Below are 114769 nucleotides of genomic sequence, written 5' to 3' on the forward strand. Positions count from 1 at the left end.
GCCGGTTGGCCTTGAAATTCTGCAATCGCCTCTGGTTGAGCGGCGACAGAAATGGCCTGCGGGGCCGCGCCGGCGCGCTTTCGATCGCGGCCTCGGCCATCAGATGTCTCTCCGCTCGAAGTCGATGCGCGGATCGACCCAAGTGTAGATCAGATCGGACAGAAGGCCGACGAACAGGCCAAGCAACGAGAAGATGTAGAGGGTGGCGAACACCACCGGATAATCCCGGTCGATCACCGACTTGAAACCGAGCAGGCCGAGCCCGTCGAGCGAGAAGATGTTCTCGATCAGCAGCGAGCCGGTGAAGAAGGCCGAGATGAAGGCGCCGGGAAAGCCGGCGATCACGATCAGCATGGCGTTGCGGAAGACATGGCCGTAGAGCACCTTACGCTCTGACAAGCCCTTGGCGCGCGCCGTCACGACATATTGCTTGCGGATTTCCTCAAGGAAGGAGTTCTTGGTGAGCAGGGTGGTCGTCGCGAAAGCCGAGAGCACGAGCGCCGTCAGCGGCAGCGTCATGTGCCAGAAATAGTCGGCGATCTTGGCGGGCCACGACAGCTGAGCCCAATTGTCCGAAACGATGCCGCGCAACGGAAACCAGTCCCAGAACGAGCCGCCGGCGAACAGCACCATGAGCATGATGCCGAACAGGAAGCCGGGAATGGCATAGCCGACGATGACGACGCCGCTTGTCCATACGTCGAAGGTCGAGCCGTCCTTCACCGCCTTGCGGATGCCGAGCGGGATCGAGATCAGGTAGGATAAAAGCGTGATCCACAGGCCGATGGAGATGGAGACGGGCATCTTCTCCAGGATCAGGTTCAGCACCGAGATATCGCGGAAATAGCTGTCGCCGAAATCGAAGCGGATATAGTTCCACAGCATCATGCCGAAGCGCTCGAGCGGCGGCTTGTCGAAGCCGAACTGCTTTTCCAGCTTCTTGATGAATTCGGGATCGAGCCCCTGTGCGCCGCGATATTTCGAGCCGACATCGCCGGCAACGTCGAAATTGCCGCCGCCGGCATCGCCGCCGCCGCTGCCGAGGCGATCGTTGCCGCCCTGGTTGGTCAGCCGGGCGATCACCTGCTCGACCGGCCCGCCCGGCGCGAACTGGATGACCGCGAAGGAGATCGCCATGATGCCGAACAGCGTCGGGATCATGAGGAGAATGCGGCGCAGGATATAGGCGCCCATCAGGCGACGGGCCCCGCGCGAACAGTGATGTCAGGCTTTGCCAATCTTTGCCGCCTTGCCCTTGTCGACCCACCACAGCGCTTCGACCGGAAAGCCGAAATCGGGTTTCTGCTCGGGGAAGCCGAACATGTCCCAATAGGCGCTTCGGTGATTCGCCAGATACCAACTTGGAATCCAATCGCGCCGCGCGCGCAAGGCCCGGTCCAACGCGCGCATGGCAGTGGTCAGGCTTTCGCGATCCTTGGCGGCGCCCACGGCATCGATCAGCGCATCGATCGCCGGGCTTGCAACCCCCGACAGGTTGCGTGAGCCCGATACGGCGGCGCTGCGCGAGTGGAAGAAGATTTCCAAATCGTCACGGGTCGGCGTGGCGCTGAAATTGAAGGCGGCCGAGAGCAGGTCGAAATCGAATGTCGATTGCCTGAGCTGATACTGCGCTGAATCCACCAGGCGGATCGAGGCATCGATGCCGATGGCCTTCATGTTGGCAACCCACGGCGAATAGACCTGCACGAAGGTCTCGTCGTCGACCAGGAATTCGGCGGAGAGCCGCCCGCCCTTGTCGTTGAGCACGAAATCGCCGGAGCGTTTCCAGCCGGCCTCAGCGAGCAGCTTCAATGCCGCGCTCAGTTGCTTGCGGTCCCGCCCGGACCCATCCGACGGCGGTTGCGTCACCGCTTCGCCGAAGGTTTCCGGCGGCAGCTGGTCGCGCAGTGGTTCCAGCAGCGCCAGCTCCTGCGGCGTCGGCATGCCCGATGCCCGGAAGTCGGATTTCTCGAAGCAGGATTGCGAGCGCTCGTAGGAACCATAGAAGAAGTTGCGCCGTGTCCATTCGAAATCGAAGCAGAGCGCGATCGCCTGCCGTACGCGCGGGTCCTTGAATTGCTCACGCCGCTGGTTGACGGCGGTGGCCTGCATGGAAGGCGTGGTTTCGGCCGGGAACTCATGCTTGATCACCTTGCCGGCGGTAAAGGCCGGAAAGTCGTAAGCCGTCGCCCAGACGCGCGAGGTGAACTCCTCGCGGTAGAGGATGTCGCCCTTTTTGAAGGCCTCGAACCCGGCCGTCCGGTCCTGGTAGAATTCGATGCGGATACGCCCGAAATTGTTCTGGCCGCGATTGACCGGCAGGTCGTTGCCCCAATAGTCGGCCACGCGCTCATATTCGATCCAGGCGCCGGCCGACCAGCGCCCAACCTTGTAGGCGCTAGAGCCGAGCGGCGGATTGAGCTGCGAGGAATCGAACGGGTTGGCCGTAAAGAAGGCCTTCGAAAGGATCGGGAATCCGACCACGTTGAGGATGGTGCGGGCCGATTGCTTGCCGGAGAAGTTGAGCTCGACCGTATGGGTGTCCTTAGCCACCGCGTCATCCAGATGCGTCAGTGACAGCGCGTAATCCGGATGACCCTTGTCTTTCAGCAGCTTGAAGGTGAAGGCGACGTCGTCGGCGGTGAGCGGCGTCCCGTCATGGAAACGCGCCTGCGGACGCAGCGAGAAGGTGAAGACGTTGCGGTCGTCGGAGATCGTGACACCGTCGGCGATCAATCCATAGACCGCGTCCGGTTCGTCGAGCGCCCGCACCATCAGGGAATCGAAGCACATTTCCATGCGCTGCGGGGAATCGCCCTTGGGGACGAAGGAATTCAGCGTGTTGAAGGTCTGCGGGCTCTGGTTGGCGCCCCAGTTGGGCGGGGAGAAGTTGAAGGTGCCGCCTTGCGGCGCGTCGATATCGACATAGTCGAAATGCGTGAAGTTGGGCTTGTATTTCAGGTCGCCGAAGGCTGACAGGCCGTGCAGCTTGACGCCGGTCGGGGTGTCGGCAAAGGCCCGGCCGGGCAGCAACGCCGCGGCAGTGGCTGCGGCGCCGAGCGCGAGGAAGTCGCGGCGAGGAAGCGAGGTCCGCCGCACCATCAATTGAGGCCCTTGTATTTGGCGGCCAGCGCCTTTTCCCTCGCAGGATCGATCCACCAGGAATCGATGTCGGCGCCCCGGTAGGTGGGCTGCTTCGCAGGCATGTCGAACTTGTTCCAATAGGCCAGCCAAATCACCGCGCGATAGTATTGCGGAACGACGTAGTAGTTCCACAGGAGGACACGATCGAGCGCATGGGTGGCGGCGACGAGGTCGGCTCGATCGGTAGCAAAGATGATGCGGTCCACGAGAGCGTCGACGACCGGATTCTTTATCCCGGAATAATTGCGTGATCCGGGCGCGTCGGCCGCCTTCGAGCTCCAGAAATCGCGTTGTTCGTTGCCGGGGGATTCCGATTGCTGCAACTGGCTCGTGATGACGTCATAATCGAAATTGTTGACGCGGTTGATGTACTGCGTCTGGTCGATGAGGCGCAAATTGGCGTCGACGCCGATTTTGCGAAGATTGGCGATCCAGGGGCTGGAGATCACTTGATCGGTGTCGTTCCAGCCGAGGATCTCGAATTTGAACGGCGCACCGGTCTTGGCGTTCACCATCTTGCCGCCTTTGATCACCCAGCCCGCCTGGGCGAAGAGGTCCACCGCCTGCTTCAGATACTTCCGCTCCGCCTGCGGGGAAACATAAACCGGCAACTTGAATTCCTGGGTGAATAATTCAGGCGGTAGCTTATCGCGATACTTCTCCAGGATTTCGAGTTCCTTGCCTTGCGGCAGCCCGCTCGACGCCAGCTCCGTGCCCTCGAAATAGCTATGGGTGCGCGTGTTCGAATTGTAGAACAGCGTGCGGTTCATCGTTTCGAAATCGAACGGAAGCGTCAGAGCCTCGCGCACGAGACGGTCTTGGAACAGCGGCCGTCTCTGGTTGAGTATAAAGGCCTGCATGGGTTCCGGCGAGGTGGTCTTGAACACCTGCTTGACCACGTCGCCAGCACTCACCGCCGGAAAATTGTATGCCGTATTCCATCGCCGAGAGCTGTTTTCCGGCTTGATGTCGTCCAACCCACCCTTGGTGAAGGCCTGCCAGGCGGCGTTGTCGTCGAGAATATAGGTGAAGCGCTGGGTATCGAAGTTCTCGCGGCCGATCTTCACCGGCAGCTTGGCGCCCCAATAATCCGGCACACGCTGCCAGACGATCTCCGAGCCCGGCTTGAAGCTGGCGATCTTGTAGGCCGCGGAGCCCAGCGGCGGCTCCAGCGTCGGTCTGGTGATGTCGCGCTTCTTGCCGCTGGCGTCGGTGCCTTCCCACCAATGCTTCGGCAAAACGACAAGGTCGCCGATGATCTTGGGCAGCTCGCGATTGCCCTTCTGGTTGAAATGGAACTCGACCTCACGATCGGAGATCGCCACCGCATCGGTGACGTTCTCGAAATAGCGATTGTATTGTGGGCTGTTGGCCTTGAGCACCTCGAAGGACCAGATAACGTCGTCGACGGTGATCGGCTGGCCGTCATGCCATTTTGCCCGCGGATCGAGCCGGTAGGTCGCGGACGAATAGTCGGAAGGATATTTGTAGGCGTCCGCAACCAGCGGATGGCTGACGCTGCCCTCGTCGGTCGCCTGGTCCATCAGCGTGTCGTAGAGCAGCCCACCGCCGAACTGGGCGAAACCGGCGGCCGGCGATCCCTGAACAATATAGGGGTTGAAGCTGTCGAACGTTCCGGTGACCACGGAGTTGTAGGTGCCGCCCTTCGGCGCTTCCGGGTTGACGTAGTCGTAATGCTGGAAATTCTCGCCGTATTTTGAAGGCCCGATAAGCGAGGAGGTCGTGTGCCATTCGTCGGCGAAGCTCGCCTGCAGACTCGCTGCGAAAGCAGCCGCCAGCATCGATGCGAAAAATGTCCGGGAGCGGCCGACCGTCATGCGTTCTCCTCGTCGCGAACAGTACCCACCGGCAATCTAGAACATTTGACGCCGGTGAAAACCGCAAGCGGCGGCTTTTGTCGCCGCACATGCAGCTTTCCTAACAGAAAAGCCGGGACGAACCCGGCTTTTCCAAGGAAGTCTCTGCGACAAATTGTTTATTGAGCGGGCGCTGGCGCAGCCGGCTTGGCCGGAGCGGCGCCTTCGGCCGGCTTGGCGGGTGCAGCACCCTCCACGGGTTTGGCGCCTTCAGCCGGCTTGGCCTCGGCCGAGGCGCCCGGCTGCGGCAGCGGCTTCGGATTGTCCGACAGCGTGCGCAGATAGGCGATCACATTGGCGCGGTCTTCTTCCTTCGGCAGGCCGGCAAAGCCCATCGCCGTGCCCTTCACGAACTTCTTCGGCGAGGTGATGAAGTGGTTGAGGTTCTCGTAGGTCCAATGCTCCTGGCCGCCCTTGGAGAAATCCTTCAGGCCGGCCGAATAGGCAAAGCCCTCATGCTCGGCGACAGGACGGTCGACGATGTCCCAGAGGTCCGGACCGACCTTGTTCGGACCGCCTTTTTCGCCGGAATGGCAGGCCTGGCACTTCTTGAAGATGGCGGCGCCCGCCTCGGCATTGGCGGTGGCAAGCAGGTCGGCGATCGGCTTTTCCGCCGCGGCAGGCGCAGCCGGACCGCCCTCGGTCGGTTCCTGGGCTTCGATGGCGAAGCCGGGCTTTTCGGGCGCCGGCGAGGCGAACAGCCCGTCCGAGACGAGGCCTATTGAAAAGACGATGAAGCAGGTTCCCAGAAATCCGCCGAGCAGCTTGTTGACTTCGTTGGAATCCATACGCCCCTTGCTCCCTTTTCCGGCGGACCGTCCCGTCCACTCCGTCCGTCGGTATCGCGAACTGCCCTGAAAGGCCATTCAAATCGCGCGGAAACTAGGTCTTTTGCTCTGGCGTTGCAACACCTATAAGGGCGCTTCCAGTGAGACCTTTTGCCACTTTTCCATCCGCGTTTTTCGACCGCTCAAAAATCCGATGTCGACCTTGATCCTGATCCCCGCCCGCATGGCCTCGACGCGCCTGCCGGGCAAGCCGCTGGCCGACATTGCGGGCGCTCCGATGATCGTCCATGTCGCCCGCCGCGCCGCCGAGGCCGGGCTTGGCCGCGTTGTGGTGGCGACAGACACGCAAGCCGTCGCGCAAGCCGTGCAAGCGCATGGTTTCGAGGCGGTCATGACCCGCACGGATCACGAATCGGGCTCCGACCGCATTTTCGAGGCGCTGACGTCGCTCGACCCCGAAAAGCGGGTGGAAACGATCGTCAATGTCCAGGGCGATCTGCCCACCATCGACCCCGACATCATCGGCGCCTCGCTGCGGCCTTTCGAGGACAAATCGGTCGATATTGCCACGCTCGGCGTCGAGATCGTGCGCGACGAGGAGAAGACCAATCCGAATGTGGTCAAGATCGTCGGCTCGCCGCTTTCCGCCACACGGCTGAAAGCGCTCTATTTCACGCGCGCCACCGCGCCTTGGGGTGAGGGGCCGCTCTACCATCATATCGGCCTCTATGCCTATCGCCGCGTGGCGCTGGAGCGTTTCGTGGCGCTCAAGCCGTCGCCGCTGGAGCGGCGCGAGCGGCTGGAGCAGCTGCGCGCGTTGGAAGCCGGCATGCGCATCGACGCCGAGATCGTCCAATCGCTGCCGCTCGGCGTCGACACGCCGCACGATCTCGAACGCGCCAGGCAAATCCTTTCGAAATGAGACATGTGCATGGCTGAAAAGACCAACAGAATTTCCTTCCAGGGCGAGCCCGGCGCCAACTCCGACACGGCCTGCCGCAACATGTTCCCGTCGATGGAGCCGTTGCCTTGCCCGACCTTCGAGGACGCCTTCAACGCCGTCGAGACCGGTAAGGCCGAGCTCGCCATGATTCCGATCGAGAACACCATCGCCGGCCGCGTCGCCGACATCCACCACCTGTTGCCGGAATCGAAGCTGCACATCGTCGGCGAATATTTCCTGCCGATCCACTTCCAGCTCATGGTTCTGCCGGGCGTGAAGCGCGAAGAGATCAAGACCGTGCACAGCCATATCCACGCGCTCGGCCAGTGCCGGAAATATATCCGCAAGAACGGCTGGAAGCCGGTGGTCGCCGGCGACACGGCGGGTTCGGCCAAGATGGTGTCGGAGGTCAAGGACCGCACCATGGCTGCGCTGGCGCCGGCGCTGGCCGCGGAACTCTATGGGCTCGACATCATCGAGAAGAATGTCGAGGACACCGATTCCAACGTCACCCGCTTTGTCGTCTTGACCAAGGACAAGCAATGGATCGGGCGCCCCGCGCCTGACGCCAAGATGATGACGACCTTCATCTTCCGCGTCCGCAACGTGCCTGCCGCGCTCTATAAGGCCATGGGCGGCTTCGCGACCAACGGCATCAACATGACTAAGCTCGAGAGCTACCAGCTCGGCGCCTTTACCGCGACGCTGTTCTATGCCGACATCGAGGGCCACCCGGACGATCCGCTGGTCAAGCTGGCGCTGGATGAGCTGCGCTTCTTCTCGCGCGAAATGCGCATCCTCGGCGTCTATCCGGCCAGCGCCTCGCGCGAGCAGTGGAAGGTGGCGGATTAGCGCCAGCCCAATTCAGGTCAGCCCGAGCCGAAAATGGTGGCATCCGAGACCGGAGCGGAGCGTACTTGAAGAGGTGAGCACCGGAAGCGCAGGACGCCGTCATTTGCAGACCGGCCTCACCTGAATTTTCAGCCGAACCCCAGCGGCACGTAGTCGATTTCCATGAACTTCTCCACCTCGGGCACCCAGCGGTCGCGCACGAAGGCGACGTGGTCGGGGTGCTCGTTGTAGCGGGTGTAGGCCGCCTGGTCGGCGAACTCCATCGAGAAGCCGAACTGATAGTCGTTCTTGGGGCTCACCTGCCGCAGCTGCTCGAAATGCGCCACACCCTTGATCCCGGTCAGGATCTTCTTCGCGTCGTGCAGGAAGCGTTTCGTCTCCAGCGACTGCGGCGGATGCTTCAAAGTGAACACGACGGTATGACGGATCATTCTTCTGCTCCTATTCGCTATCGACCCAGGCGCGGATGAGGTGATGGGCGATCGCCCCTTTCGGTGGTGTGATCAAGCCGCCGGCATGCTGCCTCTCCAGCATCCTGCGCACTTCTTCGCGGAAGAACCAGCGGCAGTCCTCGAGCTCGTTGAGATCGGCCTGGATATCCTCGTTGAGCGGCTCGCCGAAGCAGCCGATCATCAGCGAATAGGGGAACGGCCAGGGCTGGCTGGCATGGTAGACGACGCGGCCGAGCCGGATGCCCGCCTCTTCCAGCGTCTCGCGGCGCACCGCCGCCTCGATCGTCTCGCCGGGCTCGATGAAGCCGGCAAGCGCCGAATACATGCCCGGTGCGAAATGCCGGCCGCGCCCGAGCAGGCACTTTTCGCGCGTCACAGTCAGCATGATTGCCACCGGGTCGGTGCGCGGAAAGTGATCGGTGCCGCAGGAAGGGCAATGGCGCCGGTAGCCGCCGGCGCGCATCTCCGAGCGGTTGCCGCATTTCGAGCAGAAGGCGTGGCTGGCGTGCCAGGCAAGCAGCGCCGCTCCTTGCGCCAGCGCGCCGGCGGCCGCCTCGTCGATCAGCCCTTGCATATAGACCGAGCGGTAATCGATCGCCTTGACCGTCTCGGGCAGCTTTTCCGGCTCGACGCCGCCGGGCACCGCCAGCACGGGGCCTTTCTCGGAAAAGCCGAGCAGCACGCCCTGATCGGGCGAAGCCTCGACGGCCTGGCTCTCATCCGCCTTGAACCACGGGTCGAACGTGCCGTTCTCCAATTTGAGGTAAAGCCGGCCGGCATGCATCAGCATCAGCCGCGCGGACCGGTCGGCCAGCGCCTTCTCGACCGCGTCGTCGGCGCGGTTCTCCGACTGCCGGTCGATCCGGTTGCCGGCGAAACCGACGAATTGGCTCGGCTCGCGCAAGGGCGCGTCAAACAGGCGAAAGCTCATGGGGACTCGGGCGGGCTGAGGGACACGGGGGAGGCTGAATGGACACCGGTCAGCTTATAGCGCCGCCTTGATCGTTTCGGCAAACCGCCTGATGTCGGAGCGCTGATAAGGCTCGCGTATGCCGTGCCCCCAGACCGGTCCCGGCCAGCCGGGATCGCCCTCGGAGCGGGCGACGACATGGACATGCAGCTGGCGCACGATGTTGCCCAAGGCGCCGGTGTTGATCTTGGTGCAGCCGGTCACCCGCTTCAGCGCCTGCGCCACCATATTGGTTTCGAAGGTCAGCATCGCCTGGTCGAGCGGCGTCATCTCGTGGATTTCCTCGATGCCCGGCCGCTGCGGCACCAGCACCAGCCATGGCCAGCGCCGGTCGTTCATCAATCTGAGTTCGCAAAGACCAAGCCACATAAGCTGCTCGCTGTCCGCCTCCAATCGGGCGTCCAGCGTGAAACCGGCCTTGAGGCCAGGCAGCATGGGCGTTTCCTTCGTTTTTGCAGTATGCTTCAAACCAAGGGACGCTAGAGCGGCGGCAAGGTGGCTGCAAGCGATTCATTGATCGCTCTTGCCAATTTGAAGGACTTTCCAGTCGCGTTATGGCCGCAGCTTGCGGCGCCGCCCTTGCATTTCGCTGCCGAATTGCCGATATGGAGCGCGGGAGGTTGGTGGTGGACGATCCACTCGCCAACCGGGTCAGGTCCGGAAGGAAGCAGCCCTAACGAGCCCGGAACGGGTCATTGTTCCAGCCTCCCACCTCTTCGCCTTTCTCCCGCGACATTGACGGCGCCGAGCCGTGCGGGCGAGATTATGCGCAGGAATCGGCCGCCCTCCGTCGCGGTCCTGGGAGCTTTTGACGGCGAATGAGCGAAGCCGGAAATTTGGGGCCAGAGAGCCTGGAGACAGGTAAGGCCGGCGCCTACCGCGTCCTGGCGCGCAAATATCGCCCTTCGAATTTCTCCGAGCTGATCGGCCAGGAGCCGATGGTGCGCACGCTGACCAATGCGTTCGCCAGCGGCCGCATCGCCCAGGCATGGATGCTGACCGGTGTGCGCGGTGTCGGCAAGACGACGACCGCGCGCATTCTCGCGCGGGCGCTGAACTACAAGACCGCGACCGTCGATCAGCCCTCCGTCGACCTTTCGATCCCCGGCGAGCATTGCCAGGCCATTATGGAAGGCCGCCATGTCGATGTCATCGAGATGGACGCAGCCTCGCATACCGGCATCGACGACATCAGGGACATCATCGACCGGGTGCGCTACGCGCCGGTCTCGGCCCGCTACAAGGTCTACATCATCGACGAAGTGCACATGCTCTCCACCCAGGCCTTCAACGGCCTGCTGAAGACGCTTGAAGAGCCGCCGCCGCACGTCAAATTCATCTTCGCCACCACCGAGATCCGCAAGGTGCCGATCACGGTCCTGTCGCGCTGCCAGCGCTTCGATTTGCGGCGCATCGACGCCGGCGCGCTTGTCGGGCATCTGTCCTCGATCGCCGCCAAGGAAGGCATTGCCGTCGATGACGAGGCCCTGGCGATGATCGCCCGGGCCGCCGAAGGCTCGGCGCGCGATTCGCTGTCGATCCTGGACCAGGCGATCGCCCATGGCAGCGGCACCGTCAGCGCCGACGCGGTACGCGCCATGCTGGGTCTCGCCGACCGCGCCCGCATTATCGACCTGTTCGAGCATGTCATGAAAGGCGACGTCGCGGCGGCGCTCGCCGAGTTCCGCGCGCAATACGACACCGGCGCCGATCCGGCGGCGGTGCTGACCGATCTCGCCGAGTTCAACCACCTCGTCACCCGCCTGCGCTTCGTGCCGTCGGCGGCCGACGACGCGTCGCTTTCCGAGGACGAGCGCAGGCGCGGCGCCGAATTCGCCGGCACGCTTTCGGTGCGCGTGCTGTCACGGACCTGGCAGATGCTCTTGAAGGGCATTCCCGAGGTGCAGTCCTCCAACCGCCCGGTCAGCGCCGGCGAAATGGTGCTGATCAGGCTGGCACATGCCGCCGACCTGCCAACGCTGGATGAGGCGCTGAAATCGCTTGAAGGCGCGGGACCGCTGCCGAATGGCGCCCCGCGCGCCAATGGTGCACCGGCAAATCCAGGCAATGGCGTAGGCGCCAGCGCCGTGGCGCAGGCGCGGATGCCCGGTTCAAATGGCGGTGCGCAGACCATGCGCCTGGTCGAAGCGCAGCCGGCACCCGTCGCCTTTGTCCCGGCGCCGGAGCCGATAGCCGAAACCCCTGTCGTTCCGGTCAAATCGCTGGCCGACATCGTCGCGCTTGCCGACGCCAATCGCGACATAGCTTTCAAGGTGCTGCTGAAACGCTGCGTGCGGCCGGTGCGCATCGAACCCGGCCGCCTCGACGTCACCCTGACCGACGACGCTCCCAAGATGCTGCTCAACGACATGACCTCCAAGCTGCGCGCCTGGACGGGCCGCAACTGGCTGGTGTCGCTGTCGAAGGAAGAGGGCGGCCAGACATTGGCCGAGATGGAGACGACGAAACGCGAGAACGCCTTCTCCGACGCCAAGAGCGATCCGACTGTCGCAGCCATTCTAGCCCGCTTCCCTGGGGCCAAGATCATCGACGTGCGCATTCCGGATGTGCCGGACGTGGAAGAGGCGGAGGCGGAAGTGCCTGTCGAGCCCGCAGCCGACGACGACGAAATCTGAAACAATCTTAGAGGACCACCCGATGAAAGATCTTCTCGGCCTGATGGGCAAGGCGAAGGAAATGCAGGCCAAGTTCCAGGCCATGCAGGACGAGATCGCCACGCTTGAAGCCACCGGCCAGGCCGGTGGCGGCCTGGTCAGCATCACACTCACCGGCAAGTTCGAAATGAAGGCGCTGAAGATCGATCCGTCTTTGATCAAGGCTGACGAAGCCGAGATCCTGGAGGACCTCATCCTGGCCGCCCACAATGACGCCAAAAATAAGGTCGAGCAGGTGATGCAGGAGAAGACCAAGGCGTTGACGGCAGGCTTGCCGATTCCGCCCGGAATGAAATTGCCGTTCTGAGGCGGCCTGCAACAGTTAATTGATTATGAACGGAAATTGAGCCCGGGCCGCAATATTAACCATTTTGCCGGCAATGCTCACGGGCTCATTTCGCGACATTCATAAAGTTTTATCCAAGTCCAGAAGTTGCTAACCCTCTAGCCATCTTTTTGCCCGAAAGAGTCTCATTCCTGCCACATCTCGGGGCGGGCTGGCATCTGGACATGAGGCTTTTTTGGTGATCGCGACGCGATGGAAGACGCCGCTGCTGCTTATCGGCATCGTCACTTCCCCCTTGCTCCTGGCCGGTTGCAGCCAGACCACTTCCTCCCATGGCATGTCGGTGTCGGGTCTGACCGACGCGCTCACGCCGAGCTTCCTCAGCTCGCGCTCCTACAAATATTCGATGAAGGACAAGGAATGCCTGCAAAGGGCGATGTTCTTTGAATCCAACCGGTCGAGCCGCGACGGCATGATCGCCGTCGGCACGGTCGTGATGAATCGCCTCCGCTCGGGCCAGCATGGCAACACCATCTGCGAGGTCGTCGGCGAGAAGGGCCAGTTCGCGCCCGGCGTGCTGACGCGGCCGATGAACTCCAGGGCGCTGCCCGACGTCGAGGAAGCCGCGGACGCGGTGCTGAAGGGCGAGCGCAAGGCCAAGCTCAAGAACACCATGTATTTCCACACCGCCGGCCTGCGCTTCCCTTACAAGAACATGCATTACACCATGGTGGCCGGCGGCAACGCCTTCTACGAGAAGCGCGGCCGCAACTGGCAGCCGCTGCCGGATGAGCCGATGGTCGCCATGGCCTCCGACAAGCAGCAGAAGATCGACCCAACCGCTCCCGTGCTGGTGGCTTCCGCCGAGCCGGTGGTCAAGACGATCGTGCGACCGGATCCGGCCAAGCAGGCGGCGATGAATGCGGCCGAACCGACGCTTCCGGCCAAGGCGGCAATCGTTTCGGCCGAGGCGACCTATGTGACGGCCGCTGCCGCCCCGTCGCAGAAATCCAGCCGCCTCGCGCAGAAGCCGACAGTCGTGGCGATGCAGGAGCCGATGGCCGAGCCGGACGCCTCGCGTTTCGGCGGCACGCTCAAGGGCCGCTACATCACTTCGGTGCCCAGCGCACCGCAGGAAGCGGCGATGGGCTTCGAGTCGACGCCTGAGAACACCGACGCCATCGGCGCGATGATCGTCAGCCAGAATCGGCCGCTCGAAACCAACTGAACCAATTGCATCCAACGGGGCCTGCCATGGCAGCATGGCGGGCCCCGTGTCGTTGCGGCTGTTCCAAACTGCCTGGAAAAATCCTAGATCAAGGCGATGTCGAAGAGAATCGCCGGTCCGGAAATCGAACGCCTGATCCAACTCCTGGCCAAGGTGCCAGGGCTCGGGCCGCGCTCGGCGCGGCGCGCCGCGCTTCATCTCATCAAGAAGAAGGAGCAGCTGCTCGAACCTTTGGCCGCCGCCATGGGCGAGGCGGTCGACAAGGTCCGCATCTGTTCGACCTGCGGCAATGTCGACACCTCCGACCCTTGCATGATCTGCACCGACCCGCGTCGCGACGCCGGCACGCTGATCGTCGTCGAGGACGTCTCGGACCTCTGGGCGCTGGAGCGTGCGGCGGCCATGAACGTGCGCTATCACGTGCTCGGCGGCACGCTGTCGCCGCTCGACGGCATCGGTCCGGATCAGCTCAACATCCGCTCGCTGGTCGATCGGGTCGCCAGCGGCGAGGTGAAGGAAGTCATCCTCGCCGTGAACGCGACGGTCGAGGGCCAGACGACGGCACATTATTTGACCGACCAGTTGTCGGGCTTCGAGGTCAAGGTCACGCGGCTCGCGCATGGTGTGCCGGTCGGCGGCGAGCTCGATTATCTCGACGAAGGCACGCTGGCGGCGGCGCTGCGGTCGAGGACGGCGTTTTGAGGGGATCGGGGAGGGGGCTCGTGACAGACGTTTTTCCTCGAAAGGCTGTACTCCGTGTGAAGGAACGCCAGCATTTCAGGCAAGCTATTCTTTCCTTCCTCGCGGCACTGCTCGCTCTCCTCCTCACCGTCCCCGCCCACACCGCCCCCATCGACGACCAGTTCCAGGCCTGGCTTCAAACCGACCTCTGGCCCGAAGCCAAGTCCAAAGGCATCTCGAAAAAGACCTTCGATGCCGCCTTCCTCGGGGTGAAGCCGAACCTCAAACTGCCGGATCTCGTCATGCCCGGCGAGAAACCGACGACGCCGCAAAAGCAGCATCAGGCCGAGTTCGGCCCGCCCGCCGACTATTTCGCCGAGAAGACCATCCGTGCCGTCACCACGGGCGGGCGCACACGCGAGAGCGCCAACGCCCGGGTGCTCGGACTGATCGAGAAGCGCTACGGCGTGCCGGGCGAGATCGTGCTGGCGATCTGGGGTCGCGAGACCGGCTTCGGCGCGGCCAAGATGCCTTACGACGCCTTCGAGGTGCTGGGCACCAAGGCCTTCATGTCGACCAAGAAGGATTTCTTCCGGACCGAGGTACTGGCGGGGCTCGAAATCGTCGAGCGCGGGCTGGCGCCCGTCAACGCGATGAAATCGTCCTGGGCCGGCGCGCTCGGCCAGCCGCAATTCATGCCGACATCCTTCCTCAAGCACGCCGTCGACTTCGACGGCGACGGCCGGCCCGACATCTGGAATTCGACGCCCGACGTGCTCGCTTCGATCGCCAACTACCTCGTCCATTATGGCTGGGTAAGGGGGCGCGGCTGGGGCACCGAGGTGACGGTTCCGGCCAACGTCTCCTGCTCGCTCGAAGGGCCGGACCAGGGCAGGAAGATCTCCGATTGGGTGGCTATGGGCATCCGGCGCGTCGACGGCAAGGCGTTTGCGGCGAGCGAATTGAAAGCCGAGGGTTTCCTGCTGATGCCGGCCGGGCGCAGCGGCCCGACCTTCGTCGTTACGCCGAATTTCTATGTACTCAAGCAATACAACAACAGCGATCTCTACGGCCTGTTCATCGGCCATGCCGCCGACCGCATCGCCAGGGGCGACGCCACCTTTGCGGGCACTTGGGGCGCGGTCGGCGACCTGCACCGCTCCGACATCGCCGCGCTGCAGCGCGCGCTCGAGGCCAAGGGCTACGATGTCGGCAGCGCCGATGGCCTGCCGGGCTTCAAGACCCGCCGCTCGATCGGCGTCTGGCAGGCCAAGAACGGCAGGCCCGCCACCTGCTTTCCCGATGGGGGGTTGGTTGCGCAGCTGAAATAGCGGCTGCCTCCAAGCTACCGACCCTGGTACATTTTTGCGGATCGGCGGCTTCAATTAGCCGGCGCATGCGTCGACTCATCGCGGCCCATCCGGTCCGATATTGCGCCTGGCAAAAATGCCCGTTGCCGGTTCGAGAACCGCTGAATAGGGTGTTGACCAACTGGACAAAAAACACGACGGTAAGCGGTCAAAGCCGCAGCCGGCCTTGCAAAGAACAATACAGCCCTGAGCCGGGAACTCAGGTCAACAAGACAGGGAACGATCACCATGATGCTGGAAAAAATTGCTCTCCGCTCTCGCGCCTTGCTTGCGGGGGCCGCGCTGTCCGCGCTGCTTGTCGCGCCTGCTTTCGCGGTCACGCCCGCCGATACGCTGGTCGAAGGCTTTGCCATCGACGACATCATCTCGATGGACCCGGGTGAGGCGTTCGAGCTGTCGACGGCCGAAGTCACCGGCAACACCTATGATCTTCTGGTCCGCCTCGACCTCAGCGACACCTCCAAGGTCAAGGGCGACCTTGCCGAGAGCTGGAGCGTTTCCGACGACGGCCTGACCTACACCTTCAAGCTCAAGCCCGGCATGAAATTCGCGTCCGGCAACCCGATCACCGCGGCCGATGTCGCCTATTCCTTCGAACGCGCCATCAAGCTCGACAAGAGCCCGGCCTTCATCATCAACCAGTTCGGCATCACCGGCGACAACGTCACCGAAAAGGCCAAGGCCGTCGACGACACCACCTTCCAGTTCGTGGTCGACAAGGCCTACGCGCCGAGCTTCGTGCTCAACTGCCTGTCGGCCACCGTCGCTTCGGTTGTCGACTCGAAGCTGGTCAAGGAGCATGTCGCCGCCGTCACGCCGAGCGCCGACTACAAATGGGACAACGACTTCGGCAATGCCTGGCTGAAAACCGGCTATGCCGGCTCGGGGCCGTACAAGCTGCGCGAATGGCGCGCCAACGAGGCCGTCGTGCTGGAGCGCAACGACAATTACAATGGCGAGAAGGCCAAGCTCGCCCGCGTCATCTACCGCAACATGAAGGAAAGCTCGGCGCAGCGCCTGGCGCTTGAGGCCGGTGACATCGACGTCGCCCGCAACCTCGAGCCGAACGATCTCGACGCCATCGCCAAGAACGCCGATCTCACCACCACCAGCGCGCCGAAGGGCACGGTCTATTACATCAGCCTCAACCAGAAGAACCCGAACCTCGCCAAGCCGGAGGTGCGCCAGGCGTTCAAATATCTGATCGACTATGACGCGATGGCCTCGACCATCCTCAAGGGCATCGGCGAGATTCACCAGTCCTTCCTGCCCAAGGGCGATCTCGGCGCGATCGACGAAAACCCGTTCAAGCTTGACATCGCAAAGGCGAAGGAACTGCTCGCCAAGGCCGGCCTGCCAGACGGCTTCAAGGTCACCATGGATGTGCGCACCGGGCAGCCGACCACCGGCATGGCGGAATCGATCCAGCAGACGCTTGGCCAGGCCGGCATCAAGCTGGAGATCATTCCGGGCGACGGTAAGCAGACGCTGACCAAATATCGCGCCCGCAACCACGACATCTATATCGGCAACTGGGGCCAGGACTATTTCGATCCCAACTCCAATGCCCAGACCTTCGCTTCGAACCCGGACAATTCCGACAACGCCAAGATCAAGACGCTCGCCTGGCGCAATGCCTGGGATATTCCGGACCTGACCAAGGAGACTGAGGCGGCCCTGCTGGAGAAGGATGCGGCCAAGCGCGCCGACATGTACAAGGACCTGCAGCAGAAAATCCTCGACACTAGCCCCTTCGTCATCATCCACCAGCAGCTGGAAGTGGCCGGGCTGCGCAAGAACCTCCAGGGCTTCAAGCTCGGCCCGAGCTTCGACACCAACTTCGTCTGGGCGGTCTCGAAGCAGTAACCCCGGGCGCGACGCGTGAGCGTAGCTGAAAACCAGGCGGCGGCCGGGCGCGGCAGCGCCCGCGCCGTCGCTGTCCTGTCGTCGCTCGGCCGCTTCCTGGTCATCGCGGTGACGACCTATCTCGGTCTTCTCGCGGTGACCTTCTTCATCGGCCGCGTGATCCCGATCGATCCGGTTCTGGCCGTTCTCGGCGACCGCGCGCCGACCGCCGTCGTCGAGCGCACACGCCGCGAAATGGGGCTCGATTTGCCATGGATCGAGCAATTCTACCTCTATGTCAAAGCAGCGCTGAGGGGCGACTTCGGCACGTCGGTGCTGACCACCAATCCGGTGATGTCCGATATCCGCCGCGTCTTCCCGGCGACCATCGAGCTGGCAACGCTGGGCACGCTGATCGGCGCCGTCATCGGCGTGCCGCTGGGGGTGCTGGCGGCCGTCAAGCGCGGCAGCCTGATCGACCAGGTCGCCCGCATCGTCGGCCTCATCGGCTATTCCGTGCCGATCTTCTGGCTAGGGCTGCTCGGGTTGGTGCTGTTCTATGCCAAGCTGCAATGGATCGCCTTCCCGGCGCGGCTCGACGTCGTCTACGAATACACGTTCACGCCGATCACCGGCTTCTACCTGCTCGATGCCGCGATCCAGGGGCAGTGGGACGTCTTCTACGACGCCTGGCGTCACATCGTCCTGCCGGCGGCGCTGCTCGGCTATCTGTCCCTCGCCTATATCAGCCGCATGACCCGCTCCTTCATGCTGAACGAGCTGGCGCAGGAATATATCGTCGCGGCGCGCGCCAAGGGCCTGTCGGAACGGCGCATCATCTGGGGCCACGCGCTGCGCAACGCCGCCGTGCCGATGGTGACGGTGATCGCGCTTTCCTACGCCAACCTGCTCGAAGGCTCGGTGCTGACCGAGACCGTCTTCTCATGGCCGGGCATCGGCCTCTACATCACCAACTCGCTGCAGAACGCTGACATGAACGCAGTGCTCGGAGGCACCATCGCCATCGGCTCGGTCTTCATCGCCATTAACCTCCTGTCCGATCTGCTCTACCGGCTGCTCGATCCAAGGACGAAAGCCGGATGAGCGGAGCTATCGCACTTTCGGGCTCGGCTGCGGCCGAGCACCCCCACTCCGGCCCTTCGGGCCACCTCTCCCCCTGCCCGGGGGGGAGGAAAAGCCGGTCGCACACTTGGCGCCTTTCCTCTCCCCCGTCGAACGGGGGAGAGGTGGTCTGCGAAGCAGACCGGAGTGGGGGTCTACACCTTCAACAGGCATTGTCATGACCGCCTCCGACGCCGGCTCTCTCTCCCGTCGCGCGTGGTTGCTCAGCGACCGGCCGGCCTCGCGCCTGCAGGCAAAGCTCGGCCGCGCCTATGTCGCCTGGCGGCGCTTCTCCGCCAATCGGCTGGCGCTGGTCGGCATGCTGATCATCATCGCGCTGCTGGTGGTCGCCGCCTTTGCCGATGTGCTGGCGCCCTATTCGCCGACCGTGGGCGATCTCAAGAACGCGCGCCTGCTGCCACCGGGCGCCGCGCACTGGTTCGGCACCGACGACCTCGGCCGCGACATCTATTCGCGCATCGTCTACGGCGCGCGCTGGACGCTTTATGTGGTGATCCTCGTCGCCATCATCGCCGCGCCCATCGGCCTGCTGGTCGGCACGATTGCCGGCTACGCGGGCGGCTGGACCGACACGATCCTGATGCGCATCACCGATATCTTCCTCGCCTTTCCGAAGCTGGTGCTGGCGCTGGCTTTCGTGGCGGCGCTCGGCCCCGGCATCGAGAATGCCGTGCTGGCGATCGCCATCACCTCCTGGCCGCCTTACGCGCGCATCGCGCGTGCCGAAACGCTGACGGTGCGCAATTCGGATTACATCAAGGCGGTGCAGTTGATGGGCGCCTCGCCCTTCCGCATCGTCCTGCGCCATATCATGCCGCTCTGCATCTCCTCGCTGATCATCCGCGTGACGCTCGACATGGCCGGCATCATTCTCACCGCCGCCGGACTCGGCTTCCTCGGCCTCGGCGCGCAGCCGCCGCTGCCCGAATGGGGCGCGATGATCGCGTCCGGCCGCCGCTTCATCCTCGACCAATGGTGGGTTGCCGCAGCCCCTGGTGCGGCCATCCTCATCGTCAGCCTCGGCTTCAACCTGCTCGGCGACGGCCTGCGCGACGCGCTCGACCCCCGGAGCGGCGACCAATGAGCGAGACGCTCCTCGACGTTGACGATCTGCGCGTCACCTTTCCGACCCGCACCGGACTGGTGCAGGCCGTACGCGGCGTTTCCTTCTCGCTCGGCCGCGAGCGGTTGGGCATCGTCGGCGAGAGCGGCTCCGGCAAGTCGCAGACCGGCCGCGCCATCATGGGCCTCACCCCGCCGCAGGCCGAAGTGTCGGCGAAGAAGCTCGCCTTCGACGGCATCGATCTTTTGTCCATATCGCCGCGTGAGCGCCGGGCGCTGCGGGGAAACCGCATCGCCATGATCCTGCAGGATCCGAAATATTCGCTCGATCCGGTGATGACCATCGGCCGCCAGATCGTCGAGACGCTGCGCACGCATGAAAAAGTCTCCAAGGCCGAGGCGCGCGAGCGCGCTTTAGCCATGCTGCAGGCGGTGCAGATCCGCGACCCCGCCCGCGTTTTCGACCTTTATCCGCACGAGGTCTCGGGCGGCATGGGCCAGCGCGCCATGATCGCTATGATGCTGGTCACCGGACCCGAACTGATGATCGCCGACGAGCCGACGTCGGCGCTCGACGTCACCGTGCAGCTCGACGTGCTCAAGATCCTCGACAAGCTTGTCGCCGAGCGAGGCATGGGCCTGATCTTCATCTCGCACGACCTGCGCCTGGTCTCCTCCTTCTGCGACCGGGTCGTCGTCATGTATGCCGGCAAGGTCGTCGAACAGATCAAGGCTTCCGAGCTGCGCGATGCCCAGCATCCCTACACGCGCGGCCTGCTCAACTGCATGCCTAGGATCGGTTTCGAGCGCCATCCGCTGCCGGTGCTCGACCGCAAGCCGGAGTGGGCGGCATGACGGCCGCGATCACCATCGAAGGGCTGGAAGTGATCTTCGACCGCTTTCGCGCGCTGAAGGGCGTCAGCCTGGACGTGAGGGAAGGCGAATCCTACGGCCTCGTCGGCGAAAGCGGTTCCGGCAAGTCGACGCTGCTGAGGGCCATCACCGGCCTTGCGCCTGTCGCTTCGGGCACCATCGCCGTCAACGGCAAGAAGCTTGGCAAGACGCGCGACAAGGCCTTCTACCGCGAGGTGCAGATGGTGTTCCAGGACCCTTACGGTTCGCTCCATCCGCGCCAGACGGTCGACCGCCTGCTGCAGGAGCCGCTCGCGATCCACGGCATTGCCGACGGCGAGAAGCGCATCGAGCGTGCGCTGGACGAGGTCGGCCTCGGCAAGGGCTTCCGCTTTCGCTATGCGCACCAACTCTCGGGCGGCCAGCGCCAGCGTGTCGCCATTGCACGTGCGCTGATCCTCGAACCCTCGATCCTTTTGCTCGACGAGCCGACCTCGGCGCTCGACGCCTCGGTGCAGGCGGAGGTGCTGAACCTGCTGGAAGAAGTCCGTCGCCGCCGCAAGCTCACCTTTCTGATGGTCAGCCACGACCTCGCCATCATCACCCATATGTGCGAGCGGCTGATGGTGATGCGGAACGGCGAGGCGGTGGAGACGCTGACCGCGAGCCAACTGATCGGCCATCGTGTCGGCGAGGACTATACGCGTAATTTGCTCAGAGCCAGCGAGGGGTTTGTGAGGGTGTAGCTCTGCAGGTAGCGTTCCGTCACCCCCTCTGTCCTGCGGACATCCCCCCGCAAGGGGGGATCAGCAGTTCTTGCGGTCCGCTCTATATCCTGCAACGTTGGTGATCGGCGAAACCCGCCGAGCGCTCAATCTCCCCCTTGCGGGCGAGATGGCCGGTAGGCCAGAGGAGGCTGGGAAGGATCGCGACGCAACTCATGTTGCCGCCTCTTCTCTCATCGGCAGAGCTTCGTTCTGCACGCCTTTCCTATCCTGCGGCTCCTCGATCCGAAACCATGTCACATAAAGCGCCGGCAGGAACAGCAGGGTGATCGCGGTACCGGCGATGATCCCGCCCATCATCGCGTAGGCCATCGGTCCCCAGAACACTTCGCGCGCGATCGGGATCAGCGCCAGGCTGGCGGCGGCAGCCGTCAACGCGATCGGCCGCATGCGGTGCTCGGTCGCCTCGATCACGGCCGCCCAGCGGTCCTTGCCTTCGGCGACGAGGTGCTCGATCTGCACGATCAGGATGACGGAGTTGCGGATAAGGATGCCGATCAGCGCCAGCACGCCGAGAATGGCGACGAAGCCGAGCGGCGCACCGCTGGGCACCAGAGCCGCCACCACGCCGATCAGCCCGAGTGGCGCCGCCGCCACCACCAGGAACAGGCGCTGGAAGCTCTGCAGCTGCACCATCAGGATGGTCGCCATGATGAACAGCATCAACGGCACCACCGCCGCGATTGGCCCCTGGCTCTTGGCGCTTTCCTCGACTGAGCCTGCGGTTTCCACTGAATAGCCGGGCGGCAGCTTGGCGATGAAGGCGTCGACCGACGGTTTCAGCTCGTTGACGACGGTCGCCGGCAACACGTCGCCGACCAGGCCAGCGCGCACGGTGATCGTCGGCGTCCGGTCACGCCGCCATACGGTTGGCTGTTCGAGGTCGTAGCGGAAATTGGCGACCGCCGCGAGCGGGATCGACTCGCCGTTTCCGGTCGGCAACTGCATGTTCTGCAGCGTCTCGATCGAGCCGCGCTCGGCCTCGCGCGAACGCGCCACGACATTGATGAGATATGTCGCGTCGCGCACCTGCGTGATCGTCGAGCCGCCCACCGTGCTGTTCAGCGCGCCGGCAATGTCGGAAGACGTGATGCCGAGCTGGCGCGCCTTGTCCTGCAGCACGTCGACCCTCAGCACGCGCTGCGGCTCGTTCCAGTCGAAGGTCGGCGCCGCCAGCTTCGGATTGGCCGAGATCACGCCGGCGAATTGCTGCGCGAGCTCCCGCACCGTCTGGATGTCGGGACCGCCGACGCGGTACTGCACCGGCCTGCCGACCGGCGGGCCGAGCTCCAGCAATTTGACGAAGGCATCGGTGCCGACGAACTCCTCGCGCAGCAGCTTCTCCAGCGCCGGCTTCACCCGATTGCGGGCTTCGATGCTCTTGGTGACGATGACGGTCTGGCCGAAATAGGGATTGGCCGGCTGCACGTCATAGGCGAGCACGAAGCGCACGGCGCCCTGGCCGATATAGGAGGAGAAATGGTCGATATCGGGATTGCCGACCAGCGCCCGCTGCTCGAAGCGTTCCATCTGGTCGCGCGTCTCCGTGATCGAGGAGTTTTGCGGCAGGTTCCAGTCGACGATCAACTCCGGCCGGTCGGACGGCGGGAAGAACTGCTGCTGGACGAGGCCGAAGCCGGCGACCGAGGCGGCGAACAGAAGCACCGTCACGATGATGGTCAGCCAATGGCGGCGAACGGAAAAGACAAGCACGCGCCTGAACAGCGCGGTGAAGCGACCGGGCTGGTCGTGATGCTTGGTCTTCATCGTCGCCGGCAGGATGGTGATCCCGAGCAGCGGCGCGAAGAGCACCGCCACGATCCATGACACAAGCAGCGACACCGCGATGACGACGAAGAGCGTGAAGGTGTATTCGCCGGCGGCGCTCGAGTTGAGCCCGATCGGGATGAAGCCGGCGACCGTCACCAGCGTTCCCGTCAACATCGGGAAGGCGGTCGAGGTATAGACATAGGTCGCCGCCTTGCGCAGGTTGTCGCCGATCTCCAGTCGCGCCACCATCATCTCCACCGCGATCATCGCGTCGTCGACCAAAAGGCCGAGCGCGATGATCAGCGCGCCGAGCGAAATGCGCTGCAGCGATATGCCGAGATATTCCATGACCGTGAAGGTGATCGCCAGCACCAGAGGTATCGACAGCGCGACCACGAAGCCTGCGCGCAGCCCGAGACTGATGAAGGACACCGCGAGCACGATCGCGACCGCCTCGAACAGAGCCCGCGTGAAGCCCGAGACCGCCTCCTTGACGATCACCGGCTGGTCGGCAACCAGATGCACGCCGACACCGACCGGCAGATCAGCCAGCACCTTCTGCATCTCCTCGTGCAACGCCTCACCGAATTTCAGCAGATTGGCGTTCGGCTTCATGCCGATGGCAAGGCCGATCGCGTCCTGGCCGTTGAAGCGGAACAGCGCCGTCGGCGGGTCGACGTAGCCGCGCCTGATCGTCGCCACGTCGCTCAGCCGGAAGAAGCGGTCGTCGACGCGCAGGTTGATGGCCCGCAGGCTTTCCTCGGAGGTGAACTGGCCGCCGACGCGCACGCTGATGCGCTCCGGGCCGGTCTCAATGACGCCGGACGGCGTGATTGCGTTCTGCGCCTGCAGGCTGGCGACGATCGCCTGCTGGTTGAGGCCGAGCGCCGCGATCTGGCGCGTCGAGAATTCGAGATAGATGGCCTCGTCCTGCGCGCCGACCAGATCGACCTTGCCGGCATTGGGCACGGTCAGGATCTTGGTCCGCACATCCTCGACATAATCGCGCAATTGGCGCGGCGTCAGCCCGTCGGCGGTGAAGGCATAGATGTTGCCGTAGACGTCGCCGAAGCGGTCGTTGAAGAACGGTCCCTGCACGCCCTGGGGAAACTGCGCCTTGATGTCGTTGATCATATTGCGCACCTGAAGCCAGTTCGGCACGACGTCGCGCGCCTTGGTGGTGTCCTTCAGGTTGACAAAGACGACGGTCTGGCCGGCGGTGGTGATCGATTTGCTGTAGTCGAGGCTGTCGAGCTCCTCGAGCTTCTTCTCGATGCGGTCGGTCACCTGCTGCACCGTCTCGTTGACCGAGGCGCCTGGCCAGTTGGCCTGTATGATCATGGTCTTGATGGTGAAGGCGGGGTCTTCCTCGCGGCCAAGATTGAGATAGGAGGAGATGCCGGCCACCACGAAGACCAGCATGAAATACCAGACCAGCGAACGGTGATTGAGCGCCCAGTCGGAGAGATTGAAGCCCTGCATCAGACCCCGCCCTCCGGCACTTTGACCTTCTGGCCCTCGCTCAGACTGTGGACGCCGGCGGTGACGACGCGCATGCCGGCCTCGAGCCCTCCTGCGACCGTGAAGCTGCCGCCGTTCCTAGAGGCGACCTTGATCTCGCGCGTGCTTACGCTGGAGGATTGCGGATCGACGATCCAGACCTTTTGCGAGCCGTCCCTTTCGAGCAGCGCCGATATCGGCAGCTCGATCGTTGGTTCGACCTTGGTCATGCGCGTTGCGGTAATCGTCGAGCCGAGCCGAAATGCCGTCGGCGGATTCACCAGCGTCAGTCTGACGCGTCGTGTGCGGGTTGCGCCTTCCGATTGCGGCGCGACTTCGCGCAGCTTGGCCCCGGTTTTGATGCTTGGCAAGGACTGCAGGACGATCTCGAAGGGCATGCCGACGGTGAGGTCGCCGGTCAGTTGATCGGGGATGTCGACCACTGCTTCGCGCGGGTCGTTGCGCGCCACTGTGACGACGGTCTGACCGGCCGAAACGGTCTGGCCGACCTCGGCGCCGGTAGCGGTGACGACGCCATCGAAATCGGAGAACAGTCGGGCATAGCCGAGCTGCTCCTGCGACTTTGCCAAAGCGGCATTGGCGCGCTCGACGCCGGCTTCCGCCGCCTGCCGCGCTTGTCTTGCGGCATCGAATGTAGCTTGCGAGATATTGGCCGAGGCGAGCAATTGCCGCTGGCGATCCTCGCTGGCGGCGGCATTGATGAACTGCGCCTGCGCGTTCGACAGATCGGCCTTCGAGGCCTGGACCGCGAGCTCAAGCGCCGTCGGATCGAGCGCCGCGATCGTCGTGCCCTTGGTGACGAGGTCGCCGACCTTGACGTCGCGCGAGACGACGCGGCCGAGCAGGCGGAAGGCAAGGTCGGCGCTGTATTGTGGCTCGACCGAACCGGCGAAGCCGAAGGTCTCGACCGTCTTCGGTTCGACCACCACCGACAGTACCGGTCGGATGACCTCCGGCGGCTGCTCTTCCGAGCGCGAGCAGGCGGCAAGCGCCGCAACGACGAGCAGGAGAGCGAGGTGCAGCCGGCTCATTGGTTTGCCCCTGCCACGTCAACCGTCTGGCCGGGGCTGAGCAACTGCCCGCCGGCAGTGACGACGCTCTGGCCTTCCTGCAAGCCCTTGTTGACGGCAACCACGCCGGAATCGAAGGCGAGCACCTCGACCGGCGCGGGGGTCACCGCCTTGCTCGACGGGTCAAGGATCCAGACGGCGGGCTTGCCGGCGGTCGAGGTCAGCGCCTGCCAGGGCAGCAATATGGCTTTGACTGGCCGGGCGCTAACCGTGCCGATCACCGCTGCACCCAGCGGCATGCCGGCGGGCGTGTCGGGGATGCCGACCTTGACCCGGATCGATCCCGACCGGGTATCGACCGCCGGCGAAATCTCGCGCACCTTGCCGACCGCGCGGACCTGCGGGTCCGACAGAAGCGTGATCGTTACCGCAGGCGAGGGCGGCGTCTCGGCAACCAGCGTCTCTTGCACGTCGAAGACCGCATCGCGGTCGCCGTCTTCGGCGATGGTGAACACGGTCTGCGCCGCCTGAACCACCTGCCCGGCCTCGACTTGGCGCGCCGTGATGACGCCGGCGGCGCCCGCCTTGAGCTCGGTGAAGGACAGGTTGTCCTTGGCATTGGCCAAGGCGCTTTGCGCGGCGTCGACGCTGCCCTGCGCCACTTTCACCGTCTGGTTGGCGGTGTCGAATTCCCGTCTGGTCGTAAAACCCTGCGAAAGCAGCGTCTTTTGCCGCTGGTAAGTGGCCGCGGCCTGGGTGAGTTGCGCCTGTGCGGCGTCGAGATCGGCCTGGGCCGAACGCAGGTCCGCTTCCTGCTCCTGCGGCTCGATGCGGGCAAGCACCGCGCCCTGGGCGACATGCTGGCCGACATCGACCAGCCGCTCGGCGACCCGGCCGCCGATGCGGAATGACAGATTGGTGAGCGTGCGAGCCGCGATCACCCCGGTCATCGAGGTTCGCGGCGCGTAGTCGGCGAGCGCAACCGTCTGCGCCGTTACCATCACCGGCAATTTCTTTTCCGCCGCTTGCTGCTTCTGGCAGCCGGACATCGAAATCGCCGCGCTGGCGCAGGCCAGCAGCAAAAAGATTTTTGAACGACAAAGAAAGAGAAGCGGCGAAGACGGCAAGGCGGACGATGTCGCGTTCCTGCTCATGGTTCCCCTCAACCCGTGGGAGCCGCTCCTGACGGCCGCACGTCGCGGATAAAATGAGATTAATCGATCGGCGGGAAAAGGAAACCATTTCCGCGGCGCCCGTCATCACTCTGGTTAAGACCGCCACCGCCAGGCCCAATGGACTGGGCCAATGTGCCGACTTGAGGAAAACGTGAAATAAGGTCAGAAGGGTTTCGATCAACGGAACGGGTGCGATCCTGACGAGGGACGGCCCGATGAGGAACGCGATGAAGAATTCAGCCATTTCCGAACGCAAGAACCAGTCGATCTCGCGCGGTGTCGGCATGACGACGCAGATCTATGCCGATCGCGCCGAGAATTCGGAAATCTGGGATGTCGAAGGCCGCCGCTATATCGACTTCTCGTCGGGCATCGCCGTGGTCAACACCGGCCATCGCCATCCGAAAGTGATCGAGGCGGTCAAGGCGCAGCTCGACCGTTTCACCCACACCTGCCACCAGGTCGTGCCGTATGAGAGCTATGTGCATCTCGCCGAGCGCCTGAACGGCATGCTTCCCGGCAAGTTCGACAAGAAGACGATCTTCGTCACCACCGGCGCCGAGGCGGTCGAGAACGCCATCAAGATCGCGCGCAACGCCACCGGCCGCCAGGCGGTCATCGCCTTTTCCGGCGGCTTCCACGGTCGCACCTTCATGGGCATGGCGCTGACCGGCAAGGTCGTGCCCTACAAGGTCGGCTTCGGCGCCATGCCGGCCGATGTCTTCCACGCCCCGTTCCCTGTTGCGCTGCACGGCGTCTCGGTCGCGGATTCGCTTGCCGCGCTCGACAAGCTGTTCAAGGCCGATGTCGATCCGGGCCGCGTTGCCGCCATCATCGTCGAGCCGGTTCAGGGTGAGGGCGGCTTCTATGAAGCGCCACGCGACTTCATGACCGCACTGCGCAATATCTGCGACCAGCATGGCATCCTGTTGATAGCGGACGAGGTGCAGACCGGCTTTGCCCGCACCGGCAAGATGTTCGCCATGGAGCATCATGACGTTGCGCCCGACCTTACCACCATGGCCAAGAGCCTTGCCGGCGGCTTCCCGCTCTCGGCGGTCACCGGCCGCGCCGAGATCATGGACGCGCCCGGTCCTGGCGGTCTCGGCGGCACCTATGGCGGCAGCCCGATCGGCGTCGCTGCGGCCCATGCGGTGCTTGACGTCATCGACGAGGAAAAACTCTGCGACCGCGCCAATGCGCTCGGAGCCCGTCTGAAGCAGCGGTTGGTGTCGATCCGCGAGGACGTGCCGGAGATGGTCGACATCCGCGGCCCGGGCTTCATGAACGCCGTCGAGTTCAACGACGTGAGGAAGGGCCTGCCCTCGGCGGAGTTCGCCAACGCGGTCAGGTTGAAGGCGCTGGACAAGGGCCTCATCCTGCTCACCTGCGGCGTCTACGGCAACGTCATCCGCTTCCTGTCGCCGATCACTATTCAGGACGGCGTCATGACCGAGGCGCTGGATATCCTGGAAAGCTCGATCCGCGAAGCGCGGGCGGCCTAACCGGCGGCTCTTGCCGGCTCGCTTTCGCTGAAGGCCGCAAGCGCCGCCTTCAGCGCATCCGGCCCGCCTGCCACCGTCTGCGGCGTCGGCGAGAAGCCGGCGCCCAGCATCTTGCGGCCAAGCATATGGTCGGCCGGGCGGTTGACGGATTCGATGCCGAGCAGCCGGCTGCCGGCATAGTGGTAGATCGAGAACTTGTTCTCGGCGAGATCGCCCAGCACCACATGGTGATCGCCGCCTTGCGTCAACCCCACCATCTGCAGCTTCATGTCGCCGATATCCGACCAGAACCACGGCACCGCCGTGAACGGCTCGGCATGGCCGAGGATGGTGCGGGCGGCGAGCCTTGCCTGGTCGGTGGCGTTCTGCACGGATTCCAGCCGCACGTCGCCGCCGGTGAACCAATGGCGATAGGAGGCCGCGTCGCCGATGGCGAGGATTTCGGGAAGCGAGCTTTGCATATGCTGGTCGACGCGGATGCCGTTGCCGATGGCCAGGCCGGCGGCCTCCGCCAGTTCGACATTGGGCACCACACCGATGCCGATGATCACCATCTGCGCCGGCAGGCGTTCGCCGCCGGACGTGATCGCGGCCGATACGCGGCCATTGTCGCCTTCGAGACGGGCAATGGTGGTGCCGGTGAGCACGCGCACGCCGATCGCTTCCAGGCGCTGGCGCACATGGGCGGCGATGACCGGCGCCACGGCTCGGCCGAGCAGTCGGTCGACGGCCTCGACCACGGTGACGTTGCGGCCGGCGGCCCTCAGCGTCGCCGCGATCTCCAGCCCGATGAAGCCGCCGCCGAGAATGACCACGTCCTCGCTCTGCGCGCTGAGCTCGCGGATCAGGCGCGCATCGGCCAGCGAGCGCAACGAAACCACGCCGGCAAGGCCGGCGCCGTCGAGCTTGAGCAGACGCGGCCGCGAGCCGGTCGCGAGCACCAGCCGGTCGAAGCCGAGCTTTCCACCGCCTGCGATATTCAACCGGCCCGCGCGGGCATCGATGCTGTCGATGCGCGCGCCCGGCCGGTAATCGATGCTGTTGCCCGAATAGAAGGCTTCGCCGCGCAAGAGCTGCGGCTTGGCCTCGGCGTCCTTGATGAAGGTCTTGGACAGCGGCGGCTTGTGATAGGGCAGTTCCTTCTCGTCGCCGATCAGGACAACTGGTCCGTCGTAGCCCTCTTCGCGCAGGCTGGCGGCGGCCTGCACGCCGGCATGGCCCGCACCGACAATCACAATCCCGTTCGTCATCGCAATCCTTTTTTGTTTGCAAATCTAGGCTCTTGCGCCAGGTGGCGATTGTCTGCCACCGCCGCAAGAGCCGCGGATCGGGTCGCACCCAGAATGGCTCTCTGTCAATCGGGCCAGCGAGGTCGTGCTGGGCTTAAAGTTGATATTTGTAGTTTAGAATAATTCTAAATTATTGTTTCGATTGAATTTTTTCTGTCGCGCCAGTTGACTCCCGGCCTCTCCGTCGCTTTATGGAGAGCCGCGCGCAAAGCGCATTCCTTTGATGTCTGGGCCTTGAACCCTTTCGATTGGAGGCAAGTGGGTGACTTTTTATCGCGAACCGCGCATCGGCGCGGCCACCATTTTTACCGGCATGCTCATGCCTCGGCGCGGGTGGGCGCCTTTATTGAATTTCCAAAGAACCGGAGAAGGATAATGACGGCACGTAATGGCGGCAGGCTGGCTGCGATCTGCGCCACGGCTGCGCTCACGGCGGCGGTGTTCGTGTTGCCGGCGAAAGCCGAGACCGACGCGAAGGCGGTGATCAAGACCTATGCCGACATCGCTTTGGCCAAATATGAGGATTCGCTGACCACCGCGCAGGCGCTGGACAAAGCCGTCGACGCGCTCATCGCCAGCCCCTCGGCCGATACGTTGAACGCCGCACGTGAAGCCTGGAAGGCGGCGCGCATTCCTTACCAGCAGACCGAGGTCTACCGCTTCGGCAACAAAATCGTCGACGACTGGGAAGGCAAGGTGAATTCCTGGCCGCTGGATGAGGGCCTCATCGACTATGTCGCCAAGAGCTACGGCACCGAGTCGGATGAGAACGCGCTCTACACGGCCAACGTCATCGCCAATAAGGAAATCGAGATCAACGGCAAGAAGGTCGATGCCTCGAAGCTGACGCCCGAATTCCTTTCGGGCACGCTGCAGGAGGCCGGCGGCGTCGAAGCCAACGTCGCGACCGGCTATCACGCCATCGAATTCCTCCTCTGGGGCCAGGACCTGCACGGCACCGGTCCGGGCGCCGGCGAACGGCCCTATACGGATTACGACCTCAAGAACTGCACGGGCGGCAATTGCGACCGCCGCGCCGAATATCTGAAATCGGCGAGCGACCTCCTTGTATCCGATCTGCAGGAAATGGTCGACAATTGGAAGGAAGACGGCGCCGCGCGCAAGAATCTCATCGACGGCGACGCGAATGCCGGCATCTCCACCATCGTCACCGGCATGGGCTCGCTCTCCTATGGCGAGCTCGCCGGCGAGCGCATGAAGCTCGGCCTTTTGCTGCACGATCCGGAGGAGGAGCACGACTGCTTCTCCGACAACACCTACATCTCGCATCTCTATGACGCGGTCGGCATCCGCGATGCCTACCATGCCAGCTACAAGCGGCTCGACGGCTCCATTGTTTCGGGTCCGTCCGTGTCCGACATGGTGAAGGCCGCCGATCCGGCGATCGACAAGGAACTGTCGGGCAAGCTCGACGCCAGCGTCGCCAAGATGGAGGCCATCCAGGCGCGTGCTCTTGCCGGCGAGGCCTATGATCAGCAGATCGCCGAGGGCAACGCGCAAGGCAACGCCACCGTGCAGGCGGCGATCGATGCCCTGATTGACCAGACTAAGTCGATCGAGCGCGCCGTCGGATCGCTCAAGCTGAACCAGATCGCTTTCGAGGGCTCCGACAGCCTCGACGCGCCGGACAAGGTGTTCAAGTAAGTTTAGACGTTCGTACCAGCCAAGCGGCGCCGGACCGACGCCGTCAGCCAGAGCAAACAGATGCTGATCTGCCATTGCAACATCATCACCGAGAAGGAGATCGAGCAGACGATCGTAGGCCTGCTGGACGAGGATCCCTGGCAGCTGATCGTGCCCGCGAAAGTCTATCACGCGATGCGCAAGCGCGGTCGCTGTTGCGGCTGTTTCCCAAATGTGGTGGAAACGATCATTCGGGTCACCGAGAACTACCACGCCCGCTCGGAGATTGGGGGCGTGGACATCGTTTCACATCTGGATCGCGTGAGAGGCTTGCGCGGCCAATACGGGAGCAGAACCCATGAAAGGCGAACCGCAGGTCATCGAGCGGCTTAACGAGGCCCTGTTTCTGGAGCTTGGAGCCGTCAACCAGTACTGGGTGCATTATCGCTTGCTCGAGGATTGGGGCTACACCAAGCTGGCAAAGAAGGAGCGGGCGGAATCGATCGAGGAAATGCATCACGCCGACCGGCTGATCGCGCGCATCATCTTCCTCGAAGGGCACCCGAACCTGCAATCCGTCGCACCGCTGCGCATCGGCCAGAACGTCAAGGAAGTGCTCGAATCCGATCTCGCCGGCGAATATGACGCGCGCACGGCCTACAAGCACTCGCGCGAGATCTGCCACGACGCCGGCGACTTCGTTTCGATGAAGCTGTTCGAAGACCTTCTGACCGACGAGGAAGGACATATCGACTTCCTTGAAACGCAGCTCGATCTGCTCGCCTCCATCGGCGAGGAGAAATACGGCCTGCTCAATGCCGACTCGGCCAACGAGGCGGAGTAAGGACATGCGGGAATGCGGCGCCCCGTAGATTTTTCGCGCCGCGCGCGGCAGGCCGGGATTCACGGCTTGCCGCTCCAGAGAACCCCCCGGCACCGGATTGGTCGTGGGGCTTTGCTTCTGCTGGCGATCATGCTTTCCGCGTCCGCCCTGGCTGATGAGCCCGCCGCCCTGCCGACAAGCCGCACCGATCTGGCGCCGAAGGATCAGGCGCGGGTTTTGGCCGTGACCAGGCCGACGACCGACTTCACCAGGCCGGAGCCGTTCGAGCTGATGCAGGGCGGTGCCGGCACGTCGCGCAAGGACGTCAATCGCGACGCCTTCTCGCAGTCCTCCGCCAATATCACCTTCGAGGAGGAGGGCAATTTCAAGCTCGGCAACGCGCTTTTTCGCAAGAACTGGGTGTCGTCGCCGTCTTCGACCCAGGCTTCGGACGGTCTAGGCCCACTCTTCAACGAGCGCGCCTGCCAGAACTGCCATCTGAAGGACGGCCGCGGCCGTCCGCCGGAGGGAGATACCGGATCGACCTCGATGTTTCTCCGGCTCGCGCGCGACGCTGGCAGCGCCGAGGAAAAGGCCGCACTCGCTGGCCACAAGGTGCTGAACTTCCCCGATCCGGTCTATGGCGCGCAACTGCAGGACCTTGCCGTCCCAGGCCTCAAAGGCGAGGGCCGGATGCGCGTCGATTACCAGGAGCAAAAAGTGACGCTCGGCGACGGCGCCGTCGTTTCGCTGCGCAAGCCGAGCTATTCGGTCGAAAATCTCGGCTACGGTCCGCTCGATCCGCGCACCACGCTGTCGCCGCGCCTGACGCCGCCGATGATCGGGCTCGGCCTGATCGAGCAGATCGCGCCGGCCGATATCCTTGCCCATGCCGATCCGGACGACCGCGACGGCGACGGCATTTCGGGCCGGCCGAACATCGTACGCGACGAGCTGAGCGGCCAGGTGACCCTGGGCCGCTTCGGTTGGAAGGCGCAGACCGCCTCGATCCGCCAGCAGGCGGCCGATGCCTTCGCGGGCGATATCGGCATCTCTACCCCGGAAATGCCGAAACACTGGGGCGATTGCACCAAAGCGCAGGCGGATTGCCTTGCCATGCCGAACGGCGTGCAGCAGCGTCTCGGCACTGCCGAAGCGCCGCCACCGGTGATGGATCTCGTCACCTTCTATTCGCAGAACCTGGCCGTGCCGGCGCGACGCGATCTCGACAGGCCTGACGTGCTTGCCGGCAAGAAGCAGTTCTACGAGATGGGCTGCGTTGCCTGCCACACGCCGAAATTCGTCACCATGCGCGGCACGCCCGACAAGGCGCAGGCCTTCCAGCTGATCTGGCCCTATTCCGACTTCCTGCTGCACGACATGGGCGAGGGCCTCGCTGACGGGCAACGCGTTGGCGAAGCCACGGGGAGCGAATGGCGCACCCCGCCCCTCTGGGGTATCGGGCTTACCACGACGGTCAACGGCAATGCCTTCTATCTGCATGACGGCCGCGCCCGAACGCTTGCCGAGGCGATCCTGTGGCATGGCGGCGAGGGCCGGAAGGCGCGCGACCGCTTTGCCGATGCTGCCGTGGCCGATCGTGAGGCGCTGATCAAATTCCTGGAGTCACTCTGATGTCGAAACGCCTGGCCGCCGCGCTTGTTCTTCCGCTTCTTCTTGCGGCTGTCCTGCCGGCATCGGCCGCGGTCAAGGCCTCCGATGTCATCGGCCGCGCGATCGACGGTTTCGTCCGCCCCGCCTATGCCAGCCTCGACGAGCATGCGGCGGGCCTGACCAAGGCAATGCACCAGCTTTGCGAAACGCCCTCCAAAGAGAATCTCGAAGCGGCGCGCTCGGCGTTTTCAGGCACTGTGGAGGCCTGGTCGGTGGCCGAGATCATCGCCTTCGGGCCGATCAAGGAGAACAACCGGCTGGAACGCATGCTCTATTGGCCGGACCGCAAGAGCATCGGCCTGAGGCAAGTCCAGGTCACACTGGCATCAAAGGATCCGTCGGCCACCGATCCGGTGCAATTGGCGCAAAAGAGCGTCGCTATGCAGGGCCTCGGCGCCCTCGAATATGTGCTCTACGGCGACGGCGCCGAAACGCTTGTCGGGAAAGACGATCCTTACCGCTGCGCCTATGGCGCGGCTGTCGCGGGTAACGTCGAAACCATGGCCGGCGAGGTGCGCGACGCCTGGAACAAACCGGACGGTTTCGCGTCGCTCTGGGCCAATCCGGGATCGAAAAACCCGCTCTACCGCGACGGCAACGAAGCGGTGACGGAACTGGTCGGCGTCTTCATCAACGAGCTGGAGATGATCCGCGACGTGCGGCTCAAGGGCTTTCTCGGCGCCAAGCCCCACGCCGACAAGCCGAAGCAGGCGATCTACTGGCGCTCGCAGAACACGACGGCCTCGCTGGCCGGAAATCTCTCCGGCGTCGACCAGCTGTTCCAGGCCTCGAAGCTTGGCGACGCGCTGCCAGCCGATGCGCAATGGATGGCCGAGTCCATCCACATCCAGCTCACCAACGGCGTGACAACCGCGAAATCGGTCGCCGGACCGATCGACAAGGCCCTTGCCGATCCGGCGCTACGCGACAAGCTCGAGCATTTCGCGCTGATCACCTCCAGCCTGTCGACCTTGATCGGCACCCGGATGACCGCCGAGTTCGGCCTGACTGCGGGCTTCTCGTCGCTGGATGGGGATTGATACCATGCGAACGGCTCTTATCGACCGCCGCGATTTCCTGCGGGCCGCGGGCGCGGGCTTCGCCGCCGCCATGGCGCCGCGCGCCTGGGCCGACACGCTTGCCGCGGACGCCGTCTTTGCCACGGCCTTCGTCAAGCGCGACGGCAGCTTCGGCGCCGCCGTGCTCTCCGAGGCAGGAAAAATCCTGCACACGGTCGATCTGCCGGATCGCGGCCATGACGTCACCTTCGATCCGGTTTCGAAGCGCTCGGTGGTTTTCGCCCGCCAGCCCGGCACCTTCGCCGTGGTCTTCGACCATGCCGGCCGCGACAAGCCATTGACCATCGCCAGCATCGCCGGCCGGCATTTCTTCGGCCACGGCGTGTTCTCGCCCGACGGCGCTCTGCTCTATGCGACCGAAAACGACTTCGACAACGCGGCAGGCGTCGTCGGCGTCTATGACGCGAAAGCAAAGTTCCGCCGCGTCGGCGAATTCCCGACTTACGGCGTGGGTCCGCATGAGCTGCTCCTGCTCGGCGACGGCCGCACCTTAGCCATCGCCAATGGCGGCATCGAGACCCATCCCGACTACGGCCGCGCCGAACTCAACATCGCGACGATGAAGCCCTCCTACACGCTGGTCGACCGCGTCACCGGCGACCTCATTGAAAAGCACGAATTGCCGCCGGCGCTGCATCAGCTTTCGATCCGCCACATGGATCGCGACCAGACGGGCACCGTCTGGTTCGGCTGCCAGTATCGCGGGCCGGCGACGGACCGCCCGGCGCTGGTCGGCCGCGCAGCGCGCGGCAAGGAGCTCGAGCTGCTGGAGATGCCGCAGGATGTGCTCTCCGGCTTCCGCCATTATATCGGCTCGGTCGCCGCCAATGCGGCGACCGGCACGGTCGCCGTCACTTCGCCGGAGGGCAATTCGCTGGCCGTCCTCGACGCCGCCAGCGGACGCGTGGTCGCGACCAGATCGCTGGTCGAGGTCTGCGGCCTCGCGCCCGACGGCGCCGGCTTCATGGCGACGACCGGCGCCGGCGAGATCGTCGGCGGCGCCGGCACCACCCGCTCCGAGCCGGACTATGTCTGGGACAACCACATGCTGCGCATTGTCGCGACGGCGTGATCGCCGCGTAGAAGCAAAGCCGCTTAACATTTCTCGACCCTGGCCCTTGCGGCGGCGGCTTATGCCGGGCAGAGGGTGTTTCGATTCAGTTCCTTAACCGGCCTGTGAAGCTGCCCGAATGAAGCCGCCCGTATGAAGCTGCTCGCCATCGATTGCGCCGCCAATCTCTGCGCCGCTTGCGTCTATGACGCGGGCGCGGGGATGGAGCTTGGCCGCGAGGTGCGCGATCTCGGCAAAGGCCATGCCGAGCATCTGATGGCCGTCATAGAGACGGCCCTGCAGATCGGCGGGACCGGTTACCCCGACCTCAACGCCGTTGCCGTCTCGATCGGGCCGGGCTCCTTCACCGGCCTGCGCGTCGGCGTCTCGACAGCGCGCGGCCTGGCCTTGGCGCTGAAAATCCCGGCGATCGGGGTGACGACGTTGGAAGCCCTGGCGGCGGAGGGGGCGAACGCCTTTCCCGGGCGCGCGGTGCTTGCCGCGCTCGACGCCGGCCGCGAGGAAATCCATGCCGCGCTCTATGATGGAACGTTAGCTGAAGCTTACGGACCTTCCGTGGTCACGCTTTCCGAGGCGGCGACCATGGCCATCGACGCCGAAGCGGTCCTGGTCGGCACCGCCGCGCCGCTCGTTGCCCAGGCGGCGGGTCGTGCCTTCGATATCGGTCCGGTAGCTGCCACCGCCGACATCGCAACCTATGCCCGGCTGGCCGCCGCCAAGCGACCCGGCGAGAAGCCGAAGCCGCTTTATCTGCGTGGCGCGGACGCCAAGCCACAGGCGGGTTTCATTCTGCCAAGGCAGGACAAGGGAAACGACGCCTGATGCGCATACCGTTCTTTCAGCCGCGCCGCAGGGACTATGCCTTGGAACCGCTCACGGTTGCCGACAGCGCCGCCATCTCGGTGCTGCACCGCGAGGATTTCGTGCGGCCCTGGACCGACGGCGAGTTTGCGGCACTGCTCGAGCAGGATACGGTATTCGGCTATGCGGCGCGCGAAACCGGTCAAGGCGCCAAGCCGCCGGTCGGCTTCGTGCTGGCGCGGCTCGCGGCCGGCGAGGGCGAAATCCTGACCGTGGCTGTCGCCCGCAGCCATCGCCGCCAGGGCCTTGGCTGGCAGTTGATGGACGCGGTGCTGCGCGAATTGCATGCTCAACGCGCGGAAGCGCTCTTCCTCGAGGTCGACGAGACCAATGCGCCGGCGATCGGGCTTTACCGCAGGCTTGGCTTCATCCAGGTCGGTCATCGGCCGAACTACTACCGTTCGACCGAGCACGGCCCGACCGGCGCGCTTGTCATGCGCCGCGATCTTCGCTAGCCAATCCGCGCGATAGGGCATGATCCCGAAAAGTGGAACCGGTTTTCGGAAAAGATCATGCTCTACAAAGAGTTAGATCAGGATGACAATTCAACGAAACGTCATCCTGCTCTAGGCGGGGAGCGAATGATCAAGAAATTGCGGATTTTCCTGGCGCTCTTCTATGTCGTCGTCTGTTCGCTTGTGCTGGTGCCGCTGCAGATCCTGTCGATGAAGACAGGGCTCTGGCCCGAAACCTTCATCCTGAGGATATGGCACCGCATGATCCTCCAGGCGCTAGGCATGCGGGTGCATGTGAAGGGCGCGCTGGCCAGGGAACGCCCGCTGCTTGTGGCGGCCAACCACATTTCCTGGACCGATATCATGGTGCTCGGCTCCTTCGTCGATGTGAAGTTCATCGCCAGGGCCGATATGGAAGGCTGGCCGCTGATCGGCATGCTGTCCAAGCTGCAGCGCACCGTCTTCATCGAACGCGAGCGCAAGCGCACCTCCGGCGACCAGGCAAGCGAGATCGCCAAAAGGATGGCAAAAGGCGACGCCATGGTGCTGTTCGCCGAAGGCTCGACCGGCGACGGCAACCTCGTTCTGCCGTTCAAGAGCACACTCTTCGGCGCGGCCTCGATGGCGATCTCGGAAGGCGCGGCGGAGCAAGTCTTCATCCAGCCCGTGGCGATCGCCTATACGCGCCTGCATGGCATGCCGATGGGCCGCCGCCATCGACCGATGACCGCCTGGATCGGCGACCAGGATCTGATGCCGCATCTCAAAACCCTGCTTACCGAAGGCGCGATCGATGCCGAGGTGCATTTCGGCGCGCCGGTGCCGTTCTCCAAGGGTTCGAACCGCAAGGAAACGGCAAGGCTGATGGAAGCCAAGGTGCGCGAGATGATGCAGGCCGCGCTCGCCGATCCGCGCCCCAGTCGTCAGCGTATCGGCTGAAAGCCGGACGCGCGGCGCCGCAACCTGCCAGAATCGTCTGTTTTTTGTCACGGAAAGGCGCTAGAAGCCGCCCGATGGAATTGAACACGATTGAAAGCCACGACATCGGCGCTGCGGCCGAGCACACGGCCAGCACTAACCGGACGGCGAAAAAGGTCTTCGTCAAGACCTATGGCTGCCAGATGAATGTCTACGATTCCCAGCGCATGACCGATGCGCTGGCAGCCGACGGCTATGTCGCCACGGACGCCGTCGAAGACGCCGATCTGGTGCTGCTCAACACCTGCCATATCCGCGAAAAGGCGGCGGAAAAGGTCTATTCCGAGCTTGGCCGCATCCGCGACATGAAGGCCGAGCGCGCCGCGGCCGGCCGCGAGCTCCTGATCGGCGTCGCCGGCTGCGTGGCGCAGGCCGAGGGCGCCGAGATCATCCGCCGTGCGCCTGCGGTCGATCTGGTAATCGGTCCGCAAACCTATCACCGGCTGCCCGACGTGCTGGCGCGGGTCCGTGGCGGCGAGAAGATCGTCGAGACCGAATACGCCATCGAGGACAAGTTCGAGCATCTGCCGCAGCCGAAGCGCGCCGAGCTTGCCAGGCGCGGCGTCACCGCTTTCCTCACGGTTCAGGAAGGTTGCGACAAGTTCTGCACCTTCTGCGTAGTACCTTACACGCGCGGCTCCGAGGTCTCGCGCCCGGTGGCGCAGATCGTCGCCGAGGCCGAGCGCCTGGCCGAGGCCGGCGTGCGCGAGGTGACCCTACTCGGCCAGAACGTCAACGCCTGGCACGGCGTCGGCGAAAACGGCGAGGAATGGGGCCTCGGCCGCCTGCTGTTCCGGCTTGCGGAAATCCCCGGCCTAGCTCGGCTGCGCTACACCACCAGCCATCCGCGCGACATGGATGACGAATTGATCGCCGCGCATCGTGACCTGCCCGCCTTGATGCCCTATCTGCATTTACCGGTGCAATCGGGATCCGACCGGATTTTGAAGGCAATGAACCGCAGGCACACGGCACGTGACTATCTGGCGCTGATCGAGCGCATCCGCGCCGCCCGCCCTGACATCGCCATGTCCGGCGACTTCATCGTCGGCTTCCCCGGCGAGACTGACGAAGATTTCGAGGCGACGCTGAAGCTGGTGCGCGAGGTGAACTACGCCGCCTGCTTTTCGTTCAAATATTCGCCGCGGCCCGGCACGCCGGGCGCCGAGATGGACGGGCACCTCGCCGAGGCGGTGAAGGACGAGCGGTTGCAGCGCCTGCAGGCGCTGATCAACGAGCAGCAACGGAATTTCATCGCCGGCCTGGTCGGCCGCACCGTCAGCACGCTGATCGAGAAGCCCGGCCGCCATGCCGGCCAGATCGTCGGCCGCTCGCCTTGGCTGAACCCGGTTATTGTTGACGACAAGGCCGGTGGAATCGGTGACATTATTGACGTAAGAATCACGAAGACAGGCCCCAACAGCCTGTTCGCCGAGTTGGCCTGATGCATGTCGCCCAAAAGTGCCCGCGGTTTAGGGCAACGACACGCATAGCCGCAAGCCTCGGCAGATGAGGAGAGACGGTTGAGCGCTGCCGAACTGAAGAATCCGCCCCAGAACCAGGCGACCGGGGCTTCCGACATGGCGCACATCGTACTGACCTTCGACAATAACAAGCTTGCCAGCGCCCTTTATGGTCAGTTCGACGAGAATCTGGCCCGGCTCGAGCAGAAGCTCGGCGTGGACATCCGTTCGCGCGGCAACCAGCTCGCGATCAAGGGCTCGGCTTCGGCCGCCGAACAGGCGCGCCGCGCGCTGGATACCCTCTATGGCATCCTGCAGAAGGGCGCCGACATCGGCCAGTCGGATGTCGACGGTGCCGTGCGCATGGCGATTGCCGCCGACGACCAGCTAACGCTGCCGACCCTGGAGCGCAAGGGCAAGGTCTCGGCCGCCCAGATCTCGACCCGCAAGAAGACGATCTATGCCCGTTCGCTGACGCAGGACGCCTATATGCGGGCGCTGGAGCGCTCGGAAATGGTCTTCGGCATCGGCCCGGCTGGTACCGGCAAGACCTATCTGGCGGTCGCGCATGCGGCGATGCTGCTCGAACGCGGCATGGTAGAGCGCATCGTGCTGTCGCGCCCGGCGGTCGAGGCCGGCGAGCGGCTTGGCTTCCTGCCCGGCGACATGAAGGAGAAGGTCGACCCGTATCTCAGACCTCTCTACGACGCGCTCTACGACATGATGCCGGCCGACAAGGTTGAGCGGGCGATCGCAGCCGAGGTCATCGAGATCGCGCCACTGGCCTTCATGCGCGGCCGCACGCTGGCGCATGCCGCTGTGATCCTCGATGAGGCGCAGAACACCACGCAGATGCAGATGAAGATGTTCCTGACCCGTCTCGGCGAGAACTCGCGCATGATCGTCACCGGCGATCCGAGCCAGATCGACCTGCCGCCCAACACCAAGTCGGGACTTGTCGAGGCGCTGCGCATCCTCGACGGCGTGCCTGGCATCGTCACCGTCCGCTTCAACGAGGGCGACGTGGTGCGCCACCCGCTGGTGGCCGAGATCGTCAAGGCCTACGATCGCGACGGCAAGCTGGCGCGAGGTCTCGGCGCCGAAAGCTAGAGCATGATCCCGAACCGAAGGACCGCGTCAGCGAAAATGTGCGCGGTTTTCGGGAAAGATCATGCTCAAAACAAAGATAGCCCTATGGCTCAAAATCCGGAATTTGGCGGCGAAACGCCGGTCGATATCGATGTCTTCGTCGAGGCCGGCGATTGGCCTGCGGAAGGCGAATTGACGCGTCTCGTCGATCGCGCCGTTGCGGCCGCCTTTGCCGAGACTGGCGCGGGCGGCGCTTCCGAGCTTAGCGTCGTTTTTTCCGACGATGCCCATATCCGGGCGCTCAACGCCGAGTGGCGCGGCAAGGACAAGCCCACCAACGTCTTGTCTTTCCCGGCTTTTTCCTTCCCTAAAGGCGGCAAGCTGCCGCCGATGCTGGGCGATATCGTGCTCGCCTCCGAGACGGTGGCACGCGAGGCCGCCCTGGAAGACAAGCCGGTCGAGAACCATATCACCCATCTCGTCATCCATGGCCTGCTACATCTTTTGGGCCATGATCACGAGACCGACGCCGAGGCGGAGGAGATGGAGGCGATCGAGCGCGCGGCGCTTGCGAGACTTGCCATTCCCGATCCCTACGCGTAACAAAAAAGCTCAATTGACCTGATGGCGATGAACGACACACCAGAGACTGCCGCCCGCCCGGACGCCGGCAGTGCTGCCAAGCCTTCCGAAAAGACGGAAGAGGGCTCAAGTCCGAGTATTCCCACCGGCAGCGCGGCCGCCGAGCCGACGCATGCCGGTCCTTCCCTCTTCGACCGCGTGCTCGGCCTGTTTCGGCACCGCAACGGCACCAGCCTGCGCGAGGAGATCGCCGGCGCGCTTGCCGAAACGGCGACCGATGCCGAATCCTTCTCGCCCGGCGAACGCGCCATGCTCAACAACATCCTGCGCCTGCGCGAAGTGCGGGTCGAGGATGTCATGGTGCCGCGTGCCGATATCGAGGCGGTCGAGATCAACACCACCCTTGGCGACCTGCTCGGTCTTTTCGAGCAGTCCGGCCATTCGCGCATGCCGGTCTATTCGGAGACGCTCGACGATCCGCGCGGCATGGTCCACATCCGCGACGTGCTCGCCCATATCACCAAGGTCGCCCGCGTCAGGAAGGGCCGCACCAGGGCGAAGGCGCCGGCGACGACGGCGCTCGACCTCTCGCAGGTCGATCTCGCGCGCACCATCGGCGATCTCAATCTGATCCGCCAGGTGCTGTTCGTGCCGCCCTCGATGCTCGCCTCCGACCTGATGGGCCGCATGCAGACGACGCGCACGCAGATGGCGCTGGTCATCGACGAATATGGCGGCACCGACGGCCTCGCCTCGCTGGAAGACATCGTCGAGATGGTGGTCGGCGACATCGAGGACGAGCACGACGACGACGAGCCGATGATCACGCAGGCCGGCGACGGCGTCTTCGTCGTCGACGGCAAGGCCGAGATCGACGAGGTTGCCAAGATGATCGGCGGAGATTTCGCCGCCGGCGAGCATGGCGAATATGTCGACACAATCGGTGGCATGATCTTCAACACGCTCGGCCGCGTCCCCGCCAGGGGCGAAGTCGTGCAGGCCATTCCCGGCTTCGAATTCCATGTGCTCGATGCCGACCCGCGCCGCGTCAAGCGCGTGCGCATCGTGCAGAGCCAGAAGGGCGAGCGGCAGCGCCGCCGCGCGGCCCGCGCCGAGCAGGCCTGAGCCTGTTCGCCTGATGCCGATGGACGATCCCTTCAAGCACGCTACCTTTGGTTCGGGCGTCTTCTACCGGGATCCGCGCGCTGCTTTGGCGTGGCTGCAGGCGGCCTTCGGCTTCGAGCCGAGCATGCTGGTGAGCGATGCCGACGGCCGGCTCGTGCATGCCGAAATGCGTTTCGGCGACGGCTACATCATCGTCGATTCCGAATGGGATGAGCGTGTCGCCAGTCCGACTTCCGTTGGCGGCAGGAACACGCAAGCCGTCTATATCCGTTTGCAGCAAGACCTTGACGCTCATTGCGAGCAGGCGCGCGCGGCACGCGCGGAGATCGTCGAGGAGCCCGCCGATCATTTCTACGGCGAGCGCCAATATCGCGCCCGCGACCCCGAAGGCCATGTCTGGACATTCACCCGCACCATGCGTTCGTGCCCAAAGACGAGGCAGAGCGACTGAGCGGCCTGCGCATCGAAGGCTGGCATAGATAGGGGGACCGCATCAGGTGGCGTTTATCCGGGTTTGGATCGGGCGATGCAGCCTGTTAAATCTCTAGCTCCCTGATTCGCGCGACTTGGGAAGCTTGATGCAGCGCTTTGCCGGCCGGATAATTCTGCTGTGGGGGTGGCGGCGGGCGCTGGTGGCGTTTGCCGCCGGAGCGCTGGCGGTGCTCGCCCAGGCGCCTTACGACTTTTTCGCCGTCTGCTTCGTTTCGTTTCCGGTGCTCGTCTGGCTGCTCGACGGCGCCACCAGCGAGGCTTCCGACGGCTGGCTCAAGCGCCTGAGGCCGGCTTTCGCCACCGGCTGGTGGTTCGGCTTCGGCTACTTCCTCGCCGGCCTCTGGTGGATCGGTCAGGCATTGCTGGTCGAGGCAGACAGCTTTGCCTGGGCCTTGCCCTTTGCCGTGGTCGGTATCCCCTTTGCGCTCGCTTTTTTCTATGGCTTTGCGACGGTCGTGGCGCGGCTGTTCTGGAGCAGCGATATCGGCCGCATCGCCGCCCTTGCCTTCGGCTTCGGCCTTGCCGAATGGCTGCGCGACTTCCTCTTCACCGGCTTTCCCTGGAACGCCGTCGGCTACGCGGCGATGCCGGTGCCGCTCCTGATGCAGAGCGTGTCGGTGACCGGAATGATCGGCATGAACGCGCTCGCGGTCTTCCTGTTTTCGCTGCCCGCGCTGGTCGCGGCGCGCCGGCATCTCAGGCTGGGCATCGCCTTATTCGTCATCCTCGTCGCCGCCCATGTCGGCTTCGGCTATTTCAGGCTCGCCACCCCGGTGAAACCGACACGCTCGATCGATGTCCGCATCGTCCAGCCCGCGGTCGATCTCAGCGAAAAGTGGGACGCCTCGGTGCGCGACCGCATCTTTGCAACTTTGCTGGGGATATCGGGGAAAGCGCCGGAAGAAGGGCACGCCAAGCCGCAGCTCATCCTGTGGCCGGAGACGTCGGTGCCGTTCCTGTTCACCGAGCGTCCGGACGCTCTGACGGCATTGGGCGACATGCTGGCCGACGGCCAGATGCTGATTGCCGGTGTCGTGCGCGAGGAGGGTGGATCGGCGAATGCCGGCAGCCGCTATTACAATTCCGTCGTGGCGATCAACGACAAGGGCGAGATCGTCGATGCCGTCGACAAGGTGCATCTGGTGCCCTTCGGCGAGTATCTGCCCTTCGCCGATCTTTTCGAACGCTTCGGCATCGGCCAGCTCGTTGCCGGACCGATGAATTTCGCCGCCGGCAACGGGCGGCATCCGATCGGCGTGCCGGGTGGGCTGCGCGCAGCTCCGTTCATCTGCTACGAGGTGATCTTCCCCGATCTTGTCGCCGTCGACGCTGCGTCATCTGACGTAATTGTGAACGTCACCAACGACGCCTGGTTTGGCGACACGCCGGGCCCGTATCAGCACTTCAGGCAGGCCCAGATCCGTGCGGTGGAGAATGGATTGCCGCTGTTGCGCGCGGCCAACAACGGCATCTCCGCAGTCGTCGATTCGCGCGGGCGTATTCTCGATGCGCTTGCCGTCGACGCGCGCGGCGCCATCGACGCGCATGTGCCGGTCTCTGGGGGTGCCCTCCTGTCTGCCGACCGGCGGCGCATTAACGGATTGCTGATCATGTTGGTGTTTGCGCTGGCGGCCTTCACATTGAATGTAAGGCAGCGGCTACGGGTCAATTGACAGTCGGCACATTAGAAACTCATACTGTAACGCCTAAAATTTTCTCGAAGTCGGTTGGAGGGTTCTGTTGGGGCAGGTGGCTCCGGCTTCGTATGGCGGAACAAAATAGAAAAAGCCGGAAAAATTCGGCGAGGAAAAAATGACAGAAGAGAACAAGAAGAAGCCGAATCCGATCGACATCCATGTCGGGAGTCGCATCCGGCTACGTCGCAATATGCTTGGAATGAGCCAGGAAAAGCTGGGTGAAAATCTCGGCATCACCTTTCAGCAGATCCAGAAGTACGAGAAGGGCACGAACAGGGTTGGCGCCAGCCGTCTGCAGGCGATCGCCTCGATCCTGAGCGTTCCCGTCGCCTTCTTCTTCGAGGATGCCCCGGGCGAGGAGACCGGCGGCAATCGGGGATTTGCCGAAGACTCCTCGATGGCCTTCGCCGTCGAATTCTGCGGCAGTCCCGAAGGGCTTCAGCTCAACCGGGCTTTCGTCAAGATCGGCGACGTCAAGGTGCGCCGCCGGATCATCGATCTGGTGAAGGCGCTCTCCGCCGACGACGCCGATTGACTTTTACCTATGCCGCCAGCGGGGTCCTGCCGCCGGTGGCATAGCCGACCTTGCCTACATTCATGCCAGATCCGTCGCGCCGCTTGACGAGCGGCGCCCGGCACCGCTAACACGTGGCGCGCCAAAATCGGCAGCCCTGCCGATTTTTTTCAAGAGGGGACACCCGTGACGCGGCAGAATTATCTTTTCACCTCGGAATCCGTCTCCGAGGGTCATCCCGACAAAGTCTGTGACCGTATCTCCGACGAGATCGTCGATCTGGTCTATCGCGAAGCCAAGAAGACAGGCATGGATCCGTGGAAGGTGCGCGTCGCCTGCGAGACGCTGGCCACCACCAACCGTGTCGTCATCGCCGGCGAGGTCCGCGTTCCGGACACGCTTTTGAAGAAGGACAAGGCGGGCAACATCCTCAAGGATGCGTCCGGCCACCCCGTGGTCAATCCGGCCAAGTTCAAGTCTGTTGCCCGCAAGGCGATCCGCGAGATCGGCTACGAGCAGTCCGGCTTCCACTGGAAGACCGCCAAGATCGACGTGCTGCTGCATGGCCAGTCGCCCGACATCGGCCAGGGCGTTGACAACGCCGCCGATCGCCAGGGCGAGGAAGGCGCGGGCGATCAGGGCATCATGTTCGGCTACGCCTGCCGTGAAACGCCCGACCTGATGCCGGCGCCGATCTACTACAGCCATAAGATTCTCGAATTGCTGGCCGCGGCACGCCACGAAGGCAATGGCGAGGCCGGCAAGCTCGGCCCCGACGCCAAGAGCCAGGTCACCGTGCGCTATGCCGACGGCAAGGCCGCCGAGGTCACGCAGATCGTGCTCTCCACCCAGCATCTCGATGCGAGCTGGGACTCCAAGAAGGTCCGCAAGGTCGTCGAGCCCTATATCCGCGAGGCGCTTGGTGACTTGAAGATCGCCGAGGACTGCAACTGGTACATCAACCCGACCGGCAAGTTCGTCATAGGCGGGCCTGACGGCGATGCCGGCCTCACCGGCCGCAAGATCATCGTCGACACCTATGGCGGCGCGGCACCGCATGGCGGCGGCGCCTTCTCGGGCAAGGATACCACCAAGGTCGACCGTTCGGCCGCCTATGCGGCGCGCTATCTCGCCAAGAACGTGGTTGCGGCCAAGCTTGCCGACCGCTGCACCATCCAGCTCTCCTACGCCATCGGCGTCGCCCAGCCGCTGTCGGTCTATGTCGACCTGCACGGCACCGGCAAGGTCGAGGAATCGAAGCTCGAAGAGGCGCTGCGCAAGGTGATGGACCTGTCGCCGTCGGGCATCCGCCGCCACCTCGACCTCAACAAGCCGATCTATGCAAAAACCTCGTCCTACGGCCATTTCGGCCGCAAGGCCGGCCGTGACGGCTCCTTCTCCTGGGAGAAGACCGATCTCGCCAAGGCGCTCAAGGACGCCGTCGCCGCCTGACGCCAGCGGACGCAAAGGACAGGCCGAGCCGGGCGACCGAAGGATTCTTCGGCCGCCGGCACGGCAAAACCATACGCCCGCAGCAGGCGATCGCCCTCGAAAGCGGCCTGCGCGAATACCGCATCGACCTGACCGCGCAAGCGCCGGCGGATCTCAGGACCTTGTTCAAGGCACAGGTTTCGGCGCTGCAGCTGGAAATCGGCTTCGGCGGCGGCGAGCACCTCCTGCATCGCGCCACGGAGGCGCCGGAGACCGGCTTCATCGGCGTCGAGCCTTTCGTCAACGGCATGGCCAAAATGATGACGGCGCTCGGCAAGACGCCGCTCGCCAATCTCAGGGTCTATGACGACGACGCCACGCGACTGCTCGACTGGCTGCCGCCAGGATCGCTCGACGGCATCGACCTGCTCTATCCCGATCCATGGCCGAAGAAGAAGCACTGGAAGCGGCGCTTCGTCGGCGCCGCCAATCTCGGGCGATTTGCCCGGGTGCTGAAAGCCGGCGGCAGGTTCCGTTTCGCCTCCGACATCGACAGCTATGTGAACTGGACGCTGCTTGCCTGCCGCGATCACGGCGCCTTCGCTTGGCAAGCAGAGGTCGCTGCCGACTGGCACCGGCCCTATGAAGGCTGGCCCGGCACGCGCTACGAGGCCAAGGCCATCCGCGAGGGACGGCGGCCTGCCTATCTCACCTTTGTCCGGAAATAGTTGGGCGGTGCTCTGTATTGCATTTAACGCTACGGGCGCTATATTGCTGCAAGGAGACAATTATGGCCGCCACGGTTGAACGCAAGGAATACCCGATCTCAATGCGCCTGCCGGAAGCGGACGTGGCGATGATCGATCGTGCCGCCCGTCTCCGGGGCCGGTCCCGCACGGATTTCGTGCGCGATGCCGCCGTGCGCGCAGCCGAGGATGTGCTGATGGACAACCGTCTTGTCCGCATGAGCCCGGAAGGATTCGCTGAGTTCATGCAAGTCCTGTCAACTCCGGCCGCTCCGGTTCCCAACCTGGTGGAACTGGCAAAGCGGCCCGCACCGTGGGAAGCTGGTTACACCACGAAGCGCTGACCGGTGGCCTTATCGGCTCCCGAACCGCTTACCGCAGTTCACGACGTATCCGGATTTTCCTGCGGGAAGCCTGCGCTTGATGAATGGCTGAAAAGCCGCGCGCTCTCCAACCAGGAGAAGGGCTTTACGGCCGTTCTCGTTGTCCACGAAGCCGGCCGGGTGGTCGGATACTACGGATTGGCGCCGACGGCCGTCGTGCCGTCGATCCTGCCTCGGTCGATCCGCACGGGGCAACCGCCCGATCCGGTGCCGTGCCTGCTCCTTGGCCAGCTTGCGACCGATATCGGATGGGCTGGGCGCGGCATCGGCACGGGCCTGGTAAAGCATGCCCTTCAGCGCTGCGTTCAGGCGGCGCAACTGATCGGAGGACGCGCGCTGATGGTCAATGCAGTCGATGCGGAAGCGGCGCAATTCTGGCAGCGCCGGGGATTTCTCCCGACGAGGGACGATCCGCTTGTCTTGTTTCGTTCCATCGCGGCAATCGCCGCGTCGCTCTTGGAGGCCCGAAGGTAAGGCGCCGCGTGCGACGAGATGCGGTTAGAAGCGGCCGATCCGATCGAAAGCGCCCGGATCGATGCCAAGCTTCTTCAGGTCGTCGCGGCGCGGCTTGCGGCCGGCCTCGGCGGCCCGCGCCGCGGCTGCCGCGCTGCCGAATGTGTTGAAGAAATCGTTAATCAAGAAAAACAATCCACGGTCCATATTGCCAACTTCGCGCGCCACCGCGCCCGTCCTTTTCTTTTGAATGCAACATAGATGGGTGCGGCCCGCCGCTGGTTGCAAGGCGGCCTGCCGCATGGGCGCCATGCCTGGCGTGCAACCCTGCCCGCTTCGGGCACACTTCGCGCAAGGCTGCCTGTAGGCTTGAAACACTGGTGGCAATCGTCTATATCAGCCTCAAATTCTTGGTCGGTATGACGAAGAGTGGGTCCACCCGGTCCCGCTCTTTTTTGTTACCCGCCGGCCGGAAGCCAAAGAGCGACAGGAATCTGATGACTGCAACGGCAAGCGAGGCCGACGACCGTATCATCCGCGAAAGCGGCATCGATGCGCGTGTTGCGCTGATCGTGCAGCCGGTGCTCAAGGCCATCGGCTTCCGTCTTGTGCGGGTGCAATTGACCGGCCAGAACGGGCTGACGCTGCAGATCATGGCCGAACGCGAAGACGGCACCATGACCGTCGAGGATTGCGAAGAGGTCAGCCGCGCGGTGTCGCCGGCGCTCGATGTCGAAGATCCGATCGAAAAGGCGTATCATCTCGAAGTGTCCTCGCCCGGTATCGACCGGCCGCTGGTGCGCAAATCGGATTTCACCACCTGGACCGGCCATTTGGTCAAGCTGGAGACGTCGATCCTCATCGGCGACCGCAAGCGCTTCAAGGGCAAGATCGCCGAGGCTGACGCCGACGGCATCCTGGTCGAGCGCGACAAGGCGGCCTATGGCGAGGAGCCGACGGTGCGCGTGCCTTATGACGCGATCGCCGAGGCCCGGCTGGTGCTGACCGACGATCTCATCCGCGATGCCCTGTCGAAGGACAACCGGGCGCGCAAGGAAGCCAGGAAACGCCGCGGCGAAGCGCAAGACGCCGGCGCGGACGAAGAAAACGAAACCGAACAGGAAAGTTGATTGAGTAGCCAGGCCGTGCGCCCGGCGCGAAATCGGGAGAAAGACAATGGTAGTAAGCGCCAACAGGCTTGAACTGCTGCAGATCGCCGATGCGGTCGCGCGTGAAAAGTCGATCGACAAGCAGATCGTCATCGCCGCTATGGCCGATGCGATCCAGAAGGCGGCGCGCTCTCGCTACGGCCAGGAGACCAACATCCGCGCCGACATCAACCCGAACACCGGTGAGATGAAGCTGCAGCGGCTGATGGAAGTGGTCGAGAAGGTCGAGGACTACGCGACTCAGATCGCGCTTTCCACGGCCCGCGAGCGCAACCCCGACGCCCAGATCGGCGACTTCATCGCCGAGCAGCTGCCGCCGATGGATTTCGGCCGCATTGCCGCCCAGTCGGCCAAGCAGGTCATCGTGCAGAAGGTGCGCGAGGCCGAGCGCGACCGGCAGTATGACGAATACAAGGACCGCATCGGCGAGATCGTCAACGGCACCGTCAAGCGTGTCGAATACGGCAACGTCATCGTCGACCTCGGCCGTGGCGAGGCGATCATCCGCCGTGACGAGCTGATCCCGCGCGAGAATTACAAATATGGCGACCGCGTCCGGGCCTATGTCTATGACGTGCGCCGCGAGCAGCGCGGGCCGCAGATTTTCCTGTCGCGCACCCATCCGCAGTTCATGGCCAAGCTCTTCACCATGGAAGTGCCGGAAATCTACGACGGCATCATCGAGATCAAGTCGGTCGCCCGCGATCCGGGCTCGCGCGCCAAGATCGCCGTCATCTCGCGCGACTCTTCGATCGATCCGGTCGGCGCCTGCGTCGGTATGCGCGGCAGCCGCGTCCAGGCGGTGGTCGGCGAGCTGCAGGGCGAGAAGATCGACATCATTCCGTGGTCGCCTTCGGCCGCTTCCTTCATCGTCAACGCGCTGCAGCCGGCCGAGGTCGCCAAGGTGGTGCTTGACGAGGATGCCGAGCGCATCGAGGTGGTGGTGCCGGACGACCAGCTGTCGCTGGCCATCGGCCGCCGCGGCCAGAACGTGCGGCTCGCCTCGCAACTCACCGGCTGGGATATCGACATCCTGACCGAGCAGGAAGAGAGCGAGCGGCGCCAGAAGGAGTTCGTCGAGCGTTCGGCGCTCTTCATGGAAGCTCTCGACGTCGACGAGATGGTCGGCCAGGTGCTCGCCTCCGAAGGCTTCACGAGCGTCGAGGAAGTTGCCTATGTCGATTCGGGCGAAATCTCCTCGATCGACGGCTTCGACGAGGACACCGCTTCGGAGATCCAGACCCGCGCCCGCGAATATCTGGAAAAGATCGAGGCCGAGCACGACGCAAAGCGCAAGGCGCTGGGCGTCAAGGACGAGCTGCGCGAGATTCCCGGCATCACCACCGCTATGATGGTGACGCTCGGCGAGGACGGCGTGAAGACCATCGAGGATTTCGCCGGCTATGCCGCGGACGACCTGATCGGCTGGAAAGAGCGTAAGGACGGCGAGACCAAGGTCTATCCGGGCGTGCTCGCCAACCACGGCGTCTCGCGCGCCGAGGCTGAGCAGATGGTGCTTGCCGCCCGCAAGCAGGCCGGCTGGATCACCGAGGAAGAGCTCGCCGCCGAGCAGGCCGCGGCCGGCGAAACCGTCGGTGCGTGAGGTGACCACCAATCGCAAAGCCCGTAGACGAGATGAACGATCGCACTTGCATCGTTACGCGCAGGCAGGCCGAAGCGGATGAGCTGATCCGCTTCGTCGTCGGCCCCGATTCGGCCGTCGTTCCGGACATCAAGAGAAATCTGCCCGGCCGCGGTTGCTGGGTCACCGCCGATCGCCTACATATCGACAAGGCAGCGGCGAAGAACCTGTTTGCCCGTGCTTTCAAGGCACAGGTGACCGTTCCGGCCGATATCGGCGGCATGGTTGACGGGCTGCTCTCCAGATCCGCTCTGGGCATGCTCGGCCTTGCTCGCAAGGCGGGCGCCGTCGTTCTTGGCGCCGCCAAGGTCGAGAGCGCGGTGCGCGACGGGCAGGCGTTGCTCGTGCTGCATGCGACCGAGGCCTCGGACGATGGCGTCCGTAAGATCAGTCAGGCGCGGCGGGCAACCGTCCATCTCGGCGGTCCCGCCATCCTTGCCTACAAACTTTTTCCCGAGGCCGAGTTGAGCTTGGCATTGGGGGGTACAAATGTGATACATGCTGCCGTCCTCGCGCAGGACGCGGGACTGGCGGTTGAGAAGCGCGTTGTTGCGCTCGACCGATATCGGGGCGGTACCCCGAACGATCTGGCAATGCTTGCGGCCGTTGCTGACGAAGATGATGCCGCAGAGGATATGGAATGAACGATACGAAATCGGGCGACGACAAGACGTTGAGCGTTACGCCGAAGAAGACCTTGACGCTGAAGCGCCCCGGCCTCGAGCAGGGCACCGTGCGCCAGAATTTCTCGCATGGCCGTACCAAGTCGGTCGTGGTCGAGACCAAGAAGCGCAAGTTCTCGCTGCCTGGCGACAAGCCGGAGCCGGCGGCGCCGTCCGTCTTCGCGCCTAAGCCCGCCGCGGCTCCTGTCGCCGCCGCGCCTGCCGTGCAGGAAGCGCCGAAGGCGCCGCCTCCGCCGCCGGAGCGTTCCGGCATGGTTCTGAATGAACTCTCGCGCGGCGAGATGGAGGCGCGCCGCAGGGCGCTGGAGGGGTCCAAGGCTCGCGAGGCGGAGGATCGTCAGCGTGCTCTGGAAGATGCCAAGCGCCGCGCCGAGGAGGAAGAACGCCGCAAGCGCGAGCGCGAGGAATCCGCGCGCCGTCAGGCCGAGGAAGAAGCGCGCCTCCAGGCCGAGGCTGAATCCCGGCGCCGCGCCGAGGAAGAGGCTCGCCGTCGCGCGCCGCTGGCCGCCGACGTTGCCGCGGCCGATGACGAGGAAGAGGTGAAGCCCAGGCGCTCAGGCGCCGGTGGTCCGGCCAGCGCGCCGGCGCGCCGCCTCGCCACGCCCGAAGTGGCTCGTCCGGCCAGGCCCGCCAAGGGTGAGGACGACCGCCGCCGCGGCAAGCTGACGCTGAACTCGGCGCTGTCGGACGACGACGCGCGCGGACGCTCGCTGTCGTCGATGCGCCGCCGCCAGGAGAAGTTCAAACGCGCGATGCATAATGAGCCGCGCGAGAAAGTCATGCGTGAAGTGATCCTGCCTGAAACCATCACCATCCAGGAGCTGGCGCAGCGCATGTCCGAGCGCGCCGTGGATGTGGTCAAGTTCTTCATGAAGCAGGGCCAGATGATGAAGCCGGGCGACGTCATCGACGCCGACACGGCCGAGCTGGTGGCTTCCGAATTCGGCCACACGGTCCGCCGCGTTGCCGAATCCGACATCGAGGAAGGCCTGTTCAACATCGCCGACCGCGAGGAAGACCTGGTCTCGCGCCCGCCTGTCGTGACCATCATGGGCCATGTCGACCACGGCAAGACCTCGCTGCTCGACGCCATCCGCAACGCCAATGTCGTCTCCGGCGAGGCCGGCGGCATCACCCAGCATATCGGTGCCTACCAGGTCGAGAAGAACGGTCAGAAGATCACCTTCATCGACACGCCCGGCCACGCCGCCTTCACGGCCATGCGCGCCCGCGGCGCCCAGGTCACCGACATCGCGGTGCTGGTGGTCGCGGCTGACGACAGCGTGATGCCGCAGACGATCGAATCGATCAACCACGCCAAGGCGGCCGGCGTGCCGATCATCGTGGCGATCAACAAGATCGACAAGCGCGACGCCGACCCGCAGAAGGTGCGCGCCGAGCTGCTGCGCCATGAGGTGTTCGTCGAGTCGATGGGCGGCGAGGTGCTGGACGTCGAGGTCTCGGCGACCAAGGGCACCAATATCGACAAGCTGCTTGAGGCGATCCTGCTGCAGGCTGAAATCCTCGACCTCAAGGCCAATCCGGACCGCACCGCCGAAGGCGCGGTGATCGAGGCCAAGCTCGACAAGGGCCGCGGCCCTGTCGCCACCGTCCTGGTGCAGACCGGCACGCTGATGCCGGGCGACATCCTCGTCGCCGGCAACGAATGGGGCCGTGTGCGCGCGCTGGTCAACGACCGCGGCGAGCATGTGCCGGAAGCGCCGCCGGCAATGCCGGTCGAGGTGCTCGGCCTCCAGGGCACGCCGCAGGCAGGCGACCGCTTCGCCGTCGTCAATAACGAGGCGCGCGCCCGCGAGATCACCGAATACCGTCAGCGCCTGGCGCGCGAGAAGGCGGTGGCCAAGCATGCCGGCCAGCGCGGCTCGCTCGAGCAGATGATGTCGCAGTTGCAGACGAGCGGGCTGAAGGAGTTCCCGCTGGTCGTCAAGGGCGACGTGCAGGGCTCGATCGAGGCGATCAATGCCGCTCTCGAAAAGCTCGGCAATGACGAGGTCAGGGTGCGGATTGTTCATTCGGGCGCCGGCGGCATCACCGAAAGCGACGTTTCGCTGGCCGAGACGTCGGGTGCCGCAATCATCGGCTTCAACGTCCGCGCCAACGCGCAGGCGCGCACCGCGGCCGCCTCCGCGGGCATCGAGATCCGCTACTACTCGATCATCTACAACCTCGTCGACGACGTGAAGGCGGCCCTTTCCGGCATGCTCTCGCCGGAGCGCCGCGAGACCTTCATCGGCAATGCGGAGATCCTCGAGATCTTCGACATCTCGAAGGTCGGCAAGATCGCCGGCTGCCGCGTCACCGAAGGCAAGGTCGAGCGTGGTGCCGGCGTGCGCCTGATCCGCGACAACGTCGTCGTCCACGAAGGCACGCTGAAAACCCTCAAGCGCTTCAAGGACGAGGTTTCGGAAGTGCCGGCCGGCCAGGAATGCGGCATGGCCTTCCAGAACTACGAGGACATGCGCGTCGGTGACATCATCGAGTGCTTCCGCGTCGAGATGGTGAGCAGGACGCTCTAAATTCGGGTATACTTGCCGGAATGAAACGGGCGGCGGCCGCAAGGCTGCCGCCCAGACCGCTTATGCATTTTGAGACATGCGGCGTGGTCCCATCCCGCGCTCCACGATTTCAGGACCGAAGAATATGTCCCGTTCGACACAGTCAGGCCCCTCCCAGCGCATGCTGCGCGTCGGCGAGCAGGTGCGTCATGCGCTCTCCGAGACCTTGCAGCGCGGCGAGATCATCGACCCGGTGATCGAGAACAGCGTCGTGTCGGTCTCCGAAGTGCGCATGTCGCCCGACCTCAAGATCGCCACCGCCTTCGTCTCGCCGCTTGGCGCGGGCGACGACAGCGCCGTGGTCGAGGCGCTCAACAGGCATGCGAAATTCATCCGCGGCCGTGTCTCCGGCGCGTTGAGGCAGATGAAGTACATGCCGGAGTTCCGCTTCCGGCTCGATACCTCCTTCGACAATTTCGCCAAGATCAATGACCTGCTGAGATCGCCCGAAGTCGCGCGCGATCTCGGCGACGGCAAGAACAACGACAAGGACGAGAACTAGGTGGCGCGTCGCGGCAAGAAAAAGGGGCGGCCGGTCTCCGGCTGGGTGGTGCTGGACAAGCCGGTGGGCATGGGCTCGACCGAGGCCGTGTCCAAGATCAAGTGGCTGTTCCAGGCCGAGAAGGCAGGCCATGCCGGCACGCTCGATCCGCTCGCCTCCGGCATGCTGCCGATCGCGCTTGGCGAGGCGACCAAGACCGTGCCTTATGTGCAGGATGGCGCCAAGGTCTACCGCTTCACCGTCGCCTGGGGTGAGGAGCGCTCGACCGACGACCTCGAAGGTCCGGTGACCGACAGCTCCGACCGCCGCCCGGCCGAGGCCGAGGTGCGGGCGCTCCTGCCGAAATACACCGGCGTCATCATGCAGACGCCGCCGCAGTTCTCCGCCATCAAGATCGCCGGCGAGCGCGCCTACGACCTCGCCCGCGACGGTGAGGCGGTCGAGATCCCGGCGCGTGAGATCGAGATCGGCCGCCTCGACATCGTCGAGCATGGCGCTGACAAAACCGTCTTCGAGGTCGAATGCGGCAAGGGCACCTATGTGCGCTCGCTGGCCCGCGACATGGGTCGCGACCTCGGCTGCTTCGGCCATATCGCCGAGCTGCGGCGCGTCGAGGTCGAGCCGTTCACGGCCGAGGATTTCGTCACCGTCGCCGAGCTCGAAGCGGCCCGCTTCGGCGACAAGGCAGAAGCGGGCCTGGACGAAGACGCGGCTCCGGTCGATTTCAACGCTATCGACGCGTTGCTTGTCGAAACGGCGGCGGCGCTCGACTGCCTGCCGCAGGTCGCCGTCAGCGACGACGCAGCAACCAAGATCCGCCTCGGCAATCCCGTCATCATTCGCGGCCGCGACGCGCCGGTCGAGGCCGAGGAGGCCTGCGCCACCGCGCGCGGCAGGCTCGTCGCCATCGGCGCCATCGAGCAGGGCATGTTCAAGCCCAAGCGGGTCTTTGCCGGGTGAATCCGGTGCAGGTGTTTGTTGTTCGCGTAATCCCGGACGGAAAACTGCTGCACACTTCTCCTGGAATCGCTCTAATCTCCGGCTGAGCGCGAAAGCCGCGGGAACTCATGGCAAAGGCTGACACTGGCAAGAAAAGGGCGCCGCTGAAAACCCGTCGGCCACCGGTCGGCGCGTCGCCCGGCACGCTTATCGCCGATCCGGCGGCGCGGCGCAGCGAGCTTCGGCTGACGCTGATCTCACCAGAGAAATACAAAACAATCGACAATGCCTCGATCGACGATCTCAACACCCATTGTGAGAAATGGCCTGTCGTCTGGCTGGATTGCACAGGGCTTGCCAACATCCCGCTGATCGAGGAGATCGGCCGCATCTTCGACCTGCACCCGCTGGCGCTGGAGGATGTCGTCAACACCGGACAGCGGCCCAAGGTGGATTTCTACGAGGATCATGCCTTCGTCGTCATGCGCATGATCGACGACGTCACCGCGCATCGCTACGAGCAGATCGCGCTGTTTTTCGGCGGCAATTTCGTCGTCACCTTCCAGGAGCGCGAGGGCGATCCGTTCGATCCGGTGCGCAAGCGCATTGCCGGCGCGATGCCCAACCGGCTCCGCTCGCGAGGCGCCGATTATCTCGCCTACGCGCTGATCGATGCCATCGTCGATAGCTATTTCCCGCCCATCGAGGCGGCGAGCGAAACGGTCGACGGCATCGAGGACGAGATGCTGAACAAGCCGCACAAGCACCAGATGCGGCAGCTGCATGAACTGCGGCGCGACGCCAACGTGCTGAAAGGCGTGCTGTGGCCGATGCGCGACGCGCTGGCGACGCTGATCCGCAACGACGTGCCCTTCGTGAAGACCGAGACCAAGATATTCTTCAACGACACGCTCGATCATTCGCTGCGCCTGATCGAGCTGGTCGAGAACCAGCGCGACATGCTCACCGGCCTGATCGAGATGCATGTCTCGCTTACCCAGGCCCGTACCAACGACGTCATTTCCTATCTGACCATCGTCTCGGTGATCTTCATGCCGCTGACGTTCCTGGTCGGCGTCTGGGGCATGAATTTCGATCCGGAAAGCTCGCCCTGGAACATGCCCGAGCTGAAGGCCTATTACGGCTATCCGGCCTCGCTCATGTTCATGGCGATCATTGCGGTCGGCCTGATCGCGTTCTTCAAATGGAAAAAGTGGCTGTAGCCTTTGAGTTCGCCTGAAGCGCGTCGCGAGCTTTCAGATTCGCTCCCCGGGCTTTAGGTTTGATTTTGCGCATGTCTTTGCGCCGAAACCGCTTCCCACTTTCGGGGGACATGCTTTGGTTTTCGCAACCACAACCTGCGACAAGCCGGCTTGACAATTGGGCTGGTGTTTTTTCCGGAATTGCACTATATGCGCCGCAGCTTCGCGCCCTGACGCGTTGCTTGCACCGGCCCCTGCTGGACGACATCCCGGCTGTGGGCGTCCCGTTTCCTCCAACAGATAAGGAAAAGCACGATGTCGATCACTGCCGATCGCAAGAAGGAATTGATGACCGAATTCGCAACCGCCAAGGGCGACACCGGATCTCCGGAAGTCCAGGTTGCCATCCTTTCCGAGCGCATCAAGAACCTGACCGAGCACTTCAAGGACCACAAGAAGGATAACCATTCCCGCCGTGGCCTGCTTGCCCTGGTCTCCCAGCGCCGCAGCCTGCTTGACTATCTCAAGCGCAAGGATGACGCGCGCTATCAGACGCTGATCGACAAGCTCGGTCTGCGTCGCTGACGAATTGACCGGCGGGCTCTCATAGGGCCCGCCGGTCGCGCATTGGCACATCGGATGAGCCGGTGTGATAATGTCTGGGCGCGATGCGCTCATGAAATTCGTATTCGCGCAGGGCGCGTCCCGGAAACAGCGATTTCCGGCGTCATGCGCAAAGCTGGCCGATCAATCGGTCAAACCCGGTTCCGAACGCGCAGAGGGCCATTCGGAACCGCCCATGGACGGTCATGGGGCAGGATTGCAGGATGCTCGCTCGGCTTGTGAGCCGGACCTTATCGAGCTTCCCGTTGTCTTGCCCGTGGCTGCCCGAAGGAAGCCAGGAAGGGAGAACCCGCGACCGTTAGGACGGCGCGGCCCTTTCCGCATATGAAGGACAAGATATGTTCAATCAACACAAAGTGGAAATCGAATGGGGCGGGCGTCCGCTCATTCTGGAAACCGGCAAGATCGCGCGCCAGGCTGACGGCGCGGTGCTCGCCACCTATGGCGAGACCGTCGTTCTCGCCACCGTCGTCTCGATGAAGGAGCCGAAGCCCGGCCTCGATTTCTTCCCGCTTACCGTCAACTACCAGGAAAAGACCTATGCCGCCGGCAAGATCCCGGGCGGCTATTTCAAGCGCGAGGGCCGTCCGAGCGAGAAGGAAACGCTGGTTTCGCGCCTGATCGACCGCCCGATTCGCCCGCTTTTCGCCGACGGCTACAAGAACGATACCCAGATCGTCGTCACCGTCGTCCAGCATGACCTCGAGAACGATCCGGATATCCTGTCGATCGTCGCCACCTCCGCCGCGCTCACGCTTTCGGGCGTGCCCTTCATGGGCCCGATCGGCGGCGCCCGCGTCGGCTACATCAACGGCGAATATGTGCTCAACCCGCATATCGACGAGATGGAGGAATCCAAGCTCGATCTCGTCGTCGCCGGCACCGCCGACGCCGTGCTGATGGTCGAATCCGAGGCCAAGGAACTCTCCGAGGATCTGATGCTCGGCGCCGTCATGTTCGGCCACAAGAGCTTCCAGCCGGTGATTGACGCCATCATCAAGCTGGCAGAGGTCGCCGCCAAGGAGCCGCGCGACTTCACCGCGCCGGATTATTCCGAGCTCGAAGGCGAGATGCTGAAGGTCGTCGGCGACGAGCTTCGCGAGGCCTACAAGATCACCGACAAGCAGTCGCGCTATGCCGCGGTCGACGCTGTCAAGGCGAAGGTCAAGGCCGCGTTCGCTCCGGCCGAAGGCGAGGAAGCCAAGTATACCGCCGAGCAGATCGGCACCGTCTTCAAGGAACTCCAGGCCAAGGTCGTGCGCTGGAACATCCTCGACACCGGCTCGCGCATCGACGGTCGCGATCTCAAGACGGTCCGCAAGATCGTCTCCGAGGTCGGCGTCCTGCCGCGCACCCATGGTTCGGCGCTGTTCACCCGCGGTGAAACCCAGGCGCTGGTCGTTGCGACGCTGGGCACCGGCGAGGACGAGCAGTTCGTCGATTCGCTGACCGGCATGTACAAGGAGAAGTTCCTTCTCCACTACAACTTCCCGCCCTATTCGGTCGGTGAGACCGGCCGTATGGGCTCGCCGGGCCGTCGCGAGATCGGCCATGGCAAGCTGGCCTGGCGCGCCATCCATCCGATGCTGCCGAATGCCGAGCAATTCCCCTACACGCTGCGCGTCGTCTCGGAGATCACCGAATCCAACGGCTCGTCCTCGATGGCGACCGTCTGCGGCACCTCGCTGGCGCTGATGGATGCCGGCGTGCCGATCGCCAAGCCCGTGGCCGGCATCGCCATGGGCCTGATCAAGGAAGGCGAGCGCTTTGCGGTGCTCTCCGACATCCTGGGCGACGAGGACCATCTCGGCGACATGGACTTCAAGGTCGCCGGCACCGCCAACGGCGTCACCTCGCTGCAGATGGACATCAAGATCGACGGCATCACCGAGGAGATCATGGGCATCGCGCTTGCCCAGGCCAAGGATGGCCGCCTGCATATTCTGGGTGAGATGGCGCATGCGATCTCCGGCGCCCGCTCCGAGCTCGGCGAGTTCGCGCCGCGCATCGAGGTCATGCATATCCCGACCGACAAGATCCGCGACGTCATCGGCTCCGGCGGCAAGGTGATCCGCGAGATCGTCGAGAAGACCGGCGCCAAGATCAACATCGAGGACGACGGCACCGTCAAGATCGCTTCGGCGAACGCCAAGGAGATCGAGGCGGCGAAGAAGTGGATACACACCATCGTCGCCGAGCCGGAAGTCGGCGAGATCTACGAAGGCACCGTCGTCAAGACGGCCGACTTCGGCGCGTTCGTCAATTTCTTCGGCCCTCGCGATGGTCTCGTCCACATCTCGCAGCTCGCCAATGAGCGCGTCGCCAAGACCTCCGACGTCGTCAAGGAAGGCGACAAGGTTTGGGTCAAGCTGATGGGCTTCGACGAGCGCGGCAAGGTCCGCCTGTCGATGAAGGTGGTCGACCAGGCGACCGGCAAGGAAATCGTCCAGGAAAAGAAGAAGGCCGAAGGCGAGGAAGACGCCGCCTGATCGGCCTGGCCGGGTAAATCCCGGATCGGATAAGTTCAAGACGGGCGCGCCGCGAGGTGGCGCCCGTTTTGCTTGAAGGGGTATGCGAATGGCCGCGGAGCCGCTGAAGACGCTGTTCTATCCGTTCGAGGCCGAGGCGCTGCCTCTGCCGCGGAAGAATGCCCGCGTGCTTTTTCTGGGCGCCGAGCCCGGCTTCCGTCTGCCTGCCGGCTTCGAGGCGGCGCTGCATCTCGTGCAGGGGTTCAGGCCACATTTTCGCGCCTTGCAGGCGTCCGGCCACACGGTCACGCCGCGTGCGGAGGGCGAGGGCTACGACATCGCTCTCGTGCTCACCGGCCGCCATCGCGGGCAAAATGAGTTACGCGTCGCCGAAGCGGTCGAGCGAACCGCTCCGGGCGCGCCTGTCGTCGTTGCCGGCAGCAAGGATGACGGCGTCGACAGCCTGCGCAAGCGGATCAACATGCTGGCGCCGCTCGAAGGCCATCGGCCGAAGCATCACGGCGTTGCTTTCTGGTTCCGGCGGACCGGCATGGAGACAGCCGTGGCGCTGCGCGCCGGCAACCCCGACCATGTCATCGAAGGCGGCTTCAAAACCGCGCCTGGCATGTTCTCCTTCGATCGGATCGATGCCGGGTCGAAACTGCTGGCCGCGAACCTGCCTGACGATCTCAAAGGCAATGTCGCCGATTTCTGCGCCGGCTGGGGTTATCTGGCGGCGGAAGTCCTGCAGCGCCGGCAAGGCCTCACCGCGCTCGATCTCTACGAAGCTGATTTCGAGGCCCTGGAGGCGGCCAGGCTGAATGTCCACGGTGTCATCGAGCCGCGCTTTTTCTGGATCGATCTTCTCACCGAGGCGGTCGAACGGCGCTACGACACAATCGTCATGAACCCGCCTTTCCACAGCGGCCGCGCCGCCGAGCCAGGAATCGGCGCCGGCATGATCCGCGCGGCGTCGAAGGCGCTGAAACCGGGCGGCCGCCTGTTCATGGTGGCCAACCGACAGCTTCCTTACGAACAGGTGCTCTCGGCAGCCTTCGCCAGTCATGCCGAGATCGCCCGCGACGGCATGTTCAAGGTGTTTTCGGCGCGCCGCTGAAACGCCTGTTGGTGCTTTACTGCACGCTGACGATGCGGGCCGGCTCATGCGTGTCGAAGGCGGACCGCGCTTCGCCGAGCTCGACCTTGAGCGGCGCCGGCCGGCCGAACAGATAGCCCTGTACCACCTCGCAGCCGGCGGCCCGAAGCAGCGTCGCCTGGTTCTCGGTCTCCACGCCCTCGGCGATGATGCCGACGCCCAGCGCCCGCGACAGGCCGACAATGGTCGAAACGATCGCGCCGGAGCTGGAGTCGCTGTCGATGCGGCTGACGAAGGAGCGGTCGATCTTCAGCTTGCCGAAGGAGAAATCGATCAGGTAGCTCAAATTGGAATAGCCCGTGCCGAAATCATCGACGGCCACGGAGATTCCCATCTCGGCAAGCTGCTCCAGGATCGCCGCGGCGCGGTCGCGATCCTGCATCATCGCCGTCTCAGTGACCTCGAACTCCAGCCGCGACGGCTTGATGCCGGTCGATTCCATCACTTCCCGCACGATGCCGACGAAATCCCTGGTCATGAACTGGACCGGCGAGATGTTGACGGCGACGAAGCAGTCCTGCGGCAGATATTTTGCGTCGCTGCAGGCCTTGCGCAGCACCCATTCGCCGATCGGATTGATCATGCCGGTTTCCTCGGCGATCGGAATGAACTCCATCGGCGGGATCATGCCGCGCTCCGGATGCTTCCAGCGGATCAGCGCCTCATAACCGACGACACGGCCGCTCGGCAGGTCGAACTGCGGTTGATAGTGGAGGCTGAAGTCGCCGCGGTCGAAAGCGGTCTTCAGTTCCGACTCGATCCACTGCCGGTAATCCGCCACGCGCCCCATATCGGCGTGGAAGACGGACCAGTTGCCGATGCCGCTGGCGCGTGCGTTTTGCAGCGCCAGGTTCGAGCGGCGCAGGATGAGCACCGGGTCGACGCCGTCCTTCGGCATCGCCACGATGCCGATCGACAGGCTGACCGACTGCAGATGGCTCCGCAGCTGGTAGGGCTCCATCATCTCGTTGATGAGCTTCTCGATGAGCCGTTCGATCGAACCCCTGATCTCGCGGTCAGGCAGCAGTACGGCGAACTCGCCGGCGCCGATGCGGCCGATCGTTACATTCTTTGGCATATTCTCCTTCAGCCTGTTGGTGAAGGCGCGGATCAGTTCGTCGCCCTGGCTATAGCCGATGGCGTCGTTGATCTGCTTGAAGCGGTCGATATCGATGTCGATCAGGAACACCGGCTCGCCGGTTCGAATCGTCCCGGAGGCGGCCTCGGCTATTTTACCGACCACGGCCTGGCGCGACAAAAGGCCGGTGAGCTTGTCGACATGGGTTTCCTTAAAGACATAGGCCGCCGATTCATCGACGCCCGCGAAGAACGACAGCGCGGCACCACCCGCGGCTAAAGCGCAGAGCGCGGCGATGACGCCGCCCATCGTTTCGGCCGGCATGCCGGCCATGCCGTCGCCGAAGCCGAACCGCAGCCCCCATAGTCCAAGGATGAAACTGCCCATGCCCGAGCTGGCGATGGTGATCAGCCGGAACAGCGGAGTCCGTTTGGGATTGCTGACTGCAGGCATGCATGGTCCCTAGATTACGGGACCTTATAGCGGACATCTCCTTAAAATGAGTTTCCGCTGATGCATGCAATTTTACTGGAGGGCTACTGTCGTGATCGCAAACTATTCCCGCGCGCCGTCGTTCTGCTTCAGTTCCTCCAGTGCAGGCATCGAAACGATGTGATAACCGGAATCCACATAATGGATCTCACCGGTGACGCCCGATGCCAGGTCGGAGAGCAGGTAGAGCGCCGAGCCGCCGACTTCGTCGATGGTCACAGTGCGCCGCAGAGGCGAATTGCGCTGCTGGTAGGAGAACATGTGGCGGGCGTCGGAAACGCCGGAGCCGGCGAGTGTGCGCACCGGCCCGGCCGAAATGGCGTTTACCCTGATGCCGCGCGGACCGTAGTCGTTGGCGAGATAGCGTACACTGGCCTCCAGCCCGGCCTTGGCGACGCCCATGACGTTGTAGTTCGGCATCACCCTGACCGAGCCGGCATAGGTGAGCGTGATCATCGAGCCGCCATTGCCCATCAGGGCGGCGGCGTTGCGCGCGATCTCGGTGAAGGAATAGCAGGAGATCACCATGGTGCGCACGAAATTGTCGCGACTAGTATCGGCATATAGGCCCTTCAGCTCGTTCTTGTCGGAAAAGCCGATGGCGTGCACCACGAAATCCAACCCGCCCCAGGCCTTGCCGAGCGTCTCGAAGGTCGCGGTGACCGAGGCGCTGTCCTCGACATCGCAGGGCACGATCAGCGAGGCTCCCACCTTCTCGGCCAGCGGCTTGACCCGCCTCCCGAAGGCGTCGCCCTGGTAGGTGAAGGCGAGCTCCGCCCCATGTTCCGACAGCTTCTTGGCGATGCCCCAGGCAATCGAATGGTCGTTGGCGACCCCCATGACAAGCCCCCGCTTGCCCTTCATCAACCCGTCCATAAAAGGCAATCCTTATAAAAACGCCGGCTCTATGCGGAATAGCGCTGGAAAATCAGCGTTGCGTTGGTGCCGCCAAACCCGAAGGAGTTGGACAGGACGGTGTCGATCTTGGCGTTGTCGATACGCTCGCGCACGATCGGCATGCCCTCGAATTCCGGATCGAGCTCCTCGATATGGGCGCTCTCGCCGATGAAGCCGCCCTGCATCATGAGGATCGAGTAGATCGATTCCTGCACGCCGGCCGCTCCCAGCGAATGGCCGGTGAGCGATTTGGTCGAGGTGATGTAAGGCATCTTCTCGCCGAACACCTCGCGAATTGCGCCCATTTCCTTGGAATCGCCGACCGGCGTCGAGGTGCCGTGGGTGTTGATGTAATCGACCGGTGATGACACCGTGGAAAGTGCCTGCCGCATGCAGCGGATAGCGCCTTCGCCCGAAGGAGCGACCATGTCGTAGCCGTCGGATGTCGCGCCATAGCCGACGATCTCGGCATAGATCTTGGCACCGCGCGCCTTGGCGTGTTCCAGTTCCTCCAGTACCAGCACGCCGGCGCCGCCGGCGATGACGAAACCGTCGCGGTTGACGTCGTAGGCGCGCGAAGCGGTCGACGCCTTGTCGTTGAACTTCGACGACATGGCGCCCATGGCGTCGAACAGGTCCGACATGGTCCAGTCGAGATCCTCGTGGCCGCCGGCAAACATCACGTCCTGCTTGCCCCATTGGATGAGCTCATAGGCGTTGCCTATGCAATGCGCGGAGGTCGAGCAGGCCGACGAGATCGAATAGTTGACGCCGTGAATCTTGAACCATGTCGCCAAGGTGGCCGACGCGGTCGACGACATGGCCTTCGGCACGGCGAACGGGCCGATGCGCTTGGGACTGTTGTTCTTGAGCGTGGTTTCGGCCGCTTCGACGATGGTCCGGGTTGAAGGTCCGCCGGAGCCCATCACAATGCCGGTCCGCTCATTGGTGATATCGCTTTCGCTTAAGCCGGCATCGGCGATCGCCTGGTCCATGGCGACGTGGTTCCAGGCCGCGCCCTGGCTCAGGAAGCGCATGGCGCGGCGATCGATCATCGGCGTGGGATCGAGCGTCGGCGCGCCCCAGACCTGGCAGCGAAAGCCGTGTTCGGCGAAGGAATCGGAAAAGCTGATGCCGGATTTGGCATCGTAAAGCGAGCTCTGCACCTCGTTGGCATTGTTGCCGATCGACGACACAATGCCGAGCCCTGTCACTACGACCCGTCTCATTCGCAACTCCTTCCGGCGTATTCGGGCGAAAAACCTAGCCGGTTTTCGCTTGTGATCATACGCAAATAAACTGACGTGGCGCCCATTGGCTACGCGACGCCGTGGCGAAAACGGTCAGGCGGCCGACTGCTTGGACAGACCGACCTTCAGATCCGTAGCTGCGTATATGGGTTCGCCGTCCGCCTTGAGCCAGCCATCGGCGATGCCGAGCACCAGCCGGCCCCGCATCACGCGTTTGAAGTCGACGCCGTATTCGACCTTCTTCACCGACGGCGTCACCATGCCCTTGAACTTCACCTCGCCGGTCGAAAGCGCCATGCCCTTGCCGGGTTCGCCCAGCCAGCCGAGATAGAAACCGGTCAACTGCCACATGGCGTCCAGGCCGAGGCAGCCCGGCATAATCGGATTGCCGATGAAGTGGCAGGCAAAGAACCAAAGATCCGGCTTGATATCGAATTCGGCGCGGATGAAGCCCTTGTCGAAAGCGCCGCCGGTCTCGCTGATCTCGGTGATGCGGTCGAACATCAGCATCGGTGGGTAGGGCAACTGGGCATTCCCCGGTCCGAACAGCTCGCCGCGGGCGCAGGCAAGCAGTTCCTCGTAATCGTAGCTGGACTTTTGACCCGCCATCAAATTTCTGTCCCCGTGTTCTTCGCGGGCGGCAGGGCGCCCTTCTCGTTGGTTTCCTAACACACTCTGTTTGCGGCCGGAAACCGGCGTTTGCGCTTAACCCGTGTGCCTGCCCGGGTCAATGCGCGCTATTGATCGCATTCGGACTACAGAATATATGTCTGCTGATGTCCGGTTTTGGCATTTGACGTCTTTTTGCCATTCTGGACCTGTTGATGGGCTGGGCAGCAAGCTTCGACGCGAAGAAATGGATTCGGGCTACCGGAAGGAAAATGTCGCTGTGGACAAGCGGGTTCGCGAAGCCGGCCTGAGGCCGACGCGCCAGCGCATTGCGCTGGCCGATCTGCTTTTCGCCAAGGGCGACCGCCACCTTTCGGCCGAGGAACTGCACGAGGAGGCGATCGCCGCCGGCGTGCCGGTTTCGCTGGCGACGGTCTACAACGCGCTTCACCAGTTCACCCAGGCCGGCCTGCTGCGTATCCTCGCGGTCGAAGGCTCGAAAACCTATTTCGACACCAACACGTCCGATCACCATCACTTCTACATCGAAGGCGAGAACCGCATTTTCGACATCGAAAGCGGGCCGGTCACCGTCTCCAACCTGCCGGCACCGCCGGAGGGCATGGAAATCGCCAATGTCGACATCGTCGTGAGGCTTCGCCCGAAACGCGACGACTGATCCCGTGGCGATGCGGCCCGTCGACCTGATTGTCCGGTTTGAATGGGCCACCATCGCTGCGTTGGCAATCGTTTGCTACGCAATGTTCGGCTTTTCATGGTGGCTGTTTGCGCTGCTCATCCTTGTGCCGGCCCTGTCGATGCTGGGCTATCTCGCCGGGCCACGCATCGGCGCGGTCACCTACAATGCCTTGCATATCCTGATTGCTCCGCTCGTGCTTCTGCTTGCGGGCGCGTTGCTCGCCGGCCCGGTTACCACCGCCGTGGCGCTCATCTGGATCGCGCACATCGCCATCGACCGTGCCCTCGGCTACGGCCTGAAATTACCCACCGGTTTTCAGGATACGCATCTCGGCCGTGTCGGGCGCGAGCGCAAAGGGGCGGCCGGTTAGGCTCGGTCGAGACCGAGGTCAGGCCGGGCTTCGTCCGATTATCGACAAATCCTACTTGACCTTCTCGCCGGGATAGGCGCCCCACACCTGCGACTGCGCCATCCAGCCGGTATGGCCGTCGAAGGTCATCTCGCACCATTGGCCGTCGCATTTTTTGATCGATCCGATCACGCCCGGCTCAATGATGGCGACGACACCGGCATCCTTGTCGGGCTCATCGAGCAGGTTGATTCGCCCGCCCTTGCCGCGCTGCCAGGGCGCGACGATCGCGGTGCGGCGGCCGGAAAGCAGCGACTGATTGATCCAGCCCTCCGACCCGTCGGCATCGCGCACGCGGCGCCAGGTGTCGAATTCCTGGATGACTTCCATCGGCAGGCCGGCCTTCAGATACATCCAGTTGACGGAATAATTGGCGCCGGGGCCGACGCGCGAATTGACCCGGGCCGGCTTCAGACTGACGAAGCGCGGCAGCGGCAGGCCGCTCGGCCCAAGCGTTATGGTTTGGGCGGGTGCTGCCGCGCTTTGCGCCAAAGCCTGCGGCGCGCAAAGCAGGGCGCCGAGAATGGCTGCGCTGAAGGCCAGGCGAAGCGACGCGAAACCAGACACTTTCGTTCCTTTCGGCGCCGGTCCGTCGGGATGAGCGCCCCTTTTTCTTTGTCTTCGGCGGCACCGCTTGTTACAGGAGTGGGCTGATGCCGCGACTGGCTACAAGTTTCGCCGGTCTTGGTTAAGGAGGTCTCAACGAGATCGGTTTCGAGAGCATGATCCCGAAAAGTGGGAACCGGTTTTCGGAAAAGATCATGCTCCAAAAAAGAGTAGGATCAGGATGACGATTCAACGAAACGTCATTCTGATCTAGGAAGCTTCGGGGATAACATGGCAGGCAAAAAACGGCCCCTCGTCGTCATCACGCGCAAGCTGCCCGATCCGGTCGAAACACGCATGCGCGAGCTGTTCGATGCAAGGCTGAATGTCGAGGACCGGCCGATGACACAGCCCGAGCTGGTCGCGGCGGTCAAGGAGGCCGATGTGCTGGTCCCTACCATCACAGACCATATCGATGCCGCGCTGATCGCCCAGGCGGGCGAGAACCTCAAGCTGATCGCGAATTTCGGCAACGGCGTCGACAAGATCGATGTCGCGGCGGCCGCGAAGAAGGGCATCACCGTCACCAACACGCCGAATGTGCTCACGGAAGACACCGCCGACATGACCATGGCGCTGATGCTCGCCGTGCCGCGCAGGCTCGCCGAAGGTGCCAGTGTGCTGACCGGCGAGAAGAAATGGGCCGGCTGGTCGCCGACCTGGATGCTCGGCCGGCGCATCTGGGGCAAGCGGCTCGGCATCGTCGGCATGGGCCGCATCGGCACGGCGGTCGCCAGGCGTGCCAAGGCCTTCGGCCTGTCGATCCACTACCACAACCGGCACCGCGTGCTGCCGACGGTCGAGGAGGAGCTGGAGGCGACCTACTGGGAAAGTCTCGACCAGATGCTGGCCCGCATGGACATCATCTCGGTCAACTGCCCGTCGACGCCGGCGACGTTCCACCTTTTGTCCGGCCGTCGCCTCGCGCTGATGCAGCCTTCGGCCTATATCGTCAACACCGCGCGCGGCGACATCATCGACGAGGAATCACTGATCAAGCTCATCCATGACGGCAAGATCGCCGGAGCCGGCCTCGACGTCTACGAGCACGAACCGGCGCTGAACAGCAAGCTGCTGCGCCTGGCACACAAGGGCAAGGTCGTTCTGCTGCCGCATATGGGCTCGGCCACGCTCGAGGGCCGCATCGACATGGGCGAGAAGGTGATCATCAACATCCGCGCCTTCTTCGACGGCCACCGCCCACCGGATCGTGTCCTGCCGCTCAGGACCTGAGGCTTATTCGCCGGAGACGGTGAGAGCGCCATCCTCGGCTATTCTCACCCTGCCGCTATAAGTATCGAACGCTTCTCGGCCAAGCCGGACCGCTATCGGCGTTTCCCAGCCCATTTCCCGGGCGACGATCAGGCCGAGCAGCAGGATGGCGTCCGGCTCGTGCAGCACCAGGGCGGCCGGCGCCCGGCCGTTATGGAGCAACTCCATCAGCACCGCCGAAGCCGACGACGACCCGATCGTGCCCGACAGGAACAGCACGCGGCCGGCAATGACCTCGCCATGCTGCGGATGGCGGACATCGGCGATGCGGCCTGTTTTCGGGTCGACGCCGCCCCAGAAGCTGATCGGCGCCGTCAGCACCAGCGCTTCGCCTTCGCCCTCTTTGCCCGGCACCAGGATTTCGGCTGTCGCGTTCATGCGGCGATATCCGTGAAAACCGGCTTGCCCAGCACCGCGCTTTCGACGCAGTCGGCGAGCGAGGCATAGAGCACCGCATAGCCGGTGTTGCCCGGCGCGTAATGGGCGAACTTGCCCGAATTGGTCATCAGCACGCCGTTGCCGAGCTCCGGCATGATCGGCGTCACGACCACGCATGTGTCGACGACGATGACGACCCCGCTCGCCTCGAGCCTTTTTCGCCGGCCGTCCCGCTCCAGCAGGGCAAGCGCGTGACGGCCGGTGCAGGCATAGATCGGCACAGCGAGCCGCCGCCCGGCGATCAGACGCTCCAGGCTGTCGAACTCGGCGCTCGACAGATGCGGGCTGCCGATCGCCACCGCGTCGATGCTTTCGGTCGCAGCGGCGGTCGACAGACCGGCGCGGGCCTTGGCCACCATGTCGGTCGTCACGCGGATCACCGCTTCCGGCTCCGGTCCGGCCAGAATGGCTTCGACGTCGGGCGCTTCGGGTGTCACGCCGGCAATGTGGAACAGGCCGACGGCGCCGGACGAGGCGGCCGCCGCGCCGAAGGCTTTCAGCGCGTCTTCGCCGGGATGGGCGGTCACGCCGGTGACGACACCGATCGCGTTGCCCATTTCGCGGCCATAAAGGCTTCCCAGGATAGGCCAGGCGATCTCCGAGCCAAGAAAGGAAGGCGACAGGCCCGAAACGTCGAAAACGAGCCGCGCCCGGCGGTTGTCGGGCTGATGCAGGCCGTAATCCGGCGCACGGCCGGTGATGGCGCAGGCAATGTCCAGGAAATCGCCATAGCGATTGGTGCGCGCGCCCAGCACCGAATTGCAGAAGACGACCGCATTGGACTCGCCCCAGGCGACGTCGCTGCCGAGCGCGGGCCTGTGTCCGGCCTGATAGGGCGCGCAGGTCCAGCTCTGCTCGCAGCCGAGCTTGCGATAGGCCTCCATCATCCGCCGCGCCATGCCGCGCTGCGGCTCCTCCAACCGGATGCGCGAGCACCCCATCAGATCGAGCGCACCGACATTGAGCGTCGAGCGGACCACGACCTTCGCGCCGCCTTCGACCAGTTTTTCGGCGAACAGCGTGCCGGAGTCGCCGTGATACAGCGCGCCGTCGATATGGGTGGAGGCGATCGGGATCAGCCGCGGCGCGCCGAGCAGCCGGGCGCTTTCGGCGACGATGCGCATCGCCATGCCCGCGCCATCCTGCCTGGCGGCGATCGCCTGTTCTTCCGGGCTGAGCGAAAGGCTCAAGGCAGCACCTTACGCATGGTGATGGAGGTCGGCCTGGCATAGCCCTCATGCGCCGTACGCTCGGTCTCGCGAAAGCCGAGCCGGGCGAAGGCCGCATGGTTTGCCGTCAGCTCGATGCGGGTCTGCAGCTCGATCGCATCCTTGCCGCGTTCGCGGGCAAGATCCTCGACCGCCCGCATCAGCCGGGTTCCGATGCCTTGGCCCTGGAGTCGCGGCTCGACCGCGAGCTTGCCGACATAGAAATCCCGCGCCCGCTCCAGCGCGAAGACGCAGCCGACGATGCGGCCGTTCTCAAGGGCCAGAACTCCCGCTTCCCGCCTCGCCTTCTCGGCAAGCGTATCGGCGGTCAAAAGATGCGCTGAGGAGGGCGGGTCGATGAGCCCGTCCATATAGGCGAAGGCGCGCTGGATCAGCGCGAGCAAGTCGTCCCACCGGTCGAAATCCGCCGGAAGGCCGGTTACGGATATGCCGACGCTCCGGTCCATACGCTCAGACGGCCTTGTAGCGGATGGTGTCGAAGCGGGCCGTGAGCCCGTCATAGAGCAGCAGCCGCCCGATCAGCGGTTCACCAATGCCAGTGATCAGCTTGATAGCTTCCATCGCCTCCAGCGTGCCGATGACGCCCGTCAGCGCGCCGACGATGCCGGCAACGGCGCAGGACGGCACCAGCCCTTCGGGCGGCGCTTCCGGAAACAGGTCGCGATAGCTCGGATTGCGCTTGCCGTCCGCGCCTGTCTCGAACGGCTTCAACACTGTCACCGAGCCGTCGAAGCGGCCGACGGCAGCCGTGACGAGGGGTTTCTTCTCACTGGCGCAGGCATCGGCGGCGGCGTAGCGCGTCTCGAAATTGTCGGAGCCGTCGACAACGACATCGTAACGGGCGACGAGGGCAGAGGCGTTCTCTTCCGTCAGCCTCAGGCGATGCGATTCCACCGCGACATTGGGGTTGATGCGCATGATCGCCGCTGCGGCGCTGTCGGTCTTGGCCATGCCGATCGTGTCGCTGCCATGGATCACCTGCCGCTGCAGGTTGGACAGCGAAACGGTGTCGTCGTCGACGATGCCAAGCGTGCCGACGCCGGCGGCGGCAAGATATTCCAGCACCGGCGCACCGAGTCCGCCGGCGCCGATCACCAGCACCCGCGCCCGTTTCAGCTTCTGCTGGCCCGGCCCGCCGATCTCCGGCAGCACGATGTGGCGAGCATAGCGTTCGAGCTCTTCGTCGGTCAGGGCGGCGTCGGTCATGGCTGGACCTTATAGCGGTGAGAAAATCTTGTCATGCCACGGGCGAGGCGAAGCCCCGTCACGTACGGCCAAAGCGAAGCTTTGTCCTGCCGGGCAAGTTCGGGCAAGGGCGTAACCTTGTCCCGCGGGCTTAGCACTACGCCTGCTTGATTCTTCAAGCGATCAGCCGGTCGGTCCGACGCTGCCGTGATCGACCGTCAGGAACTGCGCCTGGCCGGCAAGGCTCGAGAACAAGGCGGCATCCGTGCCGGTCATGAAGGCCTGGCAGTTCAGTTCTTCCAGGATCGAGAACAGCGCCGCGCGCCGGCCCGCGTCAAGATGCGCGGCGATCTCGTCCAGGAGAAGGATCGGCGTCAGTCCCGACATCTCGCCGGTCAGCCTGGCATGCGACAGCACGATGCCGACCAGCAGCGCCTTCTGCTCGCCGGTCGAGCACAGTTCCGCCGGCATCGACTTCGGCCGGTGCCGCACCAGGAGATCCGAGCGGTGCGGACCGTCCAGCGTGCGGCCAGCGGCACGATCGCGCTCGCGGCCGTTGGCAAGCGCGCGGCGGAAGCGCTCCTCGACATCGACGGCCGGCGCGACGGCGACCTCGCTCTCCAGGTCGCCGGCAAGGCTGATGTCGGCCTGCGGAAACGGCCCACTACCGGGCAATCTGTCGATCATGGCAGCAAGCAGCCGCACCAGCTCGGCCCGCGCCGCGGCGATCGCCACCCCGGTCTCGGCCATCTGCGTCTCGATCGCGTCGAACCAGGCGCCGTCGCGGGAGCCTTCGGTAAGCAGGCGGTTACGGCCGCGCATGGCTTTCTCATAGTCGAGCGCGCGCTGGCCATGGCCGGGGTCGATCGCAAGCACCAGCCGGTCGAGGAAACGGCGGCGGTCCGCCGCCGGCCCGGGAAACAGCCCGTCCATCGCCGGCGTCAGCCAGACGACCCGCAGCCATTCCAGCATATCCTCGGCCGATCGCGCCGGCGCACCGTTGATCCGCACCTTCCTGCCGCCTTCGCCGGCGGTGTCGCCGCCGGAAATGCCGGTGCCGATCTCGACCTGGCCTTCCGGTCCTTCGATGCGCGCATGCAAGGCAAAGCCGCCATCGCCGCCTTCTCGCGCAACATCCGCATAGGGCGCGCGGCGCAGGCCCCGGCCGGGGGTCAGGAATGAGATCGCTTCCAGGAGATTGGTCTTGCCCGCGCCATTATCGCCCGACAACACCACCGCGCCGGGCGCAAGGTCGAGCGAAAGCGCCGCGTAGTTGCGGAAGTTGGTAAGCGTCAACTTACTTATATAGCTTTGCTGCCGAAGTTGTCTGTTATCCTCGGTCACGGCGACATGCGAGGCTCGTTCAAGCCTACACCCGCATCGGCATCAGCACATAGAGCGCGGTTTCGTCGGCCATGTCATGGATCAGGGTCGGCGAACCGGCATCGGCCAGCATGAACTTGGCCTCGGAACCGGTGAGCTGGGCGGCGACATCGAGCAGGTATTTGGCGTTGAAGCCGATCTCGATCGGGTCCGACGAATAGTCGGCCGCTAGTTCCTCGGTGGCGCTGCCAGAGTCGGGGTTGTTGACGGCTAAGGTGAGCTGGCCGTCATTGATCGACAGTTTCACCGCCCGGCCGCGTTCGGAGGAAATGGTCGAAACGCGATCCACCGCCGCGGCGAAGCTCTGGCGGTCGATGATCAGCTTCTTGTCGTTGCCGGTCGGGATGACGCGCTGATAATCGGGGAAGGTCCCGTCGATCAGCTTCGAGGTCAAAACGACGCTGCCGATGGTGAAGCGGATCTTGGTATCCGACAGTTCGGTGGTCACCGCCACATCGGGATCGTCGACCAGTTTCTGCAGCTCGCTCACCGTCTTGCGCGGGATGATGATGCCGGGCATGCCTTCCGAGCCCGCCGGTGCGTCGATCTCGGCGCGCGCCAGGCGGTGTCCGTCGGTCGCCACCGAGCGCAGCTTCAGTTTACCGCCCACCTCATGCGTGTGCAGGAAGATGCCGTTGAGATAATAGCGCGTCTCCTCGGTGGAGATGGCGAACTGGGTCTTGTCGATCAGCCCCTTGAGCGCCGCCGATTCCAACCGGAAGATATGCGAGAACGAACCGGCCGAAAGCTCTGGGAAGTCGGATTGCGGCAGGCACTGCAGACGGAAGCTCGAACGGCCGGACGTGACGGTCATCGCGTTGCCGTCCTCATCCGTCTTCAACATCACCTCGGCGCCGTCTGAAAGCTTGCGCACGATATCGTAGAGCAGATGCGCCGGCACCGTCGTCGCGCCGCCACGCTCGACCTTGGCGGGCGTCGCCTCCGTCACTTCGAGGTCGAGGTCCGTCGCCTTCATCTCGAGGCTGGCGCCCTCGGCGCTGAGCAGCACGTTGGACAGGATCGGTATGGTGTTGCGCCGCTCGACCACGCGGTGGACGTGGTTGAGGGACTTCAGGAGATTTGACCGTTCCAGGATAACACGCATGACGAAACAGGCTCGCTTCAATGAATGAACGGGTCACCGGCAGGCGGCATCCCGCGAAAGCCCTGAAAGGCTTCCAGAATCTCCGTAAGCTGACAGTAAAAAGCCTGCGAACGCAAGCCCGCGGCACCGGTTACGGCCGGCGGCGCGGGCTTTCTGGGGATAAAACCGGCGAAGCGCGCCGCCGACCCTCAGGCCTGGTCGTTGATCAGCCTTCTGAGCAGTTCGAGTTCCTGCGCCAGCGTGTTGTCCCCGCCCGAAAGGTCCTCGATCTTGCGCACGGCATGCAGCACGGTCGTGTGGTCGCGGCCGCCGAAGCGCCGCCCGATCTCCGGCAAGGAGCGCGGCGTCATCACTTTCGACAGATACATCGCCACCTGCCGCGGCTTGACGATCGTGCGCGTGCGCCGGTTGGACAGAAGCTCCGTCTTCGACACGTTGTAGTGGCGCGCCACGATGCGCTGGATGTCCTCGATGCGCACCCGCTTCGGCTCGCCGGAACGGTAGATATGACCGAGGATCTCGTCGATGCGGTCTATGGTGATTTGCGGCTCGAAGGACTGACGGAACAGAAGCTGGTTGAAGGCGCCTTCGAGCTCGCGCCCGCTGCCGGTCACCGTGCGCGCGACATGCTCCAGGATTTCGTCCGAGATGTCGAGCGAGGCATCATCGGTCTTGGCGGTGGCGCGGCGCAGCTTCAGCATGCCGAGCCGCATGGCGAAATCCGGCGCCGACATTTCCAGCGCCACGCCGCCATTCAGCCGCGAACGCACGCGCGGCTCCAGCGATTCCAGTTCCGATGGCGGCCGGTCGGCCGCGACCACGACCTGTTTGGCGCTGTCGAGCAGCATGTTGATGAGGTGGCAGAATTCGTGCTGGATCGACTTGCCCTGCAGGAACTGCATGTCGTCGATGATCAAGAGATCGATGTCACGCAGCTGCTCTTTCAGCGTCAGTGCGTTGTTGTCCCGGATCGCGGTGGCGAAGCGCCACATGAAATATTCCGCGGTCAGGTATACGACGCGCGACTTCGGGTTGTGCCGCAGCGATTCCGCAGCGATCGCCTGCAGCAGGTGCGTCTTGCCGAGCCCGACGGTCGCATGCAGGAAAAGCGGATTGAAACGAACCGCGCTCGACTGCGATTCCGCTACCGCCCTCGCCGCCGCGAAGGCCACTCTGTTCGATGGCCCTTCGATGAAGGAGCTGAACGTGTAGCGCGGGTCGAGCGGCGATCCCAGCACATTGTGGCGGAACTCCGGTTCCGCGGGCGCGCCCGGGCGCGGTGCCGGCGCCCGTTGTTCCACGCGCCCGGCGCTCGCTGTGCCGTTGGCGAGCGCGGTGTGCGTCTGCTTGGTCATCTTGCGCGCCGGCGCCACTTCCGGCTCGACATGATTGCGGCCCTGGCGCGTGGCGGTGCGCACGACGATCTCGATCTTGAGGACGTCCGGATCCTCATGCCGCCACAGCTCAGCGATGAGCTCGAGATAGTGGCCGTTGATCCAGGACCGCAGGAAAGCTGTCGGCACGGAGATACGGACAACACCGCGGGAGGCCTCGGCGACCTTCATGCGACCGAACCAGCTCGAATAGACCTCGGCTCCAAGGCGCGCCTTCAGCTGAGCCTTGACCCGTTCGAACTTCTGTTCCGCGTCGCTGGATGCCACCGCGTCGCCCCCTCCGACAAAAGTTGCTGGAAATGGGAGCTCGCCCGCTATCTCCCTCTCGATGCCGCTCTGCATGATCAAGTCCCTTTGTCTTCTCGTACCCTTTTCCGCCGGGGATGCGCCTCCTGCATCTCTTGGTCCGGCGACCTCATTTTGCCGCTCTGCCGCTGCCGCCGCCGGCAACGATCGTCGCAACTCGCGCAAGGGACCGACTGCCGGCTCCGCACGCCGGCTTTCGACAAAGACAAGGCAATACGCCACCCTCCGGCGAAACGCCGGCGAGACATCGACTGCCATGTACAATTACGCCAGTCCCCTACCCGCACCGAAGAGACAAACCAAGCCGCACGCGGAATTGCTCCACGTCATGAATTCCGCCATTTTGTGCTGGCCGATTCAGGCTAGGTTAGGGGCTAGAGCCCGTCCCTTCGATGGATGGACATTACCGAAATCGCTGTGGATAGGGCAAGGCCACATCTAACGGTTTTTTAACGAATCTGGTTACCGGACAGGGCTTGAAATCGGGTGTCCGGACGGCGCGTTTTGACAAAGCCATTGTGATTCAAACCCTTTTCCGGCGAATATGAAAAAGGCCGGCCGAAGCGAAATATTCTGAAATAATTCTCTTGACAGCTACTTCTCCCCTATAGCCTGACCGTGAGTTGAACAAGCTGTGGATGACCCGCCGTAAGTCCATGAAAAAACTACGGATTTCTTGACAGGCAAATTTGGACAGCTGCCGCGGGGAGGGCGTGCCGATATCAGCGGCGCTGAATATGCCGGCAAAACATTACTGGCGCTGGATTCGCGCCACAAGCGTTGCTTGCGAGTAAATTTTTTAAGTACTTGCCGGCAAACGAAAAAACCCGGCCTGTGCGACCGGGTTCCACATCGATGGATCGAGGATTAAGTCGGTCAGGCCGACAGCGTCTTGACGCGCTGAGCGAGCCGCGAGACCTTGCGGGAAGCCGTGTTCTTGTGGACGACGCCCTTGGTGGCGGCGCGCATCAATTCCGGCTCCGCCGCCTTGAAGGCTTCTACTGCCGCGGCCTTGTCGCCGGCGGCCAGCGCCTCTTCGACCTTGCGGACATAGGTGCGGACGCGCGAGCGGCGGTTCTTGTTGACCGCCGCGCGGCGGGCGATCTTGCGCGTTGCCTTTTTGGCCGAGGACGTATTGGCCATGATGCCTCTCTTCTGATCTGGTGAGCGCCAACGGGATGCCGCAGGGCGCAAAAAACAAACGGGCAGCCACAGGGCCGCCTCGGTTGGTGCGGCTTATAGTTCAGCTTTTCCGGCGCGTCAACGCCACTGGGCAGTCTTTTTGGAGACTGAAAACACGGCGCGTCGTCATCCGCTTTCTGTCATCGGCGGCATGGCCTAGCGGTTGGTGAAATTCGGCTTCCGCTTCTCGACGAAGGCGGCCATGCCTTCTTTCTGGTCGTCGAGCGCAAACAGCGAATGGAAAAGGCGGCGTTCGAAGCGGAGCCCTTCGGCGAGCGTCGTCTCGTAAGCGCGGTTGACGGCCTCCTTGGTCATCATCACCGACGGCAGCGAGAACTCGGCGATCTTGGCCGCCGCCTTCAGCGCTTCCTCAATGAGCTCTGCGACCGGCACCACCCGCGATACCAGCCCGCTCCGCTCGGCTTCAGCCGCGTCCATCATCCGCCCGGTCAGGCACATGTCCATCGCCTTCGACTTGCCGACGAAGCGAGTCAGCCGCTGCGATCCGCCCATGCCCGGCATGACGCCGAGCGTGATTTCGGGCTGGCCGAACTTGGCATTGTCGGCAGCGATGATGAAGTCGCACATCATGGCCAGCTCGCAGCCGCCGCCGAGCGCATAGCCCGCGACCGCCGCGATGATGGGCTTGCGCGTGCGCGTGAATTCCTCCCAGCCGACGAAGAAATCCTGGCTGTAGGCATCGGCGAAGGACAGCGCCTGCATTTCCTTGATGTCGGCGCCGGCGGCAAACGCCTTTTCCGATCCCGTGAGCACCATCGCGCCGATCGCGGGGTCGGCATTGAACGCGCTCGCCGCCGCCACGACCTCGCCAAGGACTTGCGAGTTCAGCGCATTGAGCGCCTTGGGCCGGTTCAGCGTGATCAGCCCGACCTTGCCGCGTGTTTCCACGAGAATGGTTTCATAGGCCATGGGTTCGCCTCCTTCCGCGGCAATGAGATGATCGTTACCGTTCCTAGCTTACCGCTGACAGGTCCGGCAATAAAAGGTCGAGCGGCCGCTTTGCACGATGCGCTCAATATGGCCGCGGCAACCCGGCTTCGGGCATGGCTCTCCCTCGCGGTCATAGACCGCGAAGGAATGCTGGAAATAGCCGAGCGATCCGTCGGCCTGGACATAGTCGCGCAGCGAGGAGCCGCCGGCGGCGATCGCATCGGCGATCACCGAACGGATCGCCCCGGCGAGGCGTTCGCTTTGCTCTTTCGCCTTCTTGGCCGCCCCGGCGATGGTGCCGGCTTCGCGCAGCGGCGAGAGCCCGGCGCGCCACAGCGCTTCCGAGACATATATATTGCCGAGCCCGGCGATCAGCCGCTGGTCGAGCAGCGCCGCCTTGAGCGGCGACCTACGATCCTTCAGCAGTGAGGCGAGCAGGGGGCCGTCGAGCGCGTTGCCCGTTGGCTCGATGCCGAGCCCCGCCAGCATCGGATGTGTGTCCGGCGGCCCTTCGGCAAAAAGCATGAAGCCGAAGCGGCGCGGATCGTTGAAGATGACGCGCGATCGCTTGCCCGTTGTCGAGGCGACGTCGAACAAGACATGGTCATGCGCCGTGCTTTTCGAGCGCTCGTGATAGAAGGTACCAGGTATGTCGCTGCTCCCGGCTGCCTCGACCCGGAACGATCCCGACATGCCGAGATGACAGATGAGAACCGGGCCGTTTTCGATATGCATCGTCAGGTATTTGGCGCGCCGGCCAAGTGCCGTCACGGTCTTACCGGCAAGCCGCTCCGAAAAGCGCTCGGGGAAAGGAAAGCGAAGGTCGGGCCTGCGTGCCTCTACGTTGACGAGCCTCGCCCCTTCCAGAACCGGCTGCAGTCCGCGCCGGACCGTCTCGACTTCAGGCAGCTCAGGCATGGCCGCCTATCGTTGCGAGGAAGGATGTTCCATGGCGACCGGTCGCCAGGCCGAGGTGATCGGCGACGGTTTCGCCGATATCGGCGAAGGTCGGCCTGAGCCCAATGTCGCCGCCCTTCAGCCCCGGCCCGATGCCGATCACCGGAACGCGTTCGCGCGTATGGTCGGTGCCGGGCCAGGTCGGATCGTTGCCATGGTCGGCGGTGAGGATCAGAAGGTCTCCCGGCCCGATGCGCGACAGCGCCTCCGGCAGCCGGCGGTCGAAGGCTTCGAGCGCCGCGGCATAGCCGGCGACATCGCGCCGGTGGCCGAACTCGGTGTCGAAATCGACGAAATTGGCAAAGACCAAGTCGCCGTCGCGGGCGTCGTCCACGGCGCCGAGGGCCTTGTCGAACATCGCCATGTTGCCGCCGGCCTTGCGCACTTCCGAAATGCCGCGATGAGCGAAGATGTCGCCGATCTTCCCGACGGCGATGACCTTGCTGCCGCGCCCGGTCAGCCGGTCGAGCAGGGTCGGCTCCGGCGGCGGCACTGCATAGTCGCGGCGATTGTGGGTGCGCTGGAACGTGGCGGGCGTCTCGCCCACGAACGGCCGCGCGATCACGCGCCCGATCTTGAGCGGATCGACCAGCCGGCGCACCGTGAGGCAAAGCTCATAAAGCCGCTCCAGGCCGAAATGCGTTTCATGCGCGGCGATCTGCAACACGGAGTCCACCGAGGTGTAGCAGATCGGCTTGCCGGTACGGATATGCTCTTCGCCGAGCCGCTCTATGATCGCGGTTCCGGGCGCATGGCAATTGCCGAGGATGCCAGGCAGCTTGCCTTCGCGGACGATCGCGTCGGTCAGCTCGGCCGGGAAGGCCGGCACCGTATCGGGAAAATAGCCCCAATCGAAACGCACCGGCAGGCCGGCGATCTCCCAGTGGCCGGAGGGCGTATCCTTGCCGCTCGACACTTCCTGGGCGGCGCCATGGAACGCCGAGGCAACCAGCGGCGCGTCGATGCCGAGTCCCGTCGCGGTTCGCGCCGCCAGGCCAAGCCCGAGCGACATCATGTTGGGCACCGCGAGCGGTCCGCTGCGCAGCCCTTGCCTGTCGGCGCGGCCGTCGGCGCAGGCCTTGACGATATGTCCGAACGTGTCGGCGCCGGCATCGCCATAGCGTTCGGCGTCGGCCGCGCCGCCGATGCCGAAAGAATCGAGAACAAACAGGAACGCGCGCGCCATGAGTATCTTTATTGTCAGTCCTGACAACCAGACATAAGGTTCCCCGGCGGTGTTGGCAAATCGGAAACCAAACCGCAACGGCTTGGCGCCATGGTTGCGGCGAGACGCGGATGCGGCGGGAGCGAAGCATATATGGCAAGGCGCGGCAAAACCGCGGCAAAGCAGGCCGTGAAAATGTGCGCCGCCGCTCTCGCGGCGTTCGGCGTTGCCTCCTGGCCGGCCCGCGCCGACTGGCGTGACGACATCGGCACATTCCGCATCGGCATCGTCGCTGAATCGGGCGGCGGCAACACCGTTCCCGGGCTCGCGCGCTTGACCGACGCCTATGCCAATGCGCTCGGCATGAAGGTCGAGTTCGTCGTTGCGCGCGACTACGCGGCGCTGATCGAGGCGCAGGCGAGCGGACGCGTGCAATACGCGGTCTATTCGGCTCTCGCCTATGCCACGGCTTCGGAGCGCTGCGGCTGTGTCGAACCTCTGGTGGCGCCGGTGGATGCCGACGGCGCCGTCGGCATTCGTTCCGTCCTGGTGACGCGCGACGGTAAGCTTTCGGACCTCGCCGCCATGGCTGCGCACCGAATCGCGATCGCGCCGGCCGAGAATGTCGGCGGCGCGTTGCTGCCGCTGGCGGCGCTCTCGGCCGAAGGCGTCAAGATCGCGCGGGATTCGCCCTTCCTGGAGCGTGCCGCCTCGGCCACCGCGGCCGAGACGATGCTGGCCGGCGGCGAGGCGGACGCGCTGTTCGGCTGGGAGCCGGCCGCTGCGGACGGCCAGCCCAGCCATTCCGACGGCACGGTCGCGCGGCTGGAGGCGGCCGGCATCCCTGAGGCGTCGCTTCGCGTGTTGTGGACCTCGGGCCTTTTGCGCTACGGCCCGCACGCCGTCCGCAGCGATCTCGACCCCGAGCCAAAGCGCCGGCTGACGGTCTTCCTGACCAATCTCAAGTCACAGACGCCCGATGTGTACGACCTGCTGGAGCGGGCGCATTCCGGCGGTTTTGCGCCGGCCGAGCAGAAGGATTATGCCATGGCGGTGGCGATCGTGCGGCAGGATAGGGCGGGGCAGGAATAGCGCGTCAGCAGTCGCTGCAAGGAATAGTCGGGCTCCGGCGAGGCCTCAGATAGTAGGTTTCGCTCATCGATATGTTGCTGAAAGCCGAGGTCAGCCCGAGCCCCTGCGAATTGCTTGCGGACCAGGTGATGATGGGTTTGTAGCCGAGGTCGCTCTCAACGCGGACCAGGAAGGTGTTGCGGATTTTCAGCGTCGCTGGCACGGTGGTGATCGAGTTCACGGCCGCGTCGGCGCTGTGGGTGGTGCCCACCAGCTTGCGCGACCAGGCAACCTGCACCTGGGGCGACGCTTCGTCCGTGATCTGTATTCCTGTGATGATGATCGTCGGCAACGAACGGTTGTAAGGCTGCAGCGTCGATGTGCCGATCTTCATGATGGCATCGAGGTTGGCCTTCTGGACGGTCTGCTGCTGCGTGACGAGATCCGCGACCATGCTGCCGATGCGGCCGACCTTCTTGCTGGTCTCGATGGCCTGCGAGGCCTCCATCGTGATGAAATACATGATGAGCAGCACCGGCACGATGAACGCGAACTCGATCGCCGCGACGCCGCGGCGATCGCGGCAAAACCGCTCCACCTTCGGCGAAATCCCCCTGAGTGCCCCCGCACTATGCATATCGTCCTCCACGCCGCGGCTTTAGCCGTCGAGCAGCCTCAATTGTCGTCGAATGGCTCGTTCTGCCAGGTCACCGATGCGAAATGCAGCGTGTTGCCGTCCTTCAGATTGGCCATCGACTTGGCCAGGAAATCGGTCATCACTGGCCATTTGTAGAACACCCGCAACATGTTGATGGACTCCGCCAGTCCCGGCGAGACCGTGAAGGTCATCGAGTTGGTGCCTTGCACCAGCACGATGTCGCCGTCGACGATCTTGAAGCCCGCCGTGGCGGCGTCGGCGAAACTCGGATACTCGCGCAAATCGACGAGCAATCCCGGGCAATCCTTGGCCACCATGATCTCTAGCTTACTGCAGATCAGCTGCTTGATGGAGGCTTCGGTGACGTTCGTCCTCTGCAACTGCCCGGTTCGCAGCTGGCGAGCAACATCGTCGGTGGCGTTGGCCATCACCTCCTGGCCGGCGAACGAAATGCAGCTCTCGAGGATGGCGAAGACGAGAAGCGCGAACGGTATGGCCAGCATCGCGAATTCCATCGCCGTGCTGCCGCGCCTGTCGCTGAAAAAGCCGGGCCGCGGTCTGGAGCGCACCTCGCTGTCCGTGCCGTTGCCGGATGTGGCATCCTTGCTCATATCGCGTTCCTGCCGATCCCCTTGCGGTACCGGCGGTAAGGTTAGCGAAAACCCATTGAGTTCCGGTTTGGATGATCGTTAAATTCGCCTGGCAAGCTTTAAGCTGTCTTTAATGCCCGTGGGGTTCGCCCCTCGCAGGGCTCAGTGCCCGGCGCTGATTTCGGCTTCGGAAGCCTTCTCGGCCTCGCTCTTGAACGCGCTCTCGCAATAGGGCGTGCAGGACATGGTCTGGACTTCGGCGCGTCTGTAGATGCGTACGGAGGAGGCGGCCTGTCGCACGACCGTCACCTGCTCATCGATGATCGGGCTGCCGTCGGAATCGAGCACGACCATATTGGTGACGCCAAAGCCCTTGCCGGTGAGAACGATGGTCGAGGCGTCCTGCACCGAGGCGTCGGCGATCGCGGGATTGCCGATCACGACCGTGTCGGCGGCGCGCGACAATTTGACGATCTTCGCCTGGTTCATGGTGACTTCTATGCCGGCGCCGGCGCTCGCCGGCATCACCAAGGCGGCAGTTGCCAGCAGCGCGGCGACTGGAAACAGCGATTTCGACAATGTCATTGAAGCGCTCCCGCAGGCAGATTCTTCAACGGAACATGAACGAGATTGGTGAAGCAACGGTTAAGCCGGGCTTGGCATGATTAAGGATCGGCTTGCATATGCGTCGTGAGTCGAGCGCGCTTGCTGTTTTAATAATATCGCAAAAGCGCCGGTTTCCCGGGAACCGAGCTCCCTGACGATGTTTAGGCCACGGTTAACCAAGCAGCGCGTTCACCCCCGGAAAGGAATCGGTAAGGCTGTTTATTAAGCCGATTGAAACGGCTTCTCCCTAGATTTGCAGCATCCGATCAACCGCAAAGAGAAGTTGACGGAAGTGCTGTAACACGTGGAGTAGGAGCTCTCGAATGTCTAATCTCGTTGCACGTTTCGTGAAGGACGAATCCGGCGCAACCGCCATCGAATACGGTCTGATCGCCGCTCTCATCGCGCTCGCCATCATGGTCGGCGCTACCCAGCTCGGCGGCGCGCTGAACGCCAAGTTCGCCAACATCGCGGGCACGCTCAACGGCGCCACGGCTCCGTAACGAGATCGCGCTGTCGCGTCTTTATCGACCGCAAGAAAAAGGGCCGCCAGCTGGTGGCCCTTTTTCTTGCGGTCGGCCGATTTTGATCGGCCCGCCTCATCGATCGTTAATCCAGCGCACCTAGTATGCCGCCGGAACTGCCATGAGCGCGCCGTAACCGATGCTTCAAGCCGTTATCTTCGTCGTCTTTCCCTTCTGCATGCTGTTCGCTGCGGTCTCGGACACCTTGTCGATGACGATCGCCAACCGTGTTCCCGTGTTGTTGGTGGCGACATTCGCGCTTGTCGCGCCGCTCACCGGTATGGACTGGGCAACCTATGGCTGGCATTTCGCTGCCGGCGCCCTCGTACTTGCGGTGACGTTCGGCCTTTTTGCGCTCGGCGGCATGGGCGGCGGCGACGCCAAGCTTCTGGCCGCGACCGCTCTATGGATGGGCCTCAACATCAACCTGGTCGGCTATCTGGTGACGTCGGCTTTCATCGGCGGCCTGCTTACATTGGCAATACTTGCTTACCGGAAATCGCCGCTCCCCATGTACACCGGCCACAACCGGTTTCTGCGCCATTTCGCGGACGAGAGCGTCGGCATCCCATATGGCATCGCCCTGGGCGCGGGTGGACTGATCACCTTCCCGGATTCGCCGCTGATGGTCTGGGCACTGCAGAGGCTCACGTCATAGACTTGGGCGGCATTGATGTCGCGACCCCCAAGCGCCCCGCACCCTTTTGTTGATCGCAAGGCGGCCCACGCCGCCTTTTTTGTTAACGGCGGGCAGTTCCATCCAATTTGAGTAAACCTTAAATTAATCACGATCGTAAGCATTGCATTAACCTTGTTTTGACGATTGGAGCTGCAAAGTCCGGCCTGGCGAGATGGTTTGCCTTGAGGCGAAGGGTTTCGGACGAATGCCAGCATCCCGATTGATTATTCTGGGCGTGGCTGCGGTCGCGGCGGGTAGCGCGGGCTATGTGGCGAAGAACATGGTCGCGGCGCCGCCGCCTCAGGTCGTCGTCGATGCGCCCAAACAGCCGGCGATCGCGCTGCAGGATGTGCTGGTGCTTTCCGGCGACGTGCCGATGGGCAGCCAGCTCGGCACCAACATCAGCTGGGAAGAATGGCCGGCCGACGGCGTCAACGCCAATTTCATCACGCGCGCCGCCGAGCCTGACGCGATCGAAAAGCTCAAGGGCTCGGTCGCGCGGGTCGCCATGTATACGGGCGAACCTTTGCGGCGCTCCAAGCTGGTCGGCGAGGGGCAGAGCTTCATGTCGTCGATCCTGCCTTCCGGCATGCGCGCCGTCGCGACCGCGATATCGGCCGACACGTCCGCCGGCGGCTTCATCCTGCCCAACGACTTCGTCGACGTCATCATGACCCGCCGCGCCGACACCGGCAATGGCGGCAGCGGCTTCAACACCGAGACGATCCTCAAGAACATCCGCGTGCTGGCCATCGACCAGACCATCCAGGAAGACGAGGAAGGCAAGAAGACCAGGGTCGGCCAGACCGCGACCCTGGAGCTGACGCCGCAGCAGGCGGAGATCATCACGGTGGCGCAGCAGATGGCGGACCGCCTGACGCTCGCGCTGCGCCCGATCACCGACATCCATGAAAAGATTACGGACGAAGCCGACTACCTGGTCAACGGCAATGGCCGGCGCGGAACGGTGCGCCTGATCAAGTCAGGCGAGGTTTCCGAGGTGGGAGCAAGGAAATGAGGCTGAACGGTAAACTGCTGCCCTTCCTGGCCGCTGCGGCGATCGGCTTTTTCCTCGTCGGCACCAGCGCTCCGGGAATGGTTGAAGCCAAGGCCGCGAGCGCCGGCGTGTCGGCTTCCATCGCCACGCAGCGCGTCAAGCTCGGCCTCAACAAATCCGTTGTCATCGACTTGCCGAGCGACGCCTATGATATCCTTGTCGCCAATCCGGCGGTTGCCGATGCCGTGACCCGCACGGCGCGGCGCATCTACCTGTTCGGCAAGGCGGTCGGCGAGACCAACATCTTTGTGTTCGGTCCCAATGGCGAGCAGATCGTCAGCCTGGATCTGGCCGTCGAGCGCGACGTCGCCGGGCTGGAAGACTATCTGAAGCGCTTCATTCCGACCTCGCAGATCAAGGTCGAGCTGCTCAACGACAACGTCGTCCTGACGGGTACTGTCGACACGCCCCTCGATTCCAAGCGCGCCGTCGACCTGGCAACCATCTTCGTGTCCGGCGGTGAAGCGACGACGGGTCAATATTCGCAGACCGCCGCCGGCGGCTCGGTCAATGGCGGCGTCGACATCAACAACCCCGACCAGGAGCGCCGGACCTCGAAGATCGTCAACCTGTTGCAGATCATCGGCGACGACCAGGTGACGCTCAAGGTTACCGTCGCGGAAGTCAGCCGCTCGGTGATGAAGCAGCTCGGCGTCAACATGGTGGGCAACGGCGGCAGCAACGGGATAACCTTTGGCTCCACCGTCGACACCTATCCCGGCCTCGGCAAGCCATTGTCCAGTTCAGGCTTCGACTTCGCAAGTTCGTCTCTGCAAGGCACCATCACCGCCATGGAACAATCTGGCGTCATGAAGACGCTGGCGGAGCCGACACTGACCGCCGTTTCGGGCGAAAAGGCAACGTTCAAGGTCGGTGGCGAATACAATATGGTGAGCTCCGTCACCAGCAATAAATCGACTGACAATCAGACCGGCGAAAGGACCTGGACGGCAGACAAGGTCGAATACGGCATCGGGTTGGAGTTCCAGCCGGTGGTGTTGTCTGCCGGCCGCATCAGCCTGAAGGTAAGAACCGCGGTTTCAGAGCCAACGACGGAAGGCTCGTTTGCCTTGGGCGACACGAATATCATCTCGCTGCGCAAACGCCTGGCGGATACGACTGTGGAATTGCCATCCGGCGGTTCGATGATGATCGCTGGTCTTGTCCGCGACGATGTCCGGCAGGCCGTCGACGGCTTACCCGGGCTAACAAAAATTCCGGTCCTCGGCACGCTTTTCCGCAGCCGCGACTTCGTCCGCAACGAAAGCGAGCTCGTCATCATCATCACGCCCTATCTGTCGCGGCCGGTGGCGCGCAACGACCTGGCGAAGCCGGATGACAATTTCAGTCCTGCGAGCGACGGGGCCGCCATGTTCCTCGGCCGTGTCAACCGCGTCTACGGCACCATGCAGACCGACAGGCCAGCCGGCCGCTACCACGGCGTCGTGGGGTTCATCTACAAATGAGTGGGAATGCGGATATGTCCAAGTCAGCATCGAAGGTCATGACGGTCCGGACAGCATCCGGGATCGCACGGGTCCGTCGGCAGATGGTCCCGGCGCTGGCGGTCATGCTCGCCGCGTCGCTCGCAGGCTGCGCCAACCGCGACAGCATCACGGTAGGATCAATTCCGGACGATTACCGCACGAACCATCCAATCGTGATCGCCGAGAAGAACCAGAAGATCGACCTGCCCGTCGGCGCTGGCGATCGCGGCATGACCGGCGCGCAGCGCGACGCGCTGCTCGGCTTTCTCGACGGCTACGACAAGAGCGCCGCGCCGGCGTTGACGATCGCGATGCCGGCCGGGTCCGCCAACGAGGTCGCCGCACGTGCCGCCGGTCGCGACTTTGCCAGGCTCGCCATGGCGGCGGGCGTCAAACGCAGCCGGATCGTCATGACGTCCTATCAGTCGGCGGTGCCGGAAGCGTCCGCGCCGGTGCGCGTCGCCTTTGTCGCCGTGCGCGCCCAGACAGATAAATGCGGCCGTTGGCCCGATGATCTGACGGAGACGTCGGAAAACAAGCATTACGCCGACTTCGGCTGCTCCTATCAGAACAACCTCGCGGCCCAGGTGGCCAATCCCAACGATCTGATCGGGCCGCGCAAGCAGTCCGACATCGACGCGGAAAATCGTGGCGCGGTGATCGACGTCTATCGGAGCAGGGGCATCTCGGACGAGTTCCTCGGCAATTCGGAAGTGACCTACTGAGCCGCGCCGGGCGACGAAGAGAGCAGTCACGGAAAGAGCATGACGATGAGCAATCTTGCCTACGACACGCCCGCGGAAACCGGCGATCTTTCGCAGCAGGACATCGCCGCCATGCAGGCGTTGCGTCCCGTGCCGCGCATTTCGATCCAGGCCTTCTGCGAGACCGAGGGGGTCGCCAATCCTGTCGCGCGCGCCGGCGAGGATCGCCGGATGGCCAAGGCCCATCTCAAGGTCCACATGGGCGGAATCCCGACCGCGATCGAGTTCTATCAGTCGGCGCCGACACCGAACCTGATCCTGCTGGAATCGCGCAGCGAACCGCAGCAACTGCTCGAGCAACTCGGCCAGCTCGCCGAATATTGCGATCCGTCCTCCAAGGTTGTGGTCATCGGCCACTACAATGATGTCGGGCTCTACCGCGAGCTCATCCGTTCGGGCATTTCCGAATATGTCATAGCGCCGGTCTCGATGACCGACATCGTCAGCGTCGTGTCATCGATCTTCGTCGATCCTGAGTCGGAGCCGATCGGCCGCTCGATCGCCTTCATTGGCGCCAAAGGCGGCGTCGGCTCCTCGACCATCGCTCACAATGTCGCCTGGGCGATGTCCTCCCTGTTCAAATCCGAGGTCGTCATCGCCGATCTCGACCTCGCCTTCGGCACCGCCAACATCAATTTCGACCAGGATCCGGCGCAAGGCATCGCCGAGGCGGTGTTTTCGCCCGAGCGGGTCGACGAGGTCTATCTCGACCGTCTGCTCGCGCAATGCGCCGAGCATCTGTCGCTGCTCGCAGCTCCCTCCACGCTCGAGCGCGTTTATGACTTCGACGCCGAGGCCTTCTCGCAGGTCATCGAGACGGCGCAGCGCAGCGCGCCTCTTTTGGTCCTCGACCTCCCTCACGTCTGGAGCGGCTGGACGAAGAGCACGCTGATCAGGGCGGACGAGATCGTCATCACGGCCACGCCCGAGCTCGCAAATCTTCGCAACACCAAGAACATGGTGGACATGCTGAAGCGGTTGCGTCCGAACGATCCCCCGCCGAAGCTGATCATCAACCAGGCCGGCGTTCCGAAGCGGCCCGAGATCGCGGCTTCCGATTTCGCTGAACCGCTCGGCATCACGCCGGTGGCCGTGATCAACTTCGAACCGCTGCTGTTCGGCAATGCCGCCAACAATGGCCGCATGCTCTCCGAGATGGACGCCAAGAGTCCGGTCGTCGCGACCATCAATGAGATAGCGCATGTGCTGACTGGGCGCAGCGAAATCAAGACAAGGAAGAAGGCAGGCCTGGGCTCGATCCTCGGCAAGCTCTCGCGCAACAAGAAGTGACGCTGATTGAGCGGCATCGGGTAGTCGATCATGTTTGGTAAAAGAGGCAAAGACGATGGCAGCCGGGCAACGCCCGAATTCCGTCCGCCGGCATCCGCTCTCGCCGCCGCTCCGATCGCGACGATAACGGCTGAACGGCCGGTCGTGCCGCCGTCCAGCACGCCGGCCGCGCCGGCCGCGCGTCGCCCCGTCGAGGCGCCGCCGATGGCGCCGGAGCCGCCACGAAGGGTCCAGCGCGAACGCTCGGAGACCTATTACGACACCAAGAGCCAGGTTTTCTCCGCGCTCATCGACACGATCGATCTGTCGCAGCTCGCCAAGCTCGATCCCGAGAGCGCGCGCGAGGAAATCCGCGACATCGTCAACGACATCATCGCGATCAAGAATTTCGCCATGTCGATTGCCGAGCAGGAAGAGCTGCTCGAGGACATCTGCAACGACGTTCTGGGCTACGGGCCGCTGGAGCCGTTGCTTGCCCGCGACGATATCGCCGACATCATGGTCAACGGCTCCAAGAACGTCTACATCGAAGTCAATGGCAGGGTCGAACAGACCGGCGTGCGCTTCCGCGACAACCAGCAGCTGCTTAACATCTGCCAGCGCATCGTCAGCCAGGTCGGCCGCCGCGTCGACGAATCGAGCCCGATCTGCGACGCGCGCCTGCCCGACGGCTCGCGCGTCAACGTCATTGCGCCGCCGCTGTCGATCGACGGCACCGCGCTTACCATCCGCAAATTCAAGAAGGACAAGCTGACGCTTGATCAGCTGGTGAAGTTCGGCGCCATCTCGCCGCAAGGCGCGGAAATCCTCAAGATCATCGGCCGCGTCCGCTGCAATGTCGTCATTTCGGGCGGCACCGGCTCCGGCAAGACGACGCTGCTCAACTGCCTGACCAACTATATCGACCGCGAGGAGCGCGTCATCACCTGCGAGGATTCGGCGGAACTGCAGCTGCAGCAGCCGCATGTGGTCCGTCTCGAAACCCGGCCGCCCAATCTCGAGGGCGAGGGCGAGGTGACCATGCGCGACCTGGTCAAGAACTGCCTGCGCATGCGGCCCGAGCGGATCATCGTCGGCGAAGTGCGCGGACCGGAAGTGTTCGATCTGCTGCAGGCGATGAACACCGGCCATGACGGCTCGATGGGAACGATCCACTCGAACAGCCCGCGCGAATGCCTCAACCGTATCGAATCGATGATCGCCATGGGCGGCTACTCGCTGCCGCAGCGCACGGTGCGCGAGATCGTCGTCGGCTCGATCGACGTGATCATCCAGGCGGCTCGCCTGCGCGACGGCTCGCGCCGCATCACCCACATCACCGAGGTGGTCGGCATGGAGGGCGATGTCATCATCACCCAGGATCTTGTCCTCTACAACATCAAGGGCGAGGACTCGAGCGGCCGGCTGGTCGGCGAGCACGTGTCGACGGGCATCGGCCGCCCGCATTTCTGGGACCGCGCCCGCTATTACGGCGAGGAGCAGCGCCTCGCCAACGCGCTCGAGGCGATGGAGAAACGCGCTGACTGATTTGTCTGGAGGTGTAGGGGCAGCGGTCGATGTTCGGAATTGACGCCACCGTCCTGGCTTTCGTCGTGCTCGCCGGCTTCAGCGCCGGCGCGGTGGCCTATGCCTTCCTGTTCACGCGCATCGACAACGAGAAGCAGGCCGGCAAGCGGCTTCAGACCATCAAGACGGCCGAAACCGACCGGTCCGTGGTGAAAGCCACGCGCGACCGCGCCGCGGAGGCGGTCAAGCGGCGCAAAAGTCTTCAGGATTCGCTCAAGCAGCTCGACGAGAAGCAGAAGACCAACGACCAAAACGTCAGGAAGCCGCCGCTGAAGGTTCAGATCCGCCAGGCCGGCATGCAGGTTCCGATCGAGCGCTTCTACATGTATTCGGCTGTGTGTGGCGTTGTGCTCACGGGCCTTCTCTTTTTCGTCGGCGCGCCTTTGTGGGCTCTGCCCGGCGCCCTGCTGGTGGGCGGCCTCGGTCTGCCGCGCTGGTTCGTGTCGTTTCGCCGTACGCGCCGCGTCAAGGCCTTCCTCGAAGAATTCCCGAACGCGCTCGACATCATCGTGCGCGCGGTCAAGTCCGGCCTGCCGCTCAACGATGCGATCCGCCTGATCGCCAACGAGTCGCCTGAACCGGTCCGGTCCGAGTTCCGCCGCATCGTCGATTCCCAGCAGATGGGCATGTCCGTGCCCGACGCCGCCATGCGCATGTCCGAAACCATGCCATGCACCGAAGCCGGCTTCTTCGGCATCGTCATCCAGATCCAGTCGCAGGCCGGCGGCAACCTGTCCGAGGCGCTGGGCAACCTTTCGCGCGTCCTGCGCGACCGCAAGAAGATGAAAGCCAAGGTGGCGGCGCTTTCGATGGAAGCCAAGGCTTCCGCCGTCATCATCGGCGCCTTGCCCTTCGTCGTCGCCTTCCTCGTCTATCTGTCGAGCCCGAACTACATCATGCCGCTGTTCACCACCAATGTCGGCAACCTGATCCTCGGCTGTTCGGGTGTGTGGATGTCGATCGGCATCCTGGTGATGCGCAAGATGATGAATTTCGAAGTGTAGGGGCGCGGATCCAGTGACAGAGCAGGTCGTCAAAACGCTCACCGATCCTTCTTTCCTGATCGCGATGCTGGTCGGCATTGCCGTTTTTGCGACCATCTTCACGCTCATGCCGGCATTCGGCGGCACGTCGCTCAAGTCGCGCATGAAGAGCGTGGCGCTCGAACGCGACAAATTGCGCGCCGAGCAGCGTGCGCGGCTGGCCAGCGAGGCCGACCGCCGCCGCAAGGGCCTGCGTGAGGAACAGTCGATCGGCATGCGCAACATCGTCGACCGCCTCGATCTGAGGCGTGCGCTTGCCGATGAAAGCACGATCCAGAAGCTCAAGGTCGCGGGCTTCCGCGGCCAGAACCCGCTGACGCGTTTCCTCTTCTTCCGCCTTGTCCTGCCATTCGTCGGTTTTGCCTTGGCGGCCATCTATCTGTTCGTGCTCGGCGGCCTGCCGCAGCAGCCGGCTTTCATCAAGCTGTTCGTCTGTGTCGTTGTCGCCTATGGCGGCTTCTACGCGCCGATCCTCTACGTCAACAACCGCGCGACCAAGCGCAAGCAGTCGATCCAGCTGGCCTGGCCGGACGCGCTCGACCTGATGCTGATCTGCGTGGAATCCGGCATGTCGGTGGAAGCGGCCTTGCGCAGGGTTGCCGACGAAGTCGGCGCGCAGTCGGTGCCGCTTGCCGAGGAATTCGTGCTCACCAATGCCGAGCTGTCCTATCTTCAGGACCGCAAGATCGCCTATGAGAACCTGGCAAGCCGCACCGGCCTGGAATCGGTGAAGTCGGTGTCGCAGGCCCTGGTCCAGGCCGAACGCTACGGCACGCCGGTGGCGCACGCGTTGCGCGTGCTCGCCTCGGAAAGCCGCGACATGCGCATGAACGCGGCCGAAAAGAAAGCCGCGGCCCTTCCGCCGAAGCTTACCGTACCGATGATCCTGTTTTTCCTGCCGGTTCTGTTCGCCATCATTCTTGGGCCGGCCGGCATCCAGGTCAGCCAGCGCGGCATCTTCGGCGACCAGCACAGCTCCTCGGGCCAGTAAAGCAATTCCGGGAAAAGTGCCGAGCGGTTAGTCTAGGCTCGGCGACTTCGCCGTAGCCTTCCGTTCGCATCAAGCAAAAAGCCGCGCGAGGTCCCGCGTGGCTTTTCAACTTCAGCGGTGCTTTGACGATGCCCGCGGTCAGTTCGTGGCGACTTTCGCCTTGCCCTTGTCCTGATCCTTCAACTGGCTCCAGGCGTTCTGCTGGGCGAGCATCTGCCGCAGATAGGCGATGTTGGCCTGCGCCTGCTCGGGCGACAGTTCCTGCGAGGCGATCTTCTCGGCCTCGTCGAAGCGGCCCTGCAGCCCGACGACCAGCGCGAGGTTCTGCCGTACCCTGCTGTCGGCGCCAGGCTGCTGCGCGGCCGAGCGCATATAGGTCTCCGCCGTGCGCAGGTCGCCTTCGAGCACATAGGACATGCCGAGATTGGACAGCACCGAAGGTTCGTTCGGCTTCAGTTCCAGCGCCTTGCGATAGTCCTGCCGCGCTTCGTCCTTCTGACCCATCTGGTCGAGAATGGCGGCTTCCGCCGACACCAGCTTCCAGTCCGGATATTCGGGCGTCTGCGCGCGCCGCACCGCATCGAGGGCCGGCTCGAACTGGCCGTTGGCGGCAAGCGCCTTGCCATAGGCTGCAAGCACGTCGCGATCTTTGGGATAGGCGATCGCCAGCTTGCGCATCACCGCCAGCGACTGGTCGGCGTCGCCGTCCATCTGCAGCGCCGCCGCGAAATTCATCGCCAGTCGCTTGTCGTTCGGATTGCGGGCGTAGGATTGGCCGAGCCTGGACGTGGCCGTCCGCAATTCGCTGGCCGACATCGTTTCCAGCGGCCTGCTGTCGGAGCGGGAGATGGAGCCGGTGGTGAACTTGCTGGTGCTGCCGCAGCCTGCGGCGCTGGCCGCCAATGCCGCCATGAAGGCGGTAGTGATGAGACGCTTGGCTGTAAGGTTCAAGGCTGTGGTAGGCATCTGCGGCCCGGTCTCCATTCCTGTGCGGCCATTGGCTGGCCGTCTTCCCTCCCGCAGAAATATTCTGTTAACCCTAACGGAGCGTTAAGAAGCGCCGACTCAAGCTGTTCGGCCGGAGATCATCATATGCCTGTAGAACTCGTTGAGCAGAAGCCGGAAGCCGCCTTGCCTGTCTTTCTGGTGGCAAAGGACGCCCTTGAAGCCGCGGCGCTGCCCTCGGCCGCCGTCGCCTGGGCAAGAGCCAACGGTTTTTCAGGCGAGGCAGGGCGCACGCTGGTCCTGCCGCGCGAGGGCGGCAGCCTTGCCGGCGCATTGTTCGGCACCGGCGATGGCGAAAGCGTTCTTGCCCTCGGCGCGCTCGCAAGGTCGTTGCCGGGGGGCGATTGGCATTTCGCGTCGGCGATCGCGCAGCCTGATCTCGCCGCGCTCGCCCTGGTCCTCGGGGGCTACGTCTTCACCCGCTACGGCAAGAAACCCGGCAGAGCTTTGCGCTTTGCGCTTCCTGAGGGCGCCGACGCCGCGCATGTGCGCCGCGTCGCCGACAGCGTGTTCCTGACACGCGACCTCGTCAACACGCCGACCAGCGACCTGGGGCCGCTTGAACTGGAGGAAGCCACCCGGAAACTCGCGGCCGCCCATGGCGCCGATATCTCCGTGATCCATGGCGAAGATCTCCTCGCGCGGAACTTCCCTATGATCCATGCCGTGGGCCGGGCTTCGACCGGCGCGCCTCGGCTGATCGACATGATCTGGGGACCGGGCGATGCGCCGAAGGTGACGCTGGTCGGCAAGGGCGTCTGCTTCGACACCGGCGGCCTCGACATCAAGCCATCGGCCGGCATGCTTTTGATGAAGAAGGATATGGGCGGCGCCGCCAATGTGCTGGGCCTTGCTTCCATGATCATGGCGGCGAAATTGAATGTCCGGCTGCGCGTGCTGATCCCCGCCGTCGAGAATTCGATCGCCGGCAATGCCTTCCGGCCTGGCGATGTGTTGAGGAGCCGCAAGGGCATCACCGTCGAGATCGGCAACACCGACGCAGAAGGCAGGCTGATCCTGGCCGATGCGCTGGCGCTGGCCGATGAGGAGCAGCCCGCTTTGCTCATCGACATGGCAACGCTGACCGGTGCCGCGCGTGTCGCGCTGGGACCCGATCTGCCGCCTTTCTACACCAACGACGAAACGCTTGCCGCCGATCTGAGCGCGGCGTCCGTCAAGGTCGAGGACCCGCTGTGGCGTATGCCGCTGTGGCGTCCCTACGACGCGAAGCTTTCCTCGAAGATCGCCGACATCAACAATGTGACGACCGACGGTTTTGCCGGGTCGATCACGGCGGCACTTTTCCTCAAGCGCTTCGTCGAGAAGACCCGCAGCTGGGCGCATTTCGACATCTTCGCCTGGAACCCGGCCGATCGTCCCTACGGCCTGACCGGCGGCGAGGCGCAAGGCATCCGCGCGCTGGAGCAGGTCATCGCCGGACGTTTTGGAGCGTAGCGGCGAGACGCTGCCACTGAAACGGAACCGAAACAATTTGCCGGCATGCTTAGGCGATGTCGATCTCGATGCGCCCAAGCCAGGCCTTGCGACTGTGGCAGCAGGTGATGCTGGCCCAGGTGCGCGCTGGCGAGCCCGATCTCACCATGCGCCAGACGGCGATCCTGTTCACCATCTACCTCGATCCGCCGCCGCACACGGTGCGCGGGCTTGCAGCAAAACTCAATGTCACCAAGCCGGTCATCACCCGGGCGCTGGACACGATGGGCGCGCTGAAGCTGGTCTCGCGCCATCGCGATGAGTTCGACAAGCGCAATGTGCTGATCAGGCGCACGGTGGAAGGCGCGCTCTTTGTCGAGCGCTTCGGCGATGGTATCGTTGCCAGGGCGCATGCACTGCCAATCTGACCTCATTTGCTGACGACTGGATTATCGATTTGACCGCCAGGGATGCCCGCCTTCATGCCTTCCGCTCCGACCTTGCCGATGCGAGGCTGAAGGGGGAGGTCGCCGCCGACCGCTTCGTCACCGGCCGCCCGGCGCGGATCACGGCCGCTGTCGCCGATCTGCGCAAGGCGCCGCGCCCCGATGCTGGCGTCAACACGCAGATGCTCTTCGGCGACGACATGCTCGTCTTCGAGGACGCGGGAGGCTGGGCCTGGGTGCAGGCGGAGCGCGACGGCTATGTCGGCTATGTGGCCGACAATCTTCTTGGCGCGCGCAAACATGCGCCGACTCACATCGTCTCCGTGCCGCGCACTTTCCTCTATCCGGGACCGGATCTGCGCTTTCCGATCAGCGGACAGCTCTCGATGGGCTCGACCGTGACGGTGACCGGTTCTGCCGAAACGCGCGGCACGCATTACGCGCTGCTGCCGTCCGGCCAGGCGGTCATCGCCCGCCATTTGCGGCCGATCGCCGAGCTGGCCGAGGATTACGTCACGGTCGCGGAGAGCTTCCTCGGCACGCCCTATCTCTGGGGCGGTGTCTCGGGCTTCGGCATCGACTGCTCCGGCCTCGTGCAGTTGGCAATGCGCATGACGGGCAAGGATGTCCTGCGGGATTCCGATATGCAGGCAGCGTCGATCGGCACGCCGTTCGAACCGGCTGCGGACTATTCAGGTCTCCGACGTGGCGACCTCGTCTTCTGGAAAGGTCACGTCGCGATCATGACCGACGAAAAGAACATGATCCACGCCAACGGTCACACCATGCTGGTCTCGCGCGAGGGGCTGAAGGAAGCGGTCCAGCGCATCGGCTATCTCTATGGCGGCCCGACGGGTTTCAGGAGGCCGTAGCCCCAGCCTTTCCCTTCTCCCCTTGTGGGAGAAGGTGTCGCCGAAGGCGACGGATGAGGGGTGTTCCAGCGAATGCCGACGTCTCACTCCGCTGGAACACCCCTCATCCGTCTTGCCGCTTTGCGGCAATCCACCTTCTCCCACAAGGGAAGAAGGAAAAGGGACGTTGATCCCCTTTTGTTCCGATTTTCCTTGGCGATTGCCTGCCGCCGCGCTAACTCTTGCGCGTGACCGAGCAGCCGCGCCTTGCCGAACGGAATGCCGCCGTCCTGCTGCCTGAGCCATTCGTCAAATGGTTCGGCCAAAAGGGCTGGTCGCCACGCGCCCATCAATTGGACCTGCTGGCGAAGGCGCAAAGCGGCCAATCGGCGCTGCTGATCGCGCCGACTGGAGCCGGCAAGACCCTGGCCGGTTTTTTGCCGTCGCTGACCGAGCTCGCCAACCGTCCCAAGCGAAAGCCGGGCGAAGCCCGCCGCGGCATTCACACGCTCTATATCTCGCCGCTCAAGGCGTTAGCCGTCGACATCGAACGCAATCTCGGCAAGCCGGTCGAGGAGATCGGCCTGCCCGTCACCATCGAGACCCGCACCGGCGACACGCCTTCGCACAAGCGCCAGCGGCAGAAACTGGCGCCGCCCGACATATTGCTCACCACGCCCGAGCAGCTCGCGCTGCTGATCGCCTCGAACGACGCCAGACGCTTCTTCGAAGATTTGCGCTATGTCGTGCTTGATGAGCTGCATTCGCTGGTCACCTCCAAGCGCGGGCATCTGCTGGCGCTCGACCTGGCGCGCTTACGCGCCTTTGTCCCCGGGTTGCAGACCATAGGCTTATCGGCCACCGTGGCGGAGCCCGACGAGTTGCGGCGCTGGCTGGTCAGTCAGGCGTCTCCGGGCGCCATGTCCGAGATCATCGTCGTCACGGGCGGCGCGAAGCCCGAGATATCGATCCTCGACTCGGAAGAGCGGGTGCCTTGGGCCGGGCACTCCGCCCGTTACGCCACGCCCGAGATCTACCGCGAGATCAAGCGGCACAAGACCACGCTGCTCTTCGTCAACACCCGCAGCCAAGCCGAGTTGCTGTTCCAGGAGCTATGGCGCGTCAATGAGGACACGCTGCCGATCGCGCTCCATCACGGCTCCCTGGACGTCGCCCAGCGCCGCCGCGTCGAGAAGGCCATGGGCGAAAATGCGTTGCGCGCCATCGTCGCCACCTCGACGCTCGATCTCGGCATCGACTGGGGCGATGTCGATCTGGTGGTGCATGTCGGCGCGCCGAAAGGCGCCAGCCGCCTGGCGCAGCGCATCGGCCGCGCCAACCACCGGATGGACGAGCCGTCCAAGGCGATCCTCATTCCTGCCAATCGCTTCGAAGTGCTGGAGTGCCGAGCCGCGCTCGACGCCAATTATCTCGGCGCCCAGGACACGCCGCCGCTGGTCAATGGCGGGCTCGACGTCTTGGCGCAACACGTGCTGGGCTGCGCCTGCGGCGCACCGTTTCACGCCGACACGCTGTTCAATGAAGTGAGGACCGCTGCCCCCTACGCCAGTCTTGATCGGCCGACTTTTGACCGCGTCATCGACTTCGTGGCCACCGGCGGCTACGCGCTGAGAAATTACGAGCGCTATGCCCGCATCCGGCAGACCAAGGAAGGCTTGTGGCGGGTTTCAAATCCGGGCGTCGCCCAGCAATACAGGCTCAATGTCGGCACCATCATCGAAGTGCCGGCGCTCAATGTACGTTATGTGCAGGCCGGCAGCAGGGGGGCGGCCTCGCGCGGCGGCAGGGTCCTGGGAAAGATCGAGGAAGCATTCCTGGAGACTTTGGTGCACGGCGATACCTTCATGTTCGCCGGCAAGATCTTGCGCTTCGAAGGCATTCGCGAGAACGAGTGCTTCGTCTCGAACGCGCCCGGCAGCGACGCGAAGGTGCCCTATTATGGCGGTGGCAAATTCCCGCTTTCGACCTACCTCGCCGAGCAGGTGCGGGCCATGCTCGACGACCCGCAACGCTGGAAGAAACTGCCCGAGCAGGTGGCGGATTGGCTGCGGTTTCAGGCGGACAAGTCCGTCCTGCCGAAACGCGACGACCTGTTGATCGAGACTTTCCCACGCGGCAACCGCTATTACCTCGTGGCCTATCCGTTTGAGGGGAGGCTCGCGCATCAGACGCTCGGCATGCTGCTGACGCGACGGCTCGACCGGGCGGGAGCCAAGCCAGTCGGTTTTGTTGCCACAGACTATGCGCTGGCCATCTGGTCGCTGGCCGATATGGGCTGGATGTTCAGGAACAGAAAACCGTCGCTGGCCACGCTGTTCGATCAAGACATGCTGGGCGATGATCTCGAAGCCTGGTTTGCCGACAGCTGGCTGCTGAAGCGCACCTTCCGCAACTGCGCGCTGATTTCCGGACTGATCGAAAAGCGCCACCCAGGCAAGGAGAAAAGCGGCCGCCAAGTGACCGTTTCGACCGACCTCATCTATGACGTGCTGCGCAGCCATGAACCCGACCATATTCTGCTGCAGGCCACCCGTACGGATGCCGCGACCGGGTTGCTCGATGTCAGCAGACTTGCCGAGATGCTCTCGCGCATCCGCGGTCGAATCGTGCATAAGAAGCTCGAACAGATATCGCCGCTCGCCGTGCCGATCATGCTCGAAATCGGCAAGATGCCGGTGCATGGCGAAGCGGACGAGACGCTGTTGATGGATGCCGCGACGCTCGTCGAAGAGGCCATGGGCCCTGAGATGACGGAGTGAAAGAGAGGGCCCAGAGGGGGATGAATTTTTCGCTGTCGCGCGCAATGCTGATCGCCGAGGCCGACCTTGTCGGCATCGCCGGCGAGCGCGCGGTCTGCGACCGGCGCGGCGTTCTCTATTTCCCCGATCTGCGACTGCTCGCGGTCTCCGACCTGCATCTCGAAAAAGGCTCGTCCTTTGCCCGGCGCGGCGCGCTGATCCCGCCTTACGACACCGGCGCCACCTTGCTGCGGCTGCAGGGGGTCATTGCCGACTACCAGCCGCGCATCGTCGTCAGCCTGGGCGACTCCTTCCACGATGGTGGCGGCGCCCAGCGCATGCATCAGAGCTTCCGCGAACAGCTGGAGGCTATGATGGCCGGCCGCGACTGGTTCTGGGTCGCCGGCAACCATGACCCTGATGCTCCCGCCGACTTGCCCGGCGAGACCGTCAAGGAACTTGCGGTCGGTTCGCTGCTCTTCCGCCATGAGCCGTCGAAGCTGCGGGTCGAAGGCGAGATCGCCGGCCATCTCCACCCTTGCGCGCGCATCGTCCAGCGCGGGCGATCGGTCCGGCGGCGCTGCTTCGTCGGCGACGGCGGCCGAATGATCATGCCGGCCTTCGGCGCCTATACCGGCTCGCTCAACGTGCTCGACCGCGCCTATGCCGGCCTGTTCCGCCTGGAAACGCTTGTTGCCTATATGCTTGGCGCCGAGCGCATCTTTGCCATCTCCGGCTCGATGCTGCGGCCGGGCTGAGACGCTACTCTCGTCCGTAGTAGAGCGTGACCGTATGCTTCGCTTCAGCGAAGAACAGCCAGCGCTCGACCAGCATGCCGGCGAGTTGCGCGACGGCGGCAAGCACGGATGCGATCGCGCCCAAGGGCCATGGCAGCAGGAAAGCGATGGCCAGGAGGATGGCAGGCACGGCGAAGGCCAACACCTGCGTAATCAGTCGCAGCTTGGCGCTATGCTTGCGCGCGATGCGAAAGCCCATTTCCTTCAGCAGATAGTTCTCTTCCGTGTGCGGCCATTCGACCGACCGCACCGTGCCGCCGGCGAGTCCGGTCGCGGTGTTGGCATTTGTCGGAATCTCCAGCCGGTCATTGTAGCGCCAGGTCGCGAGCTTCCAGCCCCAGCCGGCAAGCGTGGCGAGCAGCGCGCCGACCAGCATTGCGGTCGTCCCCACGGCTAAACCCTGGAGAAGGGCGTTCAATAACAGGCAGCCGGTCATCGCCGAGAAAATAAGATAAGCCGGCAAAGTATAGCGGCTGTGCCACTGCGCGATCGGCTTCAGCGAGGCATAGATCATGCCGGTCGTGCACACTGTCGTGACCGCACCGGCCGCCGCCAGCAGGCCGGCGACAGCGACCCAGCCGCCGCTCTTGCCGAGAAACACCCAGCCGATGCCGTACATACAAGCCGGAATGAAGGTCGCGACCGACGCCACGCCTTCGCGCGAAAGCCATGAGCTGCGCCATTGCGAGAAGGCTCGCCAGGCGCGCTCGGGACGGCCGAGATGGCCGGTGGAGGACAACAGCCCTGCCGCGATCAGGCCGAGCGCCAGTCCCATGCCGACAAGGCCGAGCCAGAAATCGGCAGGAATGAATCCCAACCCGCCAAGCAAGCCGAGCAGCGTCAGCAGGCCGTAGCCGGCGCCGGTGGCGGTGGTGAAGAAGACGACCGAGAAAGCGGGATGCATGGTCGGCTAGTTCGAAAGCATGCGGTCGATCCAGCCGAGGAACCCGCCCTCGGCCTTGATCGGCTCCAGCGCCGGCGCGTCGACCTTCGCCGCGCGTTGGCTGCGGGCGCGCGGCGGCAGATATTTGTTGGTCGGCTGGTAGCCGAGCTCCGGCATCAGCGCGACGCCGCCGCGCTCTTCCACCAGTTGCGAAATCGCCGAGTCCGGATCGCCGAGGTCGCCGAAATGCCGGGCGCTGGTCGGGCAGGCGGCGACGCAGGCCGGCACGCGATCTTCCTCGGCCAGATTGTCGTTATAGATGCGGTCGACGCAGAGCGTGCATTTCTTCATCACGCCGACTTCCATGTCGAACTCGCGCGCGCCATAGGGACAGGCCCAACTGCAGAGCTTGCAGCCGATGCATTTATCCTCGTCGACCAGCACGATGCCGTCCGAGGCGCGCTTGTAGGAGGCGCCGGTCGGGCAGACGGTGACGCAGGCCGGCTGCTCGCAATGCAGGCAGGAGCGCGGGAAATTCACCGTGCGGCCGCTCAACTCCGTCGTGTGCTCGTAACTATGCACCCGGTTGAACCAGACGCCGTCGACATGCCCGCCATAGGGGTCGATATCTGTCAGCGGCGCCATATGGCCGCCGGTGTTCCATTCCTTGCAGGCGGTCACGCAGGCCTGACATCCGACGCAGGTGTCGAGGTCGATGACAAGGCCGAGTTTCTTGTCGGTATGCGAGGGAAGGCAGGTCATTCGGCGGCTTCCCTCTTCATGCGGAATTCCGCGCCGTAGCGAAGCACGTCCGGCGAAGGCTCGAAATGTGGAGGCTGGGCAAAGCGCTCGAATTGCGGCTCGGTGAAGCCGGCTTCGTCGGCCACGCATTTGACGATGCGCACCCGCACGTCAAACCACGCGGCCTGGCCAGTGACGGGATCGGAATTCGAATAGCGCTTGCCGCTGGCGTCGGCCGACGTCTGGTCGCCGATGATATGGTTGAGCAGGAAGCCGCGATTGCTCTCTGCCGCATCGTCCTTCAGCCCCCAGCTGCCGCGCCGCTTGCCGATCGCGTTCCAGGTCCAGACCGTATCGGGGTTCACGCCGTCGATCAGCTTGATCTGGCCTTTCACCCGGCCGTTGACGCTTTCGATCCACACCCAGTCGCCATCGGCGAGGCCCAGGGCCGCTGCCGTCTGGCGATGCACGAACAGCCGGTTCTGGCTGGTGATCTGCCGTAGCCAAGCATTCTGCGAGCCCCAGGAGTGGTACATGTGCATCGGCCGCTGCGTCAGCGCATGCAGCGGGTATTTTTGCAGATCGACGGTGCTTTCCTCGAAGGGCGCATACCAGAAGGGCAGCGGGTCCATATAGGCTTCGATGCGCCCGCGCTCAGCCTGAGGTGGCTGCACCTTGCCATGGCCGCGGGCGGCAAGGCGAAAGCGCTGCATCGGCTCCGAATAGAGCTGGAAGACGATCGGCTCGGCCTTGGCGATGAAACCCATCTCGACCGCAAAATCGAGATAGGCGCGGTTGCCCATCTTGTAATAGCGCTGATCGTCGGCGAACTCGTGATGCCAGAAGCCGCCATTGTCGATGTAGCGCTGCAACTGGTCGGGATTGACGTCGCCCCTGCCGATTGCGCCGCCATTCTTGCCGCGCCAGCCGGCGAGCGGGCCGATGCCGGGCGTGCGCTCGTGGTTGACGATGTATTCGGCATAGTCGCGGTATTTCGCCGAGCCGTCTTCGTTGACGAAGCCGGGCAGCCCGAGCCGCGTGCCGAGTTCGATCAGCACCGACTGGAACGGCCGCACGTCGCGGTCCGGCTGCACCACCGGATGGCGGATGGCGTCGGCGGCCCCGTCGGCGTGGCTGATCGGCCGGTCGAGCAGGCTGATACAGTCATATCGCTCGAGATAGGTGGTGTCGGGCAGCACCAGGTCGGCGAAGGGCACGGTCTCGGAATAATAGGCGTCCGAGTAGATGATGAAGGGGACCCTGTAGGCGCCGGCCTCGTCCTTGTCGGTCAGCATGGCAATCGTCTCGACCGTGTTCATCGAGGAGTTCCATGCCATGTTCGACATATACATCATCAGCGTGTCGATCGGATAAGGATCGCCGGCCCAGGCATTGCGGATCACCGAATGCATCAGCCCGTGCGCGGCCAAAGGCGCTTCCCAGGAATAGGCCTTGTCGATGCGCGAGGGCCGGCCGGCCTCGTCGACCAGAAGATCGTCCGGGCCGCAGACGAAGCCGAGCGGCATGCCGTCCAGCGGCGCCATCGGCCGGGCGTTTTTTCCGCATGGCTTCGGCCCCGGCGGCGCGCAGCGCGGGTAGGGCGGCTTGAAGCGGAAGCCGCCTGGAACATCCACCGTGCCGAGCAGCACCTGCAGCAAATGGATGGCGCGGCAGGTGTGAAAACCGTTGGAATGGGCCGAGATGCCGCGCATGGCGTGCATCGAGACGGGCCGCCCCTTGATCGTGTCGTGCCGACGGCCGGCCCAGTCGGTCCAGGCGACCGGCAGTTCGATCGTCTGTTCGAAGGCGACATGCGCCAGTTCCGCCGCGATGCGGCGGATCGTGTCGGCGGACACACCGCAGCGCTCCGCCACAGCATCTGGTGAATAGCTGTCGTCCAGGTAACGATCGGCCATCAATTGGAATACCGGCACACAGGGACGGCCGTTGACCGTGTAGCTGCCCATCAATGCCGGCTTTGCTTCGGGGCCGGCTGCGTTCACCGGTGTCTTCGCCACCCTGTCCCAGGCAAGCGGGTTGCCGTCGCCGTCGCGAACGAACAACCCGTCATCGGCCGCGCCCGGTTCCTGCACGACCAGCACCGGCGCGTTGGTGTAGCGCAGCAGATAGTCGAGATCGACGCGGCCGGCCTTGAGCAATTCATGGACCAGTGCCAGCACGAACAGGCCGTCCGTGCCTGGCCGGATACCGATCCAGTCGTCGGCGATGGCGTTGTAGCCGGTGCGGCAGGGGTTGATCGAAACCACCTTGGCGCCGCGCGCCTTGAGCTTGCCGAGGCCGATCTTGATCGGATTGGAATCATGGTCCTCGGCAACGCCGAAGAGCATGAAGTATTTCGTGTTGTCCCAGTCGGGTTCGCTGAACTCCCAGAACGAGCCGCCGATCGTATAGAGCCCGCCGGCCGCCATGTTGACGGAGCAGAAGCCCCCATGCGCGGCGAAATTGGGCGTGCCGAATTTCGACGCCCACCAGCCGGTCAGCGACTGCGACTGGTCGCGCCCGGTGAAGAAGGCGAGTTTTTTCGGATCGGTACGGCGGATCGCCGACAGCCGCGCGGTGGCTATCGTGAGAGCTTCCTCCCACTCGATCTCGCGGAATTCGCCCGAGCCGCGCGGCCCTGTCCTCAGCAGCGGCTTCCTGAGCCGCGCCGGGCTGTAATGCTGCATGATGCCGGCGCTGCCCTTGCCGCAGATCACGCCGCGGTTCACCGGATGGTCCTTGTTGCCGTTGATGTAGCGCACCTTGCCGTCCTTGATATGGACGTCGATGCCGCAGCGGCAGGCGCACATGTAGCAGGTGGTCTTGGCGATCCGGTCGGAGACGCTTGGTGAGGTCTCGACGCCGTCGCCCTCATCCGGCGCTCGGCTGTCGGCCAGCGGCCGTTGCGAGAGGGCGGAATTGGCGCCGCGCGGCGCGGCTTTGCTCATGACCCGCGAATGCTCTTGTCGCTCGCCATCTTGGCCTTCGTCCTGGGTCCCGGTCCGCGCATGTAATGGAGCTCGGGATGATAGCGCTCACCGGCGAGCTGCCGCTTCAGCCGGCGACTCCAATGCGCCAATAGGGATTTGAAGCGCCCTGTCATTTCCCACTCGGGGCCTTTGACGACCACTTTTTTTCCAATTTCAGACAAAATCTAGAACAAAGCGATTGATGCGTCTAACAAGCAGCTCTTGTAATTCCGATCGATTTTGCTTCTTAGTTGGCCCATGACTCTCGATCAGTTGCGCATCTTCGTCGCCGTCGCCGAGCACGGCCATATGACCAAGGCCGCCGAGCGGCTCGGCATCTCGCAGTCCGCGGCCTCGGCCGCCATCCGAGCGCTCGAAAGCCAGCACGGCGTGCGCTTGTTCAACCGGGTCGGCCGCAACATCGAACTGGCCCAGACCGGCCACCGCTTCCTGCCGGAGGCGAAGGCGGTTCTGGACCGCGCCGCGGCCGCACGCGGCGTGCTGGAGGATGTCTCGCAGACTGTCGCCGGCAGCCTGTCGATCGCGGCCAGCCAGACGATCGCCAGCTACTGGCTGCCGCGCCGTCTGGCTGCCTTCCATGAGGCCTATCCTGCCGTGAAGCTGAGCGTGACGATCGGCAACACCAGGCAGGTCGAGACCAATGTGCTGGACGGCCGCGCCGATTTCGGCCTGGTCGAGGGCCGCACCGAGTCCGACATCCTACGCCGCGCCATGGTCGACGAGGACCGGCCGATGCTGGTGGTGGCGCGCACGCATCCCGAGATTCCGACGACGCGGGCGGGCAATCTCGACATCAGGGCGTTGCGCTGGATCATCAGGGAAGGCGGGTCGGGCACGCGCGAGGCGCTGGAGGATTTCGCGCTCGGTCAAGGGGTCCCCCCGGCGGAGCTGCCGATATTCCTCGTCCTGCCGAGCAACGAGGCCGTACGCCAGGCGGTCGAAGCCGGCGCGGGGGCGGCGATCATCTCGGAGCTGGTCGTCGCGCGTTCCCTGGCCGAGGGCAGCCTCCGGGCCGTGCCGGTCGAATTGCCGAAGCGCGACTTCGCCATGATCACGCATCGCGACCGCCAGGCGAGCCTCGCGCAGATGGCGCTGAAGGCGCATCTCACCGGCAAGGCGGACGCGCCGGCAAGCGCGGAATAATCAGGCGTATTTGCGCTGCGCGTCGAGCGCGAGGCCCAGACCGACCGAGCCGAACATGTCGCCTTCGATGACCGAGGCCTGCGGCACCAGCGACAGGATCTTCCGCTTTGCCAGCGGGATCGCGGTCGAACCGCCGGTGAGGAACACGGCGGTGATGGCGGAGGCTGGAACGCCGGCGTCGGCGATCGTCTGTTTGACCGTGAAAGCCACGCGTTCGACGTCGTCGGCGATGGTCTCCTCGAGGCCCGCGCGCGTGATCTCGGCCGCGAAGCGTGCCCCGGGCAGCGACACCTTCACTTCGGCTGAGGACTGGTCGGTCAGCGCGATCTTCGCCCCTTCAACCAGGCCCGCCATCGCATGGCCGTAGCGATGCTCGACGATGTGGATGAAGCGGTCGACGAGGTCGGCCCGCTCGGCCTCGTAGCGGATCTGCCTCAGATCCGTCATTGCCTTGGCGGTGTAGACGAGGTTGATGCGCTGCCAGGTCGCGAGATCGATGAAATAGGCCGCGGGCAGATTGCGCTTGTGGTCCTTGGTCCGTGTCAGATAGCCGAGCTCGGGCATGACATGGGCGATGCTGAGCAGCCGGTCGAAATCGGTGCCGCCGATATGGACGCCCTTGTTGGCCAGGATGTCGGCCTTGCGATCACTCGAGCGGGCGCGCTCCGGCGAGACCCGCACGATCGAGAAGTCGGAGGTGCCGCCGCCCATGTCGACGATCAGCGCCAGCTCCTCGCGGGCAACCTTCTGCTCGTAATCGAGCGCCGCCGCGATCGGCTCGAACTGGAAGGCGATGTGCCTGAAGCCTTGCGCCCGCGCCGCCTTTTCGAGCTCACCCTGCGCCTTCGCATCGGCGGCCGCGTCGTCGTCGACGAACTGCACGGGCCGGCCCAGCACCACGTTCTCCACCGGGCCGCCGGCGTCTTCTTCAAGCCGCTTCTTGAGATGGTCGATGAACAGGCCGATGATGTCGATAAAGCCGATCTGGCGCGCCTTGATGCGTGTCTTTTCGTTGGCGAGCGTGCTGCCGAGAACGCTCTTCAGCGAGCGCATCAGCCGGCCTTCGATGCTATCGGTATAGTCGCTGATCGCGCGGCGGCCGAAATAGGTGTAGCCGTCCTCGAAATTGAAGAACACGGCGCTTGGCAGAGTGGGTTGCTCGCCTTCCAGCGCCACCAGTCGCGCCCGGCCGTCTCGGATCACGCCCACCGTGGAATTGGACGTGCCGAAATCGATGCCGCCGAATGCAGATTGCATCGCAGCCTCCTGTCGTCGTTTCATAGCGGCAAGCCGACGCGTTGCGCGCCGTCATCCGGAAGGCCGGACCGCTTTATCGAAATTGACTGTGTTGCTTGTCCCTAGGGCTGGGAGGCGGCGATGTATCGCAAAACCGGGAAAAGGGAAACCCTCTTTTCAACGGAAAATGGGTCCTCCCATTTTTCCCGCGGGCATCAATCCTTGCGGAAGATGAGCCGCCCGAGCCAGCCGGTCAGCATGGCGAGCGACACGGCGAACACGCCGTAGAGGAAGGAATAGTCATGCGCGACGCGGAAGATCGACTGCTCGAAGCCGGACTTGCGGATTTCGAGCTGGGCCGAGCTTTCCTTGACGAACATGCCGCTCTTGAACAGGAATGCGCGCGCTTTATGGGTGCCGACCGGCACGTTGGGCGCGAGCCGCACGGTGGCGCGAAACAGGTTCTGCGACAGGAACTGCACGCCGCCGACATTCTCGCTATAGAGGCCTGTCGCTGTCTTGCGCTCGCGGAGCGCTGCGGTGAATTCCTCGATGGTTGCCGGGCTGTCGGTCTCGTCGACGGGCTTCATGTAGAGGTTCTGCGCTCCGAGCGAGAGCTGCTTGTATTTGGCAGGCTCGGCGATGTCCTGCAGCGGCCGCGTCGTCGCCACGGAATAGGAGACCGGCACGTTCTCGAACGCTTCCGAGTCTAGGTTGATCCAGACGCCGAGCACGCGGTCCTTCCGCCGAACCACGACCGGGCGCGGCGGCCCTTCGAGCACGACGACCACGTCGTAGCGCCCCTGGCGTGCGATCAGCGGGTCGGGATTCTCCAGCGATCCGAAGATCGTGAGGTCGGCGCCGGAGAAACCCGCCGTGATGGAAATGGCGTCGGTCGACAGGCCGATCTGGATGCTTTCGGTGGGCGGCGCCTGCGCCGTTGCCGGGGAAAGGGCAAAGAGCATCGACAACGAGGCGGCGGCTGCAAATGCTCTTGGTCCCGCCATCAGTTGAGACCTGCGGCGGACAGCGAATAGAGATTGGGCGGCGTCACGAAGAGATCGACGGCAAGGCGGATGGCGACGGCCAGCACCAGCATTGCCAATAGCGCGCGCAGCTGTTCGCCGCGCAGCCGCTGGCCGGCCTTGGCGCCATATTGCGCGCCGGCGACGCCGCCGGCCATCAGCAGGAAGGCCAGGATCACGTCGACCGTCTGGTTGGTCGTGGCATGCACCAGCGTGGTGTAGGCCGAGGTGAAGATGATCTGGAACAGCGAGGTGCCGATAACGACATTGGTCGGCACTTTGAGCAGGTAGATCAACGCCGGCACCATGATGAAGCCGCCGCCGACGCCCATGATCGACGACAGGAAACCGATCGCCGCACCCAGCCCGAGCACCGGGATGACGCTGACGAACAGTTTCGAGGCCCGGAAGCGCATCTTGAACGGCAGCCGGTGGATCCAGTTGTGCTGGCCGGATTTCTTGAGCACGGGCGCTGCACCGCTGCGGCTGGCGCGCAGCGCGTTGACGCTTTCCACCAGCATCAGCCCGCCGACGGTGCCAAGCAGGGCGACATAGAGCAGCGAGATGAAGAGGTCGAGCTGGCCGAGCCGGCGCAACAGCGCGAAGACGTAGATGCCGGCCGTCGAGCCGACGATGCCGCCGGCCAAGAGCACGCCGCCCAGCTTGAAGTCGAGCGTGCCGCGCTTGAAGTGCGACAGCGCGCCGGAAAAGGAGGAGGCGATGACCTGGTTGGCGCCGGTGGCCACCGCGATCGCCGGCGGGATATTGTAGAAGATCAGCAGCGGCGTGATCAGGAAGCCGCCGCCGACCCCGAACATGCCTGACAGGAAACCCACCGCCGCGCCGAAACGAAAATCATCTCAATCAGTTAACAGGCAAATGTGTGGCAGGGCGTCGTGTATGCGACGCGCCTGCCGTTATTTCTTGGCCAGGAGCGCCTTGACGAGCGGCGCGTCGATCTCGCCGGTCGGCTTCATCTTGTTGTCAGTCTGGAAGGCCATGATGGCGTTCTTGGTCTTGCCGCCCATCACGCCGTCGGCGCCGCCGGCGTCGTAGCCGTTCTTGTTGAGGATCAGCTGGATGTTCTTCACCGCCTTTTTCATGTCGATGCCGGCGGTGGTCTGCGGCGTGCTGTCCTGCCAGGATTCCGGAATATCGGCCGAGTTGGCCGCCGCGTTGAGCGGCTTGGCTTTCCACAATTCCGTCGCGGCGCGTGCCCGCTCGAGCTGCTCGGGCCTGAGCGCATTGGCGATCTCGTCGCGCTTGGCGGCGGCGTCCTTGTCGCCGGTCTTGGCGACCAGCGCGAACCACTTGTAGGATTCCTCCAGGTTCTGCTTCATGCCGACGCCCTTGGCGGCCAGGATGCCGAGGTTGAACTGGCTGTCCTTGACGCCGAGGTCGGCGGCTTCCTGGAACCAGTGCGTCGCCGATTCATTGTCGGTCACCCCGTCGGCCGCCATGGCGAACAGCACCGCGAGGTTGTGCATGGCGCTGGCGTTGCCCTGTTCGGCGGCGAGCTGGTAGTAGGTCTTGGCCTTCTTGATGTCGCGCGCGACGCCGATGCCTTTTTCGTAGAAATTGCCGATGCGGTATTCGGCCGGCGCGAAGCCGAGCTCGGCCGACTGCTCATACCACTTCGCTGCCGCCTTCGTATCTTCCTTGACGCCCCGCGATTCCGCGTAGCGCGAGCCGACCTCGAACAGCGCCTTGGCGTCGCCGCCGGCGGCGGCGTCGCGCAGCGCCACCGGACCGATTTCGGACGGAATGTCGAATTTGGCTGCGGCCGTCTGGCTTGCCGCCGGCGGCACGGCGCCTGTCGTATCGGCCGAGGTGGCGGCCGGCGCGCTGGCGCCCTCGGCCGCCGGACTGGCCGCCTCCTTGGCCATCGGCTGCGTGTCGCCATCCGTATCCGTCGCGGAGACGGCTGCTGCGGCAGGTTCGGACGGCATCGCCGAAGCCGTCGGCGCCGGCTCGGCTGGCGCCGCAAGCGGTGCCGGCGCGGTCGCCGGTTCGGCGGGCATGGCGGCGGCAGTCTCGGGACTCGAAGGGGTGGAAACGGCAGGTGCCGCATCCTTGACGGGCTCGGCCTGCCTGACGGGACGCGCAGGGGCGTTTTCGGCCTGTGCGGTTCCCATGTCGGTCTTTTGCGCATCGGCTTGCGGCGCTGCGGGCGCGTTGAGCGAAGCCGTATCGACCGTCTGCGTGGAAAGGACCGGCGCGGCTTGGTTGTTGGCCGTTTCGACGGGATCGGACAGGAAGGCCTTGCCCAACTGCAGGCCGGCCAGCGCCATCATGATCGCGGCGGCCGCCATCAGGATCGGCTTGCGCCTCGCCTTGAGCAGGTCGCCTATCCTCAGCGCCTTCACCGGGCCGGTCATGGTCGATTGCCGCTTCAGCGTGTCGGCTTCCGCGGCCGCCGCCTGGGCCGCGCGGCGGGCGGCGGCGATGAAGTCGGACTTTGCGGCATCGCTCTCGTTGCGCCTGACCGGCTGGCCGCCGCGCTCGTCGCGCACGCGCTTCATGATGGCGCTGAGGTCCGGCGCGCCGGAACCGGGCTCCAATGGCCGGTTGGCGGCCTTGGGATCGAGCGGTTCGTCGATGTCGACGCTTGGCACGTCGGCGGCCGGCGCAGAGCCCGCCAGCGCCTGCGTGTCCGCGTCCTTCTTGCCCTTGAAGGCGCGCGCCAGGCCGCTGAACATCGATTTCCTGCGGCCGGCCGTCTCGCTCTTGTCACCGATCGCATCCGGTCCGAGGGCTGCCATGGCCGCCGCCGCCGCGGCCTCGGCAGGCGTGCGTGGCGCTGTTGGCTCGTCGCGCATGATCGCCGCGGCGCGGCCTTCGAGGCTGGCCATGTCTCCCGTGAGCGGCAGCGGCTGATCGATGTCCATCGAAGGCGCGTCCTGCACCGCGATCTTGCCACCGCGGCCGCGCTTGCTGCCCGGTTGCGGATCGACCAGCTCGCTCATCGCTTCGCTGGTCTCGCCCGCTTCGAGCGAGCCCAGCCGGTCGACGATCTTGAGCAGCGTGTCGTGGATCGCCTCGAAGGTCCGCGAGTTGCGCTCGTCGGAACGGCGGGTGAGCGCCTCGAGCGTCTTCAGGTCCTGGGCGAGGCCGGCGACGGCGGTCGCATTGGTCTGCGCCGTGCTGGACGTCGACTCGGCAAGCGATCTGACGGCGCTCTCGGCCGCCTCGCGCGCCACGCTCAGGATGGAATCGCGCGTGCCGGCCAGCGACTTCTCGATCTCGTTGAGGCGCGGGCTGATGTCTTCGAACTCGGGCAGCGGCGTGCCGGGCTTGGAAAGATGCGCCGACAGGCCGGCGACCTGCGCTTCCAGGCTGCGGATCAGCGCCGGATCGATGCCCGCGACCTGCTGCGCGGACGATTCCAGCCGGCTGGAAATGTCTTCAAGCCGGCTTTCCAGTCCGCGGATCGCCATCTCGTTGGCGGGATCGGGCGTGCGCGCCTCGATGCGCTTGGCCAAAGCGGTGAAGCGGGCGTCGATCGCTTCCATGATGCCGGCGCTCTCGTCCTGGCGCATGCGCTGGTCGAGCCGGTCCGCGACCTCGTCCAGCCGCCGTTCGAGATCGCGAAACAGCATATTGCCCTGTTCGATCGCATCGCCCTGGCGCCGCTCGAGCAGCATGGAGAGCGCGTCGAAGCGCTGCTCCAGGCCTTGGAAGATCTGGTCGGCGTCGGGCATGGCCGGCGCGCGGTCCATCTTGTCGGTGATCAAGGCGATCTGCTTGCCGAGCCGCTCCATGGCCTGTTCGGGCAGGTCGGCGCGCCCGGCCAGCTGGTCCACGCGGCTGGTGAGAAGGTTGAGGCGGTCGAGGACTTCCGCTCCCGGCCGCGACTGCGCGACCTCCTCGATCTGCTGCGCAAGGGAGGCCATGCGCTTCTCGATCCGGCCGAAGGTTTCGGGGTCGAAGGCGTTGGCTTGCGCTGCCACTGTCGAGGCGACGATGGCGCGGGAAATCTCGTCCAGCCGCTCGTCGATCATGGCGAGCGTTTCGCCGCCGCGCGCGGTCTGCTGGCCGGCGAAGCGGTCGACCGCGCCGGCAAGCGTGCGCACCTTTTCCTCCAGCGAGCGCAGCGAAAGCGATTCCGGCAGGTTGTTGACGGCGCTGCTGATCTGTTCGAGCCGGTCTGTCAGCACCGAAAGGCTCGGGCCTTCGGCGCGCTTGCGCTGATCGGCGTCGACACGGTCCTCGAAGGCGCTCCAGCGGCGATCGAAATCGTCCCAGCGGCGGTCGACCTTCTGCACGCTTTCCTCGCGCGCCAGCGTGTCCAGCGCGCCCTTCACCTGTTCCAGTTCCAGCCGCAGCAGATTGACGCTGCGGTCGTCGCTTTTTTCGGCAAGCGCCTGGATGGCGCCCGAAAGCCGCTCGAATTCGAGGCCGAGCTCGGCGCTGCTCTTGTCGGGTACGCCGTTCGCGCCGCGCTGGCTGTTGGCCCGCATGGCGCGGTCGATGTCCTGGCGGAACGCTTCGAATTCTCGCTGCAGGCCGGCGGTCATCTGGTGGCGCAGTTCCTCGCGCAGTCCGCGCAGTTCGACGGCGATCTTGCCGACCATGGCGACGCTGTCTTCCTGGCCACGCACCCGGTCGATGTCGCGCGCGATCGCCTGATAGTTCTGCCCGAAGGCGGGCGCGTCGCCTAGCGCCGGATTTTGCGGCGCGCGCGTTTGCGGCCGCTGGTGCTGCGTGCCGGGATACTGCGCTGCCGGGTTTTGCGGCGGCCGGTCCAAAGGCCTTTGCGCGGAATAGGTGTCTTCGTACCAGCGCGGCTGGCCGTAAGGCTGCGTGCTTGGATAACGCGGCTCGAGCGGCGGCCGTCGCAGATCGGGGCGATCGGGCATGTCGGCGCGCGTCCGGTCCAGCCGCTGCTCCAGCGTTTCGAGCGAGCGGTTCAGTTCTTCGAGCGATGCGTCCGGCCGGCGCTGCCTGCCGGCGTTGAGTGTATCGAGATAGGACCGCTTGCTGTTCATCGATGCGCCCGTTTCAGAATTGCCGGCCAGAGGCCGGTCTGCAGTAGCTGTCGGAACGAAGCGAGCCGAGCGGTTTTGCTGCGGAGGAAGACGAGCTTCCGGGTTCTCACCCGCGCTTCGAAAAACCGTGAAAAATTCGCTACAGGATAAACACGGGTGACCGACGTGCGCACATTTCGCCCAACGTGGTAAACAAGGCGTTAACCAAGCTTAAGAGTCGCGCACAATCATGCGCCGGCGTTCGGGTGCGGCATAAAGTTCCGGCTCGACAACGCCCTTGCGTCACCCGGCGGCTGTCGGTATAGGATTGACGTAAACGTAAAAGGTGCGAAGCCGTGCCTCTTGCGATTGATTTGTTGCAACCACGATTGGAAGCACGCCCCCGCTTCCATTCAGGCGACGCTTGGTCCGCGACCGCGACGCCATCAGGGGAAAGCCAGTGACCATGAAGCTTGTTTCGCCCGGCGAAGCCGCGGCCAATACCAATGACATTCCGGCCGAGGCCGGCGAGGAATTCGTCCGCATCGGCGAGATGGCCAAGAAATACGGCGTGACGCTGCGCACGCTGCGTTTCTACGAAGACAAGGGCCTTCTCAATCCGCATCGCGACGGCTCGACCCGACTCTACACACGCCGTGACAAGGCCCGCCTGAAGCTGATCCTGCTCGGCCGCAAGGTCGGGTTCTCGCTGCGCGACGTCAAACAGATGATGGATCTCTACGATCCGACCGGCAGCAACACCAAGCAACTGCGGCTGGCGCTCGACAAGTCCGAGAAACAGCTCGCCCGCCTGCAGAAGCAGCGCGCGCTGATCGACGACGCCATCGGCGAGTTGAGCAATTCGATGTCCATCGTGCGCCAGATGCTCAGCGAGCGCACCGCCGCGCCGCAGGCAAGCGCCGCCGGCTGATCGCCCGCACTCCGGGGAATACCTCGGACATGTGAAGCCGCGTGGCTATAGCCGCGCGGCTTTTTTGTCGCCACAGTGCCTGACCGCTCACAAAAATTTCGGCCTGCGACGAAGTTGACGTTTACGCAAACGTCAATATTTGCTATCGGGGCATCGACATTGGCCCCGGCCTCCTGCCCAGACATGGACAGGCGACTTGCCGGCTGGGCCGGGACTGTAAGGGCGGAGGAAGGCATGACGATCTACAGGGCGCCGATCCAGGACACGCTGTTCGTGCTCAACGATGTGCTGGGCTATCAGCGCTATTCCAATCTTCCAGGCTTCTCGGATGCGACGCCCGACGTGGTCGAGGCGATCCTCGCCGAAGGCGCGAAGCTCGCCGAGAACGTCATGCATCCGCTGAACCGCGTCGGCGACATGGAAGGCTGCGTGCGCCATGACGACGGCTCGGTGACCACGCCCAAGGGCTTCAAGGACGCCTTCGACCAGTATCGCGAGGGTGGCTGGATGGGGCTTGCAGCACCCGCCGAGTTCGGCGGCCAGGGCCTGCCTTACACCGTCCACACCGCGGTTTCGGAATATATGGTTTCCGCCAACATGGCGCTGATGATGTATCCGGGCCTGACGCAAGGCGCGATCGCGGCGATCGTCACCCACGGCACGGACGAGCAGAAGGCGACCTGGCTGCCCAGGCTGATCGAGGGCGCCTGGACCGGCACCATGAACCTCACCGAGCCGCATTGCGGCACCGACCTCGGGCTGCTGCGCACCAAGGCCGTTCCCAACGGCGATGGCACCTACAGGATTTCCGGCCAGAAGATCTTCATCTCCGCCGGCGAGCACGACATGTCGGACAACATCGTCCATCTGGTGCTTGCCCGCGCCGAGGGCGCGCCGGAAGGCGTGAAGGGCATCTCGCTGTTCATCGTGCCGAAGTTCAAGCTCGACGCCTCGGGCAATCCCGGTGAACGCAACGCGCTCTCCTGCGGCTCGATCGAGGAGAAGATGGGCATCCACGGCAACTCGACCTGCGTCATGAACTATGACGAGGCGGAGGGCACGTTGCTTGGCGAGTTGAACGGCGGCCTGAAGGCCATGTTCACGATGATGAACGAGGCCCGCCTCGGCGTCGGCCTGCAGGGGCTTTCGGTCTCCGAAATCGCCTATCAGAACGCCGTTTCTTATGCCAAGGATCGCCTCCAGGGCCGTTCGCTGTCGGGCGCCAAGGCGCCGGACAAGAAGGCCGATCCGATCATCGTCCATCCCGACATCCGCCGCTCGCTGATGACCATGAAAGCCTTCAACGAGGCCGGCCGCGCCCTGGCGCTCTGGACGGCGATCAAGTCCGACATCGCGCACCGCTCCGGCGACGACAAGGACCGCCAGGCGGCCGACGACTACACGGGCCTGATGACGCCAGTAGTCAAGGGCGTGCTCACTGACAAGGGTTTCGACCACGCGGTGATGGCCCAGCAGGTGTTCGGCGGCCACGGTTACATCGAAGAGCACGGCATGAGCCAGTTCGTGCGCGATGCCCGCATTGCCATGATCTATGAGGGCGCCAACGGCATCCAGGCGCTCGACCTCGTCGGCCGCAAGCTGGCGCAAAATGGCGGCCGTGCCGTGCAGGCCTTCTTCAAGGAGGTCGGCGAGTTCTGCGAGGAGAACCGCGCTGACGAGAAGATGGCGCCTTTCACCAAGGCGCTGAAGAAGGGCCTCAACGACCTGCAGGCGGCCACCATGTGGCTGGTGCAGAACGCCGTGGCCAAGCCCGACAATGCCGGTGCCGCCTCGACCGACTACATGCACCTCTTCGGCCTGGTCGCGCTGGGCTATATGTGGGCGCAGATGGCGAAATCCGCGCAGGCGAAGCTCGCGGAAG

The 114769-nt window shown here is 64.2% G+C and carries 104 protein-coding genes and 1 other RNA gene (2 of these 105 only partly in view); 65 read left to right on the top strand and 40 right to left on the bottom strand.

What is annotated here, in order from left to right; translation table 11 throughout:
* The 5 genes from P9273_RS01795 to P9273_RS01815 form a co-directional block, all read right to left on the bottom strand.
* Positions 1 to 100: the 5' portion of an ABC transporter permease gene (locus P9273_RS01795; RefSeq protein ID WP_278047362.1), read on the bottom strand. It extends 1040 nt beyond the left edge of the window; the window shows 100 of its 1140 coding nt (coding positions 1-100); the start codon lies at positions 98 to 100; its stop codon lies off the left edge, out of view.
* Complete coding sequence (locus P9273_RS01800; RefSeq protein ID WP_278047363.1) at positions 100 to 1194, bottom strand: microcin C ABC transporter permease YejB; 1095 nt, start codon at positions 1192 to 1194, stop codon at positions 100 to 102. The genes P9273_RS01795 and P9273_RS01800 overlap by 1 nt, the downstream gene beginning before the upstream one ends.
* Positions 1195 to 1224: 30 nt before the next feature.
* Entirely contained in the window at positions 1225 to 3102 is a 1878-nt protein-coding gene (locus tag P9273_RS01805; protein ID WP_278047364.1) for an extracellular solute-binding protein, read from the bottom strand.
* Positions 3102 to 4982, bottom strand: a complete 1881-nt coding sequence (locus P9273_RS01810) for an extracellular solute-binding protein (RefSeq protein WP_278047365.1) — start codon at positions 4980 to 4982, stop codon at positions 3102 to 3104. The genes P9273_RS01805 and P9273_RS01810 overlap by 1 nt, the downstream gene beginning before the upstream one ends.
* 158 nt (positions 4983 to 5140) lie before the next feature.
* Positions 5141 to 5809: a c-type cytochrome gene (locus tag P9273_RS01815; protein WP_278047366.1), complete on the bottom strand. Its 669-nt coding sequence runs from the start codon at positions 5807 to 5809 to the stop codon at positions 5141 to 5143.
* Positions 5810 to 6002: 193 nt separating this feature from the next.
* Between P9273_RS01815 and P9273_RS01820 the strand changes: the two genes are divergently transcribed.
* Both P9273_RS01820 and P9273_RS01825 read left to right on the top strand, forming a co-directional pair.
* On the top strand, positions 6003 to 6731 hold the full coding sequence (locus P9273_RS01820) for a 3-deoxy-manno-octulosonate cytidylyltransferase (RefSeq protein WP_278047367.1): 729 nt from the start codon (positions 6003 to 6005) through the stop codon (positions 6729 to 6731).
* A 9-nt stretch (positions 6732 to 6740) separates the two neighbouring features.
* Positions 6741 to 7604, top strand: coding sequence for a prephenate dehydratase (locus P9273_RS01825; protein WP_040994486.1), 864 nt, complete (start codon positions 6741 to 6743; stop codon positions 7602 to 7604).
* Positions 7605 to 7732: 128 nt separating this feature from the next.
* On the opposite strand, the gene P9273_RS01830 is transcribed toward P9273_RS01825, so the two are convergent.
* From P9273_RS01830 to P9273_RS01840, 3 genes are read right to left on the bottom strand one after another with little or no spacing between them, the layout of a single operon-like run.
* Positions 7733 to 8035: a Dabb family protein gene (locus P9273_RS01830; protein ID WP_040993956.1), complete on the bottom strand. Its 303-nt coding sequence runs from the start codon at positions 8033 to 8035 to the stop codon at positions 7733 to 7735.
* 10 nt (positions 8036 to 8045) lie between these two features.
* Positions 8046 to 8987 carry an NAD(+) diphosphatase gene (gene nudC / locus P9273_RS01835; RefSeq protein ID WP_278047368.1) on the bottom strand — a complete coding sequence of 314 codons (942 nt, stop codon included), beginning with the start codon at positions 8985 to 8987 and terminating at the stop codon, positions 8046 to 8048.
* A 54-nt stretch (positions 8988 to 9041) separates the two neighbouring features.
* Positions 9042 to 9461, bottom strand: coding sequence for an HIT domain-containing protein (locus P9273_RS01840; protein ID WP_278047369.1), 420 nt, complete (start codon positions 9459 to 9461; stop codon positions 9042 to 9044).
* A gap of 180 nt (positions 9462 to 9641) precedes the next feature.
* Between P9273_RS01840 and ffs the strand changes: the two genes are divergently transcribed.
* The 11 genes from ffs (at position 9642) to P9273_RS01895 (ending at position 20914) form a co-directional block, all read left to right on the top strand.
* Positions 9642 to 9738, top strand: an RNA gene (ffs, locus tag P9273_RS01845) — signal recognition particle sRNA small type.
* Positions 9739 to 9844: 106 nt separating this feature from the next.
* Positions 9845 to 11662, top strand: a complete 1818-nt coding sequence (locus tag P9273_RS01850; RefSeq protein ID WP_278047370.1) for a DNA polymerase III subunit gamma/tau — start codon at positions 9845 to 9847, stop codon at positions 11660 to 11662.
* A 22-nt stretch (positions 11663 to 11684) separates the two neighbouring features.
* Positions 11685 to 12008, top strand: coding sequence for a YbaB/EbfC family nucleoid-associated protein (locus P9273_RS01855; RefSeq protein ID WP_040993963.1), 324 nt, complete (start codon positions 11685 to 11687; stop codon positions 12006 to 12008).
* 217 nt (positions 12009 to 12225) lie between these two features.
* Complete coding sequence (locus P9273_RS01860; protein ID WP_278047371.1) at positions 12226 to 13215, top strand: cell wall hydrolase; 990 nt, start codon at positions 12226 to 12228, stop codon at positions 13213 to 13215.
* Positions 13216 to 13311: 96 nt separating this feature from the next.
* Entirely contained in the window at positions 13312 to 13917 is a 606-nt protein-coding gene (recR, locus tag P9273_RS01865) for a recombination mediator RecR (RefSeq protein ID WP_040993965.1), read from the top strand.
* 56 nt (positions 13918 to 13973) lie between these two features.
* Positions 13974 to 15227, top strand: coding sequence for a lytic murein transglycosylase (locus P9273_RS01870; RefSeq protein ID WP_442920178.1), 1254 nt, complete (start codon positions 13974 to 13976; stop codon positions 15225 to 15227).
* Positions 15228 to 15494: 267 nt separating this feature from the next.
* Positions 15495 to 17132 carry an ABC transporter substrate-binding protein gene (locus tag P9273_RS01875; RefSeq protein ID WP_278047372.1) on the top strand — a complete coding sequence of 546 codons (1638 nt, stop codon included), beginning with the start codon at positions 15495 to 15497 and terminating at the stop codon, positions 17130 to 17132.
* A 15-nt stretch (positions 17133 to 17147) separates the two neighbouring features.
* The gene (locus tag P9273_RS01880) at positions 17148 to 18215 is read left to right on the top strand and encodes an ABC transporter permease (protein ID WP_278047373.1); all 1068 of its coding nucleotides are present in this window, start codon (positions 17148 to 17150) and stop codon (positions 18213 to 18215) included.
* Positions 18216 to 18411: 196 nt separating this feature from the next.
* Positions 18412 to 19338 carry a nickel transporter permease gene (gene nikC / locus P9273_RS01885; RefSeq protein ID WP_278047374.1) on the top strand — a complete coding sequence of 309 codons (927 nt, stop codon included), beginning with the start codon at positions 18412 to 18414 and terminating at the stop codon, positions 19336 to 19338.
* Positions 19335 to 20171 (top strand): ABC transporter ATP-binding protein, encoded by an 837-nt coding sequence (locus tag P9273_RS01890; RefSeq protein ID WP_278047375.1) that lies wholly within the window; start codon positions 19335 to 19337, stop codon positions 20169 to 20171. Before nikC ends, P9273_RS01890 begins: the two co-directional genes overlap by 4 nt.
* Positions 20168 to 20914, top strand: a complete 747-nt coding sequence (locus P9273_RS01895; RefSeq protein WP_278047376.1) for an ABC transporter ATP-binding protein — start codon at positions 20168 to 20170, stop codon at positions 20912 to 20914. Before P9273_RS01890 ends, P9273_RS01895 begins: the two co-directional genes overlap by 4 nt.
* Positions 20915 to 21106: 192 nt before the next feature.
* Here P9273_RS01895 and P9273_RS01900 read toward each other — a convergent pair whose 3' ends face one another.
* The 3 genes from P9273_RS01900 to P9273_RS01910 are packed head-to-tail and all read right to left on the bottom strand — an operon-like array spanning position 21107 to position 26303.
* Positions 21107 to 24205, bottom strand: coding sequence for an efflux RND transporter permease subunit (locus P9273_RS01900; protein WP_278047377.1), 3099 nt, complete (start codon positions 24203 to 24205; stop codon positions 21107 to 21109).
* Positions 24205 to 25275 (bottom strand): efflux RND transporter periplasmic adaptor subunit, encoded by a 1071-nt coding sequence (locus P9273_RS01905; protein WP_278047378.1) that lies wholly within the window; start codon positions 25273 to 25275, stop codon positions 24205 to 24207. Before P9273_RS01905 ends, P9273_RS01900 begins: the two co-directional genes overlap by 1 nt.
* Complete coding sequence (locus tag P9273_RS01910; RefSeq protein ID WP_278047379.1) at positions 25272 to 26303, bottom strand: efflux RND transporter periplasmic adaptor subunit; 1032 nt, start codon at positions 26301 to 26303, stop codon at positions 25272 to 25274. Before P9273_RS01910 ends, P9273_RS01905 begins: the two co-directional genes overlap by 4 nt.
* 353 nt (positions 26304 to 26656) lie before the next feature.
* Here P9273_RS01910 and P9273_RS01915 point away from each other — a divergent pair, with 353 nt between their 5' ends.
* Positions 26657 to 27934, top strand: coding sequence for a 4-aminobutyrate--2-oxoglutarate transaminase (locus P9273_RS01915; protein ID WP_278047380.1), 1278 nt, complete (start codon positions 26657 to 26659; stop codon positions 27932 to 27934).
* On the opposite strand, the gene P9273_RS01920 is transcribed toward P9273_RS01915, so the two are convergent.
* Positions 27931 to 29184: an NAD(P)/FAD-dependent oxidoreductase gene (locus P9273_RS01920; RefSeq protein ID WP_278047381.1), complete on the bottom strand. Its 1254-nt coding sequence runs from the start codon at positions 29182 to 29184 to the stop codon at positions 27931 to 27933. The two genes, P9273_RS01915 and P9273_RS01920, sit on opposite strands and share 4 nt — an antisense overlap.
* Positions 29185 to 29598: 414 nt before the next feature.
* Between P9273_RS01920 and P9273_RS01925 the strand changes: the two genes are divergently transcribed.
* The 20 genes from P9273_RS01925 to P9273_RS02020 all read left to right on the top strand — a co-directional run bounded on the left by P9273_RS01925 (position 29599) and on the right by P9273_RS02020 (position 47805).
* The gene (locus P9273_RS01925; protein ID WP_278047382.1) at positions 29599 to 30888 is read left to right on the top strand and encodes an imelysin family protein; all 1290 of its coding nucleotides are present in this window, start codon (positions 29599 to 29601) and stop codon (positions 30886 to 30888) included.
* 60 nt (positions 30889 to 30948) lie between these two features.
* Positions 30949 to 31260 (top strand): (2Fe-2S)-binding protein, encoded by a 312-nt coding sequence (locus P9273_RS01930; protein ID WP_040993978.1) that lies wholly within the window; start codon positions 30949 to 30951, stop codon positions 31258 to 31260.
* Positions 31226 to 31711, top strand: coding sequence for a bacterioferritin (gene bfr / locus P9273_RS01935; RefSeq protein ID WP_040993979.1), 486 nt, complete (start codon positions 31226 to 31228; stop codon positions 31709 to 31711). Before P9273_RS01930 ends, bfr begins: the two co-directional genes overlap by 35 nt.
* 129 nt (positions 31712 to 31840) lie before the next feature.
* Positions 31841 to 33325: a di-heme oxidoreductase family protein gene (locus P9273_RS01940; protein ID WP_442920179.1), complete on the top strand. Its 1485-nt coding sequence runs from the start codon at positions 31841 to 31843 to the stop codon at positions 33323 to 33325.
* A complete protein-coding gene (locus tag P9273_RS01945; protein WP_278047384.1) occupies positions 33325 to 34404 on the top strand; it encodes an imelysin family protein in 1080 nt (359 codons plus the stop codon). The genes P9273_RS01940 and P9273_RS01945 overlap by 1 nt, the downstream gene beginning before the upstream one ends.
* A 4-nt stretch (positions 34405 to 34408) precedes the next feature.
* On the top strand, positions 34409 to 35515 hold the full coding sequence (locus tag P9273_RS01950; protein ID WP_278047385.1) for a DUF1513 domain-containing protein: 1107 nt from the start codon (positions 34409 to 34411) through the stop codon (positions 35513 to 35515).
* 132 nt (positions 35516 to 35647) lie between these two features.
* Positions 35648 to 36337: a tRNA (adenosine(37)-N6)-threonylcarbamoyltransferase complex dimerization subunit type 1 TsaB gene (tsaB, locus tag P9273_RS01955; protein ID WP_278047386.1), complete on the top strand. Its 690-nt coding sequence runs from the start codon at positions 35648 to 35650 to the stop codon at positions 36335 to 36337.
* The gene (locus P9273_RS01960) at positions 36337 to 36831 is read left to right on the top strand and encodes a GNAT family N-acetyltransferase (protein ID WP_278047387.1); all 495 of its coding nucleotides are present in this window, start codon (positions 36337 to 36339) and stop codon (positions 36829 to 36831) included. Before tsaB ends, P9273_RS01960 begins: the two co-directional genes overlap by 1 nt.
* A 126-nt stretch (positions 36832 to 36957) precedes the next feature.
* On the top strand, positions 36958 to 37770 hold the full coding sequence (locus P9273_RS01965) for a lysophospholipid acyltransferase family protein (protein WP_040993984.1): 813 nt from the start codon (positions 36958 to 36960) through the stop codon (positions 37768 to 37770).
* A gap of 74 nt (positions 37771 to 37844) precedes the next feature.
* Entirely contained in the window at positions 37845 to 39254 is a 1410-nt protein-coding gene (gene miaB / locus P9273_RS01970; protein WP_278047388.1) for a tRNA (N6-isopentenyl adenosine(37)-C2)-methylthiotransferase MiaB, read from the top strand.
* 135 nt (positions 39255 to 39389) lie between these two features.
* A complete protein-coding gene (locus tag P9273_RS01975; RefSeq protein ID WP_278047781.1) occupies positions 39390 to 40382 on the top strand; it encodes a PhoH family protein in 993 nt (330 codons plus the stop codon).
* An 84-nt stretch (positions 40383 to 40466) separates the two neighbouring features.
* Positions 40467 to 40964, top strand: coding sequence for an rRNA maturation RNase YbeY (gene ybeY / locus P9273_RS01980; RefSeq protein WP_278047389.1), 498 nt, complete (start codon positions 40467 to 40469; stop codon positions 40962 to 40964).
* 27 nt (positions 40965 to 40991) lie between these two features.
* Entirely contained in the window at positions 40992 to 42068 is a 1077-nt protein-coding gene (locus P9273_RS01985) for a hemolysin family protein (RefSeq protein WP_278047390.1), read from the top strand.
* 13 nt (positions 42069 to 42081) lie between these two features.
* Positions 42082 to 42519: a VOC family protein gene (locus P9273_RS01990; protein WP_278047391.1), complete on the top strand. Its 438-nt coding sequence runs from the start codon at positions 42082 to 42084 to the stop codon at positions 42517 to 42519.
* 127 nt (positions 42520 to 42646) lie between these two features.
* Positions 42647 to 44233 (top strand): apolipoprotein N-acyltransferase, encoded by a 1587-nt coding sequence (lnt, locus tag P9273_RS01995; protein ID WP_278047392.1) that lies wholly within the window; start codon positions 42647 to 42649, stop codon positions 44231 to 44233.
* Between the two features lie 139 nt (positions 44234 to 44372).
* Entirely contained in the window at positions 44373 to 44792 is a 420-nt protein-coding gene (locus P9273_RS02000) for a helix-turn-helix domain-containing protein (protein ID WP_040993989.1), read from the top strand.
* Positions 44793 to 44957: 165 nt separating this feature from the next.
* Positions 44958 to 46223 (top strand): methionine adenosyltransferase, encoded by a 1266-nt coding sequence (gene metK, locus P9273_RS02005; protein ID WP_040993990.1) that lies wholly within the window; start codon positions 44958 to 44960, stop codon positions 46221 to 46223.
* Entirely contained in the window at positions 46220 to 46930 is a 711-nt protein-coding gene (gene trmB, locus P9273_RS02010) for a tRNA (guanine(46)-N(7))-methyltransferase TrmB (protein ID WP_278047782.1), read from the top strand. The genes metK and trmB overlap by 4 nt, the downstream gene beginning before the upstream one ends.
* Before the next feature lie 62 nt (positions 46931 to 46992).
* On the top strand, positions 46993 to 47292 hold the full coding sequence (locus tag P9273_RS02015; RefSeq protein WP_278047393.1) for a type II toxin-antitoxin system TacA family antitoxin: 300 nt from the start codon (positions 46993 to 46995) through the stop codon (positions 47290 to 47292).
* 3 nt (positions 47293 to 47295) lie between these two features.
* The gene (locus P9273_RS02020; protein WP_278047394.1) at positions 47296 to 47805 is read left to right on the top strand and encodes a GNAT family N-acetyltransferase; all 510 of its coding nucleotides are present in this window, start codon (positions 47296 to 47298) and stop codon (positions 47803 to 47805) included.
* A gap of 24 nt (positions 47806 to 47829) precedes the next feature.
* On the opposite strand, the gene P9273_RS02025 is transcribed toward P9273_RS02020, so the two are convergent.
* Positions 47830 to 48087: a hypothetical protein gene (locus P9273_RS02025; RefSeq protein ID WP_278047803.1), complete on the bottom strand. Its 258-nt coding sequence runs from the start codon at positions 48085 to 48087 to the stop codon at positions 47830 to 47832.
* A gap of 194 nt (positions 48088 to 48281) precedes the next feature.
* Between P9273_RS02025 and rimP the strand changes: the two genes are divergently transcribed.
* The 10 genes from rimP to P9273_RS02075 all read left to right on the top strand — a co-directional run bounded on the left by rimP (position 48282) and on the right by P9273_RS02075 (position 60706).
* Positions 48282 to 48914, top strand: a complete 633-nt coding sequence (rimP, locus tag P9273_RS02030; RefSeq protein ID WP_278047395.1) for a ribosome maturation factor RimP — start codon at positions 48282 to 48284, stop codon at positions 48912 to 48914.
* A gap of 46 nt (positions 48915 to 48960) precedes the next feature.
* The gene (gene nusA / locus P9273_RS02035) at positions 48961 to 50556 is read left to right on the top strand and encodes a transcription termination factor NusA (protein ID WP_040993996.1); all 1596 of its coding nucleotides are present in this window, start codon (positions 48961 to 48963) and stop codon (positions 50554 to 50556) included.
* Between the two features lie 32 nt (positions 50557 to 50588).
* A complete protein-coding gene (locus P9273_RS02040; RefSeq protein ID WP_278047396.1) occupies positions 50589 to 51239 on the top strand; it encodes an RNA-binding protein in 651 nt (216 codons plus the stop codon).
* Complete coding sequence (gene infB, locus P9273_RS02045) at positions 51236 to 53815, top strand: translation initiation factor IF-2 (RefSeq protein WP_278047397.1); 2580 nt, start codon at positions 51236 to 51238, stop codon at positions 53813 to 53815. Before P9273_RS02040 ends, infB begins: the two co-directional genes overlap by 4 nt.
* Before the next feature lie 124 nt (positions 53816 to 53939).
* Positions 53940 to 54356 (top strand): 30S ribosome-binding factor RbfA, encoded by a 417-nt coding sequence (gene rbfA / locus P9273_RS02050; protein WP_278047398.1) that lies wholly within the window; start codon positions 53940 to 53942, stop codon positions 54354 to 54356.
* The gene (gene truB, locus P9273_RS02055) at positions 54357 to 55316 is read left to right on the top strand and encodes a tRNA pseudouridine(55) synthase TruB (RefSeq protein WP_278047399.1); all 960 of its coding nucleotides are present in this window, start codon (positions 54357 to 54359) and stop codon (positions 55314 to 55316) included. It begins immediately after the preceding gene.
* 107 nt (positions 55317 to 55423) lie between these two features.
* Positions 55424 to 56518 carry a magnesium/cobalt transporter CorA gene (gene corA, locus P9273_RS02060; RefSeq protein WP_278047400.1) on the top strand — a complete coding sequence of 365 codons (1095 nt, stop codon included), beginning with the start codon at positions 55424 to 55426 and terminating at the stop codon, positions 56516 to 56518.
* 294 nt (positions 56519 to 56812) lie between these two features.
* Positions 56813 to 57082: a 30S ribosomal protein S15 gene (gene rpsO / locus P9273_RS02065; protein ID WP_027165894.1), complete on the top strand. Its 270-nt coding sequence runs from the start codon at positions 56813 to 56815 to the stop codon at positions 57080 to 57082.
* A gap of 377 nt (positions 57083 to 57459) precedes the next feature.
* On the top strand, positions 57460 to 59610 hold the full coding sequence (gene pnp / locus P9273_RS02070) for a polyribonucleotide nucleotidyltransferase (RefSeq protein ID WP_040994002.1): 2151 nt from the start codon (positions 57460 to 57462) through the stop codon (positions 59608 to 59610).
* A gap of 88 nt (positions 59611 to 59698) precedes the next feature.
* Positions 59699 to 60706, top strand: coding sequence for a class I SAM-dependent methyltransferase (locus P9273_RS02075; protein WP_278047401.1), 1008 nt, complete (start codon positions 59699 to 59701; stop codon positions 60704 to 60706).
* Between the two features lie 16 nt (positions 60707 to 60722).
* On the opposite strand, the gene P9273_RS02080 is transcribed toward P9273_RS02075, so the two are convergent.
* The 4 genes from P9273_RS02080 to fabA form a co-directional block, all read right to left on the bottom strand.
* The gene (locus P9273_RS02080) at positions 60723 to 62276 is read right to left on the bottom strand and encodes a putative bifunctional diguanylate cyclase/phosphodiesterase (protein WP_278047402.1); all 1554 of its coding nucleotides are present in this window, start codon (positions 62274 to 62276) and stop codon (positions 60723 to 60725) included.
* 102 nt (positions 62277 to 62378) lie between these two features.
* A complete protein-coding gene (gene fabI / locus P9273_RS02085) occupies positions 62379 to 63191 on the bottom strand; it encodes an enoyl-ACP reductase FabI (RefSeq protein WP_040994004.1) in 813 nt (270 codons plus the stop codon).
* Between the two features lie 29 nt (positions 63192 to 63220).
* A complete protein-coding gene (fabB, locus tag P9273_RS02090; protein WP_278047403.1) occupies positions 63221 to 64441 on the bottom strand; it encodes a beta-ketoacyl-ACP synthase I in 1221 nt (406 codons plus the stop codon).
* A 114-nt stretch (positions 64442 to 64555) separates the two neighbouring features.
* Positions 64556 to 65071 (bottom strand): 3-hydroxyacyl-[acyl-carrier-protein] dehydratase FabA, encoded by a 516-nt coding sequence (gene fabA, locus P9273_RS02095; protein ID WP_027165888.1) that lies wholly within the window; start codon positions 65069 to 65071, stop codon positions 64556 to 64558.
* Positions 65072 to 65318: 247 nt separating this feature from the next.
* On the opposite strand from fabA, the gene irrA reads away from it, so the two are divergent.
* Together irrA and P9273_RS02105 are read left to right on the top strand one after the other, a co-directional pair.
* Positions 65319 to 65750: an iron response transcriptional regulator IrrA gene (gene irrA, locus P9273_RS02100; protein ID WP_040994006.1), complete on the top strand. Its 432-nt coding sequence runs from the start codon at positions 65319 to 65321 to the stop codon at positions 65748 to 65750.
* A gap of 10 nt (positions 65751 to 65760) precedes the next feature.
* Positions 65761 to 66141, top strand: coding sequence for a DUF4260 domain-containing protein (locus P9273_RS02105; RefSeq protein WP_278047783.1), 381 nt, complete (start codon positions 65761 to 65763; stop codon positions 66139 to 66141).
* A 51-nt stretch (positions 66142 to 66192) separates the two neighbouring features.
* Here the strand turns inward: P9273_RS02105 and P9273_RS02110 are convergent, their stop codons facing one another.
* Entirely contained in the window at positions 66193 to 66747 is a 555-nt protein-coding gene (locus tag P9273_RS02110; RefSeq protein WP_040994008.1) for an SH3 domain-containing protein, read from the bottom strand.
* 270 nt (positions 66748 to 67017) lie between these two features.
* Here P9273_RS02110 and P9273_RS02115 point away from each other — a divergent pair, with 270 nt between their 5' ends.
* Positions 67018 to 68019, top strand: a complete 1002-nt coding sequence (locus tag P9273_RS02115) for a 2-hydroxyacid dehydrogenase (RefSeq protein ID WP_040994009.1) — start codon at positions 67018 to 67020, stop codon at positions 68017 to 68019.
* A gap of 3 nt (positions 68020 to 68022) precedes the next feature.
* Here the strand turns inward: P9273_RS02115 and P9273_RS02120 are convergent, their stop codons facing one another.
* The 11 genes from P9273_RS02120 to P9273_RS02170 all read right to left on the bottom strand — a co-directional run bounded on the left by P9273_RS02120 (position 68023) and on the right by P9273_RS02170 (position 79374).
* Positions 68023 to 68436 (bottom strand): aconitase X swivel domain-containing protein, encoded by a 414-nt coding sequence (locus tag P9273_RS02120; RefSeq protein WP_278047404.1) that lies wholly within the window; start codon positions 68434 to 68436, stop codon positions 68023 to 68025.
* Positions 68433 to 69686 (bottom strand): aconitase X catalytic domain-containing protein, encoded by a 1254-nt coding sequence (locus P9273_RS02125; RefSeq protein ID WP_278047405.1) that lies wholly within the window; start codon positions 69684 to 69686, stop codon positions 68433 to 68435. Before P9273_RS02125 ends, P9273_RS02120 begins: the two co-directional genes overlap by 4 nt.
* The gene (locus P9273_RS02130; protein ID WP_278047406.1) at positions 69683 to 70171 is read right to left on the bottom strand and encodes a GNAT family N-acetyltransferase; all 489 of its coding nucleotides are present in this window, start codon (positions 70169 to 70171) and stop codon (positions 69683 to 69685) included. Before P9273_RS02130 ends, P9273_RS02125 begins: the two co-directional genes overlap by 4 nt.
* A gap of 4 nt (positions 70172 to 70175) precedes the next feature.
* Positions 70176 to 70931 (bottom strand): molybdopterin-synthase adenylyltransferase MoeB, encoded by a 756-nt coding sequence (locus tag P9273_RS02135; protein WP_278047407.1) that lies wholly within the window; start codon positions 70929 to 70931, stop codon positions 70176 to 70178.
* 162 nt (positions 70932 to 71093) lie between these two features.
* Positions 71094 to 72254, bottom strand: a complete 1161-nt coding sequence (gene recF / locus P9273_RS02140) for a DNA replication/repair protein RecF (RefSeq protein WP_278047408.1) — start codon at positions 72252 to 72254, stop codon at positions 71094 to 71096.
* Positions 72255 to 72279: 25 nt separating this feature from the next.
* Positions 72280 to 73398 (bottom strand): DNA polymerase III subunit beta, encoded by a 1119-nt coding sequence (dnaN, locus tag P9273_RS02145; RefSeq protein ID WP_040994017.1) that lies wholly within the window; start codon positions 73396 to 73398, stop codon positions 72280 to 72282.
* Between the two features lie 188 nt (positions 73399 to 73586).
* A complete protein-coding gene (dnaA, locus tag P9273_RS02150; RefSeq protein WP_278047409.1) occupies positions 73587 to 75134 on the bottom strand; it encodes a chromosomal replication initiator protein DnaA in 1548 nt (515 codons plus the stop codon).
* Positions 75135 to 75974: 840 nt separating this feature from the next.
* Positions 75975 to 76241 carry a 30S ribosomal protein S20 gene (gene rpsT, locus P9273_RS02155; protein WP_040985913.1) on the bottom strand — a complete coding sequence of 89 codons (267 nt, stop codon included), beginning with the start codon at positions 76239 to 76241 and terminating at the stop codon, positions 75975 to 75977.
* A 195-nt stretch (positions 76242 to 76436) separates the two neighbouring features.
* On the bottom strand, positions 76437 to 77210 hold the full coding sequence (locus P9273_RS02160) for an enoyl-CoA hydratase (protein ID WP_278047410.1): 774 nt from the start codon (positions 77208 to 77210) through the stop codon (positions 76437 to 76439).
* A gap of 48 nt (positions 77211 to 77258) precedes the next feature.
* Entirely contained in the window at positions 77259 to 78149 is an 891-nt protein-coding gene (gene mutM, locus P9273_RS02165; RefSeq protein WP_278047411.1) for a bifunctional DNA-formamidopyrimidine glycosylase/DNA-(apurinic or apyrimidinic site) lyase, read from the bottom strand.
* Positions 78142 to 79374 carry a phosphopentomutase gene (locus P9273_RS02170; RefSeq protein ID WP_278047412.1) on the bottom strand — a complete coding sequence of 411 codons (1233 nt, stop codon included), beginning with the start codon at positions 79372 to 79374 and terminating at the stop codon, positions 78142 to 78144. The genes mutM and P9273_RS02170 overlap by 8 nt, the downstream gene beginning before the upstream one ends.
* A 174-nt stretch (positions 79375 to 79548) precedes the next feature.
* Here P9273_RS02170 and P9273_RS02175 point away from each other — a divergent pair, with 174 nt between their 5' ends.
* Entirely contained in the window at positions 79549 to 80445 is an 897-nt protein-coding gene (locus P9273_RS02175) for a phosphate/phosphite/phosphonate ABC transporter substrate-binding protein (protein ID WP_278047413.1), read from the top strand.
* A 4-nt stretch (positions 80446 to 80449) separates the two neighbouring features.
* On the opposite strand, the gene P9273_RS02180 is transcribed toward P9273_RS02175, so the two are convergent.
* From P9273_RS02180 to P9273_RS02190, 3 genes are all read right to left on the bottom strand, one after another.
* The gene (locus tag P9273_RS02180; protein ID WP_278047414.1) at positions 80450 to 81061 is read right to left on the bottom strand and encodes a TadE/TadG family type IV pilus assembly protein; all 612 of its coding nucleotides are present in this window, start codon (positions 81059 to 81061) and stop codon (positions 80450 to 80452) included.
* Between the two features lie 38 nt (positions 81062 to 81099).
* Positions 81100 to 81693 carry a TadE/TadG family type IV pilus assembly protein gene (locus tag P9273_RS02185; protein WP_278047415.1) on the bottom strand — a complete coding sequence of 198 codons (594 nt, stop codon included), beginning with the start codon at positions 81691 to 81693 and terminating at the stop codon, positions 81100 to 81102.
* Between the two features lie 141 nt (positions 81694 to 81834).
* Complete coding sequence (locus tag P9273_RS02190; protein WP_278047416.1) at positions 81835 to 82257, bottom strand: pilus assembly protein N-terminal domain-containing protein; 423 nt, start codon at positions 82255 to 82257, stop codon at positions 81835 to 81837.
* A 344-nt stretch (positions 82258 to 82601) separates the two neighbouring features.
* Between P9273_RS02190 and P9273_RS02195 the strand changes: the two genes are divergently transcribed.
* From P9273_RS02195 to P9273_RS02235, 9 genes are all read left to right on the top strand, one after another.
* On the top strand, positions 82602 to 82781 hold the full coding sequence (locus P9273_RS02195; RefSeq protein ID WP_278047417.1) for a Flp family type IVb pilin: 180 nt from the start codon (positions 82602 to 82604) through the stop codon (positions 82779 to 82781).
* Between the two features lie 160 nt (positions 82782 to 82941).
* Complete coding sequence (locus P9273_RS02200) at positions 82942 to 83460, top strand: A24 family peptidase (protein WP_278047418.1); 519 nt, start codon at positions 82942 to 82944, stop codon at positions 83458 to 83460.
* 226 nt (positions 83461 to 83686) lie between these two features.
* Positions 83687 to 84499, top strand: a complete 813-nt coding sequence (gene cpaB / locus P9273_RS02205) for a Flp pilus assembly protein CpaB (protein ID WP_278047419.1) — start codon at positions 83687 to 83689, stop codon at positions 84497 to 84499.
* Positions 84496 to 86004, top strand: a complete 1509-nt coding sequence (locus P9273_RS02210) for a type II and III secretion system protein family protein (protein WP_278047420.1) — start codon at positions 84496 to 84498, stop codon at positions 86002 to 86004. The genes cpaB and P9273_RS02210 overlap by 4 nt, the downstream gene beginning before the upstream one ends.
* A 14-nt stretch (positions 86005 to 86018) precedes the next feature.
* Positions 86019 to 86750, top strand: coding sequence for a CpaD family pilus assembly protein (locus P9273_RS02215; protein WP_278047421.1), 732 nt, complete (start codon positions 86019 to 86021; stop codon positions 86748 to 86750).
* 45 nt (positions 86751 to 86795) lie between these two features.
* On the top strand, positions 86796 to 88079 hold the full coding sequence (locus P9273_RS02220) for an AAA family ATPase (protein ID WP_278047784.1): 1284 nt from the start codon (positions 86796 to 86798) through the stop codon (positions 88077 to 88079).
* 30 nt (positions 88080 to 88109) lie between these two features.
* Positions 88110 to 89606, top strand: coding sequence for a CpaF family protein (locus P9273_RS02225; protein WP_278047422.1), 1497 nt, complete (start codon positions 88110 to 88112; stop codon positions 89604 to 89606).
* A 29-nt stretch (positions 89607 to 89635) separates the two neighbouring features.
* Positions 89636 to 90649 carry a type II secretion system F family protein gene (locus tag P9273_RS02230; RefSeq protein WP_278047423.1) on the top strand — a complete coding sequence of 338 codons (1014 nt, stop codon included), beginning with the start codon at positions 89636 to 89638 and terminating at the stop codon, positions 90647 to 90649.
* A 13-nt stretch (positions 90650 to 90662) separates the two neighbouring features.
* Entirely contained in the window at positions 90663 to 91679 is a 1017-nt protein-coding gene (locus P9273_RS02235) for a type II secretion system F family protein (protein ID WP_278047424.1), read from the top strand.
* 138 nt (positions 91680 to 91817) lie between these two features.
* Here the strand turns inward: P9273_RS02235 and P9273_RS02240 are convergent, their stop codons facing one another.
* Positions 91818 to 92645 carry a tetratricopeptide repeat protein gene (locus P9273_RS02240; protein ID WP_278047425.1) on the bottom strand — a complete coding sequence of 276 codons (828 nt, stop codon included), beginning with the start codon at positions 92643 to 92645 and terminating at the stop codon, positions 91818 to 91820.
* Between the two features lie 126 nt (positions 92646 to 92771).
* Between P9273_RS02240 and P9273_RS02245 the strand changes: the two genes are divergently transcribed.
* The 5 genes from P9273_RS02245 to pdeM all read left to right on the top strand — a co-directional run bounded on the left by P9273_RS02245 (position 92772) and on the right by pdeM (position 98932).
* Positions 92772 to 94139: a leucyl aminopeptidase family protein gene (locus P9273_RS02245; protein ID WP_278047426.1), complete on the top strand. Its 1368-nt coding sequence runs from the start codon at positions 92772 to 92774 to the stop codon at positions 94137 to 94139.
* 56 nt (positions 94140 to 94195) lie between these two features.
* Positions 94196 to 94546 (top strand): MarR family winged helix-turn-helix transcriptional regulator, encoded by a 351-nt coding sequence (locus P9273_RS02250; RefSeq protein WP_278047427.1) that lies wholly within the window; start codon positions 94196 to 94198, stop codon positions 94544 to 94546.
* A 29-nt stretch (positions 94547 to 94575) separates the two neighbouring features.
* The gene (locus tag P9273_RS02255; RefSeq protein ID WP_278047428.1) at positions 94576 to 95436 is read left to right on the top strand and encodes a C40 family peptidase; all 861 of its coding nucleotides are present in this window, start codon (positions 94576 to 94578) and stop codon (positions 95434 to 95436) included.
* A 227-nt stretch (positions 95437 to 95663) separates the two neighbouring features.
* A complete protein-coding gene (locus tag P9273_RS02260) occupies positions 95664 to 98195 on the top strand; it encodes a ligase-associated DNA damage response DEXH box helicase (protein WP_278047429.1) in 2532 nt (843 codons plus the stop codon).
* A gap of 20 nt (positions 98196 to 98215) precedes the next feature.
* Positions 98216 to 98932, top strand: a complete 717-nt coding sequence (pdeM, locus tag P9273_RS02265; RefSeq protein WP_278047430.1) for a ligase-associated DNA damage response endonuclease PdeM — start codon at positions 98216 to 98218, stop codon at positions 98930 to 98932.
* Positions 98933 to 98936: 4 nt separating this feature from the next.
* Here the strand turns inward: pdeM and P9273_RS02270 are convergent, their stop codons facing one another.
* The 3 genes from P9273_RS02270 to P9273_RS02280 are packed head-to-tail and all read right to left on the bottom strand — an operon-like array spanning position 98937 to position 103543.
* The gene (locus P9273_RS02270) at positions 98937 to 99875 is read right to left on the bottom strand and encodes a dimethyl sulfoxide reductase anchor subunit family protein (protein WP_278047431.1); all 939 of its coding nucleotides are present in this window, start codon (positions 99873 to 99875) and stop codon (positions 98937 to 98939) included.
* Positions 99876 to 99881: 6 nt separating this feature from the next.
* Positions 99882 to 100616, bottom strand: a complete 735-nt coding sequence (locus P9273_RS02275; RefSeq protein ID WP_278047432.1) for a 4Fe-4S dicluster domain-containing protein — start codon at positions 100614 to 100616, stop codon at positions 99882 to 99884.
* Complete coding sequence (locus tag P9273_RS02280; RefSeq protein WP_278047433.1) at positions 100613 to 103543, bottom strand: molybdopterin oxidoreductase family protein; 2931 nt, start codon at positions 103541 to 103543, stop codon at positions 100613 to 100615. Before P9273_RS02280 ends, P9273_RS02275 begins: the two co-directional genes overlap by 4 nt.
* A 279-nt stretch (positions 103544 to 103822) precedes the next feature.
* Between P9273_RS02280 and P9273_RS02285 the strand changes: the two genes are divergently transcribed.
* Positions 103823 to 104728 carry a LysR substrate-binding domain-containing protein gene (locus P9273_RS02285; protein ID WP_278047434.1) on the top strand — a complete coding sequence of 302 codons (906 nt, stop codon included), beginning with the start codon at positions 103823 to 103825 and terminating at the stop codon, positions 104726 to 104728.
* On the opposite strand, the gene P9273_RS02290 is transcribed toward P9273_RS02285, so the two are convergent.
* The 4 genes from P9273_RS02290 to P9273_RS02305 form a co-directional block, all read right to left on the bottom strand.
* Positions 104729 to 105985, bottom strand: a complete 1257-nt coding sequence (locus tag P9273_RS02290; RefSeq protein ID WP_278047435.1) for an Hsp70 family protein — start codon at positions 105983 to 105985, stop codon at positions 104729 to 104731.
* A gap of 194 nt (positions 105986 to 106179) precedes the next feature.
* On the bottom strand, positions 106180 to 106971 hold the full coding sequence (locus P9273_RS02295; RefSeq protein ID WP_278047436.1) for a TIGR02186 family protein: 792 nt from the start codon (positions 106969 to 106971) through the stop codon (positions 106180 to 106182).
* Positions 106971 to 107825 (bottom strand): sulfite exporter TauE/SafE family protein, encoded by an 855-nt coding sequence (locus P9273_RS02300; protein ID WP_278047437.1) that lies wholly within the window; start codon positions 107823 to 107825, stop codon positions 106971 to 106973. The genes P9273_RS02295 and P9273_RS02300 overlap by 1 nt, the downstream gene beginning before the upstream one ends.
* Positions 107826 to 107906: 81 nt before the next feature.
* The gene (locus P9273_RS02305; protein WP_278047438.1) at positions 107907 to 111977 is read right to left on the bottom strand and encodes a peptidoglycan-binding protein; all 4071 of its coding nucleotides are present in this window, start codon (positions 111975 to 111977) and stop codon (positions 107907 to 107909) included.
* A 445-nt stretch (positions 111978 to 112422) separates the two neighbouring features.
* On the opposite strand from P9273_RS02305, the gene P9273_RS02310 reads away from it, so the two are divergent.
* Together P9273_RS02310 and P9273_RS02315 are read left to right on the top strand one after the other, a co-directional pair.
* Entirely contained in the window at positions 112423 to 112887 is a 465-nt protein-coding gene (locus P9273_RS02310; protein ID WP_278047785.1) for a MerR family transcriptional regulator, read from the top strand.
* Between the two features lie 234 nt (positions 112888 to 113121).
* A protein-coding gene (locus tag P9273_RS02315) for an acyl-CoA dehydrogenase (protein ID WP_278047439.1) crosses the window boundary here: on the top strand, positions 113122 to 114769 show its 5' portion. 149 nt of this gene lie beyond the right edge of the window; the window shows 1648 of its 1797 coding nt (coding positions 1-1648); it begins with the start codon at positions 113122 to 113124; its stop codon lies off the right edge, out of view.

This window comes from Mesorhizobium sp. WSM4935, from assembly GCF_029625735.1.
Lineage (GTDB): Bacteria > Pseudomonadota > Alphaproteobacteria > Rhizobiales > Rhizobiaceae > Mesorhizobium.

Excerpts from the sequence above, each read along its gene's own strand:
- P9273_RS01800 (WP_278047363.1), bottom strand. The coding sequence starts at position 1,194 with ATGGGCGCCTATATCCTGCGCCGCATTCTCCTCATGATCCCGACGCTG.
- P9273_RS01805 (WP_278047364.1), bottom strand. The coding sequence starts at position 3,102 with ATGGTGCGGCGGACCTCGCTTCCTCGCCGCGACTTCCTCGCGCTCGGC.
- P9273_RS01810 (WP_278047365.1), bottom strand. The coding sequence starts at position 4,982 with ATGACGGTCGGCCGCTCCCGGACATTTTTCGCATCGATGCTGGCGGCT.
- P9273_RS01815 (WP_278047366.1), bottom strand. The coding sequence starts at position 5,809 with ATGGATTCCAACGAAGTCAACAAGCTGCTCGGCGGATTTCTGGGAACC.
- P9273_RS01820 (WP_278047367.1), top strand. The coding sequence starts at position 6,003 with ATGTCGACCTTGATCCTGATCCCCGCCCGCATGGCCTCGACGCGCCTG.
- P9273_RS01825 (WP_040994486.1), top strand. The coding sequence starts at position 6,741 with ATGGCTGAAAAGACCAACAGAATTTCCTTCCAGGGCGAGCCCGGCGCC.
- P9273_RS01830 (WP_040993956.1), bottom strand. The coding sequence starts at position 8,035 with ATGATCCGTCATACCGTCGTGTTCACTTTGAAGCATCCGCCGCAGTCG.
- nudC (WP_278047368.1), bottom strand. The coding sequence starts at position 8,987 with ATGAGCTTTCGCCTGTTTGACGCGCCCTTGCGCGAGCCGAGCCAATTC.
- P9273_RS01840 (WP_278047369.1), bottom strand. The coding sequence starts at position 9,461 with ATGCTGCCTGGCCTCAAGGCCGGTTTCACGCTGGACGCCCGATTGGAG.
- P9273_RS01850 (WP_278047370.1), top strand. The coding sequence starts at position 9,845 with ATGAGCGAAGCCGGAAATTTGGGGCCAGAGAGCCTGGAGACAGGTAAG.
- P9273_RS01855 (WP_040993963.1), top strand. The coding sequence starts at position 11,685 with ATGAAAGATCTTCTCGGCCTGATGGGCAAGGCGAAGGAAATGCAGGCC.
- recR (WP_040993965.1), top strand. The coding sequence starts at position 13,312 with ATGTCGAAGAGAATCGCCGGTCCGGAAATCGAACGCCTGATCCAACTC.
- P9273_RS01875 (WP_278047372.1), top strand. The coding sequence starts at position 15,495 with ATGATGCTGGAAAAAATTGCTCTCCGCTCTCGCGCCTTGCTTGCGGGG.
- nikC (WP_278047374.1), top strand. The coding sequence starts at position 18,412 with ATGACCGCCTCCGACGCCGGCTCTCTCTCCCGTCGCGCGTGGTTGCTC.
- P9273_RS01890 (WP_278047375.1), top strand. The coding sequence starts at position 19,335 with ATGAGCGAGACGCTCCTCGACGTTGACGATCTGCGCGTCACCTTTCCG.
- P9273_RS01895 (WP_278047376.1), top strand. The coding sequence starts at position 20,168 with ATGACGGCCGCGATCACCATCGAAGGGCTGGAAGTGATCTTCGACCGC.
- P9273_RS01900 (WP_278047377.1), bottom strand. The coding sequence starts at position 24,205 with ATGCAGGGCTTCAATCTCTCCGACTGGGCGCTCAATCACCGTTCGCTG.
- P9273_RS01905 (WP_278047378.1), bottom strand. The coding sequence starts at position 25,275 with ATGAGCCGGCTGCACCTCGCTCTCCTGCTCGTCGTTGCGGCGCTTGCC.
- P9273_RS01910 (WP_278047379.1), bottom strand. The coding sequence starts at position 26,303 with ATGTCCGGCTGCCAGAAGCAGCAAGCGGCGGAAAAGAAATTGCCGGTG.
- P9273_RS01915 (WP_278047380.1), top strand. The coding sequence starts at position 26,657 with ATGAAGAATTCAGCCATTTCCGAACGCAAGAACCAGTCGATCTCGCGC.
- P9273_RS01920 (WP_278047381.1), bottom strand. The coding sequence starts at position 29,184 with ATGACGAACGGGATTGTGATTGTCGGTGCGGGCCATGCCGGCGTGCAG.
- P9273_RS01925 (WP_278047382.1), top strand. The coding sequence starts at position 29,599 with ATGACGGCACGTAATGGCGGCAGGCTGGCTGCGATCTGCGCCACGGCT.
- P9273_RS01930 (WP_040993978.1), top strand. The coding sequence starts at position 30,949 with ATGCTGATCTGCCATTGCAACATCATCACCGAGAAGGAGATCGAGCAG.
- bfr (WP_040993979.1), top strand. The coding sequence starts at position 31,226 with ATGAAAGGCGAACCGCAGGTCATCGAGCGGCTTAACGAGGCCCTGTTT.
- P9273_RS01940 (WP_442920179.1), top strand. The coding sequence starts at position 31,841 with ATGCTTTCCGCGTCCGCCCTGGCTGATGAGCCCGCCGCCCTGCCGACA.
- P9273_RS01945 (WP_278047384.1), top strand. The coding sequence starts at position 33,325 with ATGTCGAAACGCCTGGCCGCCGCGCTTGTTCTTCCGCTTCTTCTTGCG.
- P9273_RS01950 (WP_278047385.1), top strand. The coding sequence starts at position 34,409 with ATGCGAACGGCTCTTATCGACCGCCGCGATTTCCTGCGGGCCGCGGGC.
- tsaB (WP_278047386.1), top strand. The coding sequence starts at position 35,648 with ATGAAGCTGCTCGCCATCGATTGCGCCGCCAATCTCTGCGCCGCTTGC.
- P9273_RS01960 (WP_278047387.1), top strand. The coding sequence starts at position 36,337 with ATGCGCATACCGTTCTTTCAGCCGCGCCGCAGGGACTATGCCTTGGAA.
- P9273_RS01965 (WP_040993984.1), top strand. The coding sequence starts at position 36,958 with ATGATCAAGAAATTGCGGATTTTCCTGGCGCTCTTCTATGTCGTCGTC.
- miaB (WP_278047388.1), top strand. The coding sequence starts at position 37,845 with ATGGAATTGAACACGATTGAAAGCCACGACATCGGCGCTGCGGCCGAG.
- P9273_RS01975 (WP_278047781.1), top strand. The coding sequence starts at position 39,390 with ATGGCGCACATCGTACTGACCTTCGACAATAACAAGCTTGCCAGCGCC.
- ybeY (WP_278047389.1), top strand. The coding sequence starts at position 40,467 with ATGGCTCAAAATCCGGAATTTGGCGGCGAAACGCCGGTCGATATCGAT.
- P9273_RS01985 (WP_278047390.1), top strand. The coding sequence starts at position 40,992 with ATGAACGACACACCAGAGACTGCCGCCCGCCCGGACGCCGGCAGTGCT.
- P9273_RS01990 (WP_278047391.1), top strand. The coding sequence starts at position 42,082 with ATGCCGATGGACGATCCCTTCAAGCACGCTACCTTTGGTTCGGGCGTC.
- lnt (WP_278047392.1), top strand. The coding sequence starts at position 42,647 with ATGCAGCGCTTTGCCGGCCGGATAATTCTGCTGTGGGGGTGGCGGCGG.
- P9273_RS02000 (WP_040993989.1), top strand. The coding sequence starts at position 44,373 with ATGACAGAAGAGAACAAGAAGAAGCCGAATCCGATCGACATCCATGTC.
- P9273_RS02015 (WP_278047393.1), top strand. The coding sequence starts at position 46,993 with ATGGCCGCCACGGTTGAACGCAAGGAATACCCGATCTCAATGCGCCTG.
- P9273_RS02025 (WP_278047803.1), bottom strand. The coding sequence starts at position 48,087 with ATGCGGCAGGCCGCCTTGCAACCAGCGGCGGGCCGCACCCATCTATGT.
- rimP (WP_278047395.1), top strand. The coding sequence starts at position 48,282 with ATGACTGCAACGGCAAGCGAGGCCGACGACCGTATCATCCGCGAAAGC.
- nusA (WP_040993996.1), top strand. The coding sequence starts at position 48,961 with ATGGTAGTAAGCGCCAACAGGCTTGAACTGCTGCAGATCGCCGATGCG.
- P9273_RS02040 (WP_278047396.1), top strand. The coding sequence starts at position 50,589 with ATGAACGATCGCACTTGCATCGTTACGCGCAGGCAGGCCGAAGCGGAT.
- infB (WP_278047397.1), top strand. The coding sequence starts at position 51,236 with ATGAACGATACGAAATCGGGCGACGACAAGACGTTGAGCGTTACGCCG.
- rbfA (WP_278047398.1), top strand. The coding sequence starts at position 53,940 with ATGTCCCGTTCGACACAGTCAGGCCCCTCCCAGCGCATGCTGCGCGTC.
- corA (WP_278047400.1), top strand. The coding sequence starts at position 55,424 with ATGGCAAAGGCTGACACTGGCAAGAAAAGGGCGCCGCTGAAAACCCGT.
- rpsO (WP_027165894.1), top strand. The coding sequence starts at position 56,813 with ATGTCGATCACTGCCGATCGCAAGAAGGAATTGATGACCGAATTCGCA.
- pnp (WP_040994002.1), top strand. The coding sequence starts at position 57,460 with ATGTTCAATCAACACAAAGTGGAAATCGAATGGGGCGGGCGTCCGCTC.
- P9273_RS02075 (WP_278047401.1), top strand. The coding sequence starts at position 59,699 with ATGGCCGCGGAGCCGCTGAAGACGCTGTTCTATCCGTTCGAGGCCGAG.
- P9273_RS02080 (WP_278047402.1), bottom strand. The coding sequence starts at position 62,276 with ATGCCTGCAGTCAGCAATCCCAAACGGACTCCGCTGTTCCGGCTGATC.
- fabI (WP_040994004.1), bottom strand. The coding sequence starts at position 63,191 with ATGGACGGGTTGATGAAGGGCAAGCGGGGGCTTGTCATGGGGGTCGCC.
- fabB (WP_278047403.1), bottom strand. The coding sequence starts at position 64,441 with ATGAGACGGGTCGTAGTGACAGGGCTCGGCATTGTGTCGTCGATCGGC.
- fabA (WP_027165888.1), bottom strand. The coding sequence starts at position 65,071 with ATGGCGGGTCAAAAGTCCAGCTACGATTACGAGGAACTGCTTGCCTGC.
- irrA (WP_040994006.1), top strand. The coding sequence starts at position 65,319 with ATGGATTCGGGCTACCGGAAGGAAAATGTCGCTGTGGACAAGCGGGTT.
- P9273_RS02105 (WP_278047783.1), top strand. The coding sequence starts at position 65,761 with ATGCGGCCCGTCGACCTGATTGTCCGGTTTGAATGGGCCACCATCGCT.
- P9273_RS02115 (WP_040994009.1), top strand. The coding sequence starts at position 67,018 with ATGGCAGGCAAAAAACGGCCCCTCGTCGTCATCACGCGCAAGCTGCCC.
- P9273_RS02120 (WP_278047404.1), bottom strand. The coding sequence starts at position 68,436 with ATGAACGCGACAGCCGAAATCCTGGTGCCGGGCAAAGAGGGCGAAGGC.
- P9273_RS02130 (WP_278047406.1), bottom strand. The coding sequence starts at position 70,171 with ATGGACCGGAGCGTCGGCATATCCGTAACCGGCCTTCCGGCGGATTTC.
- P9273_RS02135 (WP_278047407.1), bottom strand. The coding sequence starts at position 70,931 with ATGACCGACGCCGCCCTGACCGACGAAGAGCTCGAACGCTATGCTCGC.
- dnaN (WP_040994017.1), bottom strand. The coding sequence starts at position 73,398 with ATGCGTGTTATCCTGGAACGGTCAAATCTCCTGAAGTCCCTCAACCAC.
- dnaA (WP_278047409.1), bottom strand. The coding sequence starts at position 75,134 with ATGCAGAGCGGCATCGAGAGGGAGATAGCGGGCGAGCTCCCATTTCCA.
- rpsT (WP_040985913.1), bottom strand. The coding sequence starts at position 76,241 with ATGGCCAATACGTCCTCGGCCAAAAAGGCAACGCGCAAGATCGCCCGC.
- P9273_RS02160 (WP_278047410.1), bottom strand. The coding sequence starts at position 77,210 with ATGGCCTATGAAACCATTCTCGTGGAAACACGCGGCAAGGTCGGGCTG.
- mutM (WP_278047411.1), bottom strand. The coding sequence starts at position 78,149 with ATGCCTGAGCTGCCTGAAGTCGAGACGGTCCGGCGCGGACTGCAGCCG.
- P9273_RS02170 (WP_278047412.1), bottom strand. The coding sequence starts at position 79,374 with ATGGCGCGCGCGTTCCTGTTTGTTCTCGATTCTTTCGGCATCGGCGGC.
- P9273_RS02175 (WP_278047413.1), top strand. The coding sequence starts at position 79,549 with ATGTGCGCCGCCGCTCTCGCGGCGTTCGGCGTTGCCTCCTGGCCGGCC.
- P9273_RS02180 (WP_278047414.1), bottom strand. The coding sequence starts at position 81,061 with ATGCATAGTGCGGGGGCACTCAGGGGGATTTCGCCGAAGGTGGAGCGG.
- P9273_RS02185 (WP_278047415.1), bottom strand. The coding sequence starts at position 81,693 with ATGAGCAAGGATGCCACATCCGGCAACGGCACGGACAGCGAGGTGCGC.
- P9273_RS02190 (WP_278047416.1), bottom strand. The coding sequence starts at position 82,257 with ATGACATTGTCGAAATCGCTGTTTCCAGTCGCCGCGCTGCTGGCAACT.
- P9273_RS02195 (WP_278047417.1), top strand. The coding sequence starts at position 82,602 with ATGTCTAATCTCGTTGCACGTTTCGTGAAGGACGAATCCGGCGCAACC.
- P9273_RS02200 (WP_278047418.1), top strand. The coding sequence starts at position 82,942 with ATGCTTCAAGCCGTTATCTTCGTCGTCTTTCCCTTCTGCATGCTGTTC.
- cpaB (WP_278047419.1), top strand. The coding sequence starts at position 83,687 with ATGCCAGCATCCCGATTGATTATTCTGGGCGTGGCTGCGGTCGCGGCG.
- P9273_RS02210 (WP_278047420.1), top strand. The coding sequence starts at position 84,496 with ATGAGGCTGAACGGTAAACTGCTGCCCTTCCTGGCCGCTGCGGCGATC.
- P9273_RS02215 (WP_278047421.1), top strand. The coding sequence starts at position 86,019 with ATGTCCAAGTCAGCATCGAAGGTCATGACGGTCCGGACAGCATCCGGG.
- P9273_RS02220 (WP_278047784.1), top strand. The coding sequence starts at position 86,796 with ATGAGCAATCTTGCCTACGACACGCCCGCGGAAACCGGCGATCTTTCG.
- P9273_RS02225 (WP_278047422.1), top strand. The coding sequence starts at position 88,110 with ATGTTTGGTAAAAGAGGCAAAGACGATGGCAGCCGGGCAACGCCCGAA.
- P9273_RS02230 (WP_278047423.1), top strand. The coding sequence starts at position 89,636 with ATGTTCGGAATTGACGCCACCGTCCTGGCTTTCGTCGTGCTCGCCGGC.
- P9273_RS02240 (WP_278047425.1), bottom strand. The coding sequence starts at position 92,645 with ATGCCTACCACAGCCTTGAACCTTACAGCCAAGCGTCTCATCACTACC.
- P9273_RS02245 (WP_278047426.1), top strand. The coding sequence starts at position 92,772 with ATGCCTGTAGAACTCGTTGAGCAGAAGCCGGAAGCCGCCTTGCCTGTC.
- P9273_RS02250 (WP_278047427.1), top strand. The coding sequence starts at position 94,196 with ATGTCGATCTCGATGCGCCCAAGCCAGGCCTTGCGACTGTGGCAGCAG.
- pdeM (WP_278047430.1), top strand. The coding sequence starts at position 98,216 with ATGAATTTTTCGCTGTCGCGCGCAATGCTGATCGCCGAGGCCGACCTT.
- P9273_RS02270 (WP_278047431.1), bottom strand. The coding sequence starts at position 99,875 with ATGCATCCCGCTTTCTCGGTCGTCTTCTTCACCACCGCCACCGGCGCC.
- P9273_RS02275 (WP_278047432.1), bottom strand. The coding sequence starts at position 100,616 with ATGACCTGCCTTCCCTCGCATACCGACAAGAAACTCGGCCTTGTCATC.
- P9273_RS02280 (WP_278047433.1), bottom strand. The coding sequence starts at position 103,543 with ATGAGCAAAGCCGCGCCGCGCGGCGCCAATTCCGCCCTCTCGCAACGG.
- P9273_RS02285 (WP_278047434.1), top strand. The coding sequence starts at position 103,823 with ATGACTCTCGATCAGTTGCGCATCTTCGTCGCCGTCGCCGAGCACGGC.
- P9273_RS02290 (WP_278047435.1), bottom strand. The coding sequence starts at position 105,985 with ATGCAATCTGCATTCGGCGGCATCGATTTCGGCACGTCCAATTCCACG.
- P9273_RS02295 (WP_278047436.1), bottom strand. The coding sequence starts at position 106,971 with ATGGCGGGACCAAGAGCATTTGCAGCCGCCGCCTCGTTGTCGATGCTC.
- P9273_RS02305 (WP_278047438.1), bottom strand. The coding sequence starts at position 111,977 with ATGAACAGCAAGCGGTCCTATCTCGATACACTCAACGCCGGCAGGCAG.
- P9273_RS02310 (WP_278047785.1), top strand. The coding sequence starts at position 112,423 with ATGAAGCTTGTTTCGCCCGGCGAAGCCGCGGCCAATACCAATGACATT.